Source organism: uncultured Brachybacterium sp. (assembly GCF_947500705.1).
Lineage (GTDB): Bacteria > Actinomycetota > Actinomycetes > Actinomycetales > Dermabacteraceae > Brachybacterium.
In genome coordinates this window covers 1-112,521 of record NZ_CANMSY010000001.1, presented here as the reverse complement: position 1 = coordinate 112,521, position 112,521 = coordinate 1, and the positions used below count along the sequence as shown (strand labels likewise).

Annotated in this window: 103 protein-coding genes and 3 pseudogenes (1 of these 106 only partly in view); 52 read left to right on the top strand and 54 right to left on the bottom strand. The window is 70.1% G+C overall.

The genetic code is table 11. From position 1 onward, the window contains the following. The 4 genes from Q0937_RS00525 to Q0937_RS00510 all read left to right on the top strand — a co-directional run. On the top strand, nt 1–72 hold the 3' end of the coding sequence (locus tag Q0937_RS00525; protein WP_299298437.1) for a sodium-translocating pyrophosphatase. 2,220 nt of this gene lie to the left of the window's left edge; 72 of the gene's 2,292 nt are visible here — the last part of the coding sequence; the start codon falls outside the window, past its left edge; the stop codon is at nt 70–72. Between the two features lie 128 nt (nt 73–200). Continuing rightward, nucleotides 201–437 (top strand): DUF1905 domain-containing protein, encoded by a 237-nt coding sequence (locus Q0937_RS00520; RefSeq protein ID WP_299298434.1) that lies wholly within the window; start codon nt 201–203, stop codon nt 435–437. 214 nt (nt 438–651) lie between these two features. Further along, nucleotides 652–948: a hypothetical protein gene (locus Q0937_RS00515; protein WP_299298431.1), complete on the top strand. Its 297-nt coding sequence runs from the start codon at nt 652–654 to the stop codon at nt 946–948. 321 nt (nt 949–1,269) lie between these two features. Beyond that, complete coding sequence (locus tag Q0937_RS00510) at nt 1,270–1,548, top strand: DUF3072 domain-containing protein (RefSeq protein ID WP_299298428.1); 279 nt, start codon at nt 1,270–1,272, stop codon at nt 1,546–1,548. Nucleotides 1,549–1,584: 36 nt separating this feature from the next. Here the strand turns inward: Q0937_RS00510 and Q0937_RS00505 are convergent, their stop codons facing one another. From Q0937_RS00505 to Q0937_RS00485, 5 genes are all read right to left on the bottom strand, one after another. Next, nucleotides 1,585–3,279, bottom strand: coding sequence for an alpha-amylase family protein (locus Q0937_RS00505; RefSeq protein ID WP_299298425.1), 1,695 nt, complete (start codon nt 3,277–3,279; stop codon nt 1,585–1,587). A gap of 62 nt (nt 3,280–3,341) precedes the next feature. Beyond that, nucleotides 3,342–4,298, bottom strand: coding sequence for a TIGR03885 family FMN-dependent LLM class oxidoreductase (locus Q0937_RS00500; RefSeq protein WP_299298422.1), 957 nt, complete (start codon nt 4,296–4,298; stop codon nt 3,342–3,344). Nucleotides 4,299–4,366: 68 nt separating this feature from the next. Further along, entirely contained in the window at nt 4,367–4,843 is a 477-nt protein-coding gene (locus Q0937_RS00495) for a VOC family protein (RefSeq protein ID WP_299298419.1), read from the bottom strand. Nucleotides 4,844–4,988: 145 nt separating this feature from the next. Continuing rightward, nucleotides 4,989–6,029, bottom strand: a complete 1,041-nt coding sequence (locus Q0937_RS00490; protein ID WP_299298416.1) for an LLM class flavin-dependent oxidoreductase — start codon at nt 6,027–6,029, stop codon at nt 4,989–4,991. A 135-nt stretch (nt 6,030–6,164) separates the two neighbouring features. Then, the gene (locus Q0937_RS00485) at nt 6,165–6,509 is read right to left on the bottom strand and encodes a TraR/DksA C4-type zinc finger protein (RefSeq protein ID WP_299298414.1); all 345 of its coding nucleotides are present in this window, start codon (nt 6,507–6,509) and stop codon (nt 6,165–6,167) included. A 114-nt stretch (nt 6,510–6,623) separates the two neighbouring features. Here Q0937_RS00485 and Q0937_RS00480 point away from each other — a divergent pair, with 114 nt between their 5' ends. Next, the gene (locus tag Q0937_RS00480; RefSeq protein ID WP_299298411.1) at nt 6,624–6,755 is read left to right on the top strand and encodes a hypothetical protein; all 132 of its coding nucleotides are present in this window, start codon (nt 6,624–6,626) and stop codon (nt 6,753–6,755) included. Nucleotides 6,756–6,890: 135 nt separating this feature from the next. Here the strand turns inward: Q0937_RS00480 and Q0937_RS00475 are convergent, their stop codons facing one another. Beyond that, nucleotides 6,891–7,130, bottom strand: coding sequence for a hypothetical protein (locus tag Q0937_RS00475; RefSeq protein ID WP_299298408.1), 240 nt, complete (start codon nt 7,128–7,130; stop codon nt 6,891–6,893). Between the two features lie 123 nt (nt 7,131–7,253). Here Q0937_RS00475 and Q0937_RS00470 point away from each other — a divergent pair, with 123 nt between their 5' ends. The 3 genes from Q0937_RS00470 to betC all read left to right on the top strand — a co-directional run bounded on the left by Q0937_RS00470 (nt 7,254) and on the right by betC (nt 12,880). Continuing rightward, the gene (locus Q0937_RS00470) at nt 7,254–8,915 is read left to right on the top strand and encodes an ABC-F family ATP-binding cassette domain-containing protein (protein WP_299298406.1); all 1,662 of its coding nucleotides are present in this window, start codon (nt 7,254–7,256) and stop codon (nt 8,913–8,915) included. Nucleotides 8,916–9,185: 270 nt separating this feature from the next. Then, a complete protein-coding gene (locus Q0937_RS00465) occupies nt 9,186–11,177 on the top strand; it encodes a BCCT family transporter (protein WP_299299614.1) in 1,992 nt (663 codons plus the stop codon). 101 nt (nt 11,178–11,278) lie between these two features. Next, a complete protein-coding gene (betC, locus tag Q0937_RS00460; RefSeq protein WP_299298403.1) occupies nt 11,279–12,880 on the top strand; it encodes a choline-sulfatase in 1,602 nt (533 codons plus the stop codon). 62 nt (nt 12,881–12,942) lie between these two features. Here the strand turns inward: betC and Q0937_RS00455 are convergent, their stop codons facing one another. After that, nucleotides 12,943–13,437 (bottom strand): flavin reductase family protein, encoded by a 495-nt coding sequence (locus Q0937_RS00455; RefSeq protein ID WP_299298400.1) that lies wholly within the window; start codon nt 13,435–13,437, stop codon nt 12,943–12,945. Nucleotides 13,438–13,658: 221 nt separating this feature from the next. Here Q0937_RS00455 and Q0937_RS00450 point away from each other — a divergent pair, with 221 nt between their 5' ends. Both Q0937_RS00450 and Q0937_RS00445 read left to right on the top strand, forming a co-directional pair. Further along, complete coding sequence (locus Q0937_RS00450) at nt 13,659–14,582, top strand: NADP-dependent oxidoreductase (RefSeq protein ID WP_299298397.1); 924 nt, start codon at nt 13,659–13,661, stop codon at nt 14,580–14,582. A 339-nt stretch (nt 14,583–14,921) separates the two neighbouring features. Continuing rightward, nucleotides 14,922–16,073, top strand: a complete 1,152-nt coding sequence (locus tag Q0937_RS00445; protein WP_299298394.1) for a glutamate--cysteine ligase — start codon at nt 14,922–14,924, stop codon at nt 16,071–16,073. 68 nt (nt 16,074–16,141) lie between these two features. Here the strand turns inward: Q0937_RS00445 and Q0937_RS00440 are convergent, their stop codons facing one another. The 5 genes from Q0937_RS00440 to Q0937_RS00420 all read right to left on the bottom strand — a co-directional run bounded on the left by Q0937_RS00440 (nt 16,142) and on the right by Q0937_RS00420 (nt 24,324). After that, entirely contained in the window at nt 16,142–17,734 is a 1,593-nt protein-coding gene (locus tag Q0937_RS00440) for a GMC family oxidoreductase (RefSeq protein WP_299298391.1), read from the bottom strand. A gap of 101 nt (nt 17,735–17,835) precedes the next feature. Continuing rightward, on the bottom strand, nt 17,836–19,320 hold the full coding sequence (locus tag Q0937_RS00435) for an aldehyde dehydrogenase family protein (protein WP_299298388.1): 1,485 nt from the start codon (nt 19,318–19,320) through the stop codon (nt 17,836–17,838). Further along, entirely contained in the window at nt 19,313–21,442 is a 2,130-nt protein-coding gene (betT, locus tag Q0937_RS00430; RefSeq protein ID WP_299298386.1) for a choline BCCT transporter BetT, read from the bottom strand. The genes Q0937_RS00435 and betT overlap by 8 nt, the downstream gene beginning before the upstream one ends. 421 nt (nt 21,443–21,863) lie before the next feature. After that, the gene (locus Q0937_RS00425) at nt 21,864–22,664 is read right to left on the bottom strand and encodes a VOC family protein (protein ID WP_299298383.1); all 801 of its coding nucleotides are present in this window, start codon (nt 22,662–22,664) and stop codon (nt 21,864–21,866) included. A gap of 205 nt (nt 22,665–22,869) precedes the next feature. After that, entirely contained in the window at nt 22,870–24,324 is a 1,455-nt protein-coding gene (locus tag Q0937_RS00420) for an MDR family MFS transporter (protein WP_299298379.1), read from the bottom strand. 186 nt (nt 24,325–24,510) lie between these two features. On the opposite strand from Q0937_RS00420, the gene Q0937_RS00415 reads away from it, so the two are divergent. From Q0937_RS00415 to Q0937_RS00405, 3 genes are all read left to right on the top strand, one after another. After that, entirely contained in the window at nt 24,511–25,575 is a 1,065-nt protein-coding gene (locus Q0937_RS00415) for a tellurite resistance/C4-dicarboxylate transporter family protein (protein WP_299298375.1), read from the top strand. A 142-nt stretch (nt 25,576–25,717) separates the two neighbouring features. Then, a complete protein-coding gene (locus Q0937_RS00410; protein WP_299298372.1) occupies nt 25,718–26,434 on the top strand; it encodes a dihydrofolate reductase family protein in 717 nt (238 codons plus the stop codon). Beyond that, complete coding sequence (locus tag Q0937_RS00405) at nt 26,431–27,201, top strand: DUF899 family protein (protein WP_299298369.1); 771 nt, start codon at nt 26,431–26,433, stop codon at nt 27,199–27,201. Before Q0937_RS00410 ends, Q0937_RS00405 begins: the two co-directional genes overlap by 4 nt. A 133-nt stretch (nt 27,202–27,334) precedes the next feature. Here Q0937_RS00405 and Q0937_RS00400 read toward each other — a convergent pair whose 3' ends face one another. Further along, nucleotides 27,335–27,652 carry a DUF2249 domain-containing protein gene (locus Q0937_RS00400; RefSeq protein WP_299298366.1) on the bottom strand — a complete coding sequence of 106 codons (318 nt, stop codon included), beginning with the start codon at nt 27,650–27,652 and terminating at the stop codon, nt 27,335–27,337. A gap of 83 nt (nt 27,653–27,735) precedes the next feature. Here Q0937_RS00400 and Q0937_RS00395 point away from each other — a divergent pair, with 83 nt between their 5' ends. After that, nucleotides 27,736–28,419, top strand: a complete 684-nt coding sequence (locus tag Q0937_RS00395; protein ID WP_299298364.1) for a metalloregulator ArsR/SmtB family transcription factor — start codon at nt 27,736–27,738, stop codon at nt 28,417–28,419. Further along, on the top strand, nt 28,416–31,055 hold the full coding sequence (locus Q0937_RS00390) for a multicopper oxidase domain-containing protein (protein WP_299298361.1): 2,640 nt from the start codon (nt 28,416–28,418) through the stop codon (nt 31,053–31,055). The genes Q0937_RS00395 and Q0937_RS00390 overlap by 4 nt, the downstream gene beginning before the upstream one ends. A gap of 131 nt (nt 31,056–31,186) precedes the next feature. Here Q0937_RS00390 and Q0937_RS00385 read toward each other — a convergent pair whose 3' ends face one another. Continuing rightward, on the bottom strand, nt 31,187–31,507 hold the full coding sequence (locus tag Q0937_RS00385) for a putative quinol monooxygenase (protein WP_299298358.1): 321 nt from the start codon (nt 31,505–31,507) through the stop codon (nt 31,187–31,189). A 153-nt stretch (nt 31,508–31,660) separates the two neighbouring features. Here Q0937_RS00385 and Q0937_RS00380 point away from each other — a divergent pair, with 153 nt between their 5' ends. From Q0937_RS00380 to Q0937_RS00370, 3 genes are all read left to right on the top strand, one after another. Continuing rightward, nucleotides 31,661–32,452 (top strand): IclR family transcriptional regulator, encoded by a 792-nt coding sequence (locus tag Q0937_RS00380; protein ID WP_299298355.1) that lies wholly within the window; start codon nt 31,661–31,663, stop codon nt 32,450–32,452. 110 nt (nt 32,453–32,562) lie between these two features. Continuing rightward, nucleotides 32,563–33,180, top strand: coding sequence for a hypothetical protein (locus Q0937_RS00375; RefSeq protein ID WP_299298352.1), 618 nt, complete (start codon nt 32,563–32,565; stop codon nt 33,178–33,180). Then, nucleotides 33,177–34,742 (top strand): GMC family oxidoreductase, encoded by a 1,566-nt coding sequence (locus tag Q0937_RS00370; protein WP_299298349.1) that lies wholly within the window; start codon nt 33,177–33,179, stop codon nt 34,740–34,742. Before Q0937_RS00375 ends, Q0937_RS00370 begins: the two co-directional genes overlap by 4 nt. 56 nt (nt 34,743–34,798) lie before the next feature. Here the strand turns inward: Q0937_RS00370 and Q0937_RS00365 are convergent, their stop codons facing one another. Then, on the bottom strand, nt 34,799–35,611 hold the full coding sequence (locus Q0937_RS00365) for a SurA N-terminal domain-containing protein (protein ID WP_299298346.1): 813 nt from the start codon (nt 35,609–35,611) through the stop codon (nt 34,799–34,801). Nucleotides 35,612–35,762: 151 nt separating this feature from the next. On the opposite strand from Q0937_RS00365, the gene Q0937_RS00360 reads away from it, so the two are divergent. Next, nucleotides 35,763–36,110, top strand: coding sequence for a hypothetical protein (locus Q0937_RS00360; protein ID WP_299298344.1), 348 nt, complete (start codon nt 35,763–35,765; stop codon nt 36,108–36,110). A gap of 176 nt (nt 36,111–36,286) precedes the next feature. Here Q0937_RS00360 and Q0937_RS00355 read toward each other — a convergent pair whose 3' ends face one another. The 5 genes from Q0937_RS00355 to Q0937_RS00335 form a co-directional block, all read right to left on the bottom strand. Next, the gene (locus tag Q0937_RS00355) at nt 36,287–37,135 is read right to left on the bottom strand and encodes a sugar phosphate isomerase/epimerase (protein ID WP_299298342.1); all 849 of its coding nucleotides are present in this window, start codon (nt 37,133–37,135) and stop codon (nt 36,287–36,289) included. Nucleotides 37,136–37,281: 146 nt separating this feature from the next. Next, nucleotides 37,282–38,454: a Gfo/Idh/MocA family protein gene (locus tag Q0937_RS00350; protein WP_299298340.1), complete on the bottom strand. Its 1,173-nt coding sequence runs from the start codon at nt 38,452–38,454 to the stop codon at nt 37,282–37,284. Between the two features lie 183 nt (nt 38,455–38,637). Continuing rightward, complete coding sequence (locus Q0937_RS00345) at nt 38,638–40,113, bottom strand: MFS transporter (RefSeq protein WP_299298338.1); 1,476 nt, start codon at nt 40,111–40,113, stop codon at nt 38,638–38,640. Between the two features lie 465 nt (nt 40,114–40,578). Then, on the bottom strand, nt 40,579–41,577 hold the full coding sequence (locus Q0937_RS00340) for a transglycosylase family protein (protein WP_299298336.1): 999 nt from the start codon (nt 41,575–41,577) through the stop codon (nt 40,579–40,581). A 321-nt stretch (nt 41,578–41,898) separates the two neighbouring features. Further along, complete coding sequence (locus Q0937_RS00335) at nt 41,899–42,819, bottom strand: macrolide 2'-phosphotransferase (RefSeq protein ID WP_299298334.1); 921 nt, start codon at nt 42,817–42,819, stop codon at nt 41,899–41,901. A 145-nt stretch (nt 42,820–42,964) separates the two neighbouring features. On the opposite strand from Q0937_RS00335, the gene Q0937_RS00330 reads away from it, so the two are divergent. Next, nucleotides 42,965–43,618 carry a lysoplasmalogenase gene (locus Q0937_RS00330; RefSeq protein ID WP_299298332.1) on the top strand — a complete coding sequence of 218 codons (654 nt, stop codon included), beginning with the start codon at nt 42,965–42,967 and terminating at the stop codon, nt 43,616–43,618. 57 nt (nt 43,619–43,675) lie between these two features. On the opposite strand, the gene Q0937_RS00325 is transcribed toward Q0937_RS00330, so the two are convergent. The 5 genes from Q0937_RS00325 to Q0937_RS00305 form a co-directional block, all read right to left on the bottom strand. Further along, nucleotides 43,676–45,067 carry a TerC family protein gene (locus Q0937_RS00325; protein WP_299298330.1) on the bottom strand — a complete coding sequence of 464 codons (1,392 nt, stop codon included), beginning with the start codon at nt 45,065–45,067 and terminating at the stop codon, nt 43,676–43,678. Nucleotides 45,068–45,269: 202 nt separating this feature from the next. Then, nucleotides 45,270–45,596, bottom strand: coding sequence for a plasmid stabilization protein (locus tag Q0937_RS00320; protein WP_299298328.1), 327 nt, complete (start codon nt 45,594–45,596; stop codon nt 45,270–45,272). A gap of 176 nt (nt 45,597–45,772) precedes the next feature. After that, nucleotides 45,773–46,879, bottom strand: coding sequence for a Vms1/Ankzf1 family peptidyl-tRNA hydrolase (locus tag Q0937_RS00315; protein WP_299298327.1), 1,107 nt, complete (start codon nt 46,877–46,879; stop codon nt 45,773–45,775). Between the two features lie 236 nt (nt 46,880–47,115). Then, nucleotides 47,116–48,474, bottom strand: coding sequence for an NtaA/DmoA family FMN-dependent monooxygenase (locus Q0937_RS00310; RefSeq protein WP_299298325.1), 1,359 nt, complete (start codon nt 48,472–48,474; stop codon nt 47,116–47,118). A gap of 231 nt (nt 48,475–48,705) precedes the next feature. Next, a complete protein-coding gene (locus tag Q0937_RS00305; protein WP_299298323.1) occupies nt 48,706–49,356 on the bottom strand; it encodes a mismatch-specific DNA-glycosylase in 651 nt (216 codons plus the stop codon). 102 nt (nt 49,357–49,458) lie between these two features. On the opposite strand from Q0937_RS00305, the gene Q0937_RS00300 reads away from it, so the two are divergent. Next, nucleotides 49,459–50,049: a thymidine kinase gene (locus Q0937_RS00300; protein ID WP_299298321.1), complete on the top strand. Its 591-nt coding sequence runs from the start codon at nt 49,459–49,461 to the stop codon at nt 50,047–50,049. 46 nt (nt 50,050–50,095) lie between these two features. Here the strand turns inward: Q0937_RS00300 and Q0937_RS00295 are convergent, their stop codons facing one another. Next, a complete protein-coding gene (locus tag Q0937_RS00295) occupies nt 50,096–50,596 on the bottom strand; it encodes a hypothetical protein (RefSeq protein WP_299298319.1) in 501 nt (166 codons plus the stop codon). Nucleotides 50,597–50,728: 132 nt separating this feature from the next. Here Q0937_RS00295 and Q0937_RS00290 point away from each other — a divergent pair, with 132 nt between their 5' ends. Continuing rightward, the gene (locus Q0937_RS00290) at nt 50,729–53,977 is read left to right on the top strand and encodes a GH92 family glycosyl hydrolase (RefSeq protein ID WP_299298317.1); all 3,249 of its coding nucleotides are present in this window, start codon (nt 50,729–50,731) and stop codon (nt 53,975–53,977) included. Here the strand turns inward: Q0937_RS00290 and Q0937_RS00285 are convergent. From Q0937_RS00285 to Q0937_RS00270, 4 genes are all read right to left on the bottom strand, one after another. Beyond that, entirely contained in the window at nt 53,911–54,864 is a 954-nt protein-coding gene (locus tag Q0937_RS00285; protein ID WP_299298315.1) for a TIGR02206 family membrane protein, read from the bottom strand. The genes Q0937_RS00290 and Q0937_RS00285 overlap by 67 nt on opposite strands. Before the next feature lie 256 nt (nt 54,865–55,120). Continuing rightward, nucleotides 55,121–57,223, bottom strand: coding sequence for a fructose-specific PTS transporter subunit EIIC (locus tag Q0937_RS00280; RefSeq protein ID WP_299298313.1), 2,103 nt, complete (start codon nt 57,221–57,223; stop codon nt 55,121–55,123). A gap of 79 nt (nt 57,224–57,302) precedes the next feature. Continuing rightward, nucleotides 57,303–58,259, bottom strand: coding sequence for a 1-phosphofructokinase family hexose kinase (locus Q0937_RS00275; protein WP_299298312.1), 957 nt, complete (start codon nt 58,257–58,259; stop codon nt 57,303–57,305). Next, the gene (locus Q0937_RS00270) at nt 58,256–59,017 is read right to left on the bottom strand and encodes a DeoR/GlpR family DNA-binding transcription regulator (protein ID WP_299298310.1); all 762 of its coding nucleotides are present in this window, start codon (nt 59,015–59,017) and stop codon (nt 58,256–58,258) included. The genes Q0937_RS00275 and Q0937_RS00270 overlap by 4 nt, the downstream gene beginning before the upstream one ends. A 295-nt stretch (nt 59,018–59,312) precedes the next feature. On the opposite strand from Q0937_RS00270, the gene Q0937_RS00265 reads away from it, so the two are divergent. Further along, nucleotides 59,313–59,825, top strand: coding sequence for a phosphoribosyltransferase (locus Q0937_RS00265; protein ID WP_299298308.1), 513 nt, complete (start codon nt 59,313–59,315; stop codon nt 59,823–59,825). 141 nt (nt 59,826–59,966) lie between these two features. On the opposite strand, the gene Q0937_RS00260 is transcribed toward Q0937_RS00265, so the two are convergent. Then, nucleotides 59,967–60,992: a DUF808 domain-containing protein gene (locus tag Q0937_RS00260; RefSeq protein WP_299298305.1), complete on the bottom strand. Its 1,026-nt coding sequence runs from the start codon at nt 60,990–60,992 to the stop codon at nt 59,967–59,969. A 225-nt stretch (nt 60,993–61,217) separates the two neighbouring features. Between Q0937_RS00260 and Q0937_RS00255 the strand changes: the two genes are divergently transcribed. Next, the gene (locus Q0937_RS00255; protein ID WP_299298303.1) at nt 61,218–61,865 is read left to right on the top strand and encodes an SDR family oxidoreductase; all 648 of its coding nucleotides are present in this window, start codon (nt 61,218–61,220) and stop codon (nt 61,863–61,865) included. A 206-nt stretch (nt 61,866–62,071) separates the two neighbouring features. Beyond that, nucleotides 62,072–63,253: an MFS transporter gene (locus Q0937_RS00250; protein WP_299298300.1), complete on the top strand. Its 1,182-nt coding sequence runs from the start codon at nt 62,072–62,074 to the stop codon at nt 63,251–63,253. Nucleotides 63,254–63,358: 105 nt separating this feature from the next. On the opposite strand, the gene Q0937_RS00245 is transcribed toward Q0937_RS00250, so the two are convergent. Next, nucleotides 63,359–63,658, bottom strand: a complete 300-nt coding sequence (locus Q0937_RS00245; RefSeq protein WP_299298297.1) for an acylphosphatase — start codon at nt 63,656–63,658, stop codon at nt 63,359–63,361. Between the two features lie 170 nt (nt 63,659–63,828). Here Q0937_RS00245 and Q0937_RS00240 point away from each other — a divergent pair, with 170 nt between their 5' ends. Next, the gene (locus Q0937_RS00240) at nt 63,829–64,542 is read left to right on the top strand and encodes a hypothetical protein (protein ID WP_299298294.1); all 714 of its coding nucleotides are present in this window, start codon (nt 63,829–63,831) and stop codon (nt 64,540–64,542) included. Between the two features lie 21 nt (nt 64,543–64,563). Here Q0937_RS00240 and Q0937_RS00235 read toward each other — a convergent pair whose 3' ends face one another. Both Q0937_RS00235 and Q0937_RS00230 read right to left on the bottom strand, forming a co-directional pair. Next, nucleotides 64,564–67,035: a phosphoketolase gene (locus Q0937_RS00235; RefSeq protein WP_299298291.1), complete on the bottom strand. Its 2,472-nt coding sequence runs from the start codon at nt 67,033–67,035 to the stop codon at nt 64,564–64,566. A gap of 175 nt (nt 67,036–67,210) precedes the next feature. Beyond that, the gene (locus Q0937_RS00230; protein WP_299298288.1) at nt 67,211–68,068 is read right to left on the bottom strand and encodes a PRC and DUF2382 domain-containing protein; all 858 of its coding nucleotides are present in this window, start codon (nt 68,066–68,068) and stop codon (nt 67,211–67,213) included. A gap of 578 nt (nt 68,069–68,646) precedes the next feature. Here Q0937_RS00230 and Q0937_RS00225 point away from each other — a divergent pair. Genes Q0937_RS00225 through Q0937_RS00215 form a run of 3 tightly spaced genes read left to right on the top strand, consistent with a single transcriptional unit; the run spans nt 68,647 to nt 71,190 of the window. Next, entirely contained in the window at nt 68,647–69,378 is a 732-nt protein-coding gene (locus Q0937_RS00225; protein ID WP_299298286.1) for a PepSY domain-containing protein, read from the top strand. Beyond that, the gene (locus tag Q0937_RS00220; protein ID WP_299298283.1) at nt 69,378–70,262 is read left to right on the top strand and encodes a glycosyltransferase family 2 protein; all 885 of its coding nucleotides are present in this window, start codon (nt 69,378–69,380) and stop codon (nt 70,260–70,262) included. The genes Q0937_RS00225 and Q0937_RS00220 overlap by 1 nt, the downstream gene beginning before the upstream one ends. Further along, complete coding sequence (locus tag Q0937_RS00215) at nt 70,255–71,190, top strand: glycosyltransferase family 2 protein (protein ID WP_299298279.1); 936 nt, start codon at nt 70,255–70,257, stop codon at nt 71,188–71,190. The genes Q0937_RS00220 and Q0937_RS00215 overlap by 8 nt, the downstream gene beginning before the upstream one ends. Before the next feature lie 48 nt (nt 71,191–71,238). On the opposite strand, the pseudogene Q0937_RS00210 reads toward Q0937_RS00215, so the two are convergent. Further along, nucleotides 71,239–72,347, bottom strand: a pseudogene (locus Q0937_RS00210) (amidohydrolase). A gap of 84 nt (nt 72,348–72,431) precedes the next feature. On the opposite strand from Q0937_RS00210, the gene Q0937_RS00205 reads away from it, so the two are divergent. The 5 genes from Q0937_RS00205 to Q0937_RS00185 all read left to right on the top strand — a co-directional run bounded on the left by Q0937_RS00205 (nt 72,432) and on the right by Q0937_RS00185 (nt 76,846). Then, nucleotides 72,432–73,319 carry a polyphosphate kinase 2 family protein gene (locus Q0937_RS00205; protein WP_299298276.1) on the top strand — a complete coding sequence of 296 codons (888 nt, stop codon included), beginning with the start codon at nt 72,432–72,434 and terminating at the stop codon, nt 73,317–73,319. 87 nt (nt 73,320–73,406) lie between these two features. Further along, nucleotides 73,407–73,904 carry a thiol peroxidase gene (gene tpx, locus Q0937_RS00200; RefSeq protein WP_299298273.1) on the top strand — a complete coding sequence of 166 codons (498 nt, stop codon included), beginning with the start codon at nt 73,407–73,409 and terminating at the stop codon, nt 73,902–73,904. Between the two features lie 141 nt (nt 73,905–74,045). Next, the gene (locus Q0937_RS00195; protein WP_299298270.1) at nt 74,046–74,426 is read left to right on the top strand and encodes a DUF488 domain-containing protein; all 381 of its coding nucleotides are present in this window, start codon (nt 74,046–74,048) and stop codon (nt 74,424–74,426) included. Between the two features lie 133 nt (nt 74,427–74,559). Next, nucleotides 74,560–75,846 (top strand): globin domain-containing protein, encoded by a 1,287-nt coding sequence (locus Q0937_RS00190; RefSeq protein ID WP_299298268.1) that lies wholly within the window; start codon nt 74,560–74,562, stop codon nt 75,844–75,846. A gap of 211 nt (nt 75,847–76,057) precedes the next feature. After that, complete coding sequence (locus tag Q0937_RS00185; protein ID WP_299298265.1) at nt 76,058–76,846, top strand: sulfite exporter TauE/SafE family protein; 789 nt, start codon at nt 76,058–76,060, stop codon at nt 76,844–76,846. A gap of 84 nt (nt 76,847–76,930) precedes the next feature. On the opposite strand, the gene Q0937_RS00180 is transcribed toward Q0937_RS00185, so the two are convergent. The 4 genes from Q0937_RS00180 to zupT form a co-directional block, all read right to left on the bottom strand. Continuing rightward, nucleotides 76,931–77,719, bottom strand: a complete 789-nt coding sequence (locus Q0937_RS00180) for an alpha/beta fold hydrolase (protein WP_299298262.1) — start codon at nt 77,717–77,719, stop codon at nt 76,931–76,933. Nucleotides 77,720–78,021: 302 nt separating this feature from the next. Further along, entirely contained in the window at nt 78,022–80,250 is a 2,229-nt protein-coding gene (locus Q0937_RS00175; RefSeq protein WP_299298259.1) for an NADP-dependent isocitrate dehydrogenase, read from the bottom strand. A gap of 143 nt (nt 80,251–80,393) precedes the next feature. Then, nucleotides 80,394–81,608 (bottom strand): hypothetical protein, encoded by a 1,215-nt coding sequence (locus tag Q0937_RS00170; RefSeq protein ID WP_299298256.1) that lies wholly within the window; start codon nt 81,606–81,608, stop codon nt 80,394–80,396. Nucleotides 81,609–81,704: 96 nt separating this feature from the next. Beyond that, complete coding sequence (gene zupT / locus Q0937_RS00165) at nt 81,705–82,532, bottom strand: zinc transporter ZupT (protein ID WP_299298253.1); 828 nt, start codon at nt 82,530–82,532, stop codon at nt 81,705–81,707. A 102-nt stretch (nt 82,533–82,634) separates the two neighbouring features. Here zupT and hisD point away from each other — a divergent pair, with 102 nt between their 5' ends. Together hisD and Q0937_RS00155 are read left to right on the top strand one after the other, a co-directional pair. Continuing rightward, the gene (gene hisD, locus Q0937_RS00160) at nt 82,635–83,972 is read left to right on the top strand and encodes a histidinol dehydrogenase (protein WP_299298250.1); all 1,338 of its coding nucleotides are present in this window, start codon (nt 82,635–82,637) and stop codon (nt 83,970–83,972) included. Between the two features lie 80 nt (nt 83,973–84,052). Continuing rightward, complete coding sequence (locus tag Q0937_RS00155) at nt 84,053–85,708, top strand: glucoamylase family protein (RefSeq protein WP_363323190.1); 1,656 nt, start codon at nt 84,053–84,055, stop codon at nt 85,706–85,708. A 28-nt stretch (nt 85,709–85,736) separates the two neighbouring features. Here the strand turns inward: Q0937_RS00155 and Q0937_RS00150 are convergent, their stop codons facing one another. Beyond that, complete coding sequence (locus tag Q0937_RS00150) at nt 85,737–86,129, bottom strand: DUF3054 domain-containing protein (RefSeq protein WP_299298247.1); 393 nt, start codon at nt 86,127–86,129, stop codon at nt 85,737–85,739. Nucleotides 86,130–86,283: 154 nt separating this feature from the next. Here Q0937_RS00150 and Q0937_RS00145 point away from each other — a divergent pair, with 154 nt between their 5' ends. The 7 genes from Q0937_RS00145 to Q0937_RS00115 all read left to right on the top strand — a co-directional run bounded on the left by Q0937_RS00145 (nt 86,284) and on the right by Q0937_RS00115 (nt 91,275). Then, nucleotides 86,284–87,426: a histidinol-phosphate transaminase gene (locus Q0937_RS00145; protein ID WP_299298244.1), complete on the top strand. Its 1,143-nt coding sequence runs from the start codon at nt 86,284–86,286 to the stop codon at nt 87,424–87,426. Beyond that, the gene (gene hisB, locus Q0937_RS00140; protein ID WP_299298241.1) at nt 87,423–88,079 is read left to right on the top strand and encodes an imidazoleglycerol-phosphate dehydratase HisB; all 657 of its coding nucleotides are present in this window, start codon (nt 87,423–87,425) and stop codon (nt 88,077–88,079) included. The genes Q0937_RS00145 and hisB overlap by 4 nt, the downstream gene beginning before the upstream one ends. Beyond that, on the top strand, nt 88,079–88,708 hold the full coding sequence (locus Q0937_RS00135; RefSeq protein WP_299298238.1) for a hypothetical protein: 630 nt from the start codon (nt 88,079–88,081) through the stop codon (nt 88,706–88,708). The genes hisB and Q0937_RS00135 overlap by 1 nt, the downstream gene beginning before the upstream one ends. Continuing rightward, on the top strand, nt 88,705–89,400 hold the full coding sequence (gene hisH / locus Q0937_RS00130; protein WP_299298235.1) for an imidazole glycerol phosphate synthase subunit HisH: 696 nt from the start codon (nt 88,705–88,707) through the stop codon (nt 89,398–89,400). Before Q0937_RS00135 ends, hisH begins: the two co-directional genes overlap by 4 nt. Further along, nucleotides 89,397–89,555, top strand: coding sequence for a hypothetical protein (locus Q0937_RS00125; RefSeq protein ID WP_299298232.1), 159 nt, complete (start codon nt 89,397–89,399; stop codon nt 89,553–89,555). Before hisH ends, Q0937_RS00125 begins: the two co-directional genes overlap by 4 nt. A 101-nt stretch (nt 89,556–89,656) precedes the next feature. Then, nucleotides 89,657–90,391 (top strand): bifunctional 1-(5-phosphoribosyl)-5-((5-phosphoribosylamino)methylideneamino)imidazole-4-carboxamide isomerase/phosphoribosylanthranilate isomerase PriA, encoded by a 735-nt coding sequence (gene priA, locus Q0937_RS00120; protein ID WP_299298229.1) that lies wholly within the window; start codon nt 89,657–89,659, stop codon nt 90,389–90,391. Beyond that, entirely contained in the window at nt 90,388–91,275 is an 888-nt protein-coding gene (locus Q0937_RS00115; RefSeq protein ID WP_299298226.1) for an SseB family protein, read from the top strand. The genes priA and Q0937_RS00115 overlap by 4 nt, the downstream gene beginning before the upstream one ends. Before the next feature lie 61 nt (nt 91,276–91,336). On the opposite strand, the gene Q0937_RS00110 is transcribed toward Q0937_RS00115, so the two are convergent. Together Q0937_RS00110 and Q0937_RS00105 are read right to left on the bottom strand one after the other, a co-directional pair. Then, complete coding sequence (locus Q0937_RS00110) at nt 91,337–91,669, bottom strand: DUF1844 domain-containing protein (RefSeq protein ID WP_299299610.1); 333 nt, start codon at nt 91,667–91,669, stop codon at nt 91,337–91,339. Between the two features lie 214 nt (nt 91,670–91,883). Beyond that, the gene (locus Q0937_RS00105) at nt 91,884–92,864 is read right to left on the bottom strand and encodes a hypothetical protein (protein WP_299298223.1); all 981 of its coding nucleotides are present in this window, start codon (nt 92,862–92,864) and stop codon (nt 91,884–91,886) included. A gap of 307 nt (nt 92,865–93,171) precedes the next feature. On the opposite strand from Q0937_RS00105, the gene infC reads away from it, so the two are divergent. Genes infC through Q0937_RS00080 form a run of 5 tightly spaced genes read left to right on the top strand, consistent with a single transcriptional unit; the run spans nt 93,172 to nt 97,490 of the window. Continuing rightward, complete coding sequence (gene infC, locus Q0937_RS00100) at nt 93,172–93,798, top strand: translation initiation factor IF-3 (RefSeq protein ID WP_363323189.1); 627 nt, start codon at nt 93,172–93,174, stop codon at nt 93,796–93,798. 25 nt (nt 93,799–93,823) lie between these two features. Beyond that, nucleotides 93,824–94,018, top strand: coding sequence for a 50S ribosomal protein L35 (gene rpmI / locus Q0937_RS00095; RefSeq protein WP_299298220.1), 195 nt, complete (start codon nt 93,824–93,826; stop codon nt 94,016–94,018). 58 nt (nt 94,019–94,076) lie between these two features. Continuing rightward, the gene (gene rplT / locus Q0937_RS00090; RefSeq protein ID WP_299298217.1) at nt 94,077–94,457 is read left to right on the top strand and encodes a 50S ribosomal protein L20; all 381 of its coding nucleotides are present in this window, start codon (nt 94,077–94,079) and stop codon (nt 94,455–94,457) included. 19 nt (nt 94,458–94,476) lie between these two features. Continuing rightward, nucleotides 94,477–95,355: an RNA methyltransferase gene (locus Q0937_RS00085; protein WP_299298215.1), complete on the top strand. Its 879-nt coding sequence runs from the start codon at nt 94,477–94,479 to the stop codon at nt 95,353–95,355. Next, the gene (locus Q0937_RS00080; RefSeq protein ID WP_299298212.1) at nt 95,352–97,490 is read left to right on the top strand and encodes a cytochrome c oxidase assembly protein; all 2,139 of its coding nucleotides are present in this window, start codon (nt 95,352–95,354) and stop codon (nt 97,488–97,490) included. Before Q0937_RS00085 ends, Q0937_RS00080 begins: the two co-directional genes overlap by 4 nt. A gap of 262 nt (nt 97,491–97,752) precedes the next feature. Here Q0937_RS00080 and Q0937_RS00075 read toward each other — a convergent pair whose 3' ends face one another. The 6 genes from Q0937_RS00075 to Q0937_RS00050 form a co-directional block, all read right to left on the bottom strand. Further along, nucleotides 97,753–98,577 (bottom strand): oxidoreductase, encoded by an 825-nt coding sequence (locus Q0937_RS00075; RefSeq protein WP_299298210.1) that lies wholly within the window; start codon nt 98,575–98,577, stop codon nt 97,753–97,755. A gap of 58 nt (nt 98,578–98,635) precedes the next feature. Continuing rightward, nucleotides 98,636–98,962 carry a carboxymuconolactone decarboxylase family protein gene (locus tag Q0937_RS00070; protein ID WP_299298207.1) on the bottom strand — a complete coding sequence of 109 codons (327 nt, stop codon included), beginning with the start codon at nt 98,960–98,962 and terminating at the stop codon, nt 98,636–98,638. A 103-nt stretch (nt 98,963–99,065) separates the two neighbouring features. Beyond that, nucleotides 99,066–99,941: an aldo/keto reductase gene (locus tag Q0937_RS00065; RefSeq protein WP_299298204.1), complete on the bottom strand. Its 876-nt coding sequence runs from the start codon at nt 99,939–99,941 to the stop codon at nt 99,066–99,068. An 86-nt stretch (nt 99,942–100,027) separates the two neighbouring features. Continuing rightward, on the bottom strand, nt 100,028–100,426 hold the full coding sequence (locus Q0937_RS00060) for an FMN-binding protein (protein ID WP_299298201.1): 399 nt from the start codon (nt 100,424–100,426) through the stop codon (nt 100,028–100,030). Between the two features lie 41 nt (nt 100,427–100,467). Beyond that, the gene (locus Q0937_RS00055) at nt 100,468–101,349 is read right to left on the bottom strand and encodes an FAD:protein FMN transferase (protein ID WP_299298198.1); all 882 of its coding nucleotides are present in this window, start codon (nt 101,347–101,349) and stop codon (nt 100,468–100,470) included. 4 nt (nt 101,350–101,353) lie between these two features. After that, nucleotides 101,354–102,238 (bottom strand): helix-turn-helix transcriptional regulator, encoded by an 885-nt coding sequence (locus Q0937_RS00050; RefSeq protein ID WP_299298196.1) that lies wholly within the window; start codon nt 102,236–102,238, stop codon nt 101,354–101,356. 123 nt (nt 102,239–102,361) lie between these two features. Between Q0937_RS00050 and Q0937_RS17975 the strand changes: the two are divergent. Then, a pseudogene (locus tag Q0937_RS17975) lies at nt 102,362–102,475 on the top strand (NmrA family NAD(P)-binding protein); the annotation flags it as partial. Nucleotides 102,476–102,527: 52 nt separating this feature from the next. Here Q0937_RS17975 and Q0937_RS00045 read toward each other — a convergent pair. From Q0937_RS00045 to Q0937_RS00030, 4 genes are all read right to left on the bottom strand, one after another. Continuing rightward, nucleotides 102,528–102,857, bottom strand: a complete 330-nt coding sequence (locus Q0937_RS00045) for a hypothetical protein (RefSeq protein ID WP_299298193.1) — start codon at nt 102,855–102,857, stop codon at nt 102,528–102,530. Nucleotides 102,858–103,309: 452 nt separating this feature from the next. After that, nucleotides 103,310–103,621 (bottom strand): putative quinol monooxygenase, encoded by a 312-nt coding sequence (locus Q0937_RS00040; RefSeq protein WP_070500108.1) that lies wholly within the window; start codon nt 103,619–103,621, stop codon nt 103,310–103,312. 7 nt (nt 103,622–103,628) lie between these two features. Beyond that, nucleotides 103,629–104,177, bottom strand: a complete 549-nt coding sequence (locus Q0937_RS00035; protein WP_299298185.1) for a type 1 glutamine amidotransferase domain-containing protein — start codon at nt 104,175–104,177, stop codon at nt 103,629–103,631. A gap of 845 nt (nt 104,178–105,022) precedes the next feature. Next, entirely contained in the window at nt 105,023–107,701 is a 2,679-nt protein-coding gene (locus tag Q0937_RS00030) for an excinuclease ABC subunit UvrA (RefSeq protein WP_299298182.1), read from the bottom strand. Between the two features lie 223 nt (nt 107,702–107,924). Here Q0937_RS00030 and Q0937_RS00025 point away from each other — a divergent pair, with 223 nt between their 5' ends. Further along, nucleotides 107,925–109,118, top strand: a complete 1,194-nt coding sequence (locus Q0937_RS00025; RefSeq protein WP_299298179.1) for an alcohol dehydrogenase catalytic domain-containing protein — start codon at nt 107,925–107,927, stop codon at nt 109,116–109,118. Nucleotides 109,119–109,943: 825 nt separating this feature from the next. On the opposite strand, the gene hxlA is transcribed toward Q0937_RS00025, so the two are convergent. Together hxlA and hxlB are read right to left on the bottom strand one after the other, a co-directional pair. Beyond that, the gene (hxlA, locus tag Q0937_RS00020; RefSeq protein ID WP_259784180.1) at nt 109,944–110,567 is read right to left on the bottom strand and encodes a 3-hexulose-6-phosphate synthase; all 624 of its coding nucleotides are present in this window, start codon (nt 110,565–110,567) and stop codon (nt 109,944–109,946) included. A gap of 53 nt (nt 110,568–110,620) precedes the next feature. Next, nucleotides 110,621–111,193, bottom strand: coding sequence for a 6-phospho-3-hexuloisomerase (gene hxlB / locus Q0937_RS00015; RefSeq protein WP_299298172.1), 573 nt, complete (start codon nt 111,191–111,193; stop codon nt 110,621–110,623). A 92-nt stretch (nt 111,194–111,285) separates the two neighbouring features. Here hxlB and Q0937_RS00010 point away from each other — a divergent pair, with 92 nt between their 5' ends. Both Q0937_RS00010 and Q0937_RS00005 read left to right on the top strand, forming a co-directional pair. After that, complete coding sequence (locus Q0937_RS00010) at nt 111,286–112,137, top strand: response regulator transcription factor family protein (protein WP_299298169.1); 852 nt, start codon at nt 111,286–111,288, stop codon at nt 112,135–112,137. Between the two features lie 22 nt (nt 112,138–112,159). Next, nucleotides 112,160–112,285: pseudogene (locus Q0937_RS00005) on the top strand (IS256 family transposase); the annotation flags it as partial. Nucleotides 112,286–112,521 lie beyond the last annotated feature (236 nt).

Sequence of the window (112,521 nt, the reverse complement as noted above, 5' to 3'; positions counted from 1 at the left end):
ACGATCTCGATCCGTCGCGGAGTGGTGCTGGATGCCGAGGTGGACGACGACGCCAGGTCGGACCTCTCCTGAGCCGAATCCCGGCGGTGGTCGCTCCGCTCGAGGACACCCCCGGGGCCGCCGAGACCGCCGAGGATCGACGCCTCGACGTCCGAGAGGGCGAGCCGGGCTCAGGCCCGTCCCCGGGACGGTGAGTCCGCGTGGACCTGCGAGGAGATCTCCACTTCGAGTTCGAGGGCGTGGTCATCGGATGGAGGGGCCCTGCCCCGTTCCCGTTCGTCCCCGTGACTGGTGACATCGCTGAGGAACTGACCGACCAGCTGCCTGTGCTCAGCTACGGATGGGGATGCATCCCGGTGGTCGCCCGGATCGGCGGCACCACGTTCACCACGTCCCAGTTCCCGCGCAGTGGCGGCTACCTGCGACGGCGACGGTGACGGTGACGGTGACGGTGACGGCGACGGTGCAGCGTGCCGAGCGGGTCGGGCTGGGCGACACGGTGGCGGCGCAGATCGGGATCGAGCGCCGACTCTGACCGCTCGACCGAGCAGGTCGACGGTGCGGCGCCTCGCTGACCAGGGAAGCGACACTCTGCGGCTCCCTCGCGACTCGCCCTCGAAGGGACAGCGCCGCAGTGCTTAGCATGAGCCCATGAATCACTTGCCTGCCAGCAGCTCCGCCGATGCAGCCGCAGCCGACTCCCGTCGCGTCCAGCAGGAGCGGCAGCGCTTCTTCATCGCGTTCGCCGTGATGGAGGGGATCGTGCTCGCGCTCGCGGCCGTCCTGATCTATGTCCTCGAGCTGATCGACCCCGCGCTGGGGCACTGGGTGCTGATCGCGATCGCACTCCTCGGGGGCGGCATCCTCAGCACTTATCTGGTCATTTCCATGCGCCCGAGTCGGCAGGGGCCGGCACCTGTGTCCGGTGCTGGGGATCGCAGCGTGTAGACGAGGGGACGGTTCCGAGGTCCGTCAGGAGTCCGCCCTTGTCGCTGGTCGGCAGGCACGCGACATCCACCGACGGCTCGCGGAGCAGCCACGGATCGACGTCGAGCCTGGGAGCTGCCACGGGCGGACGCCTCCGTTCCGGGCGGGGATGCGGCGCGGTCGAGATGGCATCGAAGAAGTGCAGTGCGCACCCGGACCGGGGACCCGACCGTCCGGAAGGGGACCGGGTTCATCCCTCGCTCCGTCACTCCTGCGCACTACGATGGCGCGCATCCCCGAGTGACGCCCGGACGTCCTCGATGCAGCTCGAAGGAGGCCCCGATGACCGATCCGATCCGCGAGAACCAGCCCGGCATGCCGAGCGAGAACGGCGAGCCCGGCTCGCCCGAGGAGACCATCGGTGCGACGGGGGAGGCCCGGGACGACCCCTCCCTCGAGAAGGACCCGGAGGACTGGATCAGCGGCGACGACCCGATGACCGAGGCCCAGAAGTCGTATCTCGACACCCTCGCCACGCAGGCGGGCGAGCAGCTCCCCGCGAGCCTCACCAAGGCCGAGGCCTCCGAGCACATCGACCGGCTGCGCGGCGATCAGGGCTGAGGCACCCGGCCCCGGCACCCCAGTCTTCGGTCCTCGTCACCGCAGCCGTCGGTCCCCCGGGAGCAGCAGTCGCAGCCAGTGGTGGCCGTACCCGCCGACGTCCAGGGTGAGCCGCCCCTCCCGACCGACGGTGTGCCGCTCGCCGCTGAAGAGGTCGAGCACCTCGGTGCCGTCCTCGACCTCGGCAAGGTGGACGGTCAGCGTGGTGGCCGCGGGTGCGAGGTTGTGCACCAGCACGGAGGAGGAGGTGCCGCCGCCGAAGGGGTTCCAGGTGCAGCGATGCACGAGCACCGCGGGGGCGTCCGACGCGAGGACCTCGTAGTCGCCCATCCCGACCTCGGGGCATTCCCGGTAGCGGCGGGCGAGCTGCCCGATGAAGGACAGCAGCGAGTCCGGGTCGGAGCGCTGATCCTCGGCGTTGACGTGCTCTGCCCCGTAGGGTCCCCCGGTCACAGGGGCGACGAGAGCGGACGGCTTCGCGACGGAGAAGCCGCCGTTCTTGCCCGCCGTCCACTGCATCGGGGAGCGCACCGAGAGTCGACCGGGGATGTCGAGGTTCTCGCCCATGCCGATCTCCTCGCCGTAGAACAGCACCGGCGTGCCGGGCAGGGCGAACAGCAGCGAGTAGACCATCGTGAGCCGCCGAGGATCGCCGTCGAGCATCGGAGGCAGCCGTCGCCGCAGCCCGCGACCGTACAGCTGCATCTCCTCCTCGGGCCCGAAGGCGTCGAAGACCTCCTGGCGCTCGTCCTCGCTGAGCTTGTCGAGCGTGAGCTCGTCGTGGTTGCGCACGAAGGTCGCGAACTGCCGGGTGGGCTTCAGCGACGGCCGACGGTTCAGTGTGCGCGCCATCTCGGTGGCGTCCTGCCGAGCCAGCGACAGGTACATCCGCTGCATCAGCTCGAAGTCGAACATCATGGTCAGCTCATCGGCGTCGTCGCCCCCGAAGAACGCCATCTGCTCCTCGTAGGGCAGGTTCACCTCGCCGAGCAGGATCGCATCGCCGCGTCGGCGGCCGATGAAAGCGGAGAGGCTGCGCAGGTACTCGTGGGGGTCGGAGTAGTCGGCGGAGGCGTCCGGCACGATGCCGCGGCTCTCGATGAAGTACGGCACCGCGTCCACCCGGAAGCCGTCCAGGCCCAGCTGCAGCCAGAACCCGATGATCTTGGCGACCTCCTGCTGCACCGCCGGATTGGTGATGTTGAGGTCCGGCTGCTCGGAGTAGAAGTTGTGCAGGAAGTACTGGCCGGCCTTCTCGTCGTAGGTCCACAGCGAGTCCTCGGCGTCGGGGAAGACCACCTGGTCGGAGGTGTCCTCGGGCGGCTCGTCCCGCCACACGTAGTAGTCGCGGTACGGGCTGTCGCGGGACGAGCGAGCCGCTGTGAACCACGGATGCTGGTGGGAGGTGTGGTTGACGACCAGGTCCATGATCACGCGCATCCCGCGGTCCTTCGCCGTGCGGAGCAGCTCCACCAGGTCGCCGTGGTCGCCCAGACGGGGATCCACGCCGTAGTAGTCGATGATGTCGTAGCCGTCGTCACGGCCCTTGGTGGGGTTCAGCGGCATCAGCCACAGACAGGTCACCCCGAGTTCGGCCAGGTAGTCCAGACGCTGCGAGAGGCCGTCGATGTCGCCGACGCCGTCGTCGTTGCCGTCGAAGAACTTCTCGATGTCCAGGCAGTACACGACGGCGGACTTCCACCATTGGTCCGAGGTCTCGGTCTTCAGCACGGGGTCTCCTCACGGGGACGGGAACGGGGTCGGGGTGCGGGGCCCTCACTGCGGGCGGTCGGTCACCGCAGCTGGGGCAGGACCTTCTCGCCGAAGGCCTCCAGGAACGGTCGCTGCTGCTGGCCGACGTGGTGCAGGTACACCTCGTCGAAGCCGAGGGACGCCAAGTCGTGGATCTGCTCGGTGAGCTCGCCGAGGTCGGAGGAGACCAGCACCGCGTCGCGCAGCTGCTCGGAGCCGACTCCGTGCTCGCTGACCGCGTCGTAGGTCGCCACGCGAAGGTCGGTGGAGGCGGGGGAGGGGAAGATGTTGGAGCGCCACTGGTCGTGCGCCACAGCGAACGCCTCCTGTTCGGTCGGGGCCCAGGCCAGGTGGACCTGGAGGATGCGGTGCGGCGCGCCACCGGCATCCGCCCAGCGGTCGAGCATCTCGCGCAGCAGGGACGGATCCTGGTTGATGGTCGCGAGCCCGTCGGCCCAGCGCGCCCCGCGCATCGCGGTGGCCACACTGATCGCCGGCGCGATCAGCGGCGGCCGCGGCTCGGCGAGCTCCCAGACGGTCGCCTCCTCGACTGTGACCAGGCCGTCGTGGGAGACCGTCTCGCCGGCGAGCAGACGACGGATCACCTCGACACTCTCCTCGAGGCGCTGCTGTCGGACGTCCTTGCGGGGCCAACCCTGTCCGGTCACGTGCTCATTGGCGAACTGGCCGGTGCCCAGCGCGGTCCAGAAGCGTCCCGGGAACATCTGCCCGAGGGTGGCGATCGCCTGGGCGACGATCGCGGGGTGGTAGCGCTGCCCGGGGGCGGTGACGGTGCCGAAGGTCAGCTCGGTGGTGGCGAGCGCCGCGCCCAGCCAGGGCCAAGCCATCCCGGCATGCCCCTGCCTCTGCGACCACGGCTCGAGATGGTCCGAGCACATGGCCGCCTGGAATCCGACCTGCTCGGCCAGCTGGACGTCCGCGAGCAGCTGGCGCGGGGAGATCTGCTCGTGGGAGGCATGGAAGCCGTAGACAGTCATGTCGTCGTTCCTAGCAGAGCGCGGCACCGTTCGGAAGTGGTCCGACCGAGAGGCCGGGGAGCCGGGACTCAGCCCGCCGCGGCCTCCAGACGCGCGATGTCGAGCTTGACCTGGGTCATCAGCTCGGCGGTCACCGCCTCGGCGTGGGGCCCGGTGAGCAGGGCGGTCAGCTGCTGCGGCACGATCTGCCAGGACAGCCCGAACCGGTCGACGCACCAGCCGCATTGCGACTCGCGCCCGCCGCCGCCGACGAGCGCCTCCCACAGCCGATCGATCTCCGCCTGCGAGTCGACGGTGACCACGATCGAGACCGCCTCGGAGAGGGGGAACTGCGGCCCGCCGTTGAGCAGCATGTACGGGACACCCAGGAGCTCGATCTCCACGGTCAGCGCCTGACCGGTCATATCGGGACCGTCCGGTGGTCCGCCGCCCGCCTCGTAGACGCTGCGGCCCAGGAGCTTCGAGCCGGGCAGCACGGAGACGTAGAACTCGGCGGCCTCGTCGATGCCGCCATCGAACCAGAGACAGGTGCTCACTGTGGTCATGGCGGCATCATCCTCCCTGACCTCGTGGCTACGGAACGGTCAGCACGAAAGATCTGGGAAGGTCGCCTCCTGGTTGACGGTGACGGTGACGGTGACGGTGATGGCGATGTGTGGCACCAGTCCTGAGCGGGATGAGCAGGAGCGGTCACTCTGACCGCGGTGACCAGCCCAGCAGCGGACCGAGCCGCGTCGCGATATCGGTGAGGATCTGCACGTAGTCCTCGTGCTCGAAGCTGAAAGGGAGGGCGAAGGCGACCTCGTCCACCTCGCGGAATCCGGCGTGAGCCCAGAGCTGCTCGGCGATCTCCTGGCTGGTGCCCAGGAGATCCGGGGCGAACATCATGCCGCGGGGTCCCTGCGGGCTGCGGGTGCGAGGCAGCCGCTCCTGGACATAGTCCCGGTACTTCTCCCGCTGCTCCGGGCTCGCCGAGTCCGTGGGGATGACGACCAGGCCCTGGGAGACGCGGGCAGCGGCATTCGGGGCATGTGCCGTGGCGGCCTCCCTGAACGCCCGGATCTGAGCGGCCTGGACGGCGGCGAAGTCCGGATCCTGCCCCTGGTCGGGGAAGATGACGCTGCTGCTGAGCAGGTTCAGCCCATGCTTCCCGGCCCAGGCCGCTGAGCTCATGCTGCCGGCCCCGTACCAGAGCCGGTCTCGCAGCCCGGGGGAGTACGGCTCGACCCGGGAGGAGTACTCCTCGACCACGCCCTGCTTGCCGGAGAGGTCCCGCACCGGCTCACCGGCGAGGAAGCCGGCGAGCTGCTCCACCCGGGCCTTGCTGAAGTCCTCGAGCTCTGCGGTGTGCGGGTAGAGAGCATGCTTGAGGGTCTCGTACTGCATCGGAGTGCCCACGCTGACCCCTGGATTGATCCGGCCCCCGGAGAGCACGTCCACCGTGGCGAGATCCTCGGCCAGCCGCAGCGGGTTCTCCCAGCCCAGCGGGGTCACCGCGGTGCCCAGCTCGATCCGTCGGGTGCGCTGACTGGCCGCGGCCATCACGGCCACGGGGGAGGAGATCCCGAACTGCAGGTGTCGGTGACGCAGCCAGGCGCTGTCGAACCCGAGCTCTTCGCCGAGCTCGATGATCCGCAGGGTCGACTCGTGCCCGGCCGCGGGGTCGTCCGGGTCGAACAGCCCGATGGTGAGGAATCCGAGGCGCTGCAGGGGCTGGGCATGATCCGTCATCGGGCACCTTCTCGAAGGAGGGGGACTGGTGGGCTGAGGCGCCGTCATCGTATCGAGCGCGGGATGCGGGGAGCCCTGCCGCGCTGCTCGTCCCGCCCGCGGGCTCTCGCCCGCGGGTCCGGGCCGGGCGTCGGGTCACGGTGTGCAGTCGATGCAGGTCGTCGCCTCCGGTCGAGCCGCGAGCCGGGCCGACGCGATGGGGCGGCCGCAGACTCTGCACCGGCCGTCCTCCCCGCGCGCCAGCCGCGCCTCCGCCTCGTGGATCGCGGCGAGCGCCTCGAGCTTCATCTGCTTCAGCCCTTCGAGCCGGGACCACTGGGCGGACAGCGGGACGCCGTCGGGATCGTGCTCGTCGTCGTCGCTGAGCCCTTCACGGGTCCGTCGCAGCGCGGTGAGTTCCAGCTCGACGTTCGCGAGCTGCTCGTGCACCTCTCGTCGGCGAGCGTCGATGCTCTCAGCGCGGGATCGTGGTGATGCCATCCGAACCTCCTCCTCACCAGGTGTCCCCTCGATCGGGACGCTGAGAGGCGGGGCAGGCCGTTCAGCACGCGATGGTCGCGATACGGTCGAGGCAACCACATCAAGGAGGTTCCGATGCTGAATTGGCTGTTTCGAGCACGACGGGTGCAGGGCGATGTGCGCGCCGCCCGGCGAGGACCGGAGGCGGTGGGAAAGCGCGTGGGCCGACGGACCGCACACCGCCTGCTCTCCCGACTGCTGCGGTAGCGACCGTGCCCAGACCGGCAGTGCCTGCGCCGGCTCGGGCAGGGCCCGCCCCGCCACCGCCTGCACCCTGGTGAGCCTGGGCTCGTGAGCACTGCCCATGTCGGGATCGACAGGGCGATCCGATGCCGGCCCTGATCAGCGCCGACGGTCGGTCCGTCGGCGCCGCGGGCAGAGGTCCCGGGACATCCTCCGGGCGAGGCGGGCGTCGTAGCCCGTCAGGCCCGGCCGGCGCACGTAGCCCAGGCAGCGCAGCCCGGGCAGGATCTCGCGGCCGTGGCCGTCCAGCGGGAATCCGAGCTCGTCGAGCACGTGGAGATGCCCGAGGAGCGCCCGGAGCCCGGTCGTGTAGCCGGTGGCCAGGATGATCGCGTCCACCTCGCGGACTCCCGCCCTTTTCTCACCCGCTGTGGGCGACGTCACGGGAGCGAGGCCGTGGTCGGTCTGGCCATGCTGTCGAGACGGCCCAGGAGCTCGCCGTTGCAGTGGGAAGATGTCCCGATGAGCGCAACCCTCGTCGCCCACGGCCTGGCCGGTGGGTACGGCCATCGCACGCTGTTCGAAGGCCTCGACCTCACCGTCGCGCCCGGCGACGTGATCGGCGTGGTGGGCGCCAACGGTGCCGGCAAATCCACCCTGCTGCGCCTGCTCGCCACGGCCGATCAGCCGCACGCCGGCACCGTCTCCCTCTCCCCGTCGGACGCCTTCGTGGGCTGGCTGCCGCAGGAGTATGAGCGCGTCGTCGGGGAGACCATCGCCGGATACATCGCACGCCGCACCGGCTGCGCGCAGGCGAGCGCCGACATGGATGCGACGGCCAGCGCGCTCGGGGAGGAGGCGCCGCGGGGCGGCCCCGACCCGGCCGACGCCTACTCCACCGCCCTGGACCACTGGCTCGCCAGCGGCGCCGCGGATCTCGAGGAGCGGATCCCTCCGCTGCTGGCCGAGCTGGGCCTCCCGGTCGATGCGCACGCGGCCCGGCAGACTCTGATGACCTCCCTCTCCGGCGGGCAGGCTGCGCGGGTGGGCCTCGCCGCACTGCTGCTGTCCCGCTTCGACCTGGTGCTGCTGGACGAGCCCACCAACGATCTGGACCTCGACGGCCTCGAGCGCCTGGAGCGCTTCGTGCAGGGGCTGCGTGGGGGAGCGGTGCTGGTCAGCCATGATCGTGAGTTCCTCGCCCGTTGTGTGACCAGCGTGCTCGAGCTCGACCTCGCTCAGAACAGCCACCGCTTGTTCGGCGGCGGTTACGAGGCCTACCTCGAGGAGCGGGCCACCGTGCGCCGGCACGCCCGCGAGCAGTACGAGGAGTTCGCGCAGAAGAAGTCCGATCTCGTCTCCCGGGCCCGCACGCAGCGCGAATGGTCCAGCCAGGGCGTGCGCAATGCGATGAAGAAGGCACCGGACAATGACAAGATCCGCCGCCGCGCGCAGTCCGAGTCCAGCGAGAAGCAGGCCCAGAAGGTGCGGCAGATGGAGAGCCGCATCGCCCGGCTCGACGAGGTCGAGGAGCCGCGCAAGGAGTGGCAGCTCCAGTTCACGATCGGCGCCGCGCCCCGCTCGGGCAGCGTGGTCGCCACGCTCACCGGCGCAGTGGTCAGGCAGGGAGATTTCACCCTGGGCCCGATCTCGGTGCAGGTGAACGCCGGGGAGCGGATCGGCATCACAGGACCCAATGGCGCGGGGAAGTCGACGCTGCTGAGCGCCCTGCTGGGCCGACGCACCGTGGACGACGGCTCAGCGTCGCTCGGCGCGAGCGTGCAGATCGGCGAGATCGACCAGGCCCGCTCGCTGTTCACCGGCTCCGCGGCCCTTGCCGAGGTCGTCGAGGGCCAGCTGCCCGCGCTGTCCCCGGCAGAGGTGCGCACCCTGCTGGCGAAGTTCGGCCTCAAGGCCGATCATGTGGGCCGCACCGCCGCCGAGCTGTCCCCGGGCGAGCGCACCCGCGCCGCGCTCGCCCTGCTGCAGGCCCGAGGCGTGAACCTGCTGGTGCTCGATGAGCCCACCAACCACCTCGACCTCCCCGCCATCGAGCAGCTCGAGCAGGCGCTGGAGTCCTACGAGGGCACGCTGCTGCTGGTCACCCATGACCGGCGCATGCTCGAGACGGTGCGCATCGACCGGCGCTGGGATGTCGACGCCGGACGGTTCCGCGAGCTCTGAGCGGTCCCGCCCATCGGCAGTGGGGCGCCGGACGAGGCCAACTTTTCACGGGAGCAGCCAGGACCGGCCCTTGGCCACCCGAGGTGCTCCGACCACCTCGGCCTCGGCCCGGAATCGGACACCTGGCTACAGTGGACTCTCAGGTGTGTTCGGCGTGCGATGCGTGACGGCCGGGAATCGACCCGTCGGCAGTGAGAGATCGGCCGGGATCCGCGGTCTGCCCTGCCGGAGCTCCGCCCTTTTCCCCAGCCCGAACGGAGTCCCGACGTGATGAACGACAACGATCCCACCTCCCGGAGAGAAGCGGCCGCGCGGAACAGATCGAGCGGGCGCCCACCCGGGAACCCACTGGCGAGCATCGACTACTCCCGGCCGCAGTATCCCCATGACATCCACCCGGCCCTGGTGCCGGGGATCGGCATCGATGAGCAGCGCCGCCGCTACCGCATCGACAAGTTCGTGTTCGGTGTCGCCGGGATCCTCGCCGTCGCCTTCGTGATCTGGGGGATCCTCAACCCGGCGAGCGTCGGAGAGGTGGCGAACGTCGCCTACGCCTGGGTCATGACCCACCTCGGCTGGCTCTTCAACGCCGTCGCCACGGTGGTGCTGGTGACCCTGCTGATCCTGGCCTTCTCCCGATACGGGAAGATCCCGCTGGGCAAGGACGGCGAGACCCCGGAGTTCTCCACCTTCTCCTGGGTGGCGATGCTGTTCGCCGCCGGCCTCGGCATCGGTGTGATGTTCTGGGGCCCCTCGGAACCGCTGACGTACTTCCTCACCCCGCCTCCGCTGACGAACGAACCCGAATCGGTCGAGGCCCTGCACACGGCCCTCGCCCAGACCTACTACCACTGGGGCTTCCACGCCTGGGCGATGTACGCCCTGGTGGGTGGCGCGGTGGCGTACGCGGCCTATCGGCGAGGTCGTACCCTGCTGATGTCCTCGATCTTCGAGCGCCTGTTCGGCAAGAAGCACTCCGAGGGCTGGGCCGGGCAGCTGGTGGACGTCTTCGCGATCATCGCGACGCTGTTCGGCACCGCCGCCGCGCTCGGCATCGCCGTGCTGCAGATCGGTGAGGGCTTCGTGATCGTCTCGGGCGCCTCGGAGCTGACCAACACCATGATGATCGTGATCATCGCGGTGCTCTCGGTCGGCTTCGTGATCTCGGCGGTCTCCGGCGTCTCCCGCGGCATCCGCTACCTCTCGAACACCAACATCGTGCTCACGATCGGCTTCGCCGGTGCGCTGTTCATCCTGGGCCCGACCCTGTTCCTGCTGAACCTGCTGCCCTCGGCCGTGATGGAGTACCTCGGTTCGATGCTCGAGTTCATGGGGCGCTCGGCCTCCTGGGGCCAGGACACCCTCGACTTCCAGTCCGCCTGGACCGTGTACTACTGGGCCTGGTGGATCTCATGGTCGCCCTTCGTGGGCATCTTCATCGCGCGCATCTCCCGCGGCCGCACCATCCGCCAGTTCGTGCTCGGCGTCATCCTCATCCCGTCCTCCCTGCTCTTCCTCGCGTACGGGATCATGGGCGGCACCGCGATCTCGATGTACCGCGACGGCTCGCTGGGCCAGATGGACTCGGTGAATCCGGCCCAGGTGCTGTTCTCGATGGTGGAGAACCTGCCCTTCGCCGAGTTCCTGCCGATCCTGATCATGGTCATCCTGGCGATCTTCTTCATCACCGCCGCCGACTCCGCCTCCGTGGTGATGGGCATCCTCACCACCAAGGGCAGCCAGAGCCCGCCCAAGCTGGTCGTGGTCTTCTGGGGCGTGGTGATGGGAGGCATCGCGGTGGTGATGCTGCTGCTGGGCGGTGAGACCGCGCTGCAGGGCCTGCAGTCGCTGGTGATCATCACCGCCGTGCCCTTCGCCGTGGTGATGCTGCTGATCATCGTGGCCTGGCTCCGGGAGCTGCGCAGCGACCCCCTCACCCTGCGCCAGCAGTACGCCGAGGCGGCGATCGACAACGCCGTCGTGGACGGCGTGGACCGGTTCGACGACGACTTCAGCCTGCAGGTGGTCCGCACCGAACCGGGCGAGGGCGCCGGCGCCGTGGTCGACTCCACCGACGGGGAGTTCACCGAGTGGTACCAGCGCACCGACGAGGACGGCGAGCCGGTCGGCTACGACTTCGAGACCGGGGAGTGGGCCGACGGCTGGAACCCGGAGACCGGGGAGATCGAGATCGTCGACCCGGAGGCTGACGACGGCACGACCTCGAGCTCCGCGGGGACGACCCGCTCCACACCGTCCTGACGCACGCGCGCGGCACGACCCGACCTCCGCGCAGTGCCGCGCACCGACCGCAGCGGCGGACGGATCATCCACCCCCTCCGACGTGAAAGGCGAGGTCGACCATGAGACCGAATATTGTCGTCATCCAGGCCGGCCAGATGGCCGCGCAGGCGCTCGGGGCCTACGGTGACACCGCTGCCAGGACCCCGCACATGGATGCCCTGGCGGCCGACGCCGCAGTGTTCGACCGGGCGTACTGCAGCACCCCGCTGTGCGCGCCCTCGCGCGCGTCCATGATGACCGGGCGGATGCCGTCGGACGTCGGCTGCTATGACAACGGCGATGACTTCACCTCCTCGACTCCCACGTTCGCCCATCACCTGCGCGCCGCCGGCTACCACACGGCGCTGGTGGGGCGCATGCACTTCATCGGACCCGACCAGCACCACGGGTTCGAACAGCGCCTGACCACGGACGTCTACCCGGCGGATATGGACATGGTGCCGGACTGGCGGCGAGACCCCGCCGACCGACTGCCGTGGTATCACGACGCCGACACCGTCTTCACCGCCGGCGTCTCCCAGGCGACCGTCCAGCAGGACTTCGACGACGAGGTGGGCTTTCGCACGCTGCGCCACCTCAACGACCGGGTGCGGGCGAACCAGGCCGCGGGCAGGGACATCCCCTTCCTGATGGTCACCAGCTTCATCCACCCGCATGACCCCTACGAGCCGCCGCGCGAGCACTGGGACCGCTTCGCAGAGGTCGAGATCCCGGCCCCGAAGCACCCTGAGGTCCCTGAGGCGGAGCAGGACCCGCACAGCCATCGCCTGCGCGCGATGAGCGGGTTCGACCTGCGCGATCCGAGCCTCGAGGAGGTGCGACGCGCACGACGCTCGTACTACGCGGCTGTCAGCTACATCGACGACCACGTGGGCCGGATCCGGACCCGGCTGGAGGAGCTGGGCCTGCTGGAGAACACCGTCATCGTGGTCACCAGCGACCACGGCGACATGCTGGGCGAGAAGGGCCTGTGGTACAAGATGTCGCCCTACGAGGAGTCTGCTCGGGTCCCGCTGATCGTCCACGGACCCCAGCACCTGGTTCCCCGCGGGCGATTTTCGAACCCGGTGTCGCTGCTGGACCTGATGCCGACCCTGCTGGAACTCGCGCAGGCCCCCGCTGATCAGGCCCCCGCGTATCCGCCGGTGCAGGACGCCGGCGGGCACGCGGTGGCCGCGCCCTCCTCGCGGCGCGGGCTCTCGCTGCTGGAATCCGCCCGCCGCGAGACGGACGGCCGATCCGGGCCCGAGGACCGCGACATCGTCATCGAGTACCTCGCCGAGGGCACGCTGCGGCCGCAGCTGACCCTGGTGCGCGGCCAGTTCAAGTTCGTGCTCTGCCCGGGTGACCCGGAGCAGCTGTTCGACCTGGTCACCGACCCGCTTGAGCTGCGAAACGTCGCCGCCGAGCCCGCGTATGTCGAGCTGGCCCAGCGCCTGCGCGCAGAGCTGGACGCCCAGTACGACCTTCCGTCCCTGGAGTCGGACATCCTGGCCAGCCAGGCACGCCGCCGCCTGGTGGCTGACGCCCTCCAGCAGGGCACGAACCGGCATTGGGACTTCGCACCGGATCCTGAGCAGCGGTACGTCCGCGGCGACTTCTGGTCATCCCTCGCCTTCGGGCAGATCCGCGGCGCAGAGCCGGTGGAGAACTCCCCGTAATGCCGCAGGCCGCAGGAGCGGTCCCGCGCCGCAGCCTGACCTGAGCACCAGCGCCCGGGGAGTCAGAGGGCCGGATCCTCCCGCATCAGCTGCTTGAAGCGGCTGCGGTGGAAGACCATCGCTTCGGCGTCGGGCAGGCTGTCGATCTCGAGCACCTCCAGCAGCACCAGGTCGTGGTCCCCGGCTCGCATCTGGTCGTGCACCCGCACGGTCATCCATGCCGGGGCGTGCTGCAGGGTGAGTGCGCCGTTCGGATCCACGCTCACGTCGATCCCGTCGAAGCGGCGCGCCCGATCCGTCGACGAGAGCTGGCGCGCGAACGGAGCCTGGGTGCGGCCCAGCACCGTCACGCCGAGATGTCCGTGCTCGTGCAGGGCCGGCCAGGTCTTCGAGGTGTGCTGCACCGCGAGGGACACCAGCGGCGGATCCAGGGAGACGCCGACGGTGAAGGTCGAGGCGATCAGCCCGTGGCGCACGCCGTCGACCTCGGCGGCGACCAGGACCATGCCCTGAGGGAAGTGGGAGAACGCCTCACGGAGCGCGATGTCGGTCAGCATGGCTTTCACTGTAGGCCTCGGCCCGGCCCGGATGCCGAGGAGGCCTGTCATCTGGGACCTCCGGCGTCACGTGGCGTCACATCACGCGCGCACCGGGAGGTGTCGCGGACTCGACGATCTCGACCTTCACCGGGCTGCGAGGGAGCCCACTGGGTGGCATCTGAAGGGTCAGTCACCTGTCGCAGCGGGAATGTCGACGCGTCTCGGCGCGTTGTCCCCGCATGCGTGCAATGACCTATTCCGAGTACGGCGACCCCTCCACCCTTGAGCTCTCCGACGTCCCCCGGCCGAAAGTCGGGCCTGGAGCAGTCCTGATCCGCGTGGAGCGCGCCTCCGTGAACCCCGTCGACTGGAAGGTGATGAGCGGCGGCCTGGACTCGCTCATCGACGCCTTCTTCCCCGTCATCCCCGGCTGGGACGTGGCCGGGGTGGTCGAGGCCGTCGGCCCCGACGCCCCCGAGTTCGCCCCGGGTGACCGCGTCGCCTCCTACGGGCGCAAGGACGTCATCCACGGCGGGACCTTCGCCGAGTACGTGGCGCTGCCCGCCACCTCGGTCGCCGCGATCCCGGAGGGCGTCAGCTTCGACGCCGCCGCGGGCCTGCCACTGACCGGCCTGACCGCGCTGCGCAGCCTCGAGACCCTCGAGCTGACCGGCGAGGACACCCTGCTGATCCATGCCGCCTCCGGCGGCGTCGGCTACCTCGCTGCGCAGCTCGCGCGAGAGCGGGGCGCGACCGTGATCGGCACCGCGTCCGCCGACAACCACGAGAAGCTGCGGTCCCTCGGCGTCACCCCGGTGGCCTACGGGGAGGGCCTCGTCGAGCGGGTGCGAGAGATCGCGCCCGACGGCGTGAGCGCGGTCGCCGACTTCGTGGGCGGGGTGCGCGAGGAGACCCTCGCGGTCCTGACCGACGGCGGGCGCCACGTCTCGATCGCCGATCCCTCGGTCGAGGAGGCCGGCGGGCGCTGGGTCTGGGTGCGGCCCGACGGCCCGCGCCTGCGCACCCTTCTCGAGAAGGTCGCCGGCGGCACCCTCCACGTGGACATCGACCGGACCTTCCCGCTCGCCGAGGCGGCCGCGGCCTTCGAGTCCAGCATGCAGGGAGCGGCCAGCGGCAAGCTCCTCATCGACGCCACCCGCTGAGCAGCTCGCAAGGGAGGCCGCCTCGGAGGGGCCCGGTGCAGGACCCTGACGCTGAGCGCGGCCTCCACGCGTGAGGCGCGGAGGGGGCCCCGACCGCGTCCTCCACGCCCAGAGGCAGGTCGACCGTTGCGCAGTCGGCGTTCTCCACGTTCAGAGCGCCCACTGCGCAACGGTCGACCAGCTGCGAAGAGCCTCACCTCGAGGCGGGCCCCGGGGCGGGGGTTGATGCCCCGGCGAACCACGAACTGGCGTGCCACCGATGGGATGCGAGACATACCCGGGATATGGGCCACGTCATGTGTGGTGCGGGCTGTCGCGTTCGTCGACGACACTGATCAGATGCGTACTTTTGGTGTCGAGGAAGAATTCCTGATCGTAGATCCCCACAACGGCACCCCCCTGCCCCTGGCCGCGGACCTGCTGTGTCTCCATGGCCAGTCCGGCCAGGCGGTCGATCGTTCCGGCCAGCCGATGCTGGCCGTCGAGCTGCACCAGGAACAGCTCGAAGTCATCACGCACCCGCACAGCAGTCTGGACGGACTCGCCGCCGAGATACGGGCAGGCCGCGCCCTTGCCGACTCGCTCGCCCGACAGGCGGGCGCGAGGATCGCCGCCCTCGCCACCTCCCCGCTGGCGGTCACACCTCATTCCACCAGCAACGACCGCTATGACCTGCTGCTGGAGAAGTACGCCCTGACGGCCCGCGAGCAGCTGACCTGCGGATGCCACGTCCACGTCTCCGTCGGCTCGGACGAGGAAGGCGTCGCGGTCCTGGACCGCATGAGGTCCTGGCTGCCGACGCTCATCGCATTGAGCTCGAACTCCCCGTTCTGGAACGGCACGGACAGCGGCTACGCCAGCTTCCGCACACAGGCCTGGAACCGGTGGTCCACCGCCGGGCCGACGGACGTCTTCGGCTCGGCACAGGCCTACCACTCACTGGTGGCAGACCTGTCGGACACCGGAGTCGTGATCAACCCGGATTTCGACGCACGACTCTCCGCCCGCCACCCCACCGTCGAGATCCGGGTGACCGATGTCTGCCTCGATCCCCGCGACACCGTGCTGATCGCCGCCCTGGTGCGGGCACTGGTGGAGACCGCCGCCCGGGAATGGAAGGCCGGACAGGCACCCGACATGGTGCCCGCCGTCATCCTGCGCCAGGCGACCTGGCAGGCCAGCCGGTGGGGCATCGAGGGCGAGCTGCTCCACCCGATGACCCACACGCCGGACACCGCACGACACGTCATCTCCGCACTCCATGACCATGTCCTGGACGCCCTGCGCGAGTCCGGCGACGCGGCCTACGTCGAGGAGTCCCTGCACAGGATCCTCAGCAGCGGAACAGGGGCCAGCCGGCAACGGCAGGCCCACGACCGCAACGGCCGACTGGCTGACGTCGTCACCCACGCCATCGACCTCACCCATCAGGAGACCACCGACCCCAGTGGGCACGCCCGCACGTCGTCGACGGCTGATCTGGCCGCTTAGGCCTGATCTGCGTGGGGAGTGGCGCACGGCCGTCCCCTGTGTCCAGCCCAGAACCGGGCCGGTGAGGATCAGGCGCCCTGCTCGCCGCGGATCAGGTCCGCCGCGCGCTCACCGATCAGCATCGTGGTGATGTTCGGGTTCACGGCGACCAGCTGCGGCATCACCGAGCCGTCCACCACGCGCAGGCCCGTGACGCCCTTGACCCGCAGCTGCGGATCCAGCGGCGACATGTCATCATCCACCGCGCCCATCCGGCACGAGCCGGCGGGGTGGTAGACGGTGTTGTGGGTCTTGGAGACGTAGTCGGCGATCTGCTCATCGGTCTGCACGGCCTCGCCGGGGAACAGCTCCCGACCGCGGAAGGCGTCCATCCCGGGCTGGGAGACGATCTCGCGGGCCCTCCTGATCCCGGCGACGGCCACGCGCATGTCATGGCCCTCCTCGTCGGTGAAGTAGCGCGGATCGACCCTCGGCTTGTCGCGGTAGTCGATCGAGCGCAGGCGCACCGTGCCGCGCGAGCGGGCGTGGGTGACGTTCGGCGTGAGCGCGAAGGACTCCGGCGAGGTGGGGTAGCCCTGACGCCGGGTGTGCATGTCGAAGGGCACCGAGCCGTAATGCATCATCAGGTCCGGCAGATCCAGACCCTCCTGGGTGGCGGCGAAGATGCCGATCTCCCACCACTGGGTGGACTCGCGGGTCATCTTCTGCGTGGACTCCCACGAGATGACCGCCTCCGGGTGGTCCTGCAGGTTCGATCCGACGCCGGGGGAGTCCACCCGCACCTCGATGCCCACCTCGCGCAGGTGCTCGGCCGGGCCGATGCCGGAGAGCATCAGCAGCTTGGGGGAGTCGATCGCCCCGGCGGAGAGGATGACCTCTCGCCGCGCGTGCATGATCGAGGAGCGGTCGAAGGCGTTGTCGATGTACTCCACTCCCGTGGCCCGCTGCTCCTCGTCGAAGAGCACCCGCATCACCTGCAGGCCGGTCAGGACGTGCAGATTCTCCCGCTCCAGGTTCGGATGCAGATAGGACACGGACGAGGACGCCCGAGTGCCATCGGCCTGACGATTCACCTGGAACCAGTTCGCGCCGTTGACCACGGTCTCGAAGTCGTTGAACCGGGCCGTCGGGATGCCGGCCTGCTCGCAGGCCTTCAGCAGCGCGACTCCCACCGGATCCTCGGGCGGGACATCCATGAGGTGCACGGGGCCGTCGGTGCCATGACCGTCCCCGGTGCGGTCCATGTTCGTCTCCAGGCGCGCGATGAGCGGCATGATCGTCTCGGCGTTCCAGCCCTCGGCGCCGAGCTGCTCCCACAGATCCATGTCCTCCGCCGGCGGGTGGAAGGCGATGCAGGAGTTGTGGGAGGAGCAGCCGCCCAGCACCCTCGCGCGGGCGTGGCGCATGAAGGAGTTGCCGTTCTCCTGCGGCTCGATCGGGTAGTCCCAGTCCAGCCCGCCCTCGAGCAGCTCGGGCCAGCGCCTGAGCTGCAGCACCTCCTGATGCTCGAGATCCGAGGGGCCGGCTTCGAGCAGGGCGACGTCGATGGCCGGGTCCTCGCTGAGCCGGGCCGCGAGCGCTGCACCGGCGGAGCCGCCGCCGACGACGACGTAGTCGAACTCGGCGATGGGGTTCTCGGACGTGAGGTCTGGTGCTGACATGTCTGCTGCTTCCTGTCGAGGGAGGGAAATGAGGGAGGGCCGCCCGCCGGCGCGGTGCACGGCGGTGCGGTGCACGACGGAGCGGCCCGGAGGTGGCTGGGTCAGCCCTTGCGCGGGAACCAGCCGGTCACGGCCGGTTCGGTGTTCTCAAAGATGTGCTTGGACTCGGTGTACTCCTCGAGGCCGGTGGGGCCCAGCTCGCGACCCACGCCCGACATCTTGAAGCCGCCCCACTCCGCCTGCGGGAGGTAGGGGTGGAAGTCGTTGATCCAGATGGTGCCGTGGCGCAGCCGCCGCGAGACCCGGTTCGCAACCCCGGAGTTCGAGGTCCACACCGCACCGGCGAGACCGTACTCGGTGTTGTTCGCGATCGCGATCGCCTCCGCCTCGGTGGAGAAGGTCTCCACGGTGATGACCGGGCCGAAGCCTTCCTCGATCACCGCGGGGTTCTCCGCGGTGCACCGGTCCAGGATGGTCGGGGCGTAGAAGAATCCCTGCTCATGCTCCGGGCCGCCCCAGTGGTGGCCCGTGCGCAGCCGGCCCCCGGCCTCGATGCCGCGCTGGACGTAGTCGGTGACCTTGTCGCGGTGGTCCTTCGAGATCAGCGGGCCGGTCTCGGCGTCCGGATCCAGCGGGCCGCCCATCACGATGCCTTCGGCGCGGGCGACGAGATCGTCGACGAACTGCTCGGCGATGGTGTCCTGCAGGATCAGGCGCGTGCCGGCGGAGCAGAGCAGGCCCGAGTCCATGAAAGCGGCGTTCAGCGCATTGTCCAGCGCAGCCTCGTAGTCGGCGTCGGCGAAGATCACGTTGGGGTTCTTCCCGCCGAGCTCGAGGGCCACCTTCTTGATGCCCTGCGCGGCAGAGGCCGCGATCTTCCGGCCGGTGACCAGGCCACCGGTGAAGGAGACCAGATCGATCTCGGGATGCGAGGACAGCGGTGCGCCGACCACGCCGCCATCACCCAGCACCAGGTTCGCGACCCCGGCCGGCAGGCCGAGCTTGTCGAGCACGTCCACGATCAGGATCGTGGTGTGCGGGGTGAGCTCGGCGGGCTTGATGACGAAGGAGTTCCCGGCCGCGAGGGCCGGGGCGATCTTCCATGCGGCCTGCAGCAGGGGGAAGTTCCAGGGCGTGAGCATGCCGCACACGCCGATCGGCTCGTGCACCACGCGGGAGATCACGGTGTCGTCACCCGCGTCGACCAGGCGGCCCGGGTTCTGGCCCGCGACCTTCCCGAAGTAGCGGAAGCAGGCGGTGATGTCGTCCATATCGCCCTCGGCCTCGACCAGGCGCTTGCCGGTGTCGAACGCCTCGGCGCGGGCGAACTCCGCCTTGCGCTCCTGGAGCGCGTCGGCGACCTGCAGCAGGAAGTCACCCCGCTCGGAGGCGGGCCTGTCGGCCCAGATCCGGGACTCGAAGGCGCGGCGGGCGGCGAGGATCGCGCGTTCGACGTCCTCCCCGGTGGCTTCGGAGACGATGCCGACCTCGGACTGGTCCGCGGGGCAGAGGACGGTGCGGGTCTCGCCGGAGGACGAGGGGACCCAGGCTCCGTCGATGAACAGGGTGGCGGTGGTGTCAGTCATGTCGCTCCTTCGAGTCGGTGGTGCCGGCGGGCTCGGGATCCGTCGATCCGGAGCCGGCAGGCGTGTCGATGTGGTCGGTGTCGGCCCAGGTGTCCGGCGCCGTGACGGGGATCGTGCCGGTCGCGGTGCCGAGCTCGGTGCTCATCGTCAGGTACATGATGTGGGCGTCGTAGGAGTCCAGGACGTCGGCGATGACCTGATCCTTCGAATAACCCATGATGTCGCGTCCGCGAGAGCCGAGGGTCGAGAAGATCTCGACCCGGTAGTAGGTGTCGCGCACGGCTGCGAGGTTGGCCGCGAAGCTGGGTGTCGAGAAGGCGACCGGATAGGTCTGGTACTTGAAGTCCTCGGCCTCGGGGAAGGAGACCACGAGGTCCACGAAGGGGATCTCGCTGTCCGGGTGCGCACCGCGATGGCAGGCGACATCGGCGCCGAGCTTCTTCAGCTCCGCGGCGACCTCCTCGACCGCGGGGGCGGCCACGGTGTCGATGAAGGTGGTCGCCTGCTCGGCCGAGGCATAGGACATGCGGTGCTGGAGCCGCTGGCGCCAGGAGCCGCGCTCGCCGCTCTCGGCGTCACGGACCCGGCTGGTCAGCAGCGCGGGAAGCGTCGCCTGGCGGGATTCGAGGTTCATGTGCTCGGTGCGCAGCACCTTCCAGAGGCTGAACATCACCAGGTAGACCAGGATCGACAGCGGCAGCCCCACGATGACCGTCGCGGCCTGCAGCGTGTAGACCCCGTCGATGAACAGCATCACCAGCGTCAGGGCGCCGGTGATCACGGCCCACACGATGCGCAGCCAGGGCGCGCCGTCGGAGTCCGTGGTGGTGGTCTTGGAGGTCATGTTCGCCATCACCAGCGAGCCGGAGTCCGCGGAGGTGACGTAGAAGAACAGTCCGGTGAGCAGAGCGAGGGAGACGGTGAAGAGCGCGCCGGGGTACTGCTCGAGCAGGTTGAAGAACCCGGACTCGGGCTGGTTGATCGCGAGATCGAGGAACTCCGGGTCCCCGAAGAAGCTCATCGCGGCATTCCCGAAGATGGAGACCCACAGGAGGATGAAGGCGAAGGGGATCAGCAGCACGCCGATCACGAACTGGCGCAGGGTGCGGCCGCGGGAGATGCGGGCCAGGAACAGGCTCACGAAGGGCGCCCAGGCGATCCACCAGGCCCAGAAGAACAGCGTCCAATCGGCCATCCACTGGTCGGCGGGGTACTCCGCCGCTCCCTCGTTGTAGGCGAAGGTGTTCATCATCATCCCAGGGAACCGGGAGAAGAAGTCGCCGATGTTCTGGACCAGGGCGTTGAGCAGCTGGGTGGTGTTGCCGGAGAACAGCACCCACAGCATGAGTGCGAGGGCGAGGAGGACGTTGAGCTCGGAGAGCCGGCGGATGCCCGTGTCCACGCCGGAGACGGTGGACAGGACGGTGATGAACACGGCCAGCGCCATCAGCGCGATCTGCACGGCGAGGGAGTTGGGGATCCCGAACAGCGTCGAGAGCCCGTAGTTCAGGAAGACGACGCCGATGCCGAGGGACACCGAGATGCCGAAGATCGTGCCGATGGTCGCGCCGATCTCCGCGGCGTGTCCGATGCCCCCGTGGATCCGCCTGCCGAAGATCGGTGCGAGCGCGGAGCGGATGGAGAGCGGCAGGTGGTAGCGATAGGCGAAGAGGCCGAAGGCCATGCCCATCAGGGCGTACATCGCCCAGCCGGGGATCCCGTAGTGGAAGATCGTCCAGAGCGGGGCCATACGGGCCGCTTCTTCGGACCCGGCCGCGACATCCGGCGGGGTCAGGAAGTTCGTGGCGGGCCCGGAGATCCCGAAGAACATGAGGTCCACGCCGATGCCGGCGGCGAACAGCATCGCCGCCCAGGTGAACAGGTTGTACTTCGGCAGCGAATGGTCCGGACCCATCTTCGTGCCGCCCACCTTGGAGAACGCGACGATCAGCACGAAGACCACCACGATGGTGGCGGTCAGGACGTAGTACCAGCCGAAGTTCGTGGCGACCCAGCCCATGGAGCCGAAGATGACGGTCTCGGCGGTGCCCGGCCAGATCGCGGCGAACAGCACGAACGCCACGATGATCACGGCGGTGCCGATGAACACCGGCCAGTTCACAGGAGAGCTCGAGCGGGGGGCCGCCGCACTGACGGTCGAAGCACGCCCCCTGCCATCACCGCCGGGGTCCCTCCCGGTGCTGGAGGAGTCTGCAGGGTGAAGAGACTGGGTGGCCTCAGCCATCACGGTCCTTTCGATCGACGTGCGAGCGGCGCGGGCCAGCACGCACGAGCGAACGGGCCCGACAGTGGGATCGGAGCCGACGGCTGAGGAAGCATTCCCTGGTCGCAGGCGACTATCGACCTCAGGTTCCTCCGAAGTGCGAAGCCAATGAGGCGACGGTGGAGGTGACCCAGCAGTCACCGAAGGATCCGGACGTGACGTCCTGCTCGGGTCCGGAAGGCGCGCGCCCAGTGTGATCTGCGTTGCACCCCGTGTCCAGATGGCCGAGGTTCGGGCAGCCCGCCGGTCGCCTCGGTGCTCACCCCTCCGGAACGGACTCGTTCATCGCGCTGATCTGGAAGGTGGCACCTTCGGGGTCCGCGATCGTCGCGATGCGGCCGAAGGGGGAGTCGACCGGGCCGTCGAGGACCTGCCCGCCGAGCTCGAGGACCTTCGCGAGCGCGCTGTCGCTCGAGTCGACGCCGAAGTAGATCCGCCAGCCTGTCGCCTCCGCGGGCATGACCCCGGTCGCATCGCCCAGGCCCCAGCTGGCGCTCTCGCTCGGGCCATTGGTGGCGTAGCGGAAGGAATCGTCCTCCATCGGTTCGGTCATCGCCACGAGCTGGGCCTCGAACACTGCGGTGTAGAACGCGGCGGCGTCGTCGTAGCGGTGGGTCATCAGCTCGAACCACACCGGGGAGCCGGGGGCGCCGGTGAACTCGTACCCCTCGAACTCCTTGGCCTGCCACATCCCGATGGAGGCGCCGGTGGGGTCCTGCAGCATCACGTTCCGGCCGTCGGTGCCGATATCCATGATCGGGGTGAGGGCGGTGCCGCCCTCCGCAAGAGCGGTGGCGAGGCGGGCGTCGGCATCGTCGACGGTGAGGTAGACGTCCCAGCCGGTGGGCAGCGCTGTCCCGTCGGGCCCCGTCATCCCCGCGACCGACATGGCGCCGCCCACGGAGGCACCGTCGCTGTTGGAGATCATCGCGTAGTGACCGAACTCCTCGCCGAGTTCGCGGAAGGTCCAGCCGAAGAGCCCCGAGTAGAAGACCTTTGCGGCATCGAGGTCCTGGACGGACAGGTCGGTCCAGGTGCTGGTTCCGGTGGTCCTGCTCATGATTCCTCCTCGGATGAGCGGCGCGGAGGCTGCGGGGAGGCCGAACGCCGCGAGGACCGCAGCACTGTGAGCTCAGTCGCATCGACGAGTCTACGAAGCCTGCCGCCACGCGCAAGGGGTGCGGGGCGCCTCGCAGGGCGGGACGGCAGGAGTCAGGGGGCGCGCCGGGCTGCGCCCGGGGCATGCCGGGCGGCGTCCCGACCGCTCAGCGCTCGTCCAGCGCCTCGTCGGGGACCTCGCGGGTCGGTCGCGAGCCGCGCAGGAAGCAGGAGCCGATCAGTCCCAGCGCCGCGATCCCGCCGGCCACGATGAAGGCGACGTTCACGCCATGGATCGCGCCGGCCGCGCCGTACTCCTGCGGATCCCGGGCGCTGGCCGTCATCACCGTCACCAGCACCCCGGTGCCGATGGAGGCCGCGACCTGACGCATGGTGTTGTTCACGGCGGCGCCGTGGGGGATCAGCCGCTGCGGGAGCTGGTTCAGCGCGGCCGTGGTCACCGGCATGATCACCATCGCGGTGCCGAACATCCGCGCGGCATTGACGATCGCGATGTACGCGAAGGTGGTGTCCACGGTCAGCCGGGCCAGCAGGAAGCTGGTGATCGTCAGCACCGCGAAGCCGGTGATCGCGAGCGCAGAGGCACCGAAGCGGTCGAAGAATCGCCCGGTCACCGGAGACATGACACCCATGATCACGGCGCCCGGCAGCAGCACCATCCCGGATTCCATCGCGGTGAAGTCGCTCATGTTCTGCATGTACAGCGGGATCATCAGCATCCCGCCGATCATCGCCATGAACACGAGCATCCCCAGCACGGTGCCGAGCGTGAACATGCGGTTGCTCAGCACTCGCAGCTCGAGCAGGGGCTCCGGGAGACGCAGCTGGCGGCGCACGAACCACACCAGGGTCAGGGCTCCGACGATCAGGGGGATGAGCACCTGCAGGCTCAGCCAGCCGGCGTTGCCCGCATTGCTGAAGCCGAACAGCAGCCCGCCGAAGGCGAAGGAGGACAGGATCAGGGAGAGCACGTCCAGGCGAGGATTGGTCTGCTCGGTGACGTTCTTCAGGGTGAAGTGTCCGAACAGGAGGGCTCCGAGCGCGATCGGCAGCATCATCACGAACAGCCATCGCCAGGACCAGTGGTCCACGATGAAGCCGGAGAGGGTGGGGCCGATCGCGGGGGCGAAGGAGATCACCAGCCCGAAAGTGCCCATGGCGGTGCCGCGCTTGTGGATCGGGAAGATCGCGAACAGGATCGTCTGCATCAGCGGCATGATCATCCCGCCGCTCGCGGCCTGCACGATCCGGCCCAGCAGCAGCACCGGGTACACCGGGGCGACGGCGCAGATGACCGTCCCCACGGCGAAGATGGCCATCGCGGCGAAGAACATCGTGCGCGTGGTGAACTTCTGGATCAGGAACGCCGTCGCCGGGATCATGATTCCGTTGACCAGCATGAACAGCGTGGTCACCCACTGGGCGGTGTTCGCGGTGATGCCGAAGTCGACCATGAACGCCGGCAGGGCCGTGTTCAGCAGGGTCTGGTTGAGGATGATGACGAAGGCACCTGCGAGCAGGACCGCCATCACGAGGTTCGGGTTCACCGCCGCCGGTGCGGAGCCCTTCTCGCCGTCGCTCCCACCGCTGTGCTGCCCCATGCTCAGAAGGTCTCCTGTCGTGATGATCGACGGGCTGCTTCCCCCCTCGTCGGGCGGCATTCGTCGCCGCGCTCGACACTAGGGGTGAAGTTGCACTGGGTGCAAGGTATTGCGGGTGGGAGGAGTGTCTCTGTTGTCGGAGGTCAAGGTTGTCGGAGATCACGGTCCCCGACGCACAATGGTGTCGTGGCCACCTCCGCCACGACGTCCCCGCGCCTCGCCGCGCGCGCCGAGCAGGCGCTCGCCGGGCTCGCCCCGGGCTATTTCGCGCTGGTGATGGGCACGGGGATCGTCTCGATCGGGCTGCGGATGGCGGGGGCCGACGGGGCTGCGCTGGCACTCCTCGTCCTCGCCGCGCTCGCCGCCGCGGTGCTCGTGCTCCTCTTCCTGCTGCGCTGGATCCGTCATCGGGAGCGGATGCGTGCGGACGCGAAGAATCCCGAGATCGCCTTCGGCTACTTCACGATCGTCGCCGCGGCCAGCGTCGTCGCCGTCGGGCTGCAGCAGGTGGGTCTCGGCACGGCCTCCGCGGTGCTGCTCGGGGTCGGTGCCGCGATCTGGATCGTGCTGGGATATGTGCTGCCCTGGCAGGTGCTGATGGCCCGAGACGGCGAGCCCATCCTCGCCCGCACCAACGGCAGCTGGTTCATCTGGTCCGTCGCCTCGCAGTCCCTCGCGGTCGGCCTGTCCGGGCTGGAGCCCGCGACCCCCGCCTATGCGGACCTGCTGGGCCTGCTCACGGTGCTGGCCTGGTCAGTGGGAACGATCCTGTACGTCGGGATCGCGGTGCTGGTGATCCTGCGGATCGTGCATTTCGGGATCACTCCCCAGCAGTTCGAGCCCACCTACTGGGTGGCGATGGGTGCGCTCGCGATCGCGGTGGTCGCCGGCGCCGGGATCTACTCCATGGAACCGGTGCCGATGGTCGATGCCGCCCGTGGGCTGATCGGCGGGACCGTCGTGATCTTCTGGTGCTTCGCCCTGTGGCAGTACCCGCTGCTGGCCGGCGCCGGCTTCTGGCGCCACGCGATCCATCGGGTACCGCTGCGCTACGTGCCGTCTCTATGGTCGATCGTCTTCCCCCTGGGGATGTTCGCCGTCGCCTCGCTGCGGCTCGGCCGGGTGGAGCACCTGCCACTGGTCGAGGGGGTCGGGATCGCGGGGCTGGTGCTCGCGGTGCTCGCGTGGATCGCAGTCTCGGTGGGGCTGATGACGACGCTGCTGCGAGGCCTGCGAGGCCCGAAGGGGTGAAGCAGCCGCGACGGGAGCCGGCAAGGAGCTCCTCGTAGGCCCGTCCGCTGCGAGCCATGGACGGGAGCTCCCGCGAGTGCTTGGGTGGAGGGGAACGAGCCTCGGTGGATGCCGGGGCCGAACTCTCCGAGGAGCGATCGCGATGAGCGATGCGAGCACCAGCAGCACCCCCCAGGACATTGGGACCGGCGGCTCCAGGGGTACCGGTGGGACCAGCGGAGTTTCGGCACCCGGTGCGGGAGCGGCGGAGCTGCTGGTGGACTTCATCCTCTCCCTGGACGGCTGCGCCGCCGGTGAGGGCTGGCCGGGCTGGTGGGGGCTCGAGAGCCCCGAATACCTGACCTGGCTCGGCGAGCAGCCGGACTCCATGACCCTGATGGGTGCCACCACCTACCGGCTGATGGCGACGATGGCGGAGCAGGCGCAGCGGATCGACGTCTCCGAGGAGGAGAAGGCGAGCTTCGCCCAGATGGCGCAGTTGCCGAAGATCGTCTTCTCCTCGAGCCTCGAGGAGCCCCTGGCCTGGCCGAACACCATTCTGATCAGCACCGATGCGGTCGAGGCGGTCAGGGAGCTCAAGCGCACCGCGACCACGCCGCTGACCACCACCGGCAGCATCCGCCTCAGTCACTCGCTGCTGAAGGCGGGGCTCGTGGACCGCTTCCGCATCGTCGTGTTCCCGGTGATCACCGGGCGCACCGGGCTCGAGCGGATCTGGGAGCAGTTCGAGGATTTCGCCCTCGAGCTCGTCACCGCCCGCACCTTCGACGGTGGCCTCCAGCTGCTCGAATACGTGCCGACCTATCTGCCAGAGCCTCCCGGTACGGCCTGGGAGCGCACCGGGGGCGCCGAGTGGTGAGCGCATCGTCGAGGAAGCCCACCGGCCTGCCGGCCGTGGTCGACATGACGTCCTGGCAGTCCATCCGGGACGAGCTGCTGGTGCGGGAGAAGGCGCACACCCGCGAGGGGGACGCGATCGCCGCTGCGAGGCGCCGGCTGCCGATGGTGGAGGTCGACGGGAGCGCCCTGGTGACCGGCCCCGTCGGCCCCGTGCCCTTCCTCTCCCTGTTCGAGGGCCGCGACCGGCTCGTGGTCTACCAGCACATGTGGCAGGACGGAGCCCCGCACCAGGGACAGTGCGAGGGCTGCACCACCACGGCATGGCACCTCCATGACGCGACCTACCTCAACGCCCACGGCGTCTCGCTCGCGATCCTCACCACCGGAACCTGGGAGGAGGTCTGCCCCTTCATCGACTTCATGGGCTACCGGCGCGTGCCCTGGTATTCCGTGCGAGAGGCTGCCACCCCGATCGGCGGCGACATGGGGCATCTCGCGAGCTTCCTGCGCGACGAGGACCGGGTGTACCTCACCTATCGCACCACCGGGCGCGGCAACGAGCGGGTGAACTTCTCGATGGGCCTGCTGGACATGACGCCCTACGGTCGCGGTGAGGACTGGGAGGACGTGCCGGACGGCTGGCCTGCGAGCCGTCATGCCTGCTGGTCCTGGCGTACCGATGCCCAGGGCGAGCCCACCTGGGACGAGACCAGCCGGCCGCTGCCCCAGTGGTCGCGACCGGGTGCCGCCCCGGTGACGACCCTGGGCCGGCGCGAGCAGCACTGAGCTGCGGAGCTGCGGGCCGCGCTGAACTGCCCCGTCGGCCCGTCGGCCCGTCGGCCCGTCGGCCCTGCCGCCCGTCCGCCCGTCCGTCGGCCCGCCGGAGGTGCTGTCCGGCGGTCCGGCGGTCACGGCGTGCTCAGGCGGTGCGACGGATCAGGATGCGCCAGCGCTCGGGACCCTTATCCAGGTATTCCGTCGCGTAGGTGTCCCCGTGCTTCGCCTCCAGCTGCATCAGCAGCGGGACCGGATCGTGGGTGGCCGAGATGATCATGCCCCCGCCCGGCACCAGCGACTCGATCGCCCCGAAGATCGAGGCGTGACGGATCGCGTGGGGGATCGTCTGCACATCGAGCTCGGGAAGCGATTCGTCATGCTCCCCGCAGGCGCATCCCTGCTGGGATGGCTTCTGATCGACGGCGTCCTCGCGTGAGCTCTGGATCTGGATGTCTGCCATGTCGGCTCCTGTCTGTCGTCCGCTCGGGACGATCGTGGCGGATCGGGTCCACTCGATATATTACATTTGATCCCGTGGAAAACATGGTCTCAGGTCCCGCAGCATCCGGTGCCCCTCAGCCCCGCCGAAGTGCTGCGGGCCGCCGCCACTCGACCGCGCGCGAACAGGTGCTGCGCGCGGTGGAGGCGCAGCGCTCCCCGGTCTCGGTCACCGCGCTCAGCCGCTCCACGGGCCTGCACGAGAACACCGTGCGCGGCCACCTCGATCAGCTGCTGGCCGACGGCCACGTCACCCGCGCCCGGGCGGCGGCGGATGGCCGTGGGCGCCCCGCCTGGCTCTGGCGCCCCACACAGCACGGTCCGGCCTCTCCCTACGCCGCGCTCGCCGGTGTGCTCGCCGGGACCATCGCCCGCACCAGCGTCGATCCCGCCGCCACCGCCCACGAGGCAGGCCGCGGCTGGGGCGCCGAGCTGGCGGAGGACCTCCCCGAACCCGCGGCGCCCGGTCCCGCGCGCGCCCTCGTCCTCCATGCCATGGCCGCGCAGGGCTTCGCCCCACAGGACGACGGCGAGCAGATCGTGCTGCACCGCTGCCCGCTGCTGGAGGCCGCGGACCGCCACACCGAAGTGGTCTGCTCCGTGCACCGCGGCATGATCGACGGGCTCCTCGAAGGTGCCGCCGGCACGGAGGGATCCCGGACCATGGCCGAGCTGATCCCCTTCGCCGCACCCGGGCAGTGCCTGCTCCGCCTGAGGGACGCCGGATGAGCAGCCCCGCCCCCAGGCGTCGTCGCCGGGGGCCGTCCTGGCGGCTGGGCTGGATGCTCCCCGCCGGGCTCGCCCTGATGGCGGGCCTCGACGCCGCGCTGCTGCTGCTCGGCCTGCCCGCACCGATCACCACGGACCGGCTGCCGGTGGTGCACGGGATGCTGCTGGTGCTCGGTTTCGTGGGCACTCTGATCGCGCTCGAACGCGCGACCGCCCTCGCCCGCTGGTACGGCTTCCTCGCTCCTGCAGTGCTCGGGCTGGGTGCCATCGCCTTGGTCGCAGACCCGATCCCGTTGCTGGTCGGCAAGATGCTGCTGGTCGTCGGCACCGCCGCGTTCACCCTGGTCTACATTCCGCTGTGGCGGCGCCAGCATGACGAGGCCGTGCTCACCGAGCTGCTCGCCGCGGGCCTGGCCTGCGGGGGCGCGATCCGCTGGGCCGGAGGCGCTGACTTCGACGAGGTGCTGCCCTGGCTGATCGGCTTCGTGGTGCTCACCATCGCCGCCGAGAGGGTCGAGCTGGCGAGGATCACGCTCGGCGCCCAGGCGGGAACCCGGGTGCTCATGCACGCGGCGAGCCTGGTCGCGGCACTGCTGATCGGGGTCGCGTGGCCGTCGGTCGGGGCGGTCCTGCTGGGCGCCGGGCTGCTCGCCCTGACGCTCTGGCTCGTCCAGCATGACGTCGCCCGGCGCACCATCCGCACCAGGGGAGCGACCCGCTTCATGGCCGCGGCAATCCTGTGCGGCTATGTATGGCTCGCGATCGCCGCCGTGGTGCTGCTGCTGGGCGGCACTCCGCAGGGCGCCGCGTACGACGCCGTCGCCCATGCCGTGTTCCTCGGCTACACGATCTCCATGATCATGGCCCACGCGACCACGATCCTGCCCGCCGTGCTGCGGATCGATCTGCCCTATCGCAGCGCGTTCTGGGTGCCGCTGGGGCTGCTGCAGCTGAGTCTGGTGGTGCGCCTCGGACTCGGTGACGCACTCGGCTGGGGGCCCGCCTGGCAGCTCGGTGGCGTACTCGGCGTGCTCGCCCTGCTGGTCTTCGTCGCCACGGCGCTGACCAGCGCGGTCCTCGGCCCGCCGCGCGCCCAGCCGCGCCCGGCCCCGCACCCTGAGCGATCGAGGCCGGTCTCGGCGGTGGCGACGAGCGCCTCCGTGGCTGCGACTCCGCCGGTCGGCGCCGCTCCGGCCGTGATCCTGCCGGCCGGTCCCGGCCCGGGCGCGGTGGGCAGCATCCGCTTCGGTGGCCGCCGCGCCGGGGTCGCCGTCGGCGGTCTGCTGTTGGCGACGCTCACGCTCCTCGCCGTCGGCACCCTCCACCCGCTCGCGCAGGGCGGCGGAGCGAACGAGGGGACGGATGCTCCTGCCGTGCACGGACAGGCACCGGCGCAGACCGTCGCGGTCACTGCGGAGGGGCTGCGTTTCACCCCGGCCCGGATCGAGGTGCCGGCCGGCACCCACCTGCTCGTCGAGCTGACGAACCTGGACCCGGCCATGACCCACGATCTGGTCGTCGAAGGCGGCGCCCGCACCGAGCGCCTCGCCCCCGGGCAGAGCGAGCTGCTCGACGTGGGAGTGGTCACCGGCGATCTCGAGGCCTGGTGCGGCGTGGCCGGTCACCGCCAGCAGGGGATGGTGCTGAGCATCGTGGCCGCCGGCGCCCCATCGAAAGGCGCCCCTGACGTCACCGGCGCGGATCCCTCAGGCCATGACCACGGCACATCGGGGGAGGGCACGGTCCAGAAGCCGGTCATCGATCTCGCCGCCGATCCCGGCGCCGACTTCATGCCCTACGACGCCGAGCTGCCGCGGCTGCCGCCGAGCGACGGCCCCGTCACCCGGCAGGTCACGCTCGAGGTTACCGAGCAGGTCATGGAGGTCGCGCCCGGTATCAGCCAGCGGCAGTGGACCTTCGGCGGCAGCGCCCCCGGGCCGGTGCTGCACGGGCGGGTCGGCGACGTCTTCGAGGTGACCCTGGTCAACGACGGGACGATCGGCCACTCGATCGACTTCCATGCCGGGGAGCTCGCCCCGGACGAGCCGATGCGCACCATCGCCCCGGGGGCGTCGCTCACCTACACCTTCACAGCGAGGCGGGCGGGGATCTGGATGTACCACTGCGGGACCGCCCCCGTCTCCACCCACGTCGCCTCCGGGATGTACGGCGCGGTGATCATCGAACCGTCGGACCTGCCTGCGGTGGACCGCAGCTATGTGCTGGTCCAGGGCGAGTACTACCTCGGCGCGCAGGGTGAGGAGCTCGACGCCGACGCCCTCGCGACCGGCGAGCCGGACCTGGTGGCCTTCAATGGTTACGCCTCCCAGTACGACCATGCCCCGCTCACCGCCGCGGCGGGGGAGCGGGTGCGGTTCTGGGTGCTGGACGCAGGCCCCGAACGGGACCTCAGCTTCCATGTGATCGGGGGCCAGTTCGACACCGTCTGGAGCGAGGGGAGATACCTCGTGGAGACCTCCTCCGGGGACGGCTCACAGGCGCTCGGCCTGCTGCCGGCCCAGGGCGGGTTCGTCGAGCTGGTCCCCCCCGAACCCGGGCGCTATCCCTTCATCTCCCATATCCTTCGCGACGCAGAGCGCGGGGCCCACGGCATCCTCGAGGTCACCGCCCCGTAGACATCACTGCCCCGTAGGTATCACCGCCCCGTAGACATCACCGCCACGCGTGCGGGGAGCGGGGAACAGGCGGAGGCGAGGAGCGGCGCCGCCCGCACGCTCCAGGGCGCGCGGGCGGACCGCCGGCGAGATCACTCGACGGTGATCTCTCCCATCGGGCCCCAGCCGTCGCTGTCGATCTGGTGGGAGACGATCTGCGGGGTCGACTCGAGGTACTGCGGGAACTCCTCCTGCATCTTCTGGAAGTGCGGGGAGTTCACGTGCGGGCCGGCGCCCTCATCGGTGAAGGCTTCGATCAGCACATAGGTGTTCGGCTCCTTCACGCTGCGCGACCATTCGAACCACAGGTTCCCCGGCTCGGCCAGGGTGGTCTCGGTGAACTCCCTCGAGAGCTCGGGCCACTGGTCGGCGAACTCGGGCTTCACCGGGAACTTCACGTTGATCAGGATCATCGAGGGGTCCTTTCAGAGTGGGGTGCACGGCCAGCCTGCCCGCTGGCCGGCCGCTGCGGTAGCCCCATTCTCACAAGGCAAGAACCCCACCCGTCCAGAGCTGCTGCGGCACAATGAGCGCAGCGGCGACGAGGGACCGGAGAAGGGGACAGGATGAGCATCGAGCAGGAGCTGGGCCAGGGCGCCCCGGTCGGGCAGATCGCGCGTGCCCTGGCCGTGCTCGAAGCCGTCGCCGAGCATGGCAGCAGCACCGCCCGCGGCATCGCGGAGGTCACCGGGATCCCGCTGCCCACCGTCTACCGCATCGCCCAGGAGCTCCTGCACGCCGACTACCTGGTCCATCTGCGGGACGAGAAGCGCTTCGCCCTGGGGTACAAGCTGCACCGCCTGGCCGTCGGGCTCCACGAGCATCTCGGAGTCCCGCGCGCTGTGCGCGAGGAGGTCCACGCCCTGCACCGCGACCTCGGGATGGCGGCCTATCTCGCCATCCACCGCGGCACCGATTTCGTGGTCGTCCACGTCTCCGACTCGCCGCAGGCGCCGCGCCTGTCCCCGTTGAGCTTCGGGTTCCATGAGAGTCCGCACGCCACCGCCTTCGGAAAAGTGGGGCTCGCCTCGCTGCCGGCCGAGGAGCAGGAGGCCTATCTCGCCGGCACCCCGCTGCGCGCCCACACCGATCGCACCCTCACCGATCCCGTGCAGCTGCGCGGGCAGCTCGCGGAGATCGCCGCCCGCGGCATCGCCTGGGAGCACCAGGAGTTCGTGCCCGGCACCGACTGTCTCGCCGCGACCATCAAGGCCGACGACGGCATGCTCATCGGCACCGTCGCGCTGTCCGCACCGGTGGCCGCCTATGCGGGCCGGGTGCGCCACGTCGAGGATCGGCTGCGAGCCTGCGCCTCCCGGGCGGGCCGCGCCTACCGCTTGGGTGCGGACCACTCCTGAGCCGTCTCCGTCGGACGGTTCTCGCCCGGCGATAACGCCGATTGCCGACGCCTCGCGCCCTCCCTAAGGTGTGCTCCAGATCACTGACGACGACGCCAGGGAGGGATGCCATGAGTGCACCGCAGACGGGGGACACCGTCAACGACATCGAGGGGAGCGAGGACGCCGCACAGACGCTTCTCGCTCTCATCCGGGCGGCATTCCCGCACGAGGGAGTGCCTGGGACCGCCTATGAGCGGGCCGCAGCCACCGTGCAGGCGGCCGCTGAGGACACCACCTGGATGCGGGTCAAGCTCGCCCAGGGGCTCGACTCCCTCCAGGCGCTCGCCGGTGGGCGCTTCACCGAGCTCACCGCGCAGGAGGCGCTGCCCCTGCTGTTACGCGTCCAGCACACCAGCTTCTTCGGCTTCGTGCGGCAGACGGTCGTGGTCAGCCTCTACGAGGACGAGGAGGTGTGGGAGGCGCTCGGCTACGAAGGGCCCTCCTTCGACAAGGGCGGCTATATCGATCGCGGCTTCGACGATCTCGACTGGCTGCCCGACCCGCGGATCGAGGAGTACGACGGCGACCCGCTCGTGGACGTCGTCTCGGACCTGCCCCGTGCGGCGGCGACCGCCAGCACCCGGGGCGCGGCCGTCCCGGCCGGGCAGAGCCGAGCGCGCGCCGGAGGCACCGGCCGCCGGGTGAACAGCAGGAGCGGCAACGGGAGCAAGGGAGCTACCTCATGAGCACGATCGACCATTCCACCGAGGCCGTCGTCATCATCGGCTCCGGGGCCGGTGGCGGCACCCTCGCCTACGAGCTCACGAAGCAGGGCATCGAGTGCGTGCTCCTCGAAGCGGGCCCCTACCTGCGGGGTGAGGACTACATGAACCTTGAATGGGAGGCCTTCAATCAGATGGCCTGGACCGATACCCGCACCACCTCCGGCAGCTGGCGGGTGGCGAAGGACTTCCCGAACCTCCCCGCCTGGATCGTGAAGGCCGTCGGCGGCACCACCACCCACTGGTCCGGGGCGACCCCGCGCTTCAAGCCCCACGAGTTCAGGACCCGCTCCACCTATGGGCGGGTCGACGGGGCGAACCTGCTGGACTGGCCGCTCACCTATGACGAGCTCGAGCCCTACTACACCCGCGCCGAGGACGCGATCGGCTCCACCCACCGCGGCGGCCGCCCGCCGCTGCCGGCGAACAACAACTACAAGGTGCTGGCCGCCGGCGCGGAGAAGCTCGGCTACCACCACTACGCGACCGGACCGTATGGCACCAACGCCGAGCCCTACGACGGCCGCCCCGCCTCCGTCCAGGACGGCTTCAATTTCCAGGGCGACAAGAACGGCTCGAAATGGTCGACGATGGTGCGGGAGATCCCCCGCGCGCTCGAGACCGGCAAGCTGGATCTGCGCCCGAACAGCCATGTCGCCCAGATCCTGCACGACCGCACCGGTCGCGTGGATGCCGTGCTCTATCTCGACCAGGACGGCACCCTGCATCGCCAGGCCGCGAAGCTGGTGTGCGTGGCCGGGAACTCGATCGAGACCCCACGCCTGCTGCACCTCAGCTCGTCCTCGCTGTTCCCCGACGGGCTCGCGAACTCCTCCGGGCAGGTGGGCCGCAACTACATGCGCCACATGACCGGCAGCGTGTACGCCCAGTTCGACAAACCGGTGCGGATGTACCGCGGGGAGACGATGGCCGGGAACATCGCGGACGAGTCCGTGCACGACCCCACCCGCGGCTTCGCCGGCGGCTACTACATCCAGACCATCTCGCTGGGCCCGGCGTTCATGGCCAGCTTCGTCGAACCCGGCGCCTGGGGACCGGACTTCACCCGGCTGCTGGACGCCTACGAGAACACCGCCGGCTGCTGGCTGGTGGGGGAGGACATGCCGCAGGAATCCAATGCGGTCACCCTGGACTCCACGGTCACCGACCAGCACGGCCTGCCGGTGGCCCACGTCCACTTCGACGACCACACCAACGACCTCGCGATGAGGGAGCACGCCTACACGCAGGCGCAGAAGCTCTACACCGCCGTGGGCGCGGTCAGCACGCATCGCACCACCCCTTACCCCTCCACGCACAACCTCGGCACCTGCCGCATGAGCGAGCAGCCCGAGGACGGCGTGGTCGACAAGTGGGGCCGGGCGCATGATGTGCCGAACCTGTTCATCTCCGACGGCTCGCAGTTCACCACCGGCGCGGCCGCGAACCCGACCCTGACCATCGTGGCGCTCGCGATCCGGCAGGCCGAGCACATCGCCGAGGCGCTCAAGAAGGGGGAGGTCTGAACCCTGGGACGCACCGGTGAGGACGCAGCGGGCCGACGCCGGCTCCCGCCGAGGGTTCAGATGTTCACGGTCACGTCGCCGGCCTCGCGCAGCTCGGCGGCGATGGTGGTGGCCGCCTCGTTCTGCTGCTGGGTGACGGCCTGCTGGGCAAGCTGCTCCTTGGCCTCCTCGAAGGGCGGCACCTGCGAGGGGTCGCCGCCGGCCTGCTCCTGCTGCTCCACGAGCTGGTCGTACTGCGTCTTCAGCTCCTCCTCGGTGGGCTCCTGGATCCCCGCCTCCTGCTCGATGTAGGTGGTGAGCTTGAACTGCGAGGAGGCGTCCTTGCGCACGTCCTCCTCGCTCATGCCCTGCTGCTCGAGGGTGGTGACGACCTCGTCGCCTGAGCCGAGCCCGTTCTGCTGGGCGATCTCCTCGAGGGTCGCGTCGATATCCGCATCCGTGGGCTCGATCCCGGCCTCGGTCGCGCCCTGGAGCAGCAGCCGATTGTCGACCAGCTGGTTCGCGACCTGCGTCTTCAGTGCCGCCTGATCGACCTCCTGGCCGGTGCTCTGCTGTTGCATCGCGGCCTGCTGGAACTGGCCCTCGTAGATGGCTGTGAACTCGTCCTTGGTGATGTCCTCGCCGTTGACGGTGGCGACGACGTCCGGGACGTCGGAGACGTCGGCCTCGGGCATCTGCGGCTGCTCGCCGCTCTGACCGCCGGCCTGAGGGGAACCGCCTCCATCGCTGGCCGCGGGCGCCTGCCCGCCCTGATCGCTGGCGCCCGTGGGTGCGGCCTGGTCACCGCTGCACCCGGTCAGTGCGATCGCTGCGGTGAACGTGAGTGCGGCGAGAGTGCGCCGGAGGGTCCGGCTGCTGGGAACCTTCACTGTGCCTCCTGAGGTGGGGGAGCGGGCGACGCTACGCCCCGAACCCTGGAACGGCGTTGCGGGTCCGCCCAGATGGCGGTCAGGAAGTCGCCTTCCGTGGGCGTTGTCACGAAAAGGTAACGCTCGAAGCGTAGGGTGCGGAGCCATGGAGATGACGATTCCTGAGGACTGCGGCAACTCCCCGCGCATGGCCATCGTGGCCGACATCGTGGCGGCCTGGGCTGCGGGGGAGGAGGCGACCGTGCGCGAATGGCTGCGCGATGACGCCATCTGGATACTCGTCGGCGAGGACGGTCCTGCGCCCGGCGGTGTCCCGCCGCCGCCCCTCGCCGCAGAGCGGGGCGAGATCCTCATGGTCCTGAACCATGGCCGCCTCGCAGCCTGCGAGGGCTATCTCGTGCGCGGCGAGGAGCGAGCGGACTTCTGCCACATGATCCGCTTCGCCGGAGCCACGAAGACGGCGAGGATCCGTGAGATCCGCACCTACCTGCAGCGCTGAGGCCCCTCTTGTCACCGTGGGAGTGAGGCCGCGGCAGCCGCGCACCCCCGGGAGCACAAGATCGGGCGATTCTGAGCCAGATTCCGGTCAGGAATGGCTCAGAATCGCCCGATCTGCGCTGGGACCCCGATCTGCGCTGGGACGGAGCGGAGTCCCGCCGAACGGCGGGGCGCCGCTCAGTACCCGATGGACTTCAGGTACTCGCGGGACTCGCGGATGCAGTCGATCGGGTCGCGGCCGTAGGTGTCGTCCTGCTCGATGAGGAAGTACTCGGCGCCGGCCTTCTCCGCAGCGGGGAGCAGCGCGGGCCAATTCATGTTGCCCTGGCCCACCTCGGCGAACTGGCCGAGCGACAGGAAGGCTCCGTAGAACTCCTTCATGTCGATCTCCTTCGCCTCGAACTTCGCGTAGACGTCCGCGGGGAGCGGGGCGACGCGGAAGTCCTTGACGTGGATGAGCTTGCAGGCGCCGGAGTACGCCTCGAGCATCTCCAGCGGCGCCATGCCGCCGCGCTGGACCCAGTGCAGGTCCACCTCGAACAGCAGCGACGGGGCGACGCGGCGCACGATGTCGAAGATCCGCTCGCCGTCGAACTTGATGAGGTCCACGTGGTGGTTGTGGTAGCACAGCGTGATGCCCTGCTCGGCGAGACGAGCGGCGTAGGGCTCCACAGAGCCGGCCCACTCCTCAGCAGCCTGCTTCGAGGTCATGGCCTGGAAGGGCATCATGCCGATGCGCAGGAAGCGTGCGCCGGTCTTCCGGCAGGCCTCGACGGCGCGGTCGAACTCGGTCTCGAGTGCGAAGCCGTTGCCGCCCGGGGCGATGGAGACGCTCATCGCGGCGGTCTCGACGTCGAAGTCCGCCTTGCCGCGCACCAAGTCGTCGATCAGCTCGTCGGTCATCTCCACCTGGGAGACCTCGACGGCGTCGATGTCGAGCTCGCGCACCTGGCGCAGCACCTCGTACATCCCCTTCTCGTTGATCTGGTCCTTGAGCATCATGAGCTGGAGTCCGATGACAGGCATGGTGAGTCTCCTTCGAGTCGTGAGGGTGGCGCCGCGGGCGCCGAGGGAACGTGATGATGCGTGATGCGTGATGCGTGATGCGTGATGCGTGATGACCGGAGCGGCCGGGTCGGCGCCGTGCGGCACCGACCCGGCCGCTCAACGGCTCAGGAGCGGGTGGGGAACTTGCCCTCAGCCTCGATGCGCTTGTTGAGCTCGGCGAGGTACTCCTCGGCCGGGTAGTCGACCAGATCGATCTCGCGACCGGTCCAGGCCGACAGCTGCATGCCGGAGGCCAGGCGCACGCCGTTGATGCCTTCGGCGCCGTCGGCGATCAGCGGGGTGCCGTCGTTGACGTTCGCCGCGAAGTTGGTCAGGACGTCGATGTGCTGCTGGCCCCAGACCGACTCGTACTCCTTGACCTCGGTCTCATAGAGCTCGGCGGTGTCGATCTTGCCTCGGAACAGATTGCCGACGTCCTCGGCGGACATGCCGTCGGACAGCGAGCGCTCGTCCTGCTTGAGACGGGTGATGGTGACCTTCTTGGAGGCGTCCACGACGACCTTGCCCTTGTCGAACAGCATCTCGAGGCGGTCGGTGCCGATGATGTCGTTCGTGGAGGTGATGAAGCTGCCGGTGGCGCCGTCGCCGAAGTCGACGACCGCGTTGACCTCGTCCTCGGTGGCGATGTCGCGCTGGAAGCCGAAGGAGAGCTTCGCGAAGACCTTCTTCGGGGTGCCGCACAGCCACTGCCAGAGGTCCAGCTGGTGGGGAGCCTGGTTGACCAATACGCCGCCGCCCTCGCCGCCCCAGGTCGCGCGCCATGCCGACTGGTCGTAGTACGCCTGCGGACGCCACCAGGTGGTGATGATCCACGAGGTGTGGCGCAGCTTGCCGAGCTCACCGGAGGCGATGAGCTCCTTGAGGTCCGTGTAGACGGGATTGGTGCGCTGGTTGAACATGATCGCGAAGGTGGTCTCGGGATGCTCCGCCGCGAAGGCGTTCATCTCCTCGACCTGCTTGGTGTAGATGCCGGCCGGCTTCTCGGTGAGGGTGTGGATGCCCTTGCCGAGAGCGGTGATGGTCATCTCCGCGTGGTCGAAGTGCGGCACGGTGGTGACCACCGCGTCGATGTCACCGGAGTCGAGCATCGCGAGGTAGTCATCGTAGAAGGGGACGTCCGGGTACTTCTCGGAGGCGACCTCCTTCTTCGCGGGGTCGGTGTCGGCGATGGCGCCGAGGGTCATGCCCGCGACCTTGCCGTCGGCGATGACGCCGGCGTACATGCCGCCCTGGGCTCCGAGGCCGATGATTCCGAGGCGGACGTTCTTCTCCGACATGGTGTCTCCGTTTCTGTGGTGGAATCCTGCGTCCCGTGAGGGAGCTGCGAGGTGAAAATCGAGGATGGCGTGGGGTGAGGCGGGAGGGTGGGAGAGGAGGGGAGGGCCGGTAGGGAAAGCTCTCTCCCCACCGACCCTACTCCGGCCGACGGACTCTCGGGCGGGACCGCCGACCGGCGCGGATCAGCTCTCCGGAGTTGCTGTGGCGGCCTCGGCGTGCTTCTTCTCGAGGATCGCGACGTTCTCGTCGACCCGCTTCTTGGACAGCGGGTACCAGAAGATCAGCGCGAGGAGCGAGACGGCGAGCAGGAGGGCCGGCACCAGGGTGGCGAGGTTGTAGATGCCGTCCAGCACCTCCTGGCTCTGCACGACGGTTTCGCCGGTCCCGGACTCGTAGCCGATCCAGCCCAGGGCCCAGCCGGTGAGGCCGCCGGCGATGGCCTGGCCGAGCTTGCGGGCCCAGGAATACATGCCGTAGACGGTGGCGTCGTTGCGCTCGCCGGTGCGGATCTCCTGGAGGTCGATGGCATCGGTGATGAACGCCCAGATGAGGATGTTCAAGCAGGACACACCGAGCATGAGCACGGCATAGCCGACCATGAAGACGTAGGGGCTGTCGGTGCGCAGCACGAACAGCGCCAGGGCGGCGACGACGGCCAGCGACATGCCGACGATGCCGACCTCCTTCTTGCCGAAGGTCTTGGCGAGCTTCGAGGCGAAGGGCACCAGCAGCAGGGTCGGAGCGAGGCCCACGAAGTTCACGAGGCTCAGCAGCTGGCCGTTGTTGAAGTACTCGTTGAGCATGTAGGGCATCATGCCGCCGAGCATCATGAAGGCGATGAGCATGAACAGCGAGGTGGCGATCAGCCCGGTCAGGCCCCGGTTCTTCGCCATGGCGCCGAGGGTCTGCCCGAGGCTCGCCCGCTGATCCTTGGCCTTCGGCGCGGTCGCGATGCGCTCCTCGACGTTGATGAAGCAGAGCAGGTAGCAGACGATCGCGAGGATGCCGCAGCCGAGGGCGGCCCACATCATGTTCGTCCCGGACAGCTCGGACTGGCCGTTGATCTGCACGAAGACGATGAGCGGCAGGATCACGGAGATCGCGAGGTTCGCGAGGGTGGCACCGAGGGAACGGAAGACCGACAGCGAGGCGCGCTCACCGGGCTGGTTGGAGATGACCGAGGCCATCGAGCCGTAGGGGATGTTGATCAGGGTGTAGAAGACCGAGCCCCACAGGATGTAGGTGAAGATCATCCAGCCGAGGCGCACACCGTAGCTGCCGTCCTGCAGGAAGGGCGAGAACATGAGGAACGACGCGGTGGCGACGGGGATCGCGATCCGCAGCAGCCACGGCTTGAAGCGGCCGAACCTGCTGGGCTTCAGGGTGTCGATCAGGCGACCGGCGCCGACGTCGGTGAAGGCATCGAGGATGCGGGCAGCGAACAGCAGGGTGCCGACGTGGGCGGCGTTGATGCCCATGACGTTGGTGTAGAAGATCAGGAAGAACGCGGACTGCAGGATGAACGTGAAGTCGTTCCCGAAGTCCCCGAACATGTACCCGATCTTGTCCCGGAAGCTGAACGGGCGCTTCGCTGCCGGACTCGGTGAACCGGTCGGGGCCATGCGGCCCGGCCCCGGCATCGCGCTGGTGGTGCTCATCGTTGTGCTCCTTCTCATCCTTGAGTAGCTGGAGCAACCAGACGCGGTGTCCTCGGTGGCTCCGGTTCGCCGGGTGTGCCGCGCGGAGCGGCACTGGCGATTGCTCAGAGTCTGGCCAGCGCGCTCTCCGAATGTCCGTTGTTGCCACAGGTTGCAATCTGGTTGCCGGACGATGAATTCGAGGACTACTCGGTAACGTCGCTACTGCCAGGGCTTTCTATAGCACTGCTCGGAGGAGACCTCCGTCACCGACGTGAAGGGCGGCGGTTCGGCGCCCAAAGTTGCCATCGGTTGTCGTGGTCCAGATCCGGGAGTCCGGCACGCCCGTCCCCCTGGACGCGCGGCGACCCGCAGAGCGACGGACGGCCGGGCCACCGGTGAGGGTGGCCCGGCCGTCCCGGACGATGCGGCGCAGCCGCGCGGTGGCTGCGGCCCGGAGGAGGGGAGCGCAGCTGCCGGAAGAGATCAGTAGAGGTTCAGGAAGGTCTGCAGGACTTCCACGGTGTCCTCATCGATCTCGTCGGAGCCGTTCTGGGCGGCACCGATCTCGTGCTGGAGGCCGGCGACGGTGTCCTCGCCGATCACGCCATCCTGGCTGGTGTTCGCCCAGCCCTGGAGAGCGAGGGTGGTCGCCTCATCCATCTCGCCGGTCTGCTCGACGTTCAGCCAGTCCTGGAGCGCGCTCATGGTCTCCGGGCCGTTCTTCCCGTCCACCTCGAGAGTGCCGGCGACCGAGAGGTCACCCGTGGCCTTCGAGCCGGGCTCTGCCGCGGACTTCTCCGGGGCCGGCGCGGACCCCTGCTCAGCCTTCGGGGCGGGCTCCTGCTTCTTCTCGGTCTCCTTGGCGAAGCCGTTCTCATCGCAGTTGTCCGCAATGCCGTCGCCGTCGCAGCTCCAGTCGCCCTGGGGCTCGGTGCTCTGGCGCTCGCTCGAACGGTTCGCCTGCTTCTCGGACTCGCGGCTCGGGGTGGAGTCCTGCTGCTCCTGCTCGGGCGCCTGCTCCTGCTCGGGTGCCTCCTCCTGCGGGGCCTCCTCCTGCTCCTCCTGCTCCGAGGGCGCCGGGGCGTCGCCGGTGCTGGCGCCGCCGCTCAGGGCGGAGCCGCAGTTGGGCCAGGCGCCGGCACCCTGCTCGGCGAGGACGCGCTCGGCCACCGCGATCTGCTGGCTCTTGGAGGCCTGGTCGGCGCTCGAGGCGTACTCGGCACCGCCGAAGCCCTCCCAGGTCTGCTGGGAGAACTGCAGGCCGCCGTAGTAGCCGTTGCCGGTGTTGATCGACCAATCGCCACCGGACTCACAGGCGGCGACCTCGTCCCAGCCGGTCGCGGCGTTCGCCGCGGTGCCGGTGGCGAGCATGCCGGTGGCGACGACGGCGCCGCCGGCGAGGGTCACTGCGGTACGGGCCAGGCCACGGCGCAGGGTGGAGGTTCGGGGGGTCTTCGTGGCGTGCGTGCTGTGCTTGGACATGAACACGTCCTCTCGCATCTCTCGCTGGTCTCGCGGCTCCGCAGGGGCGGAGCGCGCGTCTCGAACGTCGGCCACCGTAGGGGAGAGGGGGCCCCCCGGATCAAGCACCTGCAGGGGTGCTGACGGAGATTTGACCCGACCGGGACGCGACGATGATGTGGAGGCGCGCCCGTTATCGTGCTGTGACCTGCCCGGGGGTGAGTGCTCAGGCACCGGCCGACGGCGGGTGTGAGCCGACTCCCGCGATGTCGCCCACGTCACTCGACGGGAGGGCTCGTGACCCCTGGTTCGGAGGACTGGATCAGACCTCGGCGGGCGGGGTCAGGCCTCGGCAGGCGGGTTCAGGGCGGCCGCGGCCGCTTCGTGATGCGCGGCCTGGCCGGTCTCGAGCGCGAAGAGGCCGTAGCCGATCGGCCCGGCGGAGAACATCTCGGTGCAGTGCTCGGCCAGGCGCGGCCAGATCCGTCCCCCGCCCGCGGTGTACGCGTCGAGCATGGCCTCGAAGGCTTCCGGCGGCGCGCTGACCTGATGGAACATGAGGTCCTTGGCAGGGTCGCCGATCGCGGCCGTGGTCCAGTCCAGGATCGCGCTGATCCGCTCGCCCTCGACCAGGGTGTGGCCCGGATAGATCTCGCCATGGGTGAGCACCGAGTGCTGCGGCCAGTAGCTGTCCTCGACGAGCCAGGCATCCCAACGCTTTCGAAGGGACGGCGCGATCTCGAACTCACCGGCCACGCGGGACAGGTCCCGGCCCCATGCCTCCCGCACCTCGGCGGGGGAGCGCACCTCGATGCCGGTCGCGGCGGCAGCCTCGGGATCCACCGCCTGCAGCTGGGCCGCCGCAGTGCCGAGCGAGGCGGCGTAGACGGTGGAGGCCATGTCGACATTCCAGGTCACCTCGCCGTCGGCGCTGACCGTGAGGCCCGGCGTGCCGGGGAGCAGGGGATAGGCGATCAGCTCGGAGGTGCTGATCCGCCAGTCCGGCACCGCGACCTCCAGATGCGGGGCCACCACGGCCAGCAGGCGGCCCTCCACTGCGGCGCGGTCCAGCACGTCCGGCCGACGGGGGATGCGCAGCACCCAATCCTGGCCATCGCTCGCGCGGGCCATCGCGACCCGGAAGTCGAGGCCGATCTCCTCGGTGCGCAATGTCGCACCGCCGAGGTCGAGGCCATGGGCGGAGGCGAGCGCGAGCAGCTCGTCCAGGTCGGCGGGTGGCACGGGCGCGTCGAAGTCAGGCATCCCTGCATGGTGCCATCGCCCCTCGGGCCACGGCCAGGTCATTTCCCACCCTTTCCCACCCTGCGCGCCGCACGTATCCTCTCGGTATGCGAGGAAGCATCGACCATGTGACGGGCGCGGACCCGCCGCCGCGAGGGAGCAGTCGATGCGTGCCGCGATGACGGTCCTGGTCGCGGTCGGGATCACGCACCTGGCGGCGCAGTGGTTCAGGATCGGGCCGGTCGCGGAGGTCACGCAGGTGCTCCTGATGCCGCTGCTCGCCCTCGCCCTCTGGGCAGGCACCGCAGCGCCTCGCGGACTCCTGGTGCGTCTGGCCCTGATCGCCCTCGGCTTCTCCTGGCTCGGCGACACGATCCCTCGCTTCGTCGGCGGAGAGCCCGGGTTCCTCGGCATGCTGGGCAGCTTCCTGATCGCGCAGCTGCTCTATGCGGTCGCCTTCTGGCCGTGGCGGCATGGCTCGTGGCTGCGCCGCCCTCGAGCGGTCCTGATCTACCTGCTCGTGGCACTGCTGATCGTCGCGCTCTCAGCCCTCGGGGCCGGGAGGCTGCTGCCCGCGGTCCTGATCTACGCGGTGGCGATCTGCGCGATGGCACTGCTGGCCACCGGCCTGGGACGGCTCGGGACGCTCGGCGGCGCGGTGTTCGTGGTCTCCGATTCCCTGATCGCCCTGGACGCCTTCGGGGTGCTCACGCTCCCGGCGCACAGCGTGTGGGTGATGACCACGTATCTCGCCGCACAGGTTCTGCTCGTCCTCGCGGTGCGGCGGGCGGACGGCGAAGCACCAGCCGGTCGCCGCTGAGCAGGAACGGCGCCCCTCGAGAAGTCCGAGGGGCGCCGTCCGGTGGGCTGTGGTAGATCAGCCCTTGCGCGCAGCGGCATGGTCCTCACGGGCCTGCTCGCGCTCCCGATGCTTGGCCTCCTTCTGCGCACGGACTGCCTGCTCCTCTGCGACGGTGATGACGTTGCCGCTGGGATCCGTCGCGACGGTGCCGTCGGCGCGTGTGACCACGAGACCCTCGGGCAGCTCGTCCGAGCGCTCGCCGCGCTCGTTGAACCCGATCCGCCGGTCGTGCAGGGTGTGCGCGTCCGCGAGGATCTCGCGCACGTTCTTCTCCGCCACGACCATGTCCTCGTACTTCGCGGGCAGGGAGTCGATCATCTTCTCGTGCGCGATCATGCGGTCGTACATCTGATCGCGCTTCGCCTCGAAGCTTGCGTAGCTCATCTCGATGTAGGCCAGTGCCTCGCGGTGGGCGTTGTTGACCGTGGCCTGTGCCCGGCCCTTGGGGGACATCAGCGAGGCGAGCACCGTGACGATCAGGACGCCGACGATGACCGTCAGCGAGAAGCCGGTGGTGATCTCCGGAACCGCGTGCACCGGCTCACCGCCATTGATGAAGGGGAGCTCGTTCTCGTGCAGAGCGTGGAAGACGAGCTTCACGCCGATGAAGGCGAGGATGATCGACAGGCCGTACGAGAGGTACACCAGGCGATCCAGCAGGCCATCGATGAGGAAGTACAGCTGGCGCAGACCCAGCAGCGAGAACACGGTCGCGGTGAACACGATATAGGTGTTCTGGGTGAGGCCGAAGATCGCCGGGATCGAGTCGAGGGCGAACAGGATGTCGGTGGCGCCGATGGCGATCATGACCAGCAGCATCGGGGTGAGGACGCGCTTGCCGTTCTCGATGGTGAAGAACTTGTCGCCGTCGTACTCGTCGGTCGCGGGGAGATACCGCTTGACGACGCGGACGAAGAAACTCTCCTTCTCCTCGTCCTGCGACTCGTCCTTGAACTCGTCGAAGATCATCTTCGCGGCGGTGACCAGCAGGATCGCGCCGAAGAGGTAGAAGACCGAGGCGAACGCGTCGATCGCGGCAGCGCCGATCGCGATCATCCCGGACCGGGCGATGATGGCAAAGGTGATGCCGAACAGCAGCACCTTCTGCTGATCCTCGCGGGGGACCGCGAAGGCCCCGATGATCACGAGGAACACGAAGAGGTTGTCCACCGAGAGAGCCTTCTCGGTGACATAGCCGGCGAAGTACTCGCCGCCCATCGTGCTGCCGCCGAAGAGGAACACTCCGACGCCGAAGAGCAGTGCGATGCCCACGTAGATGGCGGACCAGATGGCCGCTTCACGAATAGTGGGGATGTGCGCCTTGCGCACATGGAAGAAGTAGTCGAAGGCCAGCAGGCCGAGGACCGCCACGATGGTGACGATCCAGACGAGTGGGGAGACAGTCATAGGGCACTTTCCAGATTTGGGTGATGACCCGAGTCTCTCCACCCATCGCTCGAGGCGATGGGCCGCTGCGCCCGGAGGACCGATGACAGTCCTCGTGATGACGTGCACAGCGTGGTGGATACTCCCCCGTTGCCGGGGCCGAGTCTACAGGCGGCCCCCGGATCCCTGGGAAGCCCCTGCAAGCGGACTCACTCCGGCGGGATCACCGATCCTCGACGGCGTTCTTCAGCTCCTCCTTGTCCATGGTCGAGCGACCCTCGACACCCTGACGCTTCGCGTCCTGGTAGAGCTGATCCTTGGTGCGCCCCTGCGCACCGGAGTGGGAGCGCTCGCCGCCGCGCTCCGAGGGTGACTTGTCCTCCACGGAGGTGCGGCTCGCCTCCTCGGACTCGCCCTCCTGGGCGCGGGTCTTGTTCACGGTGCGAGCGGCGATCTCCTCCGCCTCGTCCTCTGAGGTGCCGCGCTCGATCTGGCTGTCCTTGATGTGCTGGTACTGGCGTTCGCGCTTCGGGCTCCAGGCCTCGGGCATGGTCACTCCTGCACTGATCGTCGGGTTCGGCTCCCCGGGTGCTCCGGGCCTGCCATCCTCGTGCACGCTGCAGAAGTGCGCGAGGCGGGGGACCGAACGGTCGAGGACCGGGGGGCCGGGAGACCGGGAGACCGAGGGACCGGGGAGCGGCGCAGCCCGCCGCTCCCCGTCCTCGATCATTCGCGGCGGGCGTCTCCGGACATCGAGCCGATGCTGTTGGACGGAGTGGTCTCATCGCGCCAGCGCAGCAGTGCCCCGACACCCTCGGGGATCCCGTCGGCGTCCTCCTGGAGGGCGGAGATGGCCGCGTCGGTGGCGAGCGCCCCGCGCAGCAGCTCCTCGATGCCGGCGGGCTCGTGACCGGTGACGAACACCAGCTCCTCGACCTGGCCGCGGGAGAGGGCCTGCCAGACCTCCGCCGCCCCTCCGACCGAGGCGCCGTCGCGGGCCTGGCTCTCCCGGAACCGCTCCGCGAGCTCCTGTTGGCGGGCTGCGATGAAGTCGTCGGTGGTCAGTCGAAGCTCCTCGCGGAACGGGCCGCGGTCCAGCGCGACGCCGCGGCTGCCTCCCTGGACCTCGATCAGCCGCTCCCGGGTCTCCCGGCCCAGCGCATCGCGCAGCAGGCCGATCGCGCGCACGTCACCGCTGAGCATCACCATGTCGACCTGGCGCTCCCGCAGGATCTTCTCGACCGTCCCGGCGACAGCATCGGCGTTGCGCTCCCAGGAATCCTCGACCCGCGCCTCGTAGTTGTCCGCCCGCCAGCCGTGCTGGGCTCCTCCGCCCAGGCTCGCCTTGTGGAGCACGTCGTGACCGCCCTCGACCGTCGCGTCCTCACCCAGACCGTTGGCACTTCGGCTGATCGAGGGATTCTCCGGGGAGCGCAGATGCAGGTCCGCGCCGGCACGGTCCACCACGATCAGCAGCTGGCTGACCGCGAAAGGGATCAGCCGGAGCAGGGGGAGCAGCGTCGGGAACTCCCCGCGATGGGCGGACTCCTGCAGCGGCGGCACCGGAAGCACCCGATCCACCAGGATCTCGGTGTCCGAGGCGAAGAGGGAGCGTCCGTGGCGACCGCCGAGAGGTGAAGGGCTGAGGACCGTGTCCTCGATCTGGGTGAGGAGGGACTGCGGGGCACCTTCCGCACCGAGCCGAGAACGCAGCTGCGCCCACCTCGCCTCGAGCTCGCCGGCGGCCTGCGGATCGGTCCGCGTGGTGTCGAGATGGACCGAGATCAGGGGACCGTTCTGGTCCAGGACAGGCGTGAGCCAAGGCAGTTTCACAGGTGACCTCCAACGTGCTCGACGTGCGGGGGAGAGTGCATCCAGCTCGGCCTCGTCGCCCCGCCTGGGTCCGCTCCACACTTCCACGCCGGACCGTCCGTCGCAAGCATTTCGGCGAGCTCGCCCGGTCCGGCGGTTCACGCCCCGGGGTGCTGCTGCGGGGTGTGGTGCCGGCTGATCGGGACCCTCAGCGGGGTGCCGGAGACCGGCTCGGCAGAGATCGAGCGCTCCGCTGCTCAGACGCCCTGATCCGTGAAAGCGCCGCGGAACTGCGCAGCGGGATGCTCCGCCGGGAGCCGGTCGCTCCCGCTCAGTCGACGGCGCAGGGTGCCCTCCAGCTCGGGCAGGCGGCCGCGCTCCCGCAGGATCGGGGAGACCAGCTCCGCGAAGTCGCGCACGGTGTCGAAGGAGTGGTACTGGCGCAGGTTGATCCCGTCGATGCCCTCCACATCGAGCCAGTGCTCGATCGCATCCGCGACCTCCTCCGGCGTGCCGGCCACGAAGAACCGGTCCTGCCAGGCCTCGTCCACAGCATCCAGCAGGTCGCCGACGGTCGAGGCAGCGCCACGGCGGCCCACGGGGGTGTCCGCCGGCAGGCCCTCGACCTCGAGTGCCTCGGCGATGGTCCGCTCGCGCGGATGCTCGAGCGCCCGGATCGGGATCGACTGGTGCACGAGCATGCCCTCGGTCGAGCGGTGCTCCCGGTACTCGGCGAGCTTGGCGTCGACCTCTTCCTGGGTGCGGGCCGTGATCACCGCCGCCTGGACCACGAACTTCGGGGCGGCGGGATCGCGACCGGCCTCCTCGGCGGCGGCGCGCACGGCGGGGACGGTGCGCTCGAGCAGCGGGCCGTGGGTGAAGACCAGCTCGGCGTGGCGCCCGGCGCGCAGGGCGCCCGCCGGGGAGGCGGTGGCGAGGATCAGGGCCGGGGTGCGCTGCGGGGAGGGCTCGGACAGGTGCGGGCCGGCGACGGAGAAGTTCTCACCGACATGGTCGATGCGGTGGACCTTCGTGGGGTCCGCGTAGATGCCGGCGTCGGTGTCCCGCACCACGGCGTCGTCCTCCCACGAGCCCTCCCAGAGCTTGTAGACCACCTCGAGGTATTCGTCGGCGATCTCGTAGCGGTGATCGTGCTCGATCTCGTCGGCGAGCCCGAAGTTGCGGGCGGCGTTGGGGAGGTAGGAGGTGACGATGTTCCATCCCACCCGTCCGCCGGTGAGGTGGTCCAGGGTGGACATGCGCCGGGCGAAGGCGAAGGGCGGTTCGTAGCTCGTGGAGAAGGTGATCCCGAAGCCGAGTCGCTCGGTGACCGCGGCCATCGCCGGGACCACCAGCATCGGATCGTTGTTGGGGATCTGCAGCCCCTCTCGCAGGGCCGTCTCGGCGGAGCCGCCGTAGGTGTCGTAGGCGCCCACCACATCGGCCAGGAAGATCGCGGTGAACCCGCCGGACTCGGCGATCTGCGCGAGTTCGGTCCAGTAGGACAGGTCGGTGTAGCGGTGGCGGTTGTTGCCGGGCAGTCGCCACAGCCCGTGGGTGATGTGGCCGACGCAGTTCATCTCGAACAGGTTCAGGATCAGGGGCTTGGGGGACACGAGGGCTCCGCTCGTCAGTGTCGTCGGATCAGGGCTGGTCGTCGGATCAGGGGTGCTCCCTGCACGATCCGCCCTGCGGTGCGTCCGCGCACGTCCTGTGAACGACGGTGACCGGGGATGTCGTTCACGCCTCCGACGCGGTCGCGCTCGCTCCGCCGGGGTCACGATTCTTCGGGGATGCCGAAGAGATCCCCCGGCGATCCGGGGCCCTGCCCGGTCCGCCGGAGGTGATCAGCTCTCGTCGTGGTGCTGGATACCGGCGCTGCGGGCGACCTCGCGCCAGTTCTCGGCGAGCGACGCCACGGAGGCGTGGGCATTCAGCCCGCTCGGCTGCGGCACCACCCACAGTGCGACGCCAGCAGGCCAGCCGGTGACCTCGTCCGGGTCCTGGAGGCCGAGCCGTGCCTTGGGCAGGCGGTAGGCGGAGCGGAACGCGGTGATCCCTGCGATCGCGACGGTCTGTGGTCGCAGCTGCTCCAGCCGGGTGATCAGCCGGGAGCCGGAGCGCTGCAGCTCCTCGCGTCCCAGCTCATCAGCGCGGACGGTGGCGCGACCGATCAGATTCGTGATGCCGATGCCGCGTCGGTGGAGGTCCTGCTCGTCCTCGGGATCCAGCCCGCGGGAGGCGTCGACCAGCCGGGAGGTGAGGCCCGCCCTGTGCAGCGAGGGCCAGAATCGGTTGCCGGGCCGCGCGAAAGGGGCGTTGACCGCTGCGGTCCAGAGGCCGGGGTTGATGCCGACGATCAGCAGCCGCAGCGGTGGGTCCTGCGCCGGATCAGGCAGCACATCGTCGATCGATTCCGGATCCGAGGTGGCGAAGGCGGCGAGATCCTGCTTGGTGGGCTTCCGGCCCGCGAGAGGGGAGGGACGCCGAGTGCTCATCCCGGCACTGTACTGCCACGATGATCCCGGCCGCAGTGGGAGCGGCGCGAACTGCGCCGACGACGAAGGGCGGACCTCGCCGCCCGCACGTAGGCTGAGGGCATGCGCCCCATGGAGGCAGGACGACTGCACGTGATCGCGGGTCCGATGTTCGCCGGCAAGACCGAAGAGCTGCTGCGGAGGGTCCACCGCGCCCGGCTGGCCGGACTGCGGGTGGAGGTGGTCGGTCACCGTCTGGATGAGCGCGGCGGCGCAGATCAGCTGAGCTCCCATGCCGGGCGGTCGCTCCCGGCCCGCATGCTCGAGCACGCCGAGGAGCTGCTGGAGCTGATCGGAGAGGGCAGGCCCCACACGATCGCGATCGACGAGGCCCAGTTCTTCGGCCCGCCGCTCGTGCCCGTGATCCACAGGCTGCTCGACGCCGGGATCCAGGTCGAGGCCGCCGGGCTGTGCATCACCTACGACGGCGAGCCCTTCGCCCCGCTGCCCGCGCTGATGGCCCTGGCCGAGGAGGTGGTGAAGCTGACAGCGGTGTGCACGGTCTGCGGAACGGAGGCGGCCTTCCACATCCGGCTCGTCGACGACGGAGCGACGGCGCTGCAGCCGACCGCCGCGCAGGTGGGCGATGCCGAGTCCTACCAGGCCAGATGCCGCAGCCATCGGCGGGATGCGGCGCCGCGCGGACCCGGCTGATGCGTCGGCCCTGCGTCCGCTGCACCGGTCCTGCGGAGTCCGGAGATCATTCGATCGGGGGCGTGTCCTCATCGATCGGCTGCAGGCCGTCGAGGTCCCACTGGCCGTCGATGCGGCGCACGAAGAAGCGTACCTGGGTCTGCGACGGCTGACCGTCCCTCGTGAACGACTCGGTGACGTCGAAGATCGCGTAGCCCTGTCGGTTGACCCGGTCGTCGACGGTGTAGTCGGCGGTGCCGCCGGCGGAGAAGGCCGCCTCGAAGTCCGCGCAGCTGGTCAGGCCGAAGCCCTCCCGGAACTGCTCTGTCGTGGAATTCTCGTACAGCTCGCAGTCACCGGTCTCGAGCGAGGTGTAGAAGTCATCGACGGTCTCCTGCGGATTGCCGCGGGTGAGCACCTGGAAAGCGATGAAGATCGCGAAGACCGCGATCACCAGCAGTCCGACGGCGGCGACGCCGCCGACCAGCAGCCAATGCCACATCGGGCGCCGGGGGCGAGGGGACCCTGAGGACAGCGGGCGCCCCTGCGGCGGCTGAGCGTAGACCATGACTTCTCCCCGAGTTCGTGTGGCGTCTCGGGTCAGTATTCCGTACTCGGCACGGCCGCGGGATGGGGGTGCACTCCCACGCCCGGCCATGCCTGTCCCGCACGGGGACGGGCAGTCGATACCCTGACGCGCATGATCGTCACCGCAGACCAGGGTCCCGTCGGACCGCCGAGCAGCAAGGACGGCGCCGGATTCCTCGCACCGTCCGCCCTGCGCTATTCGGGCAGCGCCGGACTGCGCGCCGAGACTGCGGTACCCCTCCTCCCGGGAGCGGATGCGCTCGCCGGGCGGACCATCGCCGCCGGTGAGGTGCTGCGCTGGTTCGTGCATCCTGCGCTGGATACGTCCCAGACCTGGGGCGCGACATATGCGGCGATCGATCTGGTGCTCGACGACGGCAGCCGGCTCTCGGACCGCGCACCCCTGGACCAGTACGGGACCACCGCCACCGCTCGCGGTCTCGGCGACGGGAAGATCCTCTCCGCGGACCAGTGGAACGACGTGCAGGTGGGCGTGGCAGATCTCGTCGGCCGGACGATCACCGAGGTGCTCCTGGTGCTCGACGCCCCGGCGGACCCTGACGGCGACCTGCTCGACGCGATCGACGCGATCGACGCGCCAGAGGACCCGCAGAGCGCGGAGGACGCGCAGCTCATCGGCTGGATCGACGGGCCCTACCTGGGGGTGCCGCGCGCAGACCCGCCGCTCGAGGACGCGGTGGCGTGGGTCGACACCCGCCGCGGCAGCCATGCCTCGGGCGAGTTCTCCCGCGGGAACACCCTGCCGCTGACCGCCATGCCCCACGGCTTCGCCCTCTTCACCCCGGCGACCGACGCGCGCACCCGGCGATGGGTGTACGAATACCACCGTGCCAATGGTCCGGACAACCGTCCCCGTCTCCAGGGCATGGCGCTGTCCCACCAGCCGAGCCCCTGGATGGGGGATCGTCATCAGCTGATGATGATGCCGCTGCTCGGCGTGACGCCGGATGCGAGCCCGACGGCCAGAGCGCGAGCCTTCGACCATGACCGGGAGACCGCGCGGCCGGACCTCTACGAGGTCGCGCTGGATGGCGGCATCACGATGCGGCTGGCACCGACCGATCACGGCGCGATCTGCGAGATCGATCTGCCGGAGCAGGGTGAGAGCCCGCACCTGCTGATCGAGGGGATCGACGAGAACTCGCGGGTCGATGCGGCAGGGTCCGTCTTCGATGGCCGTCTGCACGCCTGGGTGGACTCCTCCCCGGATCTGGGACATGCCCGCACCGAGGGCGCCACCCGCATGTACCTCCTGGGGCAGGTGGATCCCGCGCCGATCTCCGTGGACCGGGCCCGGGGGGAGAGCCGGGGCAGCGTGCTGACCTTCGCCCCCGGCACCCGCCGGGTGACGGTCCGGCTGGTCACCAGCTATCTCGGGCGTGAGCAGTGCCAGCGCACCTTCGCCCAGGAGCTCGGCGAGCGCAGCTTCGAGGAGATCCGCGCGGACGCCCACGCGGCCTGGTCCGAGCGGCTCACGGTGATCGACGTCCCCGATGCCGCTCCGGCCCAGCGACGCACCCTGTACGGCAACCTCTATCGGCTGAACCTCTATCCCACCTCGTACTGGGAGAACGCGGGTAGCCGGGAGCGTCCGGAGCCGGTCCATGCGAGCCCCGTGCTGCCGGTCAAGGGAGCCGCGACCGCAACCCGCACCAATGCCCCGGTGATCCCGGGGAAGATGTACGTCAACCATGGGTTCTGGGACACCTATCGGACGGCCTGGCCGGCCTATGCGCTGCTCTATCCGCAGCTCGCCGCCGAGCTCGCGGACGGATTCGTCCAGCAGTACCGCGAGGGCGGCTGGATCGCCCGCTGGTCCGCGCCGGGCTATGCGGACTGCATGACCGGCACCAGCAGCGATATCGCTTTCGCGGATCTCCAGGTCAAAGGGGTCCCCCTGCCCGATTCGCTCTCCGCCTACGAGTCGGGGCTGCGGAACGCCACCGTGGCCCCGCCCTTCCCCGAGGTGGGGCGAAAGGGCAACGAGCGGGCGGTGTTCACCGGCTACGTGGACACGGACACCGAGGAATCCGTGTCCTGGGCGCTCGAGGCGCATATCAACGATGCGGGTCTCGCCGCCCAGGCGGAGCTGCTCGCACAGCGCGCCGAGACCGAGGGTGATGTCGCGGCAGCCGGGCAGTTGCGCGAGGAGGCGCACTACCTCGCGGCGCGCAGCCTGAACTACCCGTTGCTGTTCGACCCCGCGCTCGAGTTCTTCCAGGGCCGCCGCGCCGACGGCGCGTTCGCGCAGAGCCCCGAGGAGTTCGACCCGCGCGCCTGGGGCGGGGACTACACCGAGACCGACGGCTGGAACTTCGCCTTCCACGTCCCGCACGACGGTGAGGGGCTGGCCACGCTGTACGGCGGCCGCGAGATGCTGCGAGGACGGCTCGAGGAATTCTTCGACACCCCGGAGCGGGCGGATCGGCAGGGCAGCTACGACACGGTCATCCACGAGATGGTCGAGGCGCGCGCGGTGCGGATGGGTCAGTTCGGGATGTCGAACCAGCCCTCGCACCACATCCCCTTCCTCTTCCATCACGTGGGCGCCCCCGAGGAGGCCTCCCGGATCGTGCGGGAGGTGCACCGCCGGCTCTTCGTCGGCGAGCAGATCGGCCAGGGCTACCCGGGCGATGAGGACAACGGCGAGATGAGCGCCTGGTGGCTGCTCACTGCCCTGGGCCTGTATCCGCTGCAGCTCGGAACCGGTCGCTACCACCTGGTGGCGCCGCTGTTCCCGCGTGCGACCGTGCGTCCCCTGGGGGGAACCCCGTTCTCCGTGACCACCCAGGCGAAGGACCCGCAGGATGCCTGCATCACCGGCATGACGGTCGATGGCCGGGAGCACCGTCACTCCTGGATCGACCATGCGGACCTGCGCGGCCGCCTGCACCTGCGCCTCGACGCGGAGCCCGAGGACTGGGGCGAGATCCCGCCCTCGAAGAGCGCGCCGGGGGAGCGCCCGCAGCCGCTGCGGGACCTGTTCGCCGCAGACCCGTCGGACCCGCTCCACGATGACGACTCGCGCACCGAGCGCGCCTTCGGGACCGCGAGCGCGGTGATCGAGCTGCCGGAGCTGGGCGAGCCGCAGCAGGCCCGCTTCCTCACCCTGACCTCGTCCGCGCAGACGGGAGGGGACCCGATCGCCTGGCGCCTGGAGGGATCAGACGACGGGAGCAGCTGGACGGTGCTCGATGCCCGTTCTGCACAGAGCTTCCGCTGGCGCCGGCAGACCCGGCCCTTCGAGATCACGGACCCCCGGCCGTGTCTCCATCACCGCCTGGTGGTGACGACCTCCGAGGGCCTGCTCCGGCTGGCGGAGATCGAGCTGCTGGCCTGAGGGCCGGCAGAGACGAGCGGGCGCCGCAGGAGCCCGCCGCGACCGGCGAGCGGGGTGCCCGCCCGCCGGTCGTGCGCCACCCACGGCCAGGTCATCAGTGCCCAGACCGCTGCGATCAGCACCGCTTCGATCAGCAGGTACTGCGGCCACGGGCCGAGCAGGTCCAGGATCGAGGCGCCGTCGGGGGCTCGGTTGAGGTAGCCGTAGTTCGCCCCGGTCAGGGCATTGCCGGTGAAGGCGATCGCCGCCCACCCCACTGTCGCCGCATAGGCGAGGCCGTAGCCCCGCCAGGTGGGCCGATAGCCCAGTCCCCAGACCAGCACCACCGGTGCCAGCAGCCCCGCCCCGTGCGCGATCCAGTACTGCGCGAACTCCAGCGGAACCCACACGAAATAGTTCACGTCCGGGGTGAGCACGGATTGCAGGTTCAGGGTCAGACCCCAGAACCAGCTGACCACGATCGCCGACCGGGCCTGCGTGATCAACGCCCACGGCACGAGGAACCGCAGCGCGTCGGAATAGTGCAGCGGGAGGGACTCGTGGAGGTTCCATGCCCAGGGCATGAAGCCCCACGCCGTCCAGAGCACGGCGTTGACGAGCAGCAGCCAGCCCGCGACGCGGAGCGTCCGGTCCACCCGCAGCGGTGCCGAGCCGCGGGACCAGAGGACCAGCGCGATCGCGGCGACCACGAGCAGGGCGAGCAGGGACAGGTGGGCTGCGCCGTAGGCGGGCATGTGCCCGAGCGGCCCTGCGGCCAGCAGGCCGTCCGCACTGCCAGGACCTTCCGGACCGGCCAGGTTCCCCGGACTGTCCGGGTTCCGGGGACTGTCCGGGTTCCGCGGACTGCCCGCACCGCAGGGACCGCCTGTACCGAGGCTCTCCGGCATCTGTGCTCCTTGTTCTCCGGGTTCCCGAGCATACGGAAGCGCCCCGCCGAGGCGGGGCGCTTCCGGTCGAACAGGGCCGCAGCGAGCCGGGCCGGATCGACCCTGGCCGGATCGACCCTGGCCGGATCGAGCCGGGCCGGATCGACCCTGGGCATCGAGCCTGGCCGCATCGAGATCGACCTTCGGTACAAGATCGCTGGGGCAATCTGTACCGAAGGTCGATCTCGCGGGGCTGCGCCGCCGGATGGGTCTCTGCTCAGGCGACAGCGCCCTGGCGGCGGCTGCTGAGTTCCTTGAGCACCGTCACCAGCGCGGCCGAGACCAGCGTGCCGGCGATGATCGCGAGCAGGAAGCCCCAGACCGGGGAGATCGCGAAGGCGACGAAGATGCCGCCGTGCGGGGCCTGGGAGCCCACTGCGAGCGCCATCACCAGGGCACCGGTGACGGCGCCTCCGGCCATCGAGGAGGGGATCACGCGCAGCGGATCCGCCGCGGCGAAGGGGATCGCGCCCTCCGTGATGAAGGCTGCACCGAGCAGCCAGGCCGTGGTGCCGTTCTCACGCTCGACCGGAGAGTAGAGCTTCCGCCGCACCAGGGTGGACAGCGCCATCGCCAGCGGCGGCACCATGCCCGCCGCCATCACGGCGGCCATGATCTGGAAGGCGGCCTCGGTGCCCTGGGACAAGCCGGCGGTGGCGAACAGGTAGGCCGCCTTGTTCACCGGTCCACCCAGGTCGAGGCACATCATCAGCCCGATGATCACGCCCAGCAGGATCGCCGAGGAGCCGGACATGCCGGTCAGACCGTCCTGCAGAGCGGTCATCAGGGAGGCCAGCGGCCGGCCGAGGAACACCAGCATCAGGCCGCCCACCAGGAGCGTGGTCAGCAGCGGGATGATCACCACGGGCATCAGCCCGGCGAGCCAGCGCGGCGGCTTCAGCGTCGTGAACCACAGCGCCACCAGGCCGGCGAGCAGGCCGGTGATGAGGCCGCCGAGGAAGCCGGCGCCCACCGCGACGGACACCGCGCCGCCGATGAATCCGGGGGCGATGCCGGGACGTCCCGCCAGGCCGAAGGCGATGTAGCCGGACAGCGCCGCGACCAGGAAGCCCATCCCGAGGTTGCCCAGGGTGAACAGCACGGCGCCGAGGTAGAGGGCGAGGCCCGCGCGCTCGGTCTGCATCATCCCGCTCGCACCCTCGTACTCCTGCGCGCCGGGCAGGGAGGTGAGGGAGAAGCTGGTCGCGACGTCCTGGGCGACGAACGCGACGTCGAATCCGGCGATGAGGAAGCCCAGCGCCATCAGCAGGCCGCCCGCGGCGACGAACGGGATCATGTAGGACACGCCGGTCATCACGGCGCCCTGGATCCGGCGTGGCCAGGACTGCTTGGTCCCGGAGCTCGCCGAGTCGCTGGAGCTTTCGCCGCCTGCGGCCGACGGGACCCGCCGGGCCGAGGGATCCGAGGCCGCCGCGACGGCCTCGTCGATCATCTGCGGCCCGTGGGAGATGGCGCGCTTGACGGGATGCTCCACCAGCGGCAGGCCGGCGAAGCGCTCGCGACCGGAGATGTTGACGTCCGCGGCGACGATCAAGGCGCTCGCCGCGGCGATCTGCTCCTGCGTGAACGGCGTGATGCCGCCGGAGCCCTGGGTCTCCACGTGCAGCTCGACGCCCTTCTCCTTCGCGGCGTTCTCGAGCGACTCGGCGGCCATATAGGTGTGGGCGATGCCGGTGGGGCAGGAGGTGATCGCCAGCAGCACCGGAGCCGAGGTGTCGGCGTCGGCGCCGTGCGTCACGGCCGGCGTGGTCCCTGCGGTCGAGCCCGCGGCGACGCCTGCCGGGGCCCCTGCGGTCGCGCCTGCAGTGGTGCCTGCGTCAGCGGTCGGGGCCGCGGCGGGATCCGGCACGGGCTCGAGCACGGCCATGACCAGTTCGGAGACCTCCTGGGGCTCTTTGGCGGCGCGCAGGTCCGCGAGGAACTCGGGGCGGATGAGGGCGCGGGAGAGCTGGGCGAGGAGCTTGAGGTGCTGGTCGTCGGTGCCGGCGGGAGCGGCGATGCCGATGATTAGATCGGCGGGCCCGTCGGCGGAGCCGAAGTCCACCGGCTCGGCCAGGCGCAGGAATCCCAGCGCCGCCTCGTGCACCGCGTCGGTGCGGCAGTGGGGGATCGCGAAGCCGCCGGGCATCCCGGTGGCGAAGGATTCTTCGCGCTTGAGCAGCCCCGCCTCCAGGCCATCGCGATCTGCGCGGCCGGTGGCGGAGATGAGGTCGGCCATCAGGCCGATCACGGCGTGCTTGTCGCCGGGAGGATCGACCTCGAGACGGACCAGTTCTGGGGTCATCAGGGGAGCGGACATGGGTTCTCCTTCGAACGGGCTCCTCCGCGACCGCGGAGTGAGGACGTGCAGGGTGGGACAGGGTCAGGGACGGAGGGCGTCAGAGTCGGACGACGGCGGTGGCGTCGACGCGCACCTGGTCGGGCCGGGGGATGGTGGTGCCGGGCAGGCCGACGGCGGCCGTCCCGTAGGCGAGGGCGCGGGCCAGGCGCTGCGCCGGGCCCTCCCCGAGGGCGCGGGCGATCAGGTATCCCGCGGTCGCCGAGTCGCCGGCACCGACGGTCGAGACCACCGGGCCTGCGGCGGAGGGGCAGTACCAGGCGGCGCCCTCGGTGGCGAGCAGGCCGCCGGCCCCGCCGAGGGTCACCAGCACGGCGCCGACGCCGCGATGGTGCAGGTCCAGGGCGGCCTCGTGCACTCCGGTGAGGTCGCCGTCGGAGGCCTGCTGCTCGAGGTCGGCACCGCCGGCGCCGACGATCTGTCCGAGCTCCTCGGCGTTGGGTTTGAGGAAGTCCGGAGCGACGTGCGGCAGAGCGGCGGCGAGTGCTGCGAGCGGTGCGTCGGAGGTGTCGACGCCGACCCGGGCGCCCTGGGCGTGGAGCTGCTGCACCAGGCGCACGTACTCGTCGACCGGAAGGCCCGGGGCCAGGGAGCCGGAGAGCATCACGGTGTCCTGCGGGCCGGCAGCTCCCAGCAGGAGCTGCTCGAGCGCGGCGATCTCGAGGCGGGACAGGGTCGCCCCGGGCTCGTTGAGCTTGGTGGTGAGCTGCGGACTCGAGAGCACGGTGACGTTCGTGCGCACCCGGCCCGCGATCGGGCTGGAGCGGACGGTCAGCTCTTCCGCGGCGAGCAGGGCGAGCAGGGGGTCCTCCGGTGCGGCAGGGAGCACCGCGGTGACGGGCAGGCCCGCCCGGTGCACGCCGAGTGCGACATTGATGCCCTTGCCACCGGGCTGGGTGTGGTCCGCGACGATGCGATGCACGCCTCCGGGGGTGAGCGGGCCGCCGAGGTCGACCGTCCGATCCAGCGAGGGATTCGCGGTGAAGGTGATGATCATGCGCAGATCACCTCGACCCCGGCCTCGAGGAGCAGGGCGTGGAGCTCAGGAGCGGGGGGGGCGTCGGTGACCAGGACGTCGACCTCTGCGAGGGCGGCGAAGGTGACCAGCCGGGTGACACCGAACTTCGAGGAGTCCGCGAGGACCACCCGACGCTCGGCGGATCTCACCATGGCCGTCTTCACCGCGGCTTCGTCGGGGTCGGGGGTCGTGAACCCCTCGGGCCCCAGGCCGTTGCAGCCGAGGAAGGCGATCTCCGGGTGCAGCAGTCGGATCGCGTCGACGGTGGTGGCCCCGACTGCGGCCTCGGTAGCGGGGCGCACCCGGCCGGGCAGCACATGCACGGCCAGGTCGGTATGGCGCAGGGCGCCCTGCGCGATCGCGGGAGCGTTGGTGATCACGGGGCCGCGACGCCCGTCGAGATGAGGGAGCAGCTCGCCGGTGGTGGTGCCGGCGTCCAGCAGCACGGCGGCATGGGGATCGGCGGGCAGCAGGCGCGCGGCGGCGAGGGCGAGGCGTCTCTTGGCGTCGATGTTGGTGATCCGACGGGCCTCGAGGTCCGGTTCCACCTCCCCGGGGTGCCGGGTCACGGCTCCGCCGTGCACACGGGCCAGGAGCCCGCGATCGGCGAGCTGGTCGAGGTCACGACGGATGGTCTCGGTGGCCACCTCGAACTGTGCGGCGAGATCGGTCACGGTGACACGGCCGGAGCCGGTCAGCGCATCCAGGATCTGATGTCGGCGCTCTGGGGCGTACATGCATCCACCTGCTTCATCGACGGGGCGGGAGCGGCGATCCAGAAGGCTGTGCCGCGTGAGGACACCATAACCCCAAAAACCACATGAAACAACAGTGGGAGTATGTGGGTTTTGCGGGATGCTGTGAGACGGCCACCGAAAGACAGCGACGTCGCGCACGGCGCGAGGAGGCAGAGCTGTGAGGAGAGAGAGCTGTGAGGAAGAGCAGACCCTGGGCTCCAGCGCCCGGCCGCAACGTCAGGGACGGCTACCATCGGAGCACTCTGCAGCGTCCCTTCCGAGGAGAACCGAACCGATGTCCCAGGCCTTCCATGCCGATTCCTCCGACCTCGTCGTCAAGGAGGTGCTGAGCTGGGAGCTGTTCGGCACCGCCTCGCGCGAGCTGGCACAGAGCATCGCCGATTCCGACTTCGAGCCCGAGATCGTGATCGCGGTCGCCCGCGGCGGGCTGCTGCCCGCAGGCTCGCTGTCCTACGCACTCGGCCTCAAGCTCGCCGATGCGATCAACGTCGAGTTCTACACCGACGTCCATGAGACGCTGCCCGACCCGGTGCTGCTCGCTCCGATGCTCGACACCGAGTCGATCAAGGGCAAGCGCCTGCTGGTGGTCGACGATGTCGCCGACTCCGGCCGCACCCTCGCCCTGGTCCTCGACCTGCTGCGGGAGATGGGCGCCGACGCCCGCAGCGCCGTGCTCTACGCGAAGTCCGCCTCCGTCGTCTCCCCGGATTACGTGTGGCGCCGCACCGATGAGTGGATCGTCTTCCCCTGGTCGGCCGAGCCGCCCGTCACCCCGGCCGGTGCCTGACCCGTCACTCCGGCCGGCGGAGGGCCCTGAGCGTCCGCGATCGTACGAGAACGAGCCAGATCCTCACGGATTCTGGCTCGTTCTCGTACGATCCTGCGGTGCCTGCGCCCGGGGGGTGCGGAGCGGGGCCCGCGGGGCGGCTCAGTGCCGGGGAGTGCTGCGCGTCGGGCTCCCTGGGGCGGCGGGGGAGCCGGCGGAGGTGTCGGTGCCGTCGGCGCTCGCCGCGCCGCCCTCGTCGTCGCCGTGGTGACCGAAGGGCAGGAAGTGGATGACAACGGCGACGATGCCGCCGATGATCAGGCCGAACACGAACGAGAAGAAGGTGTTGATCAGCCAGGCGAGCACGCCGCCGATACCGGCGATGCCGGCCACGAGGCCCTCGAGGTGGTGCACGAATCCGTAGGGCTGGGCGAGGCCCAGGTCATGGGTGCCGACGAGCAGGATGTGGCCTCCCACCCAGAGCATCGCGACCATGCCCACGTAGCTGATCACGGTCATGACCTTCGGCATCGCCTGGACCAGGCCGTTGCCGAACTTCTGCTTGAACTCCGACTCCTTGTCGGCCGCCATCGCGAGGCCCACATCGTCCATCTTCACCAGGATGCCCACGGCCCCGTAGACCAGCACGGTGATGCCGATCGCGACCACCACGAGCACGGCGGCACGCGCCCACAGCGAGTCCGCCTCGATCGAGTTCATGGAGATGACCATGATCTCTGCGGAGAGGATCAGGTCCGTGCGTACCGCGCTCGAGACGATCTTGTCCTCGGCGTCGGCTCCCTTGGCGGCGGCCGGCGCCTTCTTCGGCTTCCCGCTGACCAGCTCCCAGATCTTCTCGGCGCCCTCGAAGCTGAGGTAGAGCCCGCCGAGCATCAGGATCGGCGTCAGTGCCCAGGGTGCGAAGATGCTCAGCAGCAGCAGGACCGGCAGGATGAAGATGAGCTTGTTGCGGAAGGAGCCCTTGGTGATCCGCCAGATGATCGGCAGTTCGCGCTTGGGCTGGAGCCCCTTCACGTACTGGGGCGTCACCGCGGCATCATCGATCACCACGCCCATGGCCTTCGAGCTCGCCTTGACGGAGGCGGCGGCTATGTCGTCCGTGCTGGCTGCGGCCAGGCGCGCGATTGCGGCGACGTCATCGAGCAGTGCAGCGAGTCCACCGGCCATGCTGAGGTTCCTTCTCTCGAGGGGACGGCCGCACGCGCGGCGATCCGGCTCAGGATAACGGGCGTGTGCACAGTGAGCCCGATGCCCGGCGGCACCGTGATGCGATCCGCAGGGCGCGACGTGCGCACGGCGTGCGTCCGGCGGCAGCGGAACCCGATGTCCACCCGCGGCGAACACCGCGAACAAGGCTCGACTCCTGGGGGCAGTGGTGACAGTGTGATGGGTATGGATATTGCACTTATCGGAGGACATGGAAAGGTCGCGCTGCTCGCGGCCCCGCTGCTCGTGGAGGCCGGGCACACGGTGCACTCGGTGATCCGCAACCCTGCCCATGCGGCAGAGGTCGAGGCCACGGGGGCGAAGGCGGTGCTCAGCGACATCGAGAGCCTCGACGCCGCGGGCTGGGACGAGCTCCTGCGCGGCAAGGACGCGGTGGTGTGGTCCGCCGGCGCCGGCGGCGGCGACCCGCAGCGCACCATCGCGGTCGATCAGGACGCGGCGATCGCGTCGATGGAGGCCGCGCAGCGCGCTGGTGCGGAGCGCTACGTGATGGTCAGCTACTTCGGCGCGAGCCTGGAGCACGGCGTCCCTGAGGGCGAGCCGTTCCATGCCTACGCGGAGGCCAAGGCCCAGGCCGACGCTCACCTGCAGAAGACCCAGCTGGCGTGGACGATCCTCGGCCCCTCGGGACTCACCCTCGAGGAGCCGACCGGACGGATCGCACTCGGCGCTCCCGAGAGCGGGACGACCTCCCGCGCCAATGTGGCCCGCACCATCGCGGCCGCCATCGAGCGTCCCCGCACCGCCGGGAAGTTCCTCCAGTTCAACGATGGTGAGCAGGAGATCGGCGCGGCCTTCGACAGCGTGAGCTGACGCTGCGGGCGACATCGTCGCCTCGGGGACCCCGGTTGCGTCGAGCAGCCGGGGTCCTCTGACGTCGGAGGCGTCGCCCTCCTTCCGGAGGGCCGCCCCTTCTCGACGAAGGACCGCTTCACCTGCAGTGAATTATCGTGGGTGAGTCCGGGCGCGATCACGCGCGAGGCCGGGGGCGCAAGGCCGGGGAACGAGGAGCATCAGCAGTGGACAGTGCACGCCGTTGGGCCGGGGTCGTCGCGCTCGCAGCCGGGATCTTCGTGCTCATCACCATCGAGGAGCTGCCCATCGGGGTGCTCAGCGTGATGGCACCGGATCTCGGAGTGAGCGAGGGCATGGCCGGGCTCACCGTCACGGTGCCCGGGGTGCTCGCCGGAATCGTCGCCGTCCTCACCCCCGTGCTCGTGCGGGGGATGGATCGCCGGCTCGTTCTGGTCCTGGCTCTCGCCTCCGTGGTCGTCTCCAGCGCGCTGAGCGTCTTCGCCCCGAACTTCGCGGTGCTGCTCCTCTCCCGCCTCTTCGCCGGCATCTCGATCGGTCTGTACTGGGCGGTGATGGCGATCGTCGCCCTCGGCCAGGTCCGGAAGGAGCATGCAGCGCGAGCGCTGACCATCGCCTTCAGCGGCGCCGGGGCCGCGCTCGTGCTGGGTGTTCCGGTCGCCGCCTGGATCGGAGCCCATATGGGATGGCGCGCCGCCTTCGCGATCGTCGGAGCCCTCGCTGCGGTGGTCGCTCTCCTGATCCTGGTACTGGTGCGGCCCGTGCGCTCGCCGGTCAAGGTCACACCGGCGATGATGCTCGTCGCCGCCCGCACCCCCGGCGTGCGCTACGCGGTCGCGCTCACGCTCCTGGTCGTGGTCGCGCAGTTCATCACCTACTCCTATGTGAGCCCCATCCTGCTGGAGCGGGCAGACGTGCCCGTGACCGACATCGGCATGATGCTCCTGGCCTACGGCATCGCCGGGCTGATCGGGAACTTCGCCGTCGCCCCGCTGCTGCGCCGCAGCGCACCCTGGGGTGTGCTGGTGGTCTCCGCCGGGGTGGCGGTGTCGCTGATCGCGGTGTACCTGCTCATGGACAGCCCGGCCTGGGCCCTCGCGATCCTGCCGCTGTGGGGGCTGTTCGTCGGTGCGATCTCGGTGGCCATCCAGGCCTTCGTGGGTTCCGAGGCCGGGGAGGTGCTCGAAGAGGGCACCGCTCTGAACAGCGCGGTCTTCAACGTGTCGATTGCTCTCGGTGCCCTTGTGGGCGGGCTGATCATCGACCGGGCCGGTCAGGGGATCCTGATCCTCACCTCGACCGCGATGGTGAGCGCCGGCGCGCTCGTGGCCGCACGCTATGTGCTCACCTCCCGAGTTCGCGGGCGGCAGGCGACGACTTCCCGGTGACCCCGGTGACCCCGGTGACCCCGGTGACCCCGGTGACCCCGGTGACCCCGGTGACCCCGGTGACCCCGGTGGCCCCGGTGACCCCGGTGGCCCCGGAGTCCGCGTTCAGCCGGTGACCCGGAACGAGTCCGCTCCCCGCGGGGCCTCCCGGCGCACGTCGATCCCGTCGACACGGGCGCTGGAGGGCCCCTGCCGCAGGTGCTCGATCATCGAGTCCACCGCCTCCGGCGTGCCCTCGACATCGGCCTCGACCGAGCCATCGAGCAGGTTCCGGACGGTGCCGCCGACGCCCAGCCGCTTCGCCGCCGAGGCGGCGTCCATCCGGAACCCGACCCCTTGGACCCGCCCGCGGATCCTCACGATCCGTCGCACCGGCGCGGTGCCGTCGGCTGCCGCGTCGCTCATCTCCGCTCCTTCCCGGTGGGCGCCGCGCACACCGCCGCGCCCCTGTTCGTCCTCATCACGATCGTAGTGTCGGCTGTCGACGGCGCCCCTCGAACCGAGCAACGGCCCGGGCGCCCCCGCGCGGCCGCAAACCCCTGGACCCTCAGCCTCGACGATGATGAGATCCAGCCATGGCGATCACACTCACCATCCCGGCCCCGGTCCACCTCGAGCAGGTGAACGGGACGCTGCGCACCTGGCACCGCGAGGAGGGACCCTTCCATCTCCACCCCGGCGATCTCGGCTGGCACCACCTGCGCGGGGCCGAGGCCACGGCGGCGCACCTGCGCCTCTGGCGGCGCGACGACCAACTGGTCGCCGTCGGCCTGCTCGACGGTGCGGACCTTCTGCGCACTGCCGTGGAGCCGGCCCTCGCCGCCGACGAGGAGCTCGCCCGCACCCTGGCCGAGTCCCTCGCCGAGCCGGAGCACGGGGTGCTGCCGGAGGGGCAGGTCTACGTGGAGGCGCATTCCGCACTCGGCCTTCGCACCGGGCTGCTGCGGCGCGGCTGGAGCGAGGGAGAGCCCTGGTTTCCCCTGTGCCGGGATCTGACCGCACCGGTCGAAGAGCCCGGGCTCCTCATCGAGCAGGTCGGCGTCGGCCGCCCCGGACTCCTCGAACCGATGGGCGTGCACGCGGACCACCGCGGGCGCGGCTACGGACGTGCGATCAGCCGTGCCGCCGCCGCCCAGCTGCGCGGCATGGGTTCCTCGAGCGCACTGGTGTGCACGCCGCGGTCCAGGCGGGCGCCGTGGAGACGTACCTCGCGGCAGGCTTCACGCAGCGTGCAGAGGTCCCGGACCTGCAGCGCCACGCGACGACCTGACCCCTCGCCGCAGGCCTGAGACTCTGCCTCAGGCGGTGCCTCACCCGTTGTCACCGCCGGTGTCCGTCAGGGTCGCGCCGGCAACGGAATCCCCGCCGTCTCCCCACTGCCACTGGGCGATCTCCGGGGCGTCCTCCCCATGCTCGTAGGCGTGAGCCCGCGCCCGCAGGCGCGTGTCGACCATCTGCTGACGCAGGCCGGCGTAGCGGACGGCGAGCCCCTCGACCCGGTCGATCACATCCATCACCAGGTGATAACGGTCCGCGTCGTTGAGCATCAGCATGTCGAAGGGAGTCGTGGTGGTGCCCTCCTCCTTGTACCCGCGGACATGGATCCGGGAGGCGCGATCGTGGCGGTAGGCCAGGCGATGGATCAGCCACGGATAACCGTGATAGGCGAACACCACGGGGATGTCCTGCCCGAAGTACCCGGTGAAGTCCCGCTGCGAGAGGCCGTGCGGGTGCTCGCTCTCATCCTGCAGTCGCATCAGGTCCACGACGTTCAGCACCCGCACCCGCAGCCCGGGGATCTCCTCACGCAGGATCTTCGCCGCAGCGAGCACCTCGATGGTGGGGATGTCCCCGGCGCAGGCGAGCACCACCTCCGGTTCCTGGCCGCTCTGCTCGGTGCCCGCCCAGTCCCAGATCCCCAGCCCGCGTGTGCAGTGGACGACCGCCTCGTCCATGCTCAACCAGCTCGGGCCCGGCTGCTTGCCGGCGACGACGACGTTCACGTACTGCGTCGAGCGCAGGCAGTGGTCATAGGTCGACAGCAGCGTGTTGGCATCCGGCGGGAGGTAGACCCGCACGATCTCGGCCTTCTTGTTGACCATGTGGTCGATGAAGCCCGGGTCCTGGTGAGAGAAGCCGTTGTGGTCCTGACGCCACACATGTGAGCTCAGCAGATAGTTCAGCGAGGCGATCGGACGGCGCCATTCGAGCTCATTGGTCACCTTGAGCCACTTGGCGTGCTGGTTGACCATCGAGTCGACGATGTGGATGAACGCCTCGTAGGAGGAGAACAGGCCGTGGCGGCCGGTGAGCAGGTAGCCCTCGAGCCAGCCCTGGCACTGATGCTCGGAGAGCACCTCCATCACTCGCCCGGCGCGGGCCAGGTGCTCGGAGCGGTCATGCTCCTCGAAGTCCGCGTTCCATTGCTTGTCGGTGGCCTCGTAGACCGCCTGCAGCCGGTTCGACGCGGTCTCGTCCGGACCGAAGATCCTGAAGGTCGACGGGTTGTCCCGGACGACATCCCGCAACCAGGTGCCCAGCACCTTCGTCGCCTCTGCGACGGCACCGCCCGGAGCGGGGACATCGACGCCGTATTCCCGGAAGTCGGGCAGCCGCAGGGGCTTGAGCACCGAGCCGCCGTTGGTCGAAGGGTTCGCGGACATCCGCAGTTCGCCCGTCGGAGCCGCTGCGGCGATGGACGCGACCAGCTTCCCGTCCTCGTCGAACAGCTCCTCGGGCCGGTAGGACCGCAGCCAGGCATCGAGATTCGCGAGATGCTCGTCGGTGTCGCGCGCATTGGACAGCGGCACCTGGTGGGAGCGCCAGGAGCCCTCGGTCTGCTGGCCGTCGATCTCCTTGGGGCCGGTCCAGCCCTTCGGGGTCCGGAACACGATCATCGGCCAGGCGGGGCGCTCGGTCTCGCGCCCGGCCTCGGCATCCTCCTGTGCCTGCTGCTTGATCTCCGCGATCTGATCGAGGGCCTGATCCAGGACCTCCGTGAAGCGCCGATGAATCTCCAGCGGGTCCTCGTCATCGAACCCGCCGGTGAAGAACAGCGGGGTGTGCCCGTAGCCGCGCATGAGCGAGGCGAGCTCGTCCTCTCCGATGCGGGCGAGCACCGTCGGATTGGCGATCTTGTAGCCGTTCAGATGCAGGATCGGCAGCACCACCCCGTCCTTGTGGGGGTTGACGAACTTGTTGGAGTGCCAGGAGGTGGCCAACGGTCCCGTCTCCGCCTCGCCGTCCCCGATCACGGTGACGGCGATCTGGTCCGGACTGTCGAACATCGCGCCGTAGGCGTGCGAGAGCGCGTAGCCGAGCTCGCCGCCCTCATGGATCGAGCCGGGCGTCTCGGGGGCCACGTGCGAGGGGATGCCACCGGGGAAGGAGAACTGGGTGAACAGGCGCGTCAACCCTTCCTCGTCCTCGCTCACCGCCGGATACACCTCGGAATAGGTGCCTTCGAGGTAGGTCGAGGCGACCAGCCCCGGGCCGCCGTGGCCGGGGCCGGTGATGTACATGGCCTTGAGCCCCCGCTGAACGATCGCCCGGTTCGCGTGCGCGTAGAGGAAGGTCAGGCCCGGCGTGGTGCCCCAGTGCCCGAGCAGTCGCGGCTTGACGTGCTCCCGCTGCAGCGGCTTGCGCAGCAGCGGGTTGTCCTTGAGGTAGATCTGACCGACGGAGAGGTAGTTCGCGGCCCGCCACCAGGCGTGCAGCTGTTCGAGCTCCTCGGGGGAGGGCGGGGCGGACGGGTGGTTCGGCCAGGTCGACGCAGTGGTCACGAGAGCTCCTCAGATCCGGCGGTCGGGGTGCCGGCTGGACGCACCGGCACCTCGACGGTATGCCCTTCCCACCGACAGAGGAAGGCCCGAGGTCCCGCGGCCGGGACACGGTCAGCGACGACGGGCGCGTCACCCGTGGGGTGGCGCGCCCGTCGCTCGAACTGCTATGAGGTGTTCAGATGCCGCGACCGGGCTCTGTGTTCCCTTCGCGTCGATCGTGACGGCCGTCGGTGCCGTCGACCTCGACCTCCTCGTGGGAGACCTCGGTCTGCACGGTCTCGTTGTCCGTCACGGACCGCTTGCCGAGACGCACGTTCTCCGTCGCGACGGTCTCCTTCTCCACGACCGGACGCTCCTCGGTGAGGGTGACGTCCACCTCCTCGTCGGAGAGGGTGCCACCGGCGCGGCCGTCGGCGGGCTCGCGCTCCAGGACGACCTCCTCGCGCTGCACGGGCACCTCGACCCGTTCGGTGTCGGTGACCACGTGCTTGCGCAGGCGGACCCGGCCCGTCTGCACCTGCTCGGTGCCCACGCGTACCTGCTCCTCGTGGAGCGTGACGTCACCGCCGTCGGACCCGGCGGCGCGGTGCTGATCCTGGGCGCGGTGCTGATCCTGACCGCGGTGATCCTGATCGCCCCGGGGGCCCGTGGCGTGCTCCTGCCCTGCGCGGTCACGGCGGTCCGTGGGATCGACGCCCGGCTCCTGCCGGCCACCGGTGCCACCGCTGAGTCCGTAGTAGCTGTAGAGCTCGCTCTCCTGCTCGCGCGGGAGCTCGCCGTCCCCGGCGATGTTCGGGGCGTCCTTGATGAAGGACTTCTCGAACGGCACCGTGATGGTGCCGTTGGCGTAGTCGGACCGGTCCAGAGGTACGAAGCTCTCGTTCGTGCCGAAAAGTCCGGTGTTCACCGTCACCCAGGACGGCTGCTGGGTGTCGTTGTCCAGGTATACCTGGCCGACCTTGCCCAGCTTGTCGCCGTCGCGGTCCACGACCACGGCGTTCTGCAGTTCCTCGATGGTGCCTTGGAAAGTCATCAGATGCTCCTTCGTGCCGTCGTTCGGGAATTCTGCCGACCGGTGGTCCCAGGCATCCGAGGGACGCCATGCGGTCCTGTCCGGTGCTGAACGACGCTAGCGCACGAAGGCCAACGGCTCAGGGTGCTCGGCCCCGGGGATCGGCCGTCCGGGCGGTCCCCGGCGCGGGGTGCGGCGGGCCCGTGCAACGCCACCGGGGCGCCGCTTCGTCACGGCGCAGCTCCTCGGTCCGCGAGGTGGAGGTCCAGCTCATCCGGGGCTGCGCCGTGAGTGAGAGGTGATCTGTCGCCCGACTGCGGGGCAGCGGAGCACGCCCCGCCGGCGACCTGGAAGCCCGGCGCCGGCGCTGTCCGGCGGCCATCGAGATCTTTTCAGGACCGTGCGGTCGGTCCGTCGGTGCGACGGCGTCGACGGCCCGGCGCCGCCACGGCCTGCGCCGAGGCAGAAGGCCCCGGTGAGAGCCGGATGAGAGAGTTCTCAGGCCCTCCTGGGGTCCGGCCCGGCCCTCTACTGTGGAGATGCCCGAACAGCCTGAGGGTGCCGTCGTCGGCGGCGCCCGTCGCGAAAGGTGGAACGCCATGCTCCGTACGATCAGCCGTCCCCGTAGGGCCGTCCGCGCCGCGGCGCTCGGCGCGCTCGCTCTCGCCCTGGTCGCCGGGTGCGGCGGCACTGCCGACGAGGACCCCGGCGCCGCACCCGCGGAGGAGCCCGGCACCACCGAGGAGGGTGGGGACGACACGAACGACGGCACGGTGAGCGACGGCGGCGGCGCGAGTGACGGCGGCGGCGCGAGCGACGGCGGCGGCGCGGCGAGTGATGACGGTGGCGCGACGGACTCCGCGCAGCAGGATCCCGCGGCGGCCGCACTGCCCGAGGACGCAGACCTCGCCACCGAGGAGCTGCCGATCACCGCCGAGCGAGCGATCGAGATCGCGACCGAGACCGTGGGCGGCGGCGACCTCGTGCAGATCGGGATCGACCACGACGATCGCACCTGGGAGTGGGAGCTCGAGCTCGTCGCCGACGGCACCCAGCATGAGCTCGACATCGACGCCACCTCCGGCGAGGTCACCGAGCACGAGCAGGACAGCGACGACGATCAGGACCCCGTGGTCGACGTGACCTCCCCGATGGCCTACGCCGAGGCGATCGAGATCGCCCTCGGCGAGGAACCGGGGCGCGTCAGCGGCTGGGATCTCGACTCCGAGGACGGCACGATCCACTACCAGATCGACATCGACCGCGCCGAGGGAGGCGACGTCGACGTGGAGGTCGACGTCGAGACCGGTGAGGTCCGGATCGACGACTGATGAGCGAGCACCGGGTCACGATCGTGGTGGCCTCCTGGAACCGGCGCGATGAGCTGATCGAGCACCTCGGCCACCATGAGGCGCCGGTGATCGTCATGGACAACGCCTCGACGGACGGGACCTCCGCCGCGGTGCGCGCCGCGCATCCCGAGGTCCGCGTCGTCACCCTGCCGGAGAACGTCGGCGCCGTGGCGCGGACCATCGGGGCGCGCCTCGCGACCACTCCGTACGTGGCCTTCGCCGATGACGACTCGTGGTGGGCACCGGGAGCGCTCGCCCGGGCGGAGGAGGTCTTCGACGCGCACCCCTCCCTCGGCCTGCTCGCCGGATCGATCGCGGTGGGTCCGCGGCAGCAGCCGGATCCGCTCGATGCCGTCCTCGCGAGCTCCCCGCTCGGTGTCCGGGACGGCCTGCCCGGCCCGCTGCTGCTCGGCTTCGTGGGCTGCGGAGCCATCGTGCGCCGCTCGGCCTTCCTGCAGGTGGGCGGATTCGATGACGTGGTCCGGTTCCCCGGCGAGGAGGAGCGGGTGGCGCTCGATCTGTTCGACGCCGGGTGGCATCTCTGCTACGTCCCCGCGGTCCGCGCCCACCACCATCCCTCGAAGCGCCGCGAGCCCTCCGAGCAGCGGCAGGTCGAACTGGTCCGCAGCCGGATCCTCACCGCTGTGCTCCGACGCCCCTGGGGCGCGGTCCGGACGGAACTGATCACGGCGCTGCGCGCGGGGCGCCGTGGCCGGCGCGGGCTCGTCGGTGCCGTGCCCCGCCTCCCAGCGGCGCTGCGACGGCGCCGCACGGTCTCGCCCGCGACCGAAGCCGCGCTCGTGCTGGTCCGTACCGGAGACCGCTCCCGCCGCCCGCCCTCCCCGAGGAGTCCCCGTGACTGAACTGCGCCCCGCCCCCGCCTCCGCCTCCGTCGGACCCGACGACCGGGTCGCGGTCGTCATGATCACGTACAACCGTCGTGACGAGGCGCTGAGGGCCCTGTCGCGACTGCGCGACCTGCCCGAGCAGCCGCACATCGTGGTGGTCGACAACGGTTCTCAGGACGGCACCGCCGACGCGATCCGCACCCGGTTCCCCGAGGTCGACCTGGTTCCGAGCCCGGTCAACCTCGGCGCGGTGGGGCGCAATGTCGGGGTCCGCCGGGTCGACACCCCGTTCGTGGCCTTCTGCGACGACGACACCTGGTGGGAACCGGGCTCGCTGCGGCGGGCGGCTGATGCGCTCGCGGCGCACCCGAGGCTGGGCGTGGTCACGGGCAGAATCCTGGTCGAACCCGGCGGCCGCGAGGACCCGATCAACTCCGAACTGCTGAACTCGCCGGTGCAGGGACCGACCTGGATGCCGGGCCCCACGCTCGGCAGCTTCCTCGCCGGAGCCTCCGTCGTGCGACGCGAGGCGTTCACCGCCGTCGGTGGGTTCAGCGAGAGGCTGTGGCTCGGGGGCGAGGAGGAGCTGCTGGCCGCGGACCTCGCGACCGCCGGCTGGGAGCTCGTGCACCTGCCGGACGTGGTGGTCCATCACCAGGCATCGGTGCAGCGCGACTCCCGGCTCCGCCGCCGCCACGGTCTGCGCAACACGCTGTGGTTCATCTGGCTGCGCCGGCCGATCGGATCGGCGCTCCGTCGCACCCGCGACGTCCTCGCCTCGGCCCCGCGCGACCGGCTCACGGCGCTCGCTCTGCTGGATGCCGTGCGCGGGGCCGGCTGGGTGCTGCGGGAACGGCGACCGCTGCCTCCGAGCATCGAACGGCGCTTCCGGGCGCTCGAGGAGTCCCAGCGGCACAGCACCGCTCGCCGCTACGGCAGGTAGGGCCGGGCCGACGGAGAAGGCCCCGCCCTCTGTCCTCGCCCCGCCGGCTCACCGTTCCGTGATCACCGGCTCCCCGGCCTCGTCACGGCGCATCACCTCACGGCCCTGCTGCCAGACCCGCAGGGTGCGATTCCGCGTATCCAGTGGATCGCCCTCCCACAGCACGAGGTCGGCGTCCTTGCCCGGCGCGAGGGAGCCGAGCCGGTCGGCGATCCCCAGCACCTCGGCCGGATTCAGGGTGATCGCCCGCAGGGCGTCGGCCGGCGCCATGCCGTGCTTGACCGCCAGCGCCGCCTGGTCGACGAGGAACTCGATCGGCACCACCGGGTGGTCGGTGATGATCGAGACCTTCACCCCCGCCGCGGTGAGGATGCCCGGCGCCTTCGGCGTGCGGTGACGCACCTCCACATTGGATCGCGAGACGATCAGCGGCCCGTAGAGCACGGGGACTCCCGCCGCGGCGATCCGGTCCGCGATCAGGTAGGCCTCCGTGCCGTGATCCAGCACCAGTTCGAACCCGAACTCCTCGGCGATCCGCAGCGCGGTCGCGATGTCGTCGGCCCGATGGGAGTGCTGACGCCAGGGGATCTCGCGCTCCAGGCGTGAGCCTTCGCGAAGGCCTGACGGATGGTCAGGGCCACGCCGAGCCGGGTCGACGGGGTCTGCTTGCGCTCGCCGTAGACCCGCTTGGGGTTCTCGCCGAGCGCGGCCTTCAGCCCGGACGGGCTGCGCAGCACCATCTCGTCGACCACCCGGCCGTGGGTGCGGATCGCGACCGCGAGCCCGCCGATCGGGTTCCCGGAGCCGGGGTTGACGTTTACCGCCGTGATGCCGCCGATGATCGCGTCGTCGAATCCGATCTCGACCGGGTTGATCGCATCGATCGCCCGGGCCGCCGCCATCACCGGATCCGTCATCTCGTTGATGTCCTCGCCGGCCCAGCCCTCGCCCTCCTCGGCGACGCCGAGGTGCACATGGGCGTCGATGAACCCCGGCAGCAGCCAGCCGCCTTCGGCGTCGAGCACCTCGGCGTATGCAGGGATCTCCAGGTCGGGACCGAGATCGGTGATCCGTCCGTCCTGGACGAGGAGCGCCCCGTCGAAGGGCTCGCCCTCGATAGGGACGATATGGGCATGGGTGATGGCGGTGAAGGTCATGTGACGACATTCCGCCGACCGAACGGTGGAGTCAAGTCGGCCGCGAAACCCCACGCCGGGGCGGCCCCGGGCTACCCTGCCTGCATGTCGAAGACGCCGAAGAAGTCGAAGAAGCCCGCACCGAGTGACCAGACGCCCACGGGCTTTCCGATCGAATCCGCGTGGAAGGGCGACGTCACCGACCTCGATCCCCGCGCCACCCCCGGTTTCGAGGGGAAGAAGGACGACGGCAAGGCGGTGCTCGCCGAGCGCGACAGCGCACTCGATGAACTGCAGGAGCGCCTGTACGCCGCCCACCACGGCCAGGAGGGCGGCCGCTCCGTGCTGCTGGTCGTGCAGGGGATGGACACCTCCGGCAAGGGCGGCATCATGCGCCATGTGGTGGGGAACGTGGATCCGCAGGGCGTGGACATCGCCGCCTTCAAGGCCCCGACCCCGGCGGAGAAGCGCCATGACTTCCTGTGGCGGATCCGCAAGCGCACCCCCGCCCCCGGGATGCTCGGGGTCTTCGACCGCTCCCACTACGAGGACGTGCTGATCCATCGCGTGCACGGCTGGGCCGACGCGAAGGAGCTCCGCGAGCGGTACACCGCCATCAACGCCTTCGAGCGGGAGCTCACCGAGGCGGGGACGACGATCGTGAAGGTCATGCTGCACATCTCCCGTCAGGAGCAGGGGGAGCGGCTGATGGAACGGCTCGAGCGCCCGGACAAGCACTGGAAGTTCAACCCGGGTGATGTCGACGAGCGTCACCACTGGGACAGCTACATGGAGGCGTACACGCGGGCGCTGAGGGCGACCTCGACGGTCGCGGCCCCCTGGAACGTGATCCCGGCCGATCGCAAATGGTATGCCCGCATCGCCGTCCAGCAGCTGCTGCTGGACGCCCTCGAGGGGATCGACCCGCAGTGGCCCGCCGCTGATTTCGATGTCGCGGAGCAGACGGATCGGCTGCGGGAGACGATGGACTGACCTGGCCGTCCTGGCCTTCGCGCTGTGCCGAGGCCGGCTCCCAGGAAGCGGCTTGTGCCGCTCAGCTCCGAAGAAGATGATGGAGTCATGGCTTCCATCACCTTCAAGAACACTCCCATCAGCACCGTCGGCGAGCTGCCGGCCACGGGTTCTGCCCTGCCGGCCTTCGAGCTCGTCGGCCAGGACCTCGCGCCCGTCACGAGCAGCGACCTCGCGGGCAAGCGCGTCGTGCTGAACATCTTCCCCTCGCTCGACACCGGCACCTGCGCGATGAGCGTGCGGAAGTTCAACGAGCTCGCCGCCGGTCTCGAGAACACCGTCGTCGTCTGCGTCTCGAAGGATCTCCCCTTCGCCCAGGCCCGCTTCTGCGGCGCCGAGGGCATCGAGAACGTGGTCACCGGCTCCGCCTTCCGCTCCTCCTTCGGTGAGGACTTCGGCGTGACGATGCAGGACGGGCCGCTCCAGGGCCTGCTCTCCCGCGCCGTCGTCGTCACTGACGAGAACGGCGAGGTCGTCCACACCGAGCAGGTCGCCGAGGTCTCCGAGGAGCCCGACTACGAGGCCGCGAAGGCCGTCCTGGTCTGAGTTCCGGTCCGAGCTCGCTCGAGCTCAGCTACCCGTGCGGCGCTCGCGCCCGCGACTCGTCGCCCACCCCTCGGCACAGGGCCCGGCCCGCCCTCCGGCGCGGACCGGGCCCTGTCTCTTCCACCACAGTGAGGACGGATGATGAGCAGCTTCGAGATCACCACCGAACGGGTCCATGACGTCCTGGACGACGACGGCTCCGACGCCCACGAGTACCGGGTGCTGGTGGACCGCCTGTGGCCGCGCGGCATCAAGAAGGAGCGCCTCGCGCACGACGACTGGGACCAGGAGGTGGCGCCCAGCTCTGAGCTGCGGAAGGCATTCCATGGCCATGACCTGGACTTCCAGGAGTTCTCGGACCGGTACCGCCATGAGCTCGACACCAGCGACGCCCCGCAGGAGCTGCTGGACCGGGCGCGACAGGCCAAGGCCCGCAGGATCGTGCTCCTGTACGCGGCGAAGGACACCGAGCACAACCACGCCCAGGTGCTCCAGCAGGCGCTGGAGGAGCTCGCGCGCTGACCGCGGCGGGAGCGGGGGAGCGCAGCCAGGACCAAGGTCTCCCGCACCCCCGGGAGGGCGCTCCTAACGTGGAGGCGCAGGTCGTCGAAGGACCGACGGCCGAACCGTCTCCGCACTCCTGAAGGGCTCCCTCATGTCTCTGCCTCTCGCCCCCGTCCGTCGCCCGCAGCTCGATCTCGAGGCGCCGCTGGCGCCCGCCCACGAGCAGATCATCCGCGCGACGCTGCCGGTGGTCGGCGAGCACATCGGCCAGATCGCCCCGGCGTTCTACCGTCGTATGTTCGCGGCCCGTCCCGAGCTGCTGCGTGACACCTTCAACCGCGGCAACCAGGCCCAGGGCACCCAGCAGAAGGCCCTCGCCTCCTCGGTCGCGACCTACGCGACGCTGCTGGTGACCCCGGATGCTCCGAGCCCTCGCGAGCTGCTCGGACGCATCGGGCACAAGCACGCCTCGCTCGGCATCACCGAGGACCAGTACCAGATCGTCCACGAGCACCTGATGGCCGCCATCGTCGAGGTGCTCGGGGCGGATGTCGTCACCGCGGAGATCGGGGAGGCGTGGAGCGCCGTCTACTGGCACATGGCTCGCACCCTGATCGCCTTCGAGAAGGACCTCTACGCCGATGCCGGCGTCGAGCCCGGGGACGTCTTCCGCACCGCGGTGGTGACCCGCCGGGTCGAGGAGAGCTCCACGGTCGCCAGCTTCGAGCTGATGGCCGCCGACGGTGAGGCCGCGCTGCCGGACTTCGTGCCCGGGCAGTACATCTCCGTGGGCGCCCGCCTGGCCGACGGTGCTCGGCAGCTGCGCCAGTACTCGCTCTCCGCGGCGCCCGGGGAAGGCCGCTGGCGGATCAGCGTGCGCCGCGAGGACGGGACCCCGGCGGGAGAGGTGTCCACCCACCTGCACCAGAACCTGCAGGAGGGCGATGCGCTCCAGGTGACCCTGCCCTATGGCGACCTGGCCCTGGATCCCCACTCCACCGACCCGGTGGTGCTGGTCTCCGCCGGGATCGGGGTCACCCCCATGCTCGGCATGCTGCGCTACATCGCGGCCGCGCAGAGCGACCGGCAGGTGATCGTGCTGCACGCCGACGGTGATGCGGCGGACTCCGCCCTCGTGCGCGAGCTGGTCGACACGGTCGCGGACCTCCCCGAGCACAGCGGCTCGCGACTGCACCTGTGGTTCTCGTCCTCGATGGCGTCGGATCCCTGCGCGGGCCACGACGACCGCCTCGCCGCCCGCGAGGGTCGCCTGCAGATCGCCGCGGAGCACATCCCGGAGGGCGCCGAGGTGTACCTGTGCGGCGCGCACGGCTTCCTCCAGGGCGCCCGGCAGCAGCTGGCCGAGGTCGGGGTCGCGGAGGAGAACGTGCACTTCGAGCTGTTCGCCCCGAACGACTGGCTGCTGCCCGGGAACTGAGCCCCAGGATCCGGCCGACGCCCCAGCCGAGGCGCGGGCGGGCCTCAGCAGGGCCCCTTCCGGGTTGCAGCCGGGCCGCAGCCGGGCCGCAGCAGGGTTCGCCTCTGGGCCGTGGCCGGGCCGCAGCCGGTTCGCCTCCGGGCCGTGGCAGCCACGGCCGGAGAGCGGACCTCCCTCCGCGGCGTGGGCCGTACCAGTAGGGTTCTCGGTCGTGGAACCCCTCTCGCTCGTCGTCCTGCTCGTCATGGGCACCATCGCAGGGGCGATCAACGCCGCAGTCGGCTCCGGCTCGCTGCTCACCCTCCCCGTGCTGATGACCCTCGGCATCCCGCCGGGCGTCGCGGTGCGCACCAACACCACCGGCATGCTCTTCTCGACGATCGGCTCCGTGCTGGGCTATCGCCGGGAGATCGCCGCCGAGAAGCGGGAGCTGCCGCCGCTGGCGATCACCGCGGCCGTCGGCGCGACCGCCGGGGCTCTGCTGCTGCTGGTCTCCCCGGCCTCCGCGCTCGACGTGGTCGTGCCGGTGCTGATCGTCGTCGCCCTGACGATGGTGGTCTTCCAGAAGCGGATCACCGCTGCGCTGCGGAAACGGGCAGAGCGCCGTGCCGAGCCGGCCTCCGGCCGCAGTCCGCTGCGCTCCCCGGCGATGGTCGGCTCGATCGGTGCGGCCTCCGTGTACGGCGGATACTTCACCGCCGCGCAGGGGATCCTCTACCTCGGCATCCTCGGCACCTTCACCGGACGACCGATGGGCTCCGTCAACAGCGTCAAGAACCTCCTCAGCCTGATCGTGAACCTCGCCGCCGCGAGCGTCTACGTCATCGCGCACTTCGTCGTCGGCGCCGAGATCGTGTGGGCCGCGAGCGGAGCGATCGCCCTCGGCGCGCTGGTGGGTGGGTACTTCGGGGCGCACCTGGCCAAGACCATGCCGGAGTGGGTGCTGCGCGGCGTGATCGTCGTGGTCGCCCTGATCGCCCTGGTGCGCCAGTTCGTCTGAGTCGGATCGGCGGGACCGCCCGCTCCGTGCGGGCCGATGGCCGTGCGCGAGCGTCACGCCGGCACCGCCGGGCTCAGGAGCATCTCAGCGCAGGAAGGGCAGCGCCTCGTCGAGCACATCCTGTGAGGGGAACAGGGTGGCGCCGTGGGTGCGTCCGGGCAGCGGGACGAACTCCGCGTCGGGCATCAGCGACGCGGCCCGCACGGAATCCTCGTACCGCGGATGGTCCTCTGTGCCCGCCATCCACAGCGTCGGGACCCCGCAGCCCGCGAGAACCTCGTCCGGGACCCCGGCAGTGGCGTCGGTGGCGGTGAGCAGAGCCGCGACGGCGAGGGGATCGGCGGAGAGGAAGGCCGTGCGAGTGGCGCGGTCGCGCCGCCCGGTGACATCGGGGCCGAGGCCCTGTCCCGCGCAGAACGCCTCCATCCCACCTTCCCGGATCGCATCGATGACCCCGGGGAAGAAGACCGATTCGATCTGCCCCTGCTGCTCGGCAGCGGACCCGCCGAGACTGACCAGGCGCGTCACCCGCCCCGGATGCTCGAGCGCCGCGGTCAGCGCGATGCGGGCGCCCAGCGAGTAGCCGAGCAGCGCCGTACGCCCTATGCCCTCGGCATCGAGCACGGCGAGCAGGTCGGCGACGTACACGTCCTGCGTGTACGCGGCGGGATCGTGAGGGGTGCCGGACCGGCCGTGACCTCGCAGGTCCACCCGGATCACGGTGTGCTCCTGGATGAGCGGGGCGAGATACCCCAGGCCCCGCCAGATGGCGCGCGAGAGCACCGAGCCGTGCAGCAGCACCAGCGCCGGGCCCGTGCCGGTCACGTCGTAGCGCAGGTCGATGCCGTCGACGGGGGAGGGAATGACGGGCACGGCATGGTCCTTTCGGTCTGTCTCTCCGGCAGCAGAGCCCCCTCTGGGGTCGCCCCGCGGAGCACGGATGTCGGCTCCGCCCGGCAAGTCATGGAGGTCGGCTCCGCCAGACAGATGCGCGCGGACGGGCCGCTGGTGATGTCAACCGGCCATATTGCCAGCTCCGATCACCAGCGGCCCGTCCGCGCATCCGTGGTGAGGGCCCGTCGCGAGGATCGGCCCTCCGGCCGTGCTCGTTGCGGAGCCCCGGGATGCCGGGGTCACCGCGACGAGGTCACGGCGGTGCAGTCACGGCGCTGCAGTCACAGCGCCGCGGAGATTTCCTCGAGGATGCGGTTGAACGTCGCCGACGGGCGCATCACGGAGGCGATCTTCTCGAGATCGGGGCGGTAGTAGCCGCCGATGTCCGCGGGCTTGCCCTGCACCGCGAGCAGCTCCTCGGCGATGGTCTGCTCACCGTCGGTGAGCTCCTTCGCGATCGGACCGAAGGCCGTGGCCAGCTCGGCGTCCTCGCTCTGCTTCGCCAGCTCCTGGGCCCAGTACATCGCCAGGTAGAAGTGGCTGCCGCGATTGTCGATCGAGCCGAGCTTGCGCTGGGGTGACTTGCCCTCGGACAGCAGGGTCTCCGTGGCGCGGTCCAGGGCGTCGGCGAGCACCGCGGCGCGCGCGTTGTCCGCCGTGCGGGCGAGGTGGCGCAGCGATTCGGCCAGGGCCAGGAACTCCCCGAGGGAGTCCCAGCGCAGGTAGTCCTCCTCGATGAGCTGCTGGACGTGCTTCGGAGCGGAGCCGCCGGCGCCGGTCTCGAACAGGCCGCCGCCGTTCATCAGCGGCACCACCGAGAGCATCTTGGCGCTGGTGCCCAGCTCCATGATCGGGAACAGGTCGGTGAGGTAGTCGCGCAGCACGTTGCCGGTCACCGAGATGGTGTCCTCGCCGCGGCGCACGCGCGCCAGCGTGTGCTTGGTGGCCTCCAGCGGGGAGAGGATCCGGAGGTCGAGACCCTCGGTGTTCTCCTCCGCCAGGTACTTCTCGACCTTGGCGATGAGGTTCCGGTCATGGGCGCGGGACTCGTCGAGCCAGAACACCGCGGGCATCCCGGACTCGCGCGAGCGGCGCACGGCGAGCTGCACCCAGTCGCGGATCGGGGCGTCCTTGGCCTGGCAGGCGCGGAAGATGTCGCCGGCGGTGACCTCGTGGCTCATCAGGGCGGTGCCGGAGGCGTCGCGCACCTCGATGCGGCCGTCGGCCGAGATCTCGAAGGTCTTGTCGTGGGAGCCGTACTCCTCGGCCTTCTGCGCCATCAGGCCCACGTTCGGGACGGTGCCCATGGTGGTCGGGTCGAAGGCGCCGTGGGCCTGGCAATCCTCGATCGTCGCGGCGTAGACGTCTGCGTAGGAGGAGTCGGGGATCACCGCGAGGGCGTCCTGCTCGGCGTCGTCCTTGTTCCACATGTGGCCCGAGGTGCGGATCATCGCGGGCATCGACGCGTCGATGATGACGTCGGAGGGGACGTGGAGGTTGGTGATGCCCTTGGCGGAGTTGACCATCGCGAGGTCCGGGCCGGCGGCCAGGTCCTTCTCGATCGCGGCCTTGACGCCGTCGCGCACGGTGGCGTCGAGGTCCTCGACTCCGGCCAGGATGCCGCCGAGGCCGTTGTTGGGGGACAGGCCCGCCGCGGCCAGCTGCTCACCGAACTCGGAGAACAGGGTCGGGAAGAAGGCGCGCACGGCGTGGCCGAACAGGATCGGGTCCGAGACCTTCATCATCGTGGCCTTGAGGTGCACGGAGAACAGCACGCCCTGCTCCTTGGCGGCGGCGATCTGCTCGCGCAGGAAGGCCTCCAGTGCTGCGGCGCGCATCACGGTGGAATCGACGACCTCACCGGCGAGCACCGGCAGGGAGGCCTTCAGCACGGTCTCGGTGCCGTCGGCGGCGACGTGCACGATCGAGAGCGTGTCCGCGGCGTCCAGCACGACCGACTGCTCGTTGGCGCGGAAGTCGTCGGCGGCCATGGTCGCGACGGAGGTCCTGGAGTCCTTGCTCCACTCGCCCATGCGGTGCGGGTGCGCCTTGGCGAAGTTCTTCACCGCGGCGGGGGCGCGACGGTCGGAGTTGCCCTCGCGCAGCACGGGGTTCACGGCCGAGCCCTTGACCGAGTCGTAGCGGGCGCGGATGTCCTTCTCCTCGTCGGTCGTGGGGGACTCGGGGTAGTCGGGCAGGGAGATGCCCTGGGCCTGCAGCTCGGCGACGGCGGCCTTGAGCTGCGGCACCGAGGCGGAGATGTTGGGCAGCTTGATGATGTTCGCCTCGGGCGACTTCGCGAGCTCGCCCAGCTCCGCGAGGGCATCCGCTTCTCGCTGATCCTCGGGCAGGAGATCGGAGAAGACCGCGACGATGCGACCGGCCAGGGAGATGTCACGGGTGGTGACGTCGATCCCGGCGGTGTTCGAGAAGGCATCGAGGATCGGCAGGAACGACGCGGTCGCCAGCATCGGTGCCTCGTCGGTGTGGGTGTAGATGATGCGCGCCATGTGTCGCGGTGCTCCCTCGGGTCGGTGCGGCATTTGTCTTGACGTCAAGACTAATCGACGGCGGGCTCGGACCCGCCCCTCGTCCAGGATGCCTCCACGGTACGTGAGATGGGGCTCGTCCGCTCGGGTCCGGGCCCGGAGTCTCAGGCCGCCGGCTCCTCGTCGACGACCTCGACCTCCCAGGGGTCCGAGAGCACCACATGGGTCGCTCCTTCCGCATCGACCGTGACGCCGAAGCCATGGGCCCGGTAGGAACCGGCAGAGAGGGCGTCGCGGCCGCAGGTGGAGCGGCTGACCCAGGCGTGGTCGGTGCGGCTCACCCCGTCCTCATCGATCCATTGCAGCGACACGTCCGGCGCATTGCGGGCGCCCGAGACCACCGTGCCGGTGGAGGGGTTCACCACCACGACTCCCTGCAGCAGGGCGCGCGTGCCGAGCTCCTGCGCGGTGACCGTGACCCGCGCGGTGATCGCAGTGCCCAGCTCATCCTCGGGAACCACAGTGGAGACGCGGGTGGTGGGATCCTCGACGGCGACGGTGAGGCCGTCGCCATCTCCCACCGCCTCCAGCGGTGCCCGGCAGGCCAGCGCTGAGAGGTCTGCCGGGATCTCGCCGCTCGGGGCGCTGATCGCGCCGGGCACGACCCGCAGCCGTCCCTCCACGACGTCGACCAGCACGTCTCCGCTCGCCGCCCATCCGGCATCGTCCTTCCCGCGTCCCGGCCCGTCGACCCCGCCCCCGCTGAGCCGCAGCAGGAACTGGCCCTGGCGCAGGGGTGCGTCGTCACAGGTGCCCAGCGTGAGGTGCGCTGTGGCAGACGAGGGCGCGGGCTCGCCCTCGTCGGCGGCGACCTCGACGCGCTCGCGCACCACCATCGGCGGGACCGGTGCGCCCTGGACACCCAGCTCGCCGTCGAATCCGGGGGCAGGGATGCCGCGGTTCTCCGGAGCGGCCGGCAGCAGCACGCCCTCGGGGCGGAAGCCGGTATAGCTGTGGTCAGCCGCGAGGCGGAACGGTCCCGAGATCGTGAGGTCGTTGCCCTCGGCGCTCACCGTCTCGGGGGTCAGCGTCCCGCCCTCGGTCGAGCTGGGCAACGGGCTCTCGCCCTCGCCGGGACGGCACAGCCAGGACGGGTCCGTCGCGGTGCTCGCGGTGGTGGTGACCTGCTCGGGATCCATCGGCTCTGCGGCGGCCGACGGTGACTCCGAGGCGGAGCGTCCGCCGCCGGGCAGCACAGGGAGGGCATCGCAGGCGCCGAGCGAGACGATCAGCAGCCCGGCGGCGAGGGTGCGCGTCGCACGGCGTCGAGGCAGAGCGCGCCGGCTCCCGGTGTCCCTCCGATGCGCCGCCGCGTTCATCGCGTCCCCTTCTGGTCTCCGACCTCTCACCTCGGGTCCCTGCGCCCGCAGGGCCGTCATCGGTGCTGGGGAGAACGTACCGGAGCACGCCCGGAATCACAGCACCAGCAGGGTCACCGCCATGACCCCCATGCCGGCGACCAGCGAGTAGATCACGGTGTGGTGCTCGCCGGTCTCCTCGGCAGCAGGCAGCAGCTCGTCGAGGGAGACGAACACCATCACCCCGGCCACGCCAGCCAGGATCGCTCCCATCGCGCCACCGCTGAGCAGGGGTGAGAGCAGGAGGAACCCGAGCACCGCCCCGACGGGTTCGGCGAGCCCGGTCATGGACGCGAGCCAGAAGGCCTTGGCCCGGGACCCGGTGGCCCGACGCACCGGCACCGCGACGGCGAGCCCTTCGGGAATGTTGTGCAGGGCGATCGCGGCGACCACCGGGATCGCGACCTCCGGCGCCTGCAGCGCGGCCACGAAGGTCGCGAAGCCTTCGGGCACGTTGTGCAGCGCGAGGGCCAGGGCGGTGACGGTGCCGGTGCGCAGCAGGCGGGCGCGCAGGGCCCGATCGGCGGCCTGCTCGTCCGGGGCGCGCAGCTCCGCCTCGCCGTGGCTGCCGGCCATGCGGCCCGCGAACTCATGGGGGCTGACCGCGCTGGGCACCAGCCGGTCGAGCACGGCGATCACCGCGATGCCCACGAAGAAGGCGAGCACGGCGAAGGCGGTGCCGCGCGCATCGGGAACACCGCCGGAGAGCACCCGGACACCCTCGGGCAGCAGCTCCATGAAGGAGACGTAGAGCATGACCCCGGCGGAGAGGCCGAGACCGCCGGCCAGGAGTTTCGGGCTGGTGCCGCGCCCCAGCACGCCGAGGGCGGCGCCGATGCTGGTGGCGCCACCGGCGACGAGGGTGAGGAGGAAGGCGACGAGCACGAGGACGACTGTAACCCCGCTGCCGGAGAGATCCGGGAGGCGGGGTCCTCTCCGCGGTGGGCAGGACATGCCTGAGTCCCGCCTCCCTCCTAGACTGGCACCATGCCTGATCCCGCATCGTTCCTCTCCGTGATCGATCTCCGCTCGCGCCGGCTCACCGCTGCCGAGCTCACCGCGGCGCTGCCGCGCGCCGAGCTGGACGTCGAGTCCGCAGTCGCTGCCGTGCGCCCGGTGGTCGAGGACGTCGCCGCCCGCGGTGCCGCCGCGGTGCGGGATGCCTCCGAGCGGTTCGACGGGGTGCGACCGGAGCATCTGCGGGTTCCGCGGGAGGAGCTGGAACGAGCCCTCGCCGAGCTCGATCCGGAGATCCGCACCGCCCTGGAGGAGTCCGCGGCTCGGGTGCGCGCCGTCGACTCCGCGCAGTCCCGGCCCGACGAGACGGTCCAGGTGGTGCCCGGGGGCACCGTGACCCAGCGCTGGGTGCCGGTGCGTCGGGTCGGGCTCTACGTGCCCGGTGGGCGCGCCGTGCTGCCCAGCTCCGTCGTGATGAATGTGGTGCCGGCGCAGATCGCCGGGGTGGAGCAGATCGTGCTCGCCTCTCCGCCCCAGAAGGAGTTCGGCGGGCTCCCGCACCCCACGATCCTCGCGGCCTGCGCGCTCCTGGGGGTCACCGAGGTGCTCGCCGCCGGCGGGGCCCAGGCGATCGCGCTGCTCGCGCACGGCGCCGAGGATCTCGGCGACGGCCGCGGCCTGGAGGCCGTGGACCTCGTGACCGGTCCCGGCAACGTCTATGTCGCCGCCGCGAAGCGCCTGGTGCGGGGGCAGGTCGGGATCGACGCCGAGGCCGGGCCCACGGAGATCGCGATCCTCGCCGACGCCACCGCGCATCCCACCTTCGTCGCAGCGGACCTCATCTCCCAGGCCGAGCACGATCCGCTGGCTGCGAGCGTGCTGGTCACCGACTCCGCCGACCTGGCCGACGCGGTCGAGACCGCGCTCGCGGCACAGGTGCCCTCCGCCACGCATCGGACGCGCATCGAGGAGGCGCTGCGCGGGCAGCAGAGCGGTGTGGTGCTCGTCGACGACATCGCGCAGGGGCTGGCGGTGGTCGACGCCTACGGGGCCGAGCACCTCGAGATCCTGACGGCCGATGCCGGCGCCGTCGCCGCCCGGGTCACGAACGCCGGCGCGGTCTTCGTCGGTCCCCACAGCCCCGTGAGCCTCGGCGACTATGCGGCAGGGTCCAACCACGTGCTGCCCACCGGCGGCACCTCGCGCTTCACCGGCGGCCTGGGCGTGCAGACCTTCCTGCGCGGGATCCACGTGGTCCACTACGACCGCGACGCGCTGCAGGGCGCCCGCCCGGCAGCGACCACGCTCGCCCGCGCCGAAGGACTGCCGGCCCACGGAGCGGCGATCGACATCCGCTTCACGGACTGACTCCCGGGCGATCTGTCGGCGGCGCTGCCGTCCGTCGAGGAGGGGTGCTCAGCTCCGGGGCTCTCCCCAGGGGCTAGGCCCTGGTTCAGTGCGAGCGCCGCACTGAGCCCGGCGATGATCGTCAGCGGCACACCGACCAGCACGAACACACCGGTGTTCAGCGCCGCCCGACGGAAGACCGGGTCCTCGAAGGCGGCGATGTAGTCGGCGCCGCACTCGGCGCCGCCGGCCCTGCTGCGGCAGCGCCCGCGCTGTCGGCTGCCGGTCCGACGCCGGTCGGCCTCTCAACCCGCGGCGGAGGCGGGCGACGTGCGGGGAGCGGGAGCACCGAGCGCCAACTGCGCCGCTGGGCGAAGGACACCTGGCGCTCCCTGGACGCGATGACCGTGCCCCGCACCGGGCTCGTGTCCGACAACATCGGCGCGGATCTGCAGGGGCACTCGCGCCACACCTCGCCGACCAACATCGGTGGCTGCCTGTGGTCCACGCTGCTGGCCCGCGAGCTGCGCCTGATCACGCCGGGGGAGGCCCGCCTCCGGATCTCCCGCACCCTGGACTCGCTCGAGCAGATGGAGCACCACGAACCCTCGGGCATGTACTACAACTGGTACGACGAGACCGATCGCTCGGTGCTGCGCAGCTGGCCCGGCTCCGGCGACCCCGTGGTCCCCTTCGTGTCCAGCGTCGACATGGGCTGGCTCGGCGCCGCACTCCACGTGGTCGCCCAGGCCGATCCCTCGAACCGTCGGCGGGCCGAGCGCCTGTTCGAGGCGATGCGCTGGGACGTGTTCTTCGACCGCGACGTCGCCACGCAGCCCGGGCTGACCATCGGCGGCTTCTGGGTCGAGGACCCGGGCAGGGAGGGCACCGAGCTGCGTCCCCTGATGGGCGACATCGTCGGCGCCGACGTCTGGTACCACGCGGAGCATCACTACGACACCGCCGTCTCCGAGGCCCGCATGGTCACCTACCTCGGGATCATGACCGAGCAGATCCCTGCCGCCGCGTACTTCACGACCTTTCGCACCTTCCCGCCGGAATGGGACTGGCCCGAGATGCCGCCGGTGGGCGACTGGACCGAGCACGAGGGCGTCGCGGTCTTCGAGGGCGCGCACACCTACCGCGGCATGGAGATCGTCCCCGGCTGGGGCGGCTCCATGTTCGAGGAGCTGATGCCGGACCTGTTCGTGCCCGAGGCCGCCTGGGGGCCGGACAGCTGGGGCAGGAACCACCCGCTCCATGTGCGTGCCCAGCGCGAGCACGGACTCGAGGAGGCGGGCTACGGCTACTGGGGCTTCTCACCCAGCTCCGACCCTCATGCCGGATACCGCGAGTACGGCGTCGATGCCCTGGGCCTGAACCCGGTGGGGTACTTCTCCGATGCGGCGGGCACCGACTGGCAGGCGGGGGAGCCCTACCCGCAGGGGCTCGACGGCGTGGTCACCCCGCATGCCGCGGCTCTGGCGATGCAGTACGAGCTCGATGCGGCCGTCGAGAACCTCTCCCGGATCGAGACGGTGCTCGGTGCCTACGGGCCGGGCGGATTCCACGACGCGGTCGCCGTCCGCTCGGGAGTCATCGCCCGGCGCCATCTCTCCCTGGATCAGTCGATGGTGCTCGGAGCACTCGGCAACGTGCTGCTCGAGGAGCAGCTGCACCGCTGGTTCGGCACCGATCAGGTCGCCGCCCGCCTTCGTCCCCTGCTCGAGAAGGAGACCTTCCGCACCCACGGTTGAGCGGGACTCCTCCTCGCATCCCGGGCGATCAGCTCTCGGAGGTGACCGCTGCCGGCTGCGGCGAGCGCTCGTGCCGGGTGACGTACTGCGCCACCGCGCGCCAGCCGAGCATCAGCACGCCGGTCACCAGCGCGGTGACGATGACGAAGGACACCTCTGTGCCGGCGGTGAACAGGGTGCGCAGCGCCATCGTGGTCGCCAGCGTGATGCCCCACACGAACAGCCCGTGCGGCCAGATCCGGAACGGGGCGCGCCAGGCCCTGATCGCCAGGTGTCCCAGCAGCACTCCGAGGGCGAACGGCCAGCCCGCCAGGAAGAGGTTCTGCGTGGTCAGCGGAGTGCCATGCTGCACGAAGCCGATCGCGACGAAGAGCAGGACGACCAGCAGATCGCCCACCAGGGCACCCAGGGAACGGAACATCTCTCCAGGATACTGACGGCACTGAGAGCAGCCTGTCCTCGAGCTCGTCTCTGTGAAGGGTGACACGCCGCTGTGCATGCCGCTGGGCATGCCGTCGTCGCACGGCGCCTCAGCGAGCGGACGGCACAGTCGGCAGCAGCCCCTGCGAACTACCATGGAGGCCATGTCCGTGAACCCTGCTCCGACCCTCAGCAGCACCGCGCTGCCCGCCCCGCGGGACGGCATCGCGGGAGCCGCCCCCTACGGCGCTCCCCAGCTCGAGGTCGAGCATGCGCTGAACGTCAACGAGAACCCCTACGGCCCCTCGCCGGAGCTCGCCGCAGCCATCGGTCGTGCCGCGGCGGAAGCTGCCGTGGGCCTGAACCGCTACCCGGATCGGGAGTCCCTCGCCCTGCGCGCCGACCTCGGCGCCTATCTCGCCGCGGAATCCGGGATCCCCGCGCCCGACGCCCACGCCGTCTGGGCCGCCAACGGGTCGAACGAGATCATGCACCAGCTGCTGCTGGCCTACGGAGGTCCGGGCCGCACCGCGCTGGGCTTCACCCCGCACTATTCGATGTATCCCGAGTACGCGCGCGACACCTACACCGCCTGGGTCACCGCCGAGCGCGGCCCCGCCCCCGACTTCGCCCTCAGCGCGGAAGCGGTCACCGCGGCGATCGACGCGCACCGGCCCAGCATCGTGGTGCTCACCAGCCCGAACAACCCCACAGGCACCGCGCTCGATCTCGACGTCGTCGAGGCGGCCGCGACCGCGCTCGCGGAGTTCCGCGGCCTGCTGGTGGTCGACGAGGCCTACGGCGAGTTCCGCCGCGACGGCGTCCCCAGCGCGCTCTCGCTGCTGGGACGGCATCAGAACCTGGTGGTGGCCCGCACCATGTCCAAGGCCTTCGCGCTCGCCGGTGCCCGGCTCGGCTATCTGATCGCCGATCCCGCGGTCGTGGACACCGTGCGCGTGGTGCGCCTGCCGTACCATCTCTCCGCCGTCACCCAGGCGGTCGCCCGCACCGCGCTCGCGCACCGCGAGGAGCTGCTGGGCAAGGTCGCCCTGCTGCGCACCGAGCGGGATGCGCTCGCCGAGCACCTGGCGGCACGCGGCCACGAGGTGGCTCCGTCCGACGCGAACTTCATCCTGTTCCGCAGCTTCTGTGACCGTGACACCGTGTTCGAGGCGCTCCTCGCACGCGGAGTCCTCATCCGAGCCGTCGGCCCTGCCGGCTGGCTGCGCGTGTCGATCGGCACGCCCGAGAACAACGCCGCATTCCGTACCGCCCTCGAGGAGGCCGACCCCCGATGACCAGCACCGCCAGCACCCCGATCACCGCCAGCGCGTCCAGCGCCGCTGCTCGACCGTCGCGCACTGCGAGCCTCAGCCGCACCACCCGCGAGTCCGCGATCGAGCTCACCCTCGACATCGACGGCACCGGCCAGGTCGACGTCTCGACCACGGTGCCCTTCTTCGACCACATGCTCACAGCGCTCGGCACGCATGCCCGCTTCGACCTCACGGTGAAGGCGACCGGTGACACGCACATCGACGCCCACCACACCGTGGAGGACACCGCGATCGTGCTCGGACAGGCGCTGCGCGAGGCCCTCGGCGACAAGAAGGGCATCGCCCGCTTCGGCGACGCCCTGGTCCCCCTGGACGAGTCCCTCGCCCAGGCCGTCGTGGATCTCTCCGGCCGCCCCTACTGCGTGCACTCCGGCGAGAGCGAAGCTCAGGCCACGCACCTCATCGGCGGCCACTTCACCGGCTCGCTGACCCGGCACGTCTTCGAGTCCCTCGCCCACCACGCCGCGATCTGCCTGCACATCCGGCTGCTCGAGGGGCGCGACCCCCACCACATCGTCGAGGCCCAGTTCAAGGCCCTCGCCCGTGCGCTCCGAGCCGCCTGCGCCTACGACGACCGCGTTCTGGACGTCCCCTCGACCAAGGGAGCACTGTGATGAGCACCGTCGATCCTGAAGAGCCCCGCCAGGACGGTCCCGGGGAGCAGCCGGAGGGCTCCGGTCGTCCCGCCGATGACATCGACGCGGAATTCGCGCGTCTCATGGAGGGCATCTCCCTCGATGATGCCCCGCTGACCGTCGAGGACGTGCTCACCGACACCCCCGGCGAGGACGAGGTGCCCAGCGTCGCGGTGATCGCGACCTCCGTCGCCTCTGCGAAGGCCCTGGCAGGCGTGGTCCGGCTGGGCCGGGAGGCGCGCACCGACGGGATCGACATCCCCGTCGGCACCCGCACCCACGACAGCAGCACCGGCGCGATCGCGATCGGCCCGCTCGCCGAGGCCGCCGCCCACGATCTCGCCGCGATCGCCTCGACCGCCCTGCAGCGCAACGGGATCGTGCTGTTCTGGCGCCGCGGCGACCGCATGACCGCGACCCGGTACAAGAACGGTGAACGGGGCGAGGACATCTCGCCCGCGATCGTGCTCGGCGCGGTCGACGACCTCGTCGAGGAGCTGCTGCTGGGCGCGACCAGCCTCGAGGAGCTGGGGGAGGGGCTGGACCCCTCCACCCTGAGCCGCTCCGAGGCGCTCGCCTGGATCGCCTCCGGGAAGAAGCGCAAGTGACGAGCGAGACCGCCCCCACCGCCGTCCCGCGCAACGCACCCCACGTGGTGGTCCTCGACCACGGCTCGGGCAACGTGCGCTCCGTGGTCCGTGCGCTCGAGGCCGCCGGGGCCGAGGTCGAGCTCACCGCGGACCGCGAGCGCGCCCTCAGCGCCGATGGACTGGTCGTCCCCGGGGTCGGTGCCTTCGCCGCCACCCTCGAACAGATCAAGTCCGTGGGAGGAGACCGCATCATCGAGCGGCGCCTCGCCGGGGGCCGCCCGGTCCTGGGCATCTGCGTGGGCCTGCAGGTGATGTTCGAGACCGGCGCAGAGCACGGCGAACGCACCCGCGGCCTGGGGCAGTGGCCCGGAGAGGTGACCCGCCTGGAGGCGGCGGTCGTGCCCCATATGGGCTGGAACACCGTCGATGCCGCAGAGGGCACCGTCCTCTTCGAGGACATCGACGAGGAGCGCTTCTACTTCGTGCACTCCTATGCCGCGCGCCGCTGGGAGATGGAGCAGATCGGTGCGCTCGCCGCACCCAAGGTGAGCTGGTCCGAGCACGGGGGAGACCGCTTCATCGCCGCGGTCGAGAACGGCGCGCTCACCGCCACCCAGTTCCATCCGGAGAAGTCCGGCGAGGCCGGAGCACGGCTGCTGGCCAACTGGCTGAGCTCCCTGCCCCGCTACCCGAGGGAGGCCGCCTCATGATGCTCGCGTTCCTGACGCTGTTCGCCGGCGGCATGCTGCTCGGCGGAGCCTGGTCGTTCTTCCGCTCGAAGAAGCCCTGGTGGGCGAGCATCGGCCTGCTGCTGCTCGGACTGATCTGCTTCGGCATCTCCCTCTGGCGCATCCAGACCAGCTGAGCTCCGCCCGGACCCCGTCGCAGCCACCGCCGCGATGCGCTGCACCCAAGACCCCATCCCTGCCGGGCCTTCGCCCGCACCCCGCTGCCAGGAGGCACCCCATGACCGCTCCCGTGCTCGAGCTGCTCCCCGCCGTCGACGTCCAGGGCGGCCAAGCCGTCCGGCTCGTCCAGGGCGAGGCCGGATCCGAGACCGCCTACGGCGCCCCGCTGGACGCGGCGCTGTCCTTCCAGGAGGGCGGCGCGAGCTGGCTGCACCTGGTGGACCTCGATGCCGCCTTCGGCCGCGGCACCAATGCCGCGATGCTCGCCGAGGTCGTCGCGGCCGTCGACATGAACGTCGAGCTCTCCGGCGGGATCCGCGATGACGACTCGCTCGCCGCAGCGCTCGCCACCGGCTGCCGCCGCGTCAACCTCGGCACCGCCGCGCTCGAGAACCCGGAGTGGACCGCGGAGATCCTGGCCGAGCACGGCGACCGCATCGCCGTCGGCCTCGACGTCCGCGGCACCACCCTGGCAGCCCGCGGCTGGACCCGAGACGGGGGCGACCTCTGGGAGACCCTCGAACGGCTCGACGAGGCAGGCTGCCAGCGCTACGTCGTCACCGACGTCACCAAGGACGGCACCCTGCGCGGACCGAACCTGGACCTGCTGGCCGAGGTGTGCTCGCGCACGGAGGCGAAGGTCGTCGCCTCCGGCGGGATCTCCTCCCTCGATGACCTGCGCGCCCTGCGTGAGCTGGTCTCGACGGGGGTCGAGGGTGCGATCGTCGGCAAAGCTCTGTATGCACAGGCGTTCACGATGAGCGAGGCGCTCGACGTCGCGGGCCGCCCATGAGCCCGGCGCCGGAGCACGGCGGCACCGAGAGTCCAGCACCGGCCCCGGTGCGGCCTCCGGTAGGGGGCCCGACGGAGCAGGATGACCGCACCGAGCAGGTCCACCGGGCACTCCCCGCCCATTTCCGCGAGAAGTCCCCGCTGACGGACACCGCCGGGGTCTCCTGGGAGGGACGGGACTACACGGTCAGTCCGTTCCCCGCCGATGACGGCAGCGCACCCGCTGCCGTGATCGCGGCCCTCGCCGCGCATCGGGCCGGGCAGGACCCCTACCGCCAGCAGCTGGTTACCGCCCTCGCGACCTCCCGCGTGCTGGTGCCGATCATGGCGGTCGCCACCGACACCGGGACCACGGCCCACGGGCTCACCGGCGACAACGGCGCCGACATGGCAATGGTCTCGATCACGGCGCCCGATGGCACGACGGTGCTGCCGCTGTTCACCTCGGTGGCAGCCCTCGCCGCCTGGCGCACCGACGCCAGGCCGGTCCCGGTCGTCGCCCCGCAGGCGGCGCAGGCAGCGGTGCAGGAGGGCTGCACGGCGCTGCTCATCGATCCCGCGACTCCCACCGAGGAGGGCGGGCCAGTGCTGCTGCCGCGCTCGGTGCTGTGGGCGCTGGCCCAGGGAAGGGAGTGGATACCCCCTCACCAGGATCCTGAGCTGACCGAGGTGCTGGACCGGGTCGCTGCGGAGTCCTCCGCAGAGGTGCTCGCACTGGCCGCACGGGCCGGGGAGCGCGCCGAAGTGGATCTTCAGCTCCGACTTCGTCCCGGCCTCACCGCGCCCGCGGTCCGTCGGTCAGTCGACGAGGTCACGGCGCGACTCGGTGCCGAGCAGCTGGTCGCCGAGCGGATCAGCTCGCTCCGTCTCGTCCTCAGCTCCTGACCCCTGGGGCTCCTGGGCGCGAGGCGTGCGGGGCCTGGGAGGGAAGGGCGACCGCTCGAGGTCAGGAGACCCGGCCGGTGTACTTCTCGCCCGGCGCCTTGCCGGGGTCATCCGGGAAGGGAAGCGCCTCGGCGAAGGCCAGCTGCAGCGAGCGCAGGCCGTCACGCAGCGAGCGGGCATGCTCATTGCCGATCTCCGGAGCTGCGGCGGTCACGAGACCGGCCAGGGCGTTGATCAGCTTCCTGGCCTCGTCGAGATCCTGGTACTGACCGGTCGCCTCGTCCTCCGCGAGTCCGACCTTCACGGCCGCAGCGCTCAGCAGGTGCACGCAGGCGGACGTGATGATCTCGACCGCCGCGACGTCGGCGATATCGCGGAGCTCCTCCCCGCCGATGGCGGCGGGAGCTTCGGCATGTCCGGCATGTCCGGCATGCCCGGCATGCCCAGCGTGGTCAGTGTGCCCGGCATGGTCCTTGTGCCCGGCGTGGCCGGAGTGGTCGTGGTGCTGGTGGTCGTTCACGTCTGCAGAGTTCCTTCGTGGTCGGGTGTGCTCGCCCTGAGCGGGCGCGCGGGTGGTGGGTGGGGTCGTGGTGGGGGATGGCGCTCGGCTACCCCAGGGGAAGGGTTCCGGTCTCGTTCATCAGGCTGAAGGTGAAGTGCAGGCCTGTGGGCTGGGTGCCGATGGGGACGTCGTAGACCTTGTGGAAGGTGTCGATGCTGTCTGGAGCGACCACTCCGAAGGGGCGGCTGTCCGCCACGAAGTTCGCGCTCGCTGCCGAGTCGGGGGCGAAGGTCTGACCGTCGGCGGTCTCGAGCTCCACCAGCTCTGCGATGTCGACGCCCTTGTCGCCTGGGTTGTCGACCTCGAAGATCACGACGATGTACTCACCCTCGGGTTCCATGGCCGAGCCCGGATTGCCGACCTTCCGCACTCCGATCTCGGTGCTCACCTCCGAGATGGTCACCTCGCCCACCTGCGCCTGCCCAGGGCCGGCCTGCTCCTGCGCCGTCCCGGTCGCTGGGACCGAGGAACCCTCCGACGGTGCGGCGGGGGAGAGCGCCCGGAAGGCGAGCACCCCGCCCCCGACGACGACGACCAGCAGCAGGACCGCGATCACCGAGATCCCCGCGATGAGCAGCCCGCGACGGCTCTTCCCAGCAGGGAGGGGCTCCTGCGGTGGGGCGGGCCGACGATTGGGCCGGGCCGGCCGTGGCGGTGGGGTGGGAAAGCCCTCGGGGACGGGGCGGAGCACTGCTCGTGGCGCCGTGCGCAGTGCAGTCACCGGGCGGGCGCCGGTGACGGGGACCTGGCTGGTGTCACGGGAGGCCGCGGAGCCGTCGGCGGTGGTCTCCTCGCCGGCGGAGCGGGCGTCGTCGGCGGAAGCTTCCGCTGCCGGGGAGGCCGCGGAGTGCGCATCACCCTCCGCGATCCCGGAATCGGCTGCGCGAGCACCTCCGGTCCCCGCGGGATCGAGCGGCGTCTGCCCGTAGCCGTAGTCATGGGACTCATGGGAACCTGGGGCAGAAGTGCCAGGATCGGGGCGACCTGGGAGGTCGTCCCCGCCGGACGCATCGCGGTCGGTCTCCACCAGCACTCCTCGTTGTCGCAGCTTGCGGGCGCGACGCACATCACCTGGACTGCGGCCCCACTCCTGCTAGGATAGACGATTGGAACAGGTCGAGACCCTCGCCATCAGTTCCTTCAAGTGGAGTCCCTTCCCACCTCGTGGCGAACAGCCCGTGTGCCTTCCGGCCCGCGAGCGCACAGCTGCCGGGTCAGTATCGCAGCCGGGCAGTAATGTCCGTACCGCGCTGTTGCGCGTGCACCTGGGGCCTCCGCATGAAAATGCGGGGGCTTTCGTCGTCTTCCGACTCGAATCAAGGTGAGGAGCCAACATCAGCGAACAGCGCATCAATGGTCAGATCAGGGTCCCCAAGGTCCTCCTGGTCGGACCCGCCGGCGAGCAGGTCGGCGAGGTCCGTGTCGAGGACGCCCTGCGTCTCGCCCAGGAATCAGGACTCGATCTCGTCGAGGTCGCGCCCGGTGCGAATCCGCCGGTTGCGCGCCTGATGGATTACGGCAAGTACAAGTACGAAGCCAACCTGAAGGCCCGTGAGTCGCGCAAGAACCAGGCGAACACGGTCCAGAAGGAAATCCGTATGGGCCTGAAGATCGATACCCACGACTACGAGACCAAGCGCCGCAATGTTGAGAAGTTCCTTGACGGTGGCGACAAGGTCAAGGTCATCATCCGCTTCCGTGGTCGTGAGCAGTCCCGTCCCGAGAGGGGCGTCAAGCTTCTCGGTCGCATGGCCGAGGACGTCGCCGACTACGGCTTCGTCGAGTCGCACCCGCGGCAGGACGGCCGCAACATGGTGATGGTCTTCGGGCCGCACAAGAAGAAGGCCCAGGCCATGGCCGAGGCCCGTAAGCGCAAGACCGATGCTGAGAAGGCCGCAGCCCGGAGCGAGGACGAGAAGTCCGACGCCAAGGCTGAGACCGAGACCAGCGCCGAGTCCTGAGAAACGTCACAAGGAGAACAGGCAGATGCCGAAGAACAAGACCCACTCGGGTACCAAGAAGCGCGTCCGTGTCACCGGCTCGGGCAAGCTCATGCGCGAGAAGGCCAACGCCCGCCACCTGCTGGAGCACAAGTCCTCCACCCGCAAGCGCCGTCTCGGCAGCGACACCTCTGTCGCCAAGGCCGATGTCAAGCGTATGAAGAAGCTGCTGGGCCGCTGATCGCCCACGTGGGAGCACAGCTCCCGCGCCCCTGAATTTACGATCGAAGGAGTATCACGTGGCACGCGTGAAGCGGGCGGTAAACGCCCATAAGAAGCGTCGGGAAATCCTTGAGCAGGCCAGCGGCTACCGCGGCCAGCGCTCGCGTCTGTACCGCAAGGCGAAGGAGCAGGTGCTGCACTCGCAGACCTACAACTTCCGCGACCGCAAGAAGCGCAAGGGCAACTTCCGTCAGCTCTGGATCCAGCGCATCAACGCTGCGGCCCGCGCCAACGGCATGACCTACAACCGCCTCATCCAGGGTCTGGGCCTGGCCGGCGTCGAGGTCGACCGTCGCATGCTCGCAGAGCTCGCCGTCCACGACGCCCCGGCCTTCGCCACTCTGGTCGAGGTCGCGAAGAACGCCCTCCCCGAGGACGTCAACGCCCCGGCAGCCTGACATCGCGGCACTTCCTGCGATGAACGAGCGCCCGGATCAGTCTCCGCTCACCTCTGCCCGCTCCGAGCGGGTGAAGAAGGTGGCGGCGCTGGCCGGGCGCTCTGCACGTCGTAAACAGGGCCGGTTCCGCATCGAAGGACCCCAGTCGGCCCGCTCGCTGCTCGCGCACCGGCCGGAGCTGGCCCTCGAGGTCTTCGTGACCGAGCGCGCCGCCGTCGACCATCCTGAACTGGTGGAGCTCGCCGACGCGGCCGGCGTTCCCGTGCGCACGGTCGACGAGCAGATTCTCCGCGCCCTGGTGCGCGAGGGAGCGGACGCCTCCGACGCCTCCGCAGGCACCCTGGTCTCCCCGCAGGGAGTGGTCGCCGTCGGCGCGCTGCCCGCCGAGACCCCTGACGCGACCCGCACCGCGCTCAAGGCGCTGTCGGCCGACGGCGCGCTCACCGTCGTGGTCCTCCACGAAGTGCGCGACCCCGGCAACGTCGGCACCCTGATCCGCACCGCGGACGCCGCCGGCGCCGACCTGGTGCTGCTGACCCGCACCAGCGCCGACCCCTACTCCCCGAAGGCCGTGCGGGCCGCCGTCGGCAGCCTGTTCCACCTCCCCGTGCTCACCGGCGCCGTGATCGAGGACCTGCTCTCACAGCTCGCCGCCACCTCCATCACCGCCGCCGCCACCAGCGGGTATGCCGACTCCGAGCTCTTCACCGTCGAGCTGCCCGCACGGATCGCGTGGATCCTGGGCAACGAAGCTCGAGGACTGGACGAGGCCACCCTGGCCGCCGCGCCGCTGACCGTGCGGATTCCCCTGGCCGGGCACGCCGAATCGCTCAACGTCCACACCGCCGCGACCGTCTGCCTCTTCGAGACGCTCCGGCGCCGACGGGCAGGGGCATGAACGCCGTCTCCCAGCGCGCCGGCACGCTCGCCCTCCCGCTCCTGCTGCTCCTCACCGTTGCCGCCGCCTTGGCGGGCATGGCCGCCACCCGGGCCCTTGCACCCGCCGAACTGGTCCCGGCGTCCCCGCTGGTCACCTGGGGGCTGCCGGCGGTGCGCGCCCTGCACCACCTGGGCCTGCTGCTCGCGATCGGCGCCGGCGGGACCGCCGTGCTGCTGCTGCCGGGGCCCGGTCGCCGCGAGGTGACCACCCTGGATCCGCTGCGCCGCCGCACCGTACGCCTCGGCGCCGCAGGAGCACTGCTGTGGGCGGTCGCGTCCCTCGCCCTGATCCCGCTGGTCGGGCTCGAGGCAACAGGCGCGGGCACCGACCTCAACGTCTGGGACGTGGCGCTCGGGGGCGAGCTGGGCCGGATCCAGCTGACCATCACCGTCTTCGCGGCGCTGTCCGCACTCGCCTACGCGATCGCACGGTCCACGGTGATGGCCTGCTGGGGGCTCGCCTTCGCCGGGATCGGCGCCGCCGCCCTGGGCCTCGCCGGTCACGCCGGCTCCAGCCTCGACCACGTCAATGCCGTCAACGCCATGTCCGTGCACCTGGTGGCGGTCAGCGTCTGGGCCGGTGGGCTGCTGGTCCTCTTCCTGCTCAGCGCCCGCATGGACGAGACGCAGGTGTCCACCGTGATCCGCCGGTTCTCGCCCTGGGCTCTGGCGGCCGTCGCAGCCCTCGCGCTCAGCGGGCTGATCAGCGCATGGATCCGGATGTCGCACTGGTCGGAGCTGCTCACCACCGGCTACGGCCGGGTGGTGCTGTTCAAGGCGGCAGGGCTGCTCGCCCTCGCCGTGCTCGGCGCGCTGCAGAGGCGACGGCTGGGGGAGCGGATCCGTTTCCGTCACCTCGTCATGACCGAGGGTCTGGTGATGGCGGCGGTGATCGGTGCGTCGATCGCCCTGGGCCGCTCCGCCCCGCCGGTCCCGCAGGAGATCCCCGCTGTGGGAGAGCTGCGGGTGCTGTCGATGGTGGGCTACCTTCCGCCGGAGCGAGAGTTCGGACCCGGCGCCTTGTTCACCGTGTTCCAGCCCGACTGGATCGCCCTCGCCCTGGCCGCGACGATGGCCGTCCTGTATCTCATCGGCGTGGTGCGGCTGACCCGTCGCGGGGACGTCTGGCCGTGGATCCGCACGGCCTGCTTCCTCGCCGGCTGCCTCGCCTTCGCCTGGGTCATGAACGGCGGCGCCGCAGCCTGGGGCAAGTTCCGCTTCGACGCGCACATGATCCAGCACATGGCGATGATGATGATCGTGCCACCGCTGTGGGCGCTCGGCGGCCCGGTCACGCTGCTGTCCCGCGCGGTCGCGCCTCGCACCGACGGCTCGCGAGGGGTGCGCGAATGGGTGCTGGCCGCTCTGCACTCGGGCTATTCCCGACTGGTCTCCTCCCCGCCGGTCGCCGGGTTCATCTTCGTGGGCTCGCTGGTCATCTTCTACTTCTCGCCGCTGTTCGAACTGGCCATGGAGCATCACGTCGGGCATCTGCTGATGACGGTGCACTTCCTCGCCTCCGGCTACCTGTTCGCCTGGGTGCTGATCGGGATCGACCCCTCGCAGAAGCCGATCAACCCGGTGCTGAAGCTGATCACCCTGCTGGTCACCCTCGCCTTCCACGCCTTCTTCGGGGTGGCCATGGTCTCGGCGACCTGGCTGGTGGCGGAGGGCTGGTACACGCAGCTCGGGATGTACTCGCCGGACCGGCTCGAGCTGATCCAGGTGCGCGGCGGCACGATCATGTGGGCGATCTCCGAGGTCCCGACCGTCGGCTACGCGATCATCGTCGCGGCGATGTGGATGAAGTCCGACGATCGCCGGGCCCGCCAGTACGACCGCAAGGCCGAGCGGGACGGCGGCGCCGAGCTCGCGGCGTACAACGCCTATCTGGCGGGCCTGCGGGGCGACCGCGGTGCGAGCACGACCGAGGACATCGCGAAGACGCCGGGGGTGGTCGATGACACGGCAGGACCGCCGGCCGCCGAGCAGCCGAGGCGTCCCGCGGACGATCAGCACAGTGGTGAGTCTCGGGAGGATGAAGGCCACCATCGGGACCGACGCCCCAGCCCGCCTCACCGTCAGGATCGGTGATCTCGTCACCGGGGACGGGCTCTCCTCCGCCACCCAGCGCCGACGCTTCTCCTCCGCGCTGCAGCGCGCGCAGACGCAGAACGTTGTGGATCCTTCCAGTGGAGATCGCTCGACGCACCGCTGACTGCGCACGTCACGGGGGACTGAGGCGCGGTGGGGTCGAGCTGACCTGATCGCGCAACAGTTCACCGCGTTGCGAGGGTGAGCATGTCCTCTGGTGTCAGGCCTGCCCGGTGGGTAGTGGGGTTGCCACCGGGCTGGGTCATCCCTTGCCGAGGTCGGTGCTGGCGCTGAGATGCTCCCAGGAGTCGATCTGCTCGGCTTCTGCCGCAGCGACTCCTCGAATGGCCTGCAGCGCATCGGTGCCCAGGAGGAGGAAGGTGGGGGGCTCGCTTGCCGTGACGGCGTCGATGATGGCGTGGGCGGCCTTGTCGGGGTCACCGGGCTGGGTGCCTTCGACGCGGGCTCGGCGCTTGCCTGCGGTCTCGGCGTAGTCCTCGATCTCGGTCTCGGAGATGCGGATGGAGGACCCGGAGAAATCGGTGCGGAACGCGCCGGGCTCGACGATGGTGACGCTGATGCCGAGGGGTTCGAGTTCCTTCTGCAGTGATCCGGAGAGACCTTCGAGGGCGGCCTTGGTCGCTGAGTAGTAGCCGGACCCGGGTGCACACGCGCGCGCTCCGATCGAGGAGATGTTCACGATCGCACCGCTTCGACGCTGGCGCATGCCCGGGAGGACGGCCTTGATGAGGCGGACGGGCCCGAACACGTTGGTGTCGAAGACGGCGCGGATCTGCTCGTCTTCGCCTTCTTCGACGGCGGCGCGGTAGCCGTACCCGGCGTTGTTGACGAGGACGTCGATGCGGCCGAACCGGTCCTCGGCAGCGCGGACAGCGTCCGCGGCCTGCGCATCGTCCGTGACATCCACTGCGGCGATCATGGCTGTGGTGGGGTGCTGGCGGGCGAGGTCATCGAGTGCGTCGGTGGTGCGGGCGCCGAGGACGGCGTTGTCGCCGCGATCGAGCACGGCAGTGGCGAGCGAGCGGCCGAGACCGCGGGAGGCTCCGGTGATGAACCAGGTGGTCATGGTGTTCCTTTCCAGCGATGCTCTGGATCGCAGCAGAGCAGGTGGGTATCCGGGGGTGTCAGGAGGCGGTGGTGTTCTCGATGACGCGACGCGCGACCGTGATGGCGGACAGCGCTTTGGGCCAGCCGGCGTAGAACGCGAGGTGGGTCATCACCTCGCCGAGCTCCTCGACGGTCACGCCGTTGTCGAGGGCGAGGCGGACGTGGCTGACGAGCTGGTCGGTGTTCCCGCCCATCACGAGCGCGGAGACGGTGGCGAGGCTGCGGTCGCGGGGGGAGAGCCCGTCGCGTTTCCACACGTCGCCGAAGAGGACGTCGTCGGTGAGGTCGGCGAGTTTGGGGGCGAAGTCGCCTGTGAGCTGCTGGGCGCGGGTCTGCTCGGCCATGGAGGGTCTCCGATCAGGGTGGTGGCGGTCGGTGCTGCGGGAATGGAAGAGCGGGTGCCCGCCGTGTGGTGGTCAGGGGCGGGCGCCCGCGAGGAGGGAGCGCTCAGGCTTCGGGGATCTCGCGTCCGAAGGTCTCCAGGCTGATGTCCTCGGGCTCAGGTCCGCCGCGCGTGCCGGTCTCGAGGGCGTCGAGAGCGGTCAGCTCATCTGCGGTGAGCTCGACGTCGAACACGTCGATGTTCTCCGCGATGCGGGCGGCCTTGGTCGACTTGGGGATGACCTGACGGCCTTCCTGGAGGTGCCAGCGCAGCATCACCTGCGCGGCCGACTTCCCATGCTTCTCACCGATGCCCACGATCACGGGATCATCGAAGCTGCGCTTCTCGCTGTCGCGGTAGGAGGTGATGCCGCCGATCGGCGACCACGCCTGGGTGAGGATGCCGTGCTCGGTGCCGAAGGCCTCGACCTCGCGCTGCTGGAAGTAGGGGTGGACTTCGATCTGGTTCACCGCGGGCACCACGCTGGTGGCGGCGAGAAGCTGCTCGAGGTGGCTGGTCATGAAGTTGCTGACGCCGATCGCGCGGACCTTCCCGTCGGCCAGGAGCTGCTCGAGCGCCTTGTAGGCACCGATCGTCTTGTCGAAGTCGGACGGGAGGGCCTGGTGGAGGATCAGCAGGTCGATCTGGTCGACGCCGAGCTTGCCGGCGCTCTTTTCGAAGGCGTGGAGGGTCTCCTCGTAGCCGTAGTCGCTGATCCAGATCTTCGTCTCGATGAAGACTTCGGAGCGGTCGATCCCGGACTCGCGGATCGCGGCGCCGACCTCGCGTTCGTTGCCGTAGGCGGCGGCGGTGTCGATGTGGCGGTAGCCGGCCTGGAGAGCCGCGGTCACGGCGGTGGTGGTCTCCTCAGGCGGGGTCTGGAACACGCCGAGACCCAGAGCCGGGATCGCGACGCCATTGTTGAGAGTGAAGGTGTTCATGGCTTCCACCCTAGGAGCGGTCCTGCGGGTGAGGGAGGGACAGGTGTTACCCCCCTAGGGGCCCGGTCCCGCAGTGCGCGCGGAGCTCAGGAGCGGGCGTCTTCACGGATGAGGTCCAAGGCACTGTTCCAGCCCTCGGAGGTGCCGCTGGCGCCGGCGACGATATCGACATCTGCGTCATCCAGCGGTTGACCGATGGCGATCTCACCGATCGCCTCGGCGAAGGCTTCCTGATAGCCCAGGGACGTCGGGTCGGTGGCGTGGTGGGTGATCGAGACGTCGGTGATGGCGTCGTCCTGAAGGCTGAGGTCGACTGTGATATGGGAGGGAAGCCCCCCGTACCAGCCTTCTGCCTGATAGTCGCCGTCGAGGTATCGCATGTCTTCTTCCGGTGCCGGGGTCGTGGCGGAGAGGCTCGGGGACGGGGTCTGCGGGGCCTCTGTGGTGCAGCCGGTAGCGAGCAGGGTGCAGCTCAGTGCGGCCACGGCGGTGAGCGCACGAGGAGAGCGGTGAAGGGGTGCGGGCATCAGGGGCCCCTGGGGGCGGTGATCGCGGTGCGGAAGGCTGGTGAGGCGTCGGCGTGGTGGTCGGAGTGGAGGCGGGCGAACTCGAAAACGAAGTGGTCTCGCAGGTGATCGGGATCGGTGAAGAACAGTGCCGTGGCCAAGGCGTCGGCGAGCATGGTCGATGAGGCACTCACCCAGGTCGCGAGGACACCGGTGGCCGGTTGGCTGGTGCGGGCATCGAGGATGTGGTGCAGGCCCTCGCCCCAGGTTCTGCGGTTGATCGCGGAGGCGCACAAGGCGTGGGATCGCAGGGGGAGAGCACCGATCAGGTGTCCGGGGGCTCGCGGGTCCTCGAGCCCCACGCGGGGGTGGCAGCTGCCTGCTGCCAGCACGTCGCCACTGGCGTCGATGATGAAGTTCTCGACATCGGCCTCTCGCAGGATGGTGGCGATAAGATCGACCAGACGTCCCTTTCCCAGCGCCCCGATATCGAGCAGCACGGGCTCCGTGCTGGTCAGGGTCGACCCTATCCGGGTGATCGACGACCACCCCACCGCTTGCGGTGGGTCCCCAGGGGAGGGTGTCAGCGTGTAGTGCTCGTTATAGCCGAGGTGTTCCAGCGCGGCGGCCACTGTGGGATCGAACGCGCCACCGGTCGCGTCGTGGAGCTGGTCGATGAGCGCGAACAACGCGACCGCATCCGGGGGGAAGCGGACCGTGCCGCCCTGGTCGCCGAACTGGCGGATCAGGGAGTCGGGTCGGAACCGCGAGTAGGTCCGGTCGAAGTCCTCGACCGCCGCGAGGATCGCTTCACGGGCGTGCTCAAGCGGGGTGAGGGCCGTGATCGACCAGTTGGTGCCGATGGCGTCGAACCGCAGGGCGGCAGCGGGCCGGTCCGGCATGGCCTCAGAGCTCGTCGTCCGCTCCGGCCCGGACCGTGCGGGCAGAGGAGTGGAGCATGCTCAGCAAGGCGAGCTGGTCGGCGTCGGCCTCAGCATGGGGGGTGTAGACGATCAGTGACATGCGCGGATCCGCTGGCAGCTCCATCGCCTCGAACTCCAGGTGCACTTCTCCGATCTCCGGGTGACGCAGCCGCTTGCTGCCGCTCTGGTGGAAGCGGACGTCGTGCTGGCCCCACGCGCGTGCGAAGAACTCACTGCGCGTGGCGAGTTCCCCGACGAGGTCCGTGAGGTCCTTGTCGTACGGGTAGCGGCCGGCGACCTGTCGGATGCTGGCGACCTGATCGCTTGCGGTCTGCTCCCACTGCGGGAAGAACGCCTTCGCCGCGGGGTCCAAGAAGGTGAAGCGAGCGATGTTCGGCACCGGGTCGCTGCCGGTGAACATGGGCGAGTACAGGGCGCGGCCCAGGCGGTTGGCCGCCAGGATGTCCCGTCGATCGTTGTTGATCACCGCGGGCAGGTCTGTCATCGCGTCGATGATGCGTTGCAGCTGAGGGCGCAGCCCTGCCCGGCTGGTCTTGGGTGAGCGGCGCCTGGGACGCGCCCCGGCATTGGCGGTGCGGGCGAGGTCGAACAGGTGCTCCGTCTCGGCCGCGTCAAGCTGCAGCGCTCGGGCCAGGGACTCCAGCACCGCCTCCGAGACCCCGGTGAGATTGCCGCGCTCGAGACGGGTGTAGTAGTCCACGCTCATCTGCGACAGCAGGGCCACTTCTTCACGGCGAAGGCCCGGTACGCGACGCGTGGAGGAGAACGCCGGCAGCCCCGCCTGTGCGGGTTGCAGCCGGGCACGCCGGGAGGTGAGGAACTCCCGGACCTCGTTCGTCTCGTTCATGACATCCAGGCTATATCGGGCCCGGCGCAGGAAAGAGGTACCAGCGTTACCGGACACAGGAGTCCCTGGCGCCGACTGCTGCGAGCACCTTCACTGAAGATCTCACCTGTGAAGGAGGACGCCATGCTCACTCAGTCCGGCACCATTCTCGTGGTCGGTGCCACCGGAAGCATCGGAACGCTCGTCACGGCCGAAGCCGCCTCGCGCGGATACCGGGTCCGGGCCCTGGCCCGGCCGGGCGCCGACACCAGCGCGTTCGGTGATGGCGTGGAGGTCGTCCATGGCGATCTCACAGCTTCTCCACCGAGTGGTTCGGTGTCTTGCGCACGTCGGGGGCGGCCGCGTGGGCTGATCCCCCAGCGTCGACGCGCTGCTGCACAGCGTCGCGTCGGGCTGCGTTGTCCAGAGCTTGCCCCGCCGTCTCGGTCCCGTCGAGATCGCCGGTGGCCCGCTCGACTGCCTCTTCGATCAGCGTCGAGAGCTCCGCGAGCGGCAGCTCGGAGAGATCTGCGACATCGAGGCCCTCGAACGTCACGGACAGAGCCTCCGGCTTCAGCCGCTTGCCATGGCAGGCGGGGCAGGGAGCGACCGTGAGGAACTGCGCCACGCGTCGCTTCATCGAGTCGCTCTTGGTGTTCGCGAACGTGTCGAGCACGTACCGGCGCGCACCGACGAAGGTGCCCGAGTAGGTCGGTTCGACGCCAGACGCGATCGCGAGTGCTCCTTCGCCCTCGTGGAGCAGTGACGAGGACTGGCCACCCGCTACGAAATCTCTTTCTCCAGCTCAGGAATACGTGCGGCGTCATCGGTCGTCGCGTAGTAGGTGGACGGGGCGATCTGCGCGTCGGTGCCCTTCAGCACCGTGCAGATCGGCTTGACGCCGTGCCGATCCTTGTGCTTGTCGATGAAAGCGACTCAAGAGACATGTCCTAGAGGACGACGCCGAGCCTCGTTCAGTACGGGATCAGCAGCTCCCCTGGATTGGCACGTGCGGTGGATCGGCTCCACAGCCGTGGCCACGGCTGTGGAGCCGATCGGGGCCGCACCCCGATGTCAATCGAGGCTGATGCTCTAGGCGGTCTCGCCGGGCAGCTTGTACGCGATCACGTCGACGTTCTGGATGCTCGGTTCTGTGCTGAACAGATCTGCTCCCTGTGCGGCGAGTGCCTGACCGACGCCACCGGAGAGGTGGGTCTGGCGGGCCTCGTCGTCGGGGAACACGTCGAAGATCCCGAAGGTCGATTCGTCGAACTGCAGAGCGAACCAGGCCCGCGTACCCTCCTCCTGCTCGACGATGGGACGGGCGCTGCGGAGGAAGTCCGCGACGTCCTGCTCCTTCCCGGGCTTGGCGTGCACGACGACCGACAATGCAGAGTTGATCATGGTTTCCTCACTTGTCCTGGCTGAACAGCTCGACCATCGCGGCGTTGAAGGCCGGGAGATCCTCGGGCGAGCGGCTGGTGATCAGGTTCCCGTCGCGCGCCACCTCTTCGTCGACGACGTTCGCCCCGGCATTGCGCAGGTCGGTGCGGATGCTCGGGTACGAGGTCAGCGTCCGACCCTCCACGACACCGGCCTCGATCAGCGTCCACGGTCCGTGGCAGATCGCGGCAACCGGCTTGCCGGCGACCATGACATCGCGCACGAATCCGACTGCGTCGGTGTCCATCCGCAACTGGTCGGGGTTGACCGTGCCGCCCGGAAGCAGCAGGGCGTCGTAGTCGTCGGCCGAGGCGGACTTCACCAGTGCATCGACCGGGAATGTCCCGGCCTCGTCCAGGTCGTTCTCGCGAGCCTTGATCTCGCCCTCGTGCAGCGAGAGCAGCACGGTCGTGGCCCCGGCGTCCTGAAGAGCCTGTCGCGGCTGCTCGAGCTCCACGCGCTCGACGCCGTCCGCGGCCAGGATCGCGATCCGCTTGCCGTGCAATTCGTCTGCCATGTTCTGCTCCGTTCTGTGGGAGGTGACGGCCTGCCCGTGCGGGCGAGCCGCACGCTGTCTGTACCGGGCAACGTGGTTCGGGTGCAGGACGACTCGCGTGCAGTCGTCGTTGCGCTCATCGGAGTGCCGGCAGGTGTTGGCTGCCGATTCTCGGGCCGGATCCTGGGAGACGATGAAGAAGCTTCGGCCCTGTGGTCGACGATGACCTTCCGCCATCGACGGTTGTCGTTCTTCACCGGGGCCTGGCCGGATGTGAGCGCCGGGCCCGCATTCGAGTCTAGACCTCGTCGGTCAGGGACGGGCCGCACGTGGCCATCTCGTTCTGGACGCCTGGACGCCTGGACGCCTGGACGCCTGGACGCCTGGACGCCTGGACGCCTGGACGCCTGGACGCCGGGACGCCGGAGCACGAAGACGTCGACGACTCCGATGCCGCCGGGGGACCGCGCCGATCGCATCCGGCGATTCGGGCCCGTCCTCGGATCTCCGGTCGGGCACGACGCACGGGATCGGCCGTGGAGTCGTCGACGGCTATGGCGACCTCCTGTCGGCGAGCTCGACGTCATCGTTCTCCATCTCGACCCAGGCCTCGCGGGCCCGCAGGCAGTCCTGGTCGTCGGCGGGAGCTCACAACGTCTCGGCCCGCCGCCGCCGAGTCCGATCTCGAGCCTCGCCGCCGCGAGCCCGCAGGCCGCTGCCCGGTCCGTCTGCGGTCGGGCAGTCGCGGAGCGTCTGCTGACCGCGCTGGGAAGGCATGCACCCGGGCTCCCGATCTGGCGAGGCAGCCTGCTCGTCCGGTGCGCTCTCTGCGCGAGGTCTTCGCCCTCGTCGCAGCCTTCCGGCTCTCACATCCGGGAGGTGGCCTCCTGGAGCGCGGCCTCGAGGTACGGTGCCGACGCACCGGCTCCGGACGAGGCGACCTGCGCGGGCGTGCCCGAGGCGACCACCGTGCCGCCGTCGTCTCCCGCGCCGGGTCCGAGGTCGATGACGTGGTCGGCCACGGCGACGATGCGCATGTCGAGCTCGACCGCGACGACGGTGTTGCCTGCGTCCACGAGGGTCTGGAGATGCGTCACGAGTCGGTCGGAGTCGGCGCTGTGCAGCCCGGAGGTCGGCTCGTCCAGGACGTAGAGGGTGTCCCCGCGCTGGGATCGTTGGAGCTCGGTGGCGAGCTTCACCCGCTGTGCCTCACCTCCGGACAACTCGGTGGCCGGCTGTCCGAGACGGAGATATCCGAGGCCGACGTCGACCAGTGCCGTGAGCGAGCGCATGATGTCGAACTCGCCGTGGAAGAAGTCGTGGGCCTCCTCGACGCTCATGGCGAGGATCTCCGCGATGTTGCGGCCGCGCCAGGCGATCTCCAGCGTGCTGGACTGGTAGCGGGTGCCGTGGCAGTCGGGGCACTTGGTGTAGACCGAGGGGAGGAAGAGCAGCTCCACCATGACGGATCCTTCGCCCTTGCAGGTAGGGCAGCGACCGCCGGTGACGTTGAAGGAGAATCTGCCCGCCTTGTACCCGCGAGCGCGGGCCTCGGGGGTCTCCGCGAACCTTCTCCTCACGTGGTCGAACAGGCCCGTATAGGTGGCGACGTTCGAGCGTGGGGTGCGACCGATGGGCTTCTGGTCGATGCTCACGACGCGGCGCACCCCGGCGACGTCGCCGCGGATCTCTCCCTCGAGCTCGTCGGGCTCGTCCGACAGCAGGAGATCGTCCCCTTCGGCGGGGGCGGCGTCCTCCGCCTGGTCTGCTCGTCCCTGCCGTTCGCCGAGCAGCGCGGGCAGTGCCTGGCTGACCAGGCTGGACTTGCCTGATCCCGACACTCCGGTGACGGCGGTGAACACCCCGAGCGGGAAGGAGATCGTCACGTCGCGCAGGTTGTTGCGCGTGACGTGCTCGAGCCTCAGCCATCCCTGTGGCTCGCGGGGCGTCCGGCGGGGCAGTCCGCTGCCCCCGAAGACATAGCCGCGGGTGACGGACTCCTCCACCTCTGCCAGCCCTTCGTAGGGCCCGCTGTAGATGACGCGTCCGCCGCGCTCGCCCGCGCCGGGGCCGATGTCGACCAGCCAGTCGGCGTGCCGCATCACATCCACCGAATGCTCCACGACGAACAGGCTGTTGCCCCGGCGCTTGAGCCCGTCGAGGATGCCGAGCAGAGCGCTGACGTCCTGCGGATGAAGACCCGCGGACGGCTCATCGAGCACATAGACCACACCGAACAGCTCAGAGGTCAGCTGGGTCGCGAGTCGCAGTCGCTGCAGCTCGCCGCCGGAGAGGGTGGGGGTGGTGCGGCCCAGGGAGAGGTACCCCAGACCCAGATCGATGATCGGCCGCAGTCTGTTGACGAGCTCCGCGCCCAATCGCGCTGTCGCGGCCAGCTTCTCGACCGAGCGGTCAGGCGACATGCGCGCGTCCTCGACGGCCGCGGGGGCGGATCCTCCGGCGTCGATCCGCTGCCCGGCGTCGCGTCGGTCAGCCTGGCCACCTGTGCGGCCCGCCGACTCGGCCCCGTCGAGAGCGCCGGTGGCCCGTTCGGCCGCCTGGTCGATCAGCGTGGAGAGCTCCGCGAGCGGCAGCGCGGAGAGATCTGCGACGTCGAGACCCTCGAACGTCACGGACAGGGCCTCCGGCTTCAGCCGCTTCCCCTGGCAGGCAGGGCAGGGAGCGACCGAGAGGAACTCCGCCACGCGCCGCTTCATCGACCCGCTCTTGGTGTTCGCGAAGGTGTCGAGCACGTACCGACGCGCGCCGACGAAGGTGCCCGAGTAGCTCGGTTCGACGCCCGCCGCGGTCGCGGCCCGGGCCTCGGAGAGTGTGAGCCGCGAGTGGACCGGGACATACGGCGTCTCGTCCGTGTAGAGGATCCATTCACGCTCCTCCTTCGGCAGATCCTTCCAGGGCACATCGACGTCGTAGCCGAGCGCGACGAGGACATCGCGCAGCTGATGACCGTGCCAGGCCGTCGGCCAGGAGGCGATGGCCCGTTCGCGGATCGTCAATGAAGGGTCCGGCACCATCATGTCCTCGGTGACCTCGTACACCCGGCCGATGCCGTGGCACTCCGGGCATGCGCCCTGCACGGTGTTGGCGGAGAAGTCCTCGGCGTAGAGCATCGGCTGATCTTCGGGGTAGTGGCCGGCCCGGGAGTAGAGCATGCGCACCAGCGAGGAGAGCGTGGTGATGCTGCCCACCGAGGACCGCGCGCTGCGGCCTCCACGCTGCTGCTGAAGAGCGACGGCCGGCGGCATGCCCGTGATGGAGTCGACGTCCGGGACGCCTGCCTGGTCGATGAGGCGACGGGCGTAGGGAGCGACGGACTCGAGGTAACGGCGCTGGGACTCCGCGAACAGGGTTCCGAAGGCCAGGGAGGACTTTCCCGAGCCGGAGACGCCGGTGAACACCACCAGAGCGTCGCGGGGGACCGTCAGGTCGATGTCCTGGAGGTTGTGCTCGCGCGCGCCGAGAACCTGCACGTCGGGCTGAACGGGTGTGGAGTCCGACGGCGCGGACCTGCGTGCTTCGACCATGCAGGCGACACTAGCAACGCGTTCCACCGATCGGTCGGAGCATGGCCCGGTCCTCCACGGTCCACCTGCCCGTGGCGCCTGTCGCCGCAGCCGCGGCGGGCACCTCGGTGGAGGGCGAGGTCCCTCCTCGTCTATGCTCGAAGAGCCGAGGTCGCGGGCGACGGGCATCCATATGACCGAGGCACTTCCGCGACCGGGCCATCCCCAACTGGAGGAGAACGTCATGGCAAGCAGCAACCGCGCCGTCGTGTTCCAGAACGTCAAGGACATGCGCGTCGAGTCCCTCGACTTCCCGAAGCTCGAGATGCCGAACGGCAGGAGCGCCCCGCACGGAGTCATCCTCAAGATCGTCGCCACCAACATCTGCGGTTCCGACCTGCACATCTACCGCGGGTCCTTCCCTGTCCCCCAGGGCATGGTCGTGGGCCACGAGATGACCGGAGAAGTCCTCGAGGTCGGCCCCGACGTCGAGTTCCTCTCCGAGGGCGACCTGGTCTCGGTCCCCTTCAACGTCGCCTGCGGCCGATGCCGCAACTGTCGCGCCCGTCGTACCGAGGTGTGCGAGACCGTGAACCCCGACGCGGCCTGCGGCGCTTACGGGTTCAACCTGGGCGACTTCCAGGGTGGGCAGGCGGAATACCTGTTCGTCCCCTACGCCGACTTCCAGCTGCTCCGCTTCCCGGACAAGGACCAGGCCATGGAGAAGATCCGTGACCTCGCCCTGCTCTCGGACATCCTGCCCACCGCGTTCCACGGCCTCATGGAGGCCGGGGCCAAGCCCGGCTCGACCGTCTACATCGCCGGCGCCGGTCCCGTCGGTCGCTGCGGCGCCGCAGCAGCCCGTCTCCTGGGCGCTTCCTGCATCATCGTCGGTGACTACCACCAGGACCGGCTGGACCTGATGAAGAACAACGGCTGCGAGACCATCGACCTGAACCAGGACGTGCCGCTGACCGATCAGATCGAGGCCATCCTCGGCGAACCCATGGTGGACTGCGCCGTCGACTACGTCGGCAACGAAGCCCACGGGATCGGCCGTGAGGCCGAGGACATGAGCCCGGCACACGCCATCAACCAGGTCATGGACGCCACCCGCGCAGGCGGTGCCACCGGCATCGTCGGCGTCTACGGCCCCGACCCGCTGGCGTCCTCCAAGGCCGAGCAGGAGGGCACCTACCCGCTCGACTTCGGCAAGGCGTGGATCAAGTCGCCTCGGATCTCCGGCGGCCAGGCCCCGATCATGCACTACAACCGTGAGCTGATGATGTCGATCCTGTGGGACCGCATGCCCTACCTCAGCGACATGCTCAACACCAAGGTCATCAGCCTCGACGAGGCCCCCGACGCCTACGCGAAGTTCGATACCGGTGTCTCGGAGAAGTTCATCATCGATCCCCACGGCATGATCCCCGCCTGATCCCGGGCCGTCATGAACCCGGCCCGCGATCGTCGCTCCAGCGTCGGTCGCGGGCCGGCTCTGTGCACGGATCCGTCGCCGATCCCGTCCTGGACGATGCCCGGCGCGGGCCTGGGGCACGTGGGGCCGGCATGTCGGCGCCCAGCGGCGTGGGGGAGCGAGGAGGGGCGTGATCCTGGGAGACGGGGCTGCTCGCTGCGACGCTCCTGACGCCTCTCACGATCCGGAACGCGTCGCGGGGCGAGAAGGACGATCACCGGCGCCAGGGCCGCCGGCACGCGCACGTGGCGGAGGGACCGGTTTCACGTCACCGGCGCCGGTCCTGGCGGGGAACTCCAGCTGGGGTGTGACGCGGACGAGCGCCGGTCCACCGCGGGGGGCGGCGCTGAGAAGGTCCGACGCTGCCGCAGCGACATCGCATACGGCGGGCCGTCGGGACGCGCCACCGCGCCGTCCAGAACGTCAGGATCATCATGACGCGGATCGAGCGCCTCTCCGAGAGCACCGTCGCCGCCCGGGCCGGGAGCTCGGCGAGCTCTTGTGCTCCGAGGCCCGGACGGCGGTCGATGAGCCGGAGTCCGCTGCTGTCGATCGAGCCGTTGCGGAAGTCCGGCGTGTGCGCTCCATGAGAGTAACCATCGCCTGGATCGAGCGGGCCTCCGACCGACCCCGATGCCGGGCACGCCCTGCGGGGAGGAGGGTCGCGTGGCGCTCTGCGCCACGCGGTGATCGACTGCGGCATCAGTCCACCGCATCCGGTGGGAGGGGACAGGGTCCGGGCGTGCCGTCACCTGCCCCCTCTCCACGGGATGCGGTGGGCGGTGGTCACCTGATGGCGGAGCGGATAGCGGCGGCCGCGCCGGCGACGTCCGATGCGCTGTAGATGGCGCTGCCCGCGACGGCCACGTCTGCTCCCGCCCGCTGGACGGCCTCGACAGAGTCCGCACTGACGCCGCCGGCGACGGAGAACGGGACCTCGGCGGCCTCGCCGGCGGCGAGCAGGGCGTCGAGGCTGTAGCCGTCCTCCGCCTGCTCGTCGAGGCCGGCGTGCATCTCCACGAAGACGGCGCCGAGGGCGACGACCTCTCGGGCCCGTGCGGCCTTGTCGGACACGCCGATCAGATCGACGACGACGCCCTTGCCGTGCTTGGTCGCCGCGGCGACCGCGCCGGCGATCGTGCTGTCACCGGCGACGCCGAGCACGGTGACCAGATCCGCTCCGGCAGCGAAGGCGATGTCAGCTTCCAGCTCGCCGGCATCCATGGTCTTGAGATCGGCGAAGACGGTCTTGTCGGGGTGGGCGGCCTTGACCGCCGTGATCGCCGCGAGGCCCTCGCTCTTGATCAGAGGGGTGCCGAGCTCGAGGATGTCGACGTGGGGTGCGGCCTTCGCGGCGAGGTCGAGGGCGGACTCGGTGGTCAGGGTGTCCATGGCGAACTGCAGGCGCATGTCAGGGTGTCTCTTTCTTGTGGTGGTGTCGATGATGGAACGGAGAAGAAAGGTCATTCGAGGTTGGCATGACGGGGCCAGAGCGCATCCGCGCTCTGACCGCTCTTCTGCCACAGGACGTCGAAGAGAGCGTCGCCGACGAGGACGAGGAGCTGCTCGAAGAGGCTGCCGGCGTACTGGGCCGACTGCTGCTCGGACCGGTCTGTCTTCGTCGCCGCACGGATGACCAGGACGGCGTGGGACAGCTGAGCAAGCGGTGACTCGGGGTCGGTCGTGATCCCGATGACGCGGGCACCGACGGATCTCGCCGTCTCAGCCGCGCTCACCACCCCCGAGGTCGTGCCGGAACCGCTGGCGGTCAGGAGCAGATCGCCCTCTCCGATCGCCGGGGTCGTCGTCTCACCGACGACGTGGACCTGCAGCCCGAGGTGCATGAGGCGCATGGCCGTCATCCGCAGCGCGAGCCCGGAGCGTCCGGCGCCGTGGACGAAGACCCGCCGGGCGTTCGCTGTCAGTTCGACGGCGGCCGCGAGCGCGGGCGCGTCGGGCAGGGAAGCTGTCCCCTCGATCTCGTTGATGATCCGCGTCAGCGAATCCTGGATGCTTCGTTCTTCCATGCAGACCATCTTGGGCCGGTCTGCGGTGGTCCACTGCTGCCCGATGAGCGGGGTGCCCCGTTCGATCGGGTGGGCCTCCCAGGTCGGGCTAGAGTAGCGGAGTGAGCGACCTCCCGACCCCGCTGGAACGTGCCCGCTCCCTGTCGAGGGACCGTGGCCTGACCGAGCAGGCTGATCAACATGCGATCACCCTCGAATCGATCCTTGCCGTGCTCCGCTCCGGCCGACTCGCGGATGCGGCCGCGCGCAGTGAGGCCACGGAGATCGCCTCCTCCGCACTCATCCGTGCTCGTTCGGTCCATGAGCAGCAGGAGAGCGTGCTCGAGCCGGTAGCCGTGGCATTCTCGCGCCTGCGCACCGAACTGCGTCCTCTGATCCGCTCCGGGCCGCTGCAGGTCCAGTTCGCAGAGCCTCCTGCGCGAGGACGGGCGCTGCCGGGCCCGGTCGCTCGGGAAGCCCGCGCCATCTCCCGCACAGCAGTGCTCTCGCTCATGGACCGCGCGGACGCTGCACGCGCCCGGATCGGCTGGGACTGCGATGGCCGCAACCTGCTGATGGAGGTCCGTGACGACGGGGGAATCGCGGTGACGGCGCACGACGACACACTGCGTCCGATCGTGGAGCGAGTCGCGGCGCTCGACGGAACCATGGACGTGGAGACGACCCCGGGCTGGGGGACGACGCTGCGGATCGAGATCCCACTGGACCCGCCCAGCGCAGCGCTCACCGTGGAGGGCGCCGAGGAACTCACCGACCGCGAGAAGCAGGTGCTGCGCCTGGTCGCGACCGGGATCTCGAACCAGCGCATCGGCGACCAGCTCGGGATCACGGCCAACACCGTGAAGTACCACGTGGCCAACTTGCTGCGGAAATACGGCGCCCGCACGCGCGCCGAGCTCGCAAGCATCGCTCACTCCCATGATGCGCACTCTCCGAGCGCCCAGACTCGATAGCGGGCCTCGGTCCGGACGTCGGCAGCGGTGTCGCACCCACTGCGCTGCGAGCCTCATGGCCGTGACCTCGAAGAGCTGGTGGCCGGCGGTGAAGGCGATGCCGCACGCCGTCCAGGACCAGCCCGACGCGAAACCGGTGAACGCGCAGCTGTGACTGATACGCGCCGGCACGGCCCGCGTCCCGCCGTGTTCCGGGTTCGCGGATCGGCCTCAGGCCTTCGCCGCCTGGGTGCGGCCCCCGCGACGGCTGGATTCCAGCATCTCGGTCAGTGAGCGCGCGTCAAAGCTGCCCACCAACCGACAACCATGGGACTGCCGCACGAACAGGTGACAGTTGGGGTGTCAGGCCGCGAGGCTCACGGCCGGGTTCATGATGGTCTCGTA

Excerpts from the sequence above, each read along its gene's own strand:
- Q0937_RS00295 (WP_299298319.1), bottom strand. The coding sequence starts at position 50,596 with ATGGTCTACGCTCAGCCGCCGCAGGGGCGCCCGCTGTCCTCAGGGTCC.
- Q0937_RS00035 (WP_299298185.1), bottom strand. The coding sequence starts at position 104,177 with ATGGCAGACGAATTGCACGGCAAGCGGATCGCGATCCTGGCCGCGGAC.
- Q0937_RS00085 (WP_299298215.1), top strand. The coding sequence starts at position 94,477 with ATGAACGAGCGCCCGGATCAGTCTCCGCTCACCTCTGCCCGCTCCGAG.
- Q0937_RS00125 (WP_299298232.1), top strand. The coding sequence starts at position 89,397 with ATGATGCTCGCGTTCCTGACGCTGTTCGCCGGCGGCATGCTGCTCGGC.
- hisB (WP_299298241.1), top strand. The coding sequence starts at position 87,423 with ATGACCAGCACCGCCAGCACCCCGATCACCGCCAGCGCGTCCAGCGCC.
- Q0937_RS00290 (WP_299298317.1), top strand. The coding sequence starts at position 50,729 with ATGATCGTCACCGCAGACCAGGGTCCCGTCGGACCGCCGAGCAGCAAG.
- Q0937_RS00410 (WP_299298372.1), top strand. The coding sequence starts at position 25,718 with ATGAGCGATGCGAGCACCAGCAGCACCCCCCAGGACATTGGGACCGGC.
- Q0937_RS00485 (WP_299298414.1), bottom strand. The coding sequence starts at position 6,509 with ATGGCATCACCACGATCCCGCGCTGAGAGCATCGACGCTCGCCGACGA.
- Q0937_RS00375 (WP_299298352.1), top strand. The coding sequence starts at position 32,563 with ATGAGTGCACCGCAGACGGGGGACACCGTCAACGACATCGAGGGGAGC.
- Q0937_RS00270 (WP_299298310.1), bottom strand. The coding sequence starts at position 59,017 with ATGTACGCCCCAGAGCGCCGACATCAGATCCTGGATGCGCTGACCGGC.
- Q0937_RS00390 (WP_299298361.1), top strand. The coding sequence starts at position 28,416 with ATGAGCAGCCCCGCCCCCAGGCGTCGTCGCCGGGGGCCGTCCTGGCGG.
- Q0937_RS00170 (WP_299298256.1), bottom strand. The coding sequence starts at position 81,608 with ATGAACGCGGCGGCGCATCGGAGGGACACCGGGAGCCGGCGCGCTCTG.
- Q0937_RS00280 (WP_299298313.1), bottom strand. The coding sequence starts at position 57,223 with ATGTCCGCTCCCCTGATGACCCCAGAACTGGTCCGTCTCGAGGTCGAT.
- Q0937_RS00435 (WP_299298388.1), bottom strand. The coding sequence starts at position 19,320 with ATGACTGACACCACCGCCACCCTGTTCATCGACGGAGCCTGGGTCCCC.
- Q0937_RS00245 (WP_299298297.1), bottom strand. The coding sequence starts at position 63,658 with ATGAGCGACGCGGCAGCCGACGGCACCGCGCCGGTGCGACGGATCGTG.
- Q0937_RS00445 (WP_299298394.1), top strand. The coding sequence starts at position 14,922 with ATGCGTACTTTTGGTGTCGAGGAAGAATTCCTGATCGTAGATCCCCAC.
- Q0937_RS00065 (WP_299298204.1), bottom strand. The coding sequence starts at position 99,941 with ATGAACACCTTCACTCTCAACAATGGCGTCGCGATCCCGGCTCTGGGT.
- Q0937_RS00080 (WP_299298212.1), top strand. The coding sequence starts at position 95,352 with ATGAACGCCGTCTCCCAGCGCGCCGGCACGCTCGCCCTCCCGCTCCTG.
- betC (WP_299298403.1), top strand. The coding sequence starts at position 11,279 with ATGAGACCGAATATTGTCGTCATCCAGGCCGGCCAGATGGCCGCGCAG.
- Q0937_RS00495 (WP_299298419.1), bottom strand. The coding sequence starts at position 4,843 with ATGACCACAGTGAGCACCTGTCTCTGGTTCGATGGCGGCATCGACGAG.
- Q0937_RS00275 (WP_299298312.1), bottom strand. The coding sequence starts at position 58,259 with ATGATCATCACCTTCACCGCGAATCCCTCGCTGGATCGGACGGTCGAC.
- Q0937_RS00480 (WP_299298411.1), top strand. The coding sequence starts at position 6,624 with ATGCTGAATTGGCTGTTTCGAGCACGACGGGTGCAGGGCGATGTGCGC.
- Q0937_RS00345 (WP_299298338.1), bottom strand. The coding sequence starts at position 40,113 with ATGAGCACCACCAGCGCGATGCCGGGGCCGGGCCGCATGGCCCCGACC.
- Q0937_RS00450 (WP_299298397.1), top strand. The coding sequence starts at position 13,659 with ATGCGTGCAATGACCTATTCCGAGTACGGCGACCCCTCCACCCTTGAG.
- Q0937_RS00380 (WP_299298355.1), top strand. The coding sequence starts at position 31,661 with ATGAGCATCGAGCAGGAGCTGGGCCAGGGCGCCCCGGTCGGGCAGATC.
- Q0937_RS00420 (WP_299298379.1), bottom strand. The coding sequence starts at position 24,324 with ATGGGGCAGCACAGCGGTGGGAGCGACGGCGAGAAGGGCTCCGCACCG.
- Q0937_RS00395 (WP_299298364.1), top strand. The coding sequence starts at position 27,736 with ATGGTCTCAGGTCCCGCAGCATCCGGTGCCCCTCAGCCCCGCCGAAGT.
- tpx (WP_299298273.1), top strand. The coding sequence starts at position 73,407 with ATGGCTTCCATCACCTTCAAGAACACTCCCATCAGCACCGTCGGCGAG.
- Q0937_RS00135 (WP_299298238.1), top strand. The coding sequence starts at position 88,079 with ATGAGCACCGTCGATCCTGAAGAGCCCCGCCAGGACGGTCCCGGGGAG.
- Q0937_RS00400 (WP_299298366.1), bottom strand. The coding sequence starts at position 27,652 with ATGGCAGACATCCAGATCCAGAGCTCACGCGAGGACGCCGTCGATCAG.
- Q0937_RS00150 (WP_299298247.1), bottom strand. The coding sequence starts at position 86,129 with ATGTTCCGTTCCCTGGGTGCCCTGGTGGGCGATCTGCTGGTCGTCCTG.
- Q0937_RS00255 (WP_299298303.1), top strand. The coding sequence starts at position 61,218 with ATGGATATTGCACTTATCGGAGGACATGGAAAGGTCGCGCTGCTCGCG.
- Q0937_RS00195 (WP_299298270.1), top strand. The coding sequence starts at position 74,046 with ATGAGCAGCTTCGAGATCACCACCGAACGGGTCCATGACGTCCTGGAC.
- Q0937_RS00440 (WP_299298391.1), bottom strand. The coding sequence starts at position 17,734 with ATGTCAGCACCAGACCTCACGTCCGAGAACCCCATCGCCGAGTTCGAC.
- Q0937_RS00025 (WP_299298179.1), top strand. The coding sequence starts at position 107,925 with ATGGCAAGCAGCAACCGCGCCGTCGTGTTCCAGAACGTCAAGGACATG.
- Q0937_RS00340 (WP_299298336.1), bottom strand. The coding sequence starts at position 41,577 with ATGTCCAAGCACAGCACGCACGCCACGAAGACCCCCCGAACCTCCACC.
- Q0937_RS00455 (WP_299298400.1), bottom strand. The coding sequence starts at position 13,437 with ATGCTGACCGACATCGCGCTCCGTGAGGCGTTCTCCCACTTCCCTCAG.
- Q0937_RS00370 (WP_299298349.1), top strand. The coding sequence starts at position 33,177 with ATGAGCACGATCGACCATTCCACCGAGGCCGTCGTCATCATCGGCTCC.
- Q0937_RS00265 (WP_299298308.1), top strand. The coding sequence starts at position 59,313 with ATGTCCCAGGCCTTCCATGCCGATTCCTCCGACCTCGTCGTCAAGGAG.
- hxlB (WP_299298172.1), bottom strand. The coding sequence starts at position 111,193 with ATGGTCTGCATGGAAGAACGAAGCATCCAGGATTCGCTGACGCGGATC.
- Q0937_RS00175 (WP_299298259.1), bottom strand. The coding sequence starts at position 80,250 with ATGGCGCGCATCATCTACACCCACACCGACGAGGCACCGATGCTGGCG.
- Q0937_RS00305 (WP_299298323.1), bottom strand. The coding sequence starts at position 49,356 with ATGAGCACTCGGCGTCCCTCCCCTCTCGCGGGCCGGAAGCCCACCAAG.
- Q0937_RS00515 (WP_299298431.1), top strand. The coding sequence starts at position 652 with ATGAATCACTTGCCTGCCAGCAGCTCCGCCGATGCAGCCGCAGCCGAC.
- Q0937_RS00070 (WP_299298207.1), bottom strand. The coding sequence starts at position 98,962 with ATGGCCGAGCAGACCCGCGCCCAGCAGCTCACAGGCGACTTCGCCCCC.
- Q0937_RS00500 (WP_299298422.1), bottom strand. The coding sequence starts at position 4,298 with ATGACTGTCTACGGCTTCCATGCCTCCCACGAGCAGATCTCCCCGCGC.
- Q0937_RS00050 (WP_299298196.1), bottom strand. The coding sequence starts at position 102,238 with ATGAACGAGACGAACGAGGTCCGGGAGTTCCTCACCTCCCGGCGTGCC.
- Q0937_RS00205 (WP_299298276.1), top strand. The coding sequence starts at position 72,432 with ATGTCGAAGACGCCGAAGAAGTCGAAGAAGCCCGCACCGAGTGACCAG.
- Q0937_RS00320 (WP_299298328.1), bottom strand. The coding sequence starts at position 45,596 with ATGCCCGAGGCCTGGAGCCCGAAGCGCGAACGCCAGTACCAGCACATC.
- Q0937_RS00190 (WP_299298268.1), top strand. The coding sequence starts at position 74,560 with ATGTCTCTGCCTCTCGCCCCCGTCCGTCGCCCGCAGCTCGATCTCGAG.
- Q0937_RS00040 (WP_070500108.1), bottom strand. The coding sequence starts at position 103,621 with ATGATCAACTCTGCATTGTCGGTCGTCGTGCACGCCAAGCCCGGGAAG.
- Q0937_RS00285 (WP_299298315.1), bottom strand. The coding sequence starts at position 54,864 with ATGCCGGAGAGCCTCGGTACAGGCGGTCCCTGCGGTGCGGGCAGTCCG.
- Q0937_RS00335 (WP_299298334.1), bottom strand. The coding sequence starts at position 42,819 with ATGCCTGACTTCGACGCGCCCGTGCCACCCGCCGACCTGGACGAGCTG.
- Q0937_RS00230 (WP_299298288.1), bottom strand. The coding sequence starts at position 68,068 with ATGACTTTCCAAGGCACCATCGAGGAACTGCAGAACGCCGTGGTCGTG.
- Q0937_RS00260 (WP_299298305.1), bottom strand. The coding sequence starts at position 60,992 with ATGGCCGGTGGACTCGCTGCACTGCTCGATGACGTCGCCGCAATCGCG.
- Q0937_RS00225 (WP_299298286.1), top strand. The coding sequence starts at position 68,647 with ATGCTCCGTACGATCAGCCGTCCCCGTAGGGCCGTCCGCGCCGCGGCG.
- Q0937_RS00360 (WP_299298344.1), top strand. The coding sequence starts at position 35,763 with ATGACGATTCCTGAGGACTGCGGCAACTCCCCGCGCATGGCCATCGTG.
- Q0937_RS00115 (WP_299298226.1), top strand. The coding sequence starts at position 90,388 with ATGAGCCCGGCGCCGGAGCACGGCGGCACCGAGAGTCCAGCACCGGCC.
- Q0937_RS00470 (WP_299298406.1), top strand. The coding sequence starts at position 7,254 with ATGAGCGCAACCCTCGTCGCCCACGGCCTGGCCGGTGGGTACGGCCAT.
- Q0937_RS00350 (WP_299298340.1), bottom strand. The coding sequence starts at position 38,454 with ATGTCGGAGAAGAACGTCCGCCTCGGAATCATCGGCCTCGGAGCCCAG.
- Q0937_RS00465 (WP_299299614.1), top strand. The coding sequence starts at position 9,186 with ATGAACGACAACGATCCCACCTCCCGGAGAGAAGCGGCCGCGCGGAAC.
- Q0937_RS00240 (WP_299298294.1), top strand. The coding sequence starts at position 63,829 with ATGGCGATCACACTCACCATCCCGGCCCCGGTCCACCTCGAGCAGGTG.
- Q0937_RS00490 (WP_299298416.1), bottom strand. The coding sequence starts at position 6,029 with ATGACGGATCATGCCCAGCCCCTGCAGCGCCTCGGATTCCTCACCATC.
- priA (WP_299298229.1), top strand. The coding sequence starts at position 89,657 with ATGACCGCTCCCGTGCTCGAGCTGCTCCCCGCCGTCGACGTCCAGGGC.
- Q0937_RS00220 (WP_299298283.1), top strand. The coding sequence starts at position 69,378 with ATGAGCGAGCACCGGGTCACGATCGTGGTGGCCTCCTGGAACCGGCGC.
- hxlA (WP_259784180.1), bottom strand. The coding sequence starts at position 110,567 with ATGCGCCTGCAGTTCGCCATGGACACCCTGACCACCGAGTCCGCCCTC.
- Q0937_RS00055 (WP_299298198.1), bottom strand. The coding sequence starts at position 101,349 with ATGCCGGACCGGCCCGCTGCCGCCCTGCGGTTCGACGCCATCGGCACC.
- Q0937_RS00145 (WP_299298244.1), top strand. The coding sequence starts at position 86,284 with ATGGAGGCCATGTCCGTGAACCCTGCTCCGACCCTCAGCAGCACCGCG.
- Q0937_RS00300 (WP_299298321.1), top strand. The coding sequence starts at position 49,459 with ATGCGCCCCATGGAGGCAGGACGACTGCACGTGATCGCGGGTCCGATG.
- Q0937_RS00355 (WP_299298342.1), bottom strand. The coding sequence starts at position 37,135 with ATGCCTGTCATCGGACTCCAGCTCATGATGCTCAAGGACCAGATCAAC.
- Q0937_RS00385 (WP_299298358.1), bottom strand. The coding sequence starts at position 31,507 with ATGATCCTGATCAACGTGAAGTTCCCGGTGAAGCCCGAGTTCGCCGAC.
- hisD (WP_299298250.1), top strand. The coding sequence starts at position 82,635 with ATGCCTGATCCCGCATCGTTCCTCTCCGTGATCGATCTCCGCTCGCGC.
- rpmI (WP_299298220.1), top strand. The coding sequence starts at position 93,824 with ATGCCGAAGAACAAGACCCACTCGGGTACCAAGAAGCGCGTCCGTGTC.
- Q0937_RS00030 (WP_299298182.1), bottom strand. The coding sequence starts at position 107,701 with ATGGTCGAAGCACGCAGGTCCGCGCCGTCGGACTCCACACCCGTTCAG.
- Q0937_RS00425 (WP_299298383.1), bottom strand. The coding sequence starts at position 22,664 with ATGAGCAGGACCACCGGAACCAGCACCTGGACCGACCTGTCCGTCCAG.
- Q0937_RS00330 (WP_299298332.1), top strand. The coding sequence starts at position 42,965 with ATGCGTGCCGCGATGACGGTCCTGGTCGCGGTCGGGATCACGCACCTG.
- Q0937_RS00325 (WP_299298330.1), bottom strand. The coding sequence starts at position 45,067 with ATGACTGTCTCCCCACTCGTCTGGATCGTCACCATCGTGGCGGTCCTC.
- Q0937_RS00045 (WP_299298193.1), bottom strand. The coding sequence starts at position 102,857 with ATGAAGCGACGCGTGGCGCAGTTCCTCACGGTCGCTCCCTGCCCCGCC.
- Q0937_RS00510 (WP_299298428.1), top strand. The coding sequence starts at position 1,270 with ATGACCGATCCGATCCGCGAGAACCAGCCCGGCATGCCGAGCGAGAAC.
- Q0937_RS00075 (WP_299298210.1), bottom strand. The coding sequence starts at position 98,577 with ATGACCACCTGGTTCATCACCGGAGCCTCCCGCGGTCTCGGCCGCTCG.